Consider the following 115,343-nt stretch of genomic DNA (forward strand, 5'->3'; position numbering starts at 1 on the left):
GTTACAGCTCACCCTCATCGCGATTTCTGCAGCTGTAACGCCCTTTTCTGGTCTTACAGCACCTGAAAACCGACGGGTGATGCAAGCCTCGGCGCTTCTGGTCTTACAGCACCTGAAAACCGACGGGTGATGTAAGCCCCGGCGCTGTAACGGTAGAATATGGCGTTACAGCTCACCCTCATCGCGATTTCTGCAGCTGTAACGCCCTTTTCTGGTCTTACAGCTCCAGAAAACAGGCGGATGATGCAAGCCACGACGTTGAACATAGAGCTGCCGCCCACCGCCACCATGCGCCGGATGCTGCTGATTCGCTGCCCACTGGCAGAACCCAGCTGCGTAGTGGCCTGCCGCTCGCTCCACCACCTAATCCCTTCCGGCATCCATATAATAAAAGAGACGCATGCGTCAGCATGCGCCCCACAAATTCCAGCCGTACTCCCCCGCCTCGCACTCCTTACCGGTTCAACAAGCTTCCGACATACCGCAAGAGCTCATTCGAACAAACCGGGCAATACCCGTGATCATCCATAAGGCGGGATGTCACCTCGTTAATCCGTTTCAGCTGCTTCTCGTCCGGCGTCTTCGTCGACGTCGTTATTTTGACGATATCCTTCAGGTCGGTGAACAGCTTCTTCTCAATCGCTTCACGCAGCCGGTCATGGCTGGAATAGTCGAATTTCTTCCCTTTGCGTGAGTAGGAAGAAATCCGGATGAGAATCTCTTCGCGGAACGCTTTCTTGGCGTTCTCCGATACCCCGATCTGTTCCTCAATCGAACGCATAAGCCTTTCATCCGGATCCATCTCTTCGCCGGTGAGCGGATCTTTAATTTTGGACCAGTTGCAGTAGGATTCGATATTGTCGAGATAATTTTCGAACAGCGTCCTCGCCGACTCCTCGAATGAGTAGACGAAGGCCTTCTGCACTTCCTTCTTCGCCAAATTATCGTATTCCTTACGGGCGAACGAGATGAAATTTAAGTATTTTTCACGCTCATCCTTCGTAATGGACGGATGCTGATCCAGACCGTCCTTGAGCGCACGGAGCACATCTAGCGCGTTGATGCATTGCAAATCCTGTTTAATGAGCGCACTTGAAATCCGGTTGATCACGTACCTCGGGTCGATCCCCGACATCCCTTCCTCAATGTACTCGTTCTGCATCTCCTTCAAGTCCGCTTCCTTATAACCCTCGACTTCCTCGCCATCATACATGTGCATCTTCTTCAGCAGGTCCATCCCCTGCTTCTTCGTCTCCTTCAGACGGGTTAGGATCGAGAATATGGCTGCCGCCCGCAGCGCATGCGGCGAAATATGAATATGCTTCATATCGCTCTGACTAATCAGCTTCGCGTAAATTTTCTCCTCTTCGGACACTTTCAAATTGTACGGAATCGGCATGACGATCATCCGCGACTGCAGCGCTTCGTTCTTCTTGTTGCTGATGAACGCTTTATACTCGGTCTCGTTCGTATGCGCGACAATGAGCTCGTCGGCCGATATTAAGGCGAATCGGCCAGCCTTGAAATTACCCTCCTGCGTTAGGGAGAGCAAATTCCAGAGAAACTTCTCGTCGCACTTGAGCATCTCCTGGAATTCCATTAGCCCGCGATTCGCCTTGTTTAATTCGCCATCGAACCGGTAAGCGCGCGGATCAGATTCCGAGCCATATTCGGTTATGGTCGAGAAATCGATGCTTCCCGTCAAATCGGCAATATCCTGGGACTTCGGATCCGATGGGCTGAACGTGCCGATACCGACACGGCTTTCCTCCGAGATAAGCACCCGTTCGACGAGCACGTTCTCGATATCGTCCGCATACTCCGTACGCAGCCGCATCTGGCAGGAAGGACAGAGATTGCCTTCGATGCGCACGCCAAGCTCCTTCTCCGCCTCCGGCCGCAGCTCATTGGGAATGAGATGAAGGGGATCTTCGTGCATAGGACATCCTTTAATCGCGTATACAGCACCTCGCTCGGTTCTGGAGTACTGCTCCAATCCCCTTTTCAGCATGGTGACAATCGTCGATTTGCCTCCACTCACCGGGCCCATCAGCAATAGAATCCGTTTACGGACATCGAGCCGCCGCGCCGCCGAATGAAAATATTCCTCCACCAAACGCTCAACCGCACGGTCGAGCCCGAATATTTCCTGCTCGAAAAATTTGTACTTCTTCTGACCGGCCTCATCCACCACTCCATACGACTCAATCATTTCGTAGACACGAGCATGTGCTGTCATAGCAGGAGCTGGATCTTTCCTCAGCAGTTCAATGTACTCCTTGAACGACCCTGTCCACGCGAGCTTCTCGCTCTCTGCTTTGTACGCCGATATTCGTTTCAAAATGTCCATGCCGTACCTCCTCTCGTCCCTCCCGATGTTCCTGGCAGCCTGACTTCACCGCGGGTCGTCATCTATCCGACAGCTTGGTTTGATAAGCATTTTGTTGAAGTAATACAATCCTATGCGCTTACCGGAGGGAAGTTGCCCTAAATTTTATTCGTCATTCCAGCAAATTCCGAGTTTTCTCACAAGCGCCCCTGCCGGAAGTGTCGTGAATGCCTGGACAGATTCAGGGAAAAATCGCGTAAGAACGGCAATCGATGCGAAAAAGCAGGGCGGCATATCGACGCGATTATTGCCGAAACTTTGCTTCGATTCGCCTGCAACATTGCTCCGCAACGAAAGGGGATGTGGTATAATGCTCGGGGAAAGGAGCGTGCGGCATGGCAGTCAGTCATGAAACGGAGTTATACAAACCGGTCAAAGCCTATTTCGAAGCGCAGGGGTATGACGTGAAGAGCGAAGTCATGCATTGCGACTTGGTCGCCGTCCATCCGCTAAGCGAGGAAACCATCATCGTCGAGATGAAAAAAACGTTCAATCTAGCGCTGCTGCTGCAGGGCATCGAACGCCTCAGGCTGACGGATCGCGTGGTCCTCGCCGTGGAGCGCAACCGTAAGAAAAGCGGTTCGCATAACCAGCGCTTTGGCGACTTGTCCGAGCTATGCCGCATGCTTGGGCTCGGACTGATGACCATCACCTTCTTTAAGACGAAGGCACCGGTCGTCGAGATGCTGTGCGAGCCCGGTGACATGCCGGTTCGAGGCAAGCGCCGGCTCCGGGTATCCCGCCTGATGACCGAGTTTCGCGAACGCAGCGGGGATTACAACACAGGCGGCAGCACGAAGGCCAAGCTGGTGACCGCTTATAGGGAAAAGGCGCTTCGCATTGCTTGGGCCCTTAGTGTTCACGGCGATCTGTCGCCGCGAAAAGCCGCGGAGCTATCCGATGTCGTACGAGCCGCTCCTATTTTACAGAAAAATTATTATGGCTGGTTTGAGAGAGTCGATCGCGGAATATATCGATTACGAGGCACTGGCATCGAAGCCGTCGCCAAGCATGCGAATATTCTCGATACCTGGCTGCTCACTAAGCAATCCAGCGCTAAAGGAGACCTTCATTATGAGTGAAGAACAGAAGCTTCAAGGTTACCGTGTAATCGGCAAAGTAGAAGACTTTACTTCCTTCCCTGCTCCCGTGACGATCGACTATGATCCCTACTACATCGTCAAGGATGAATCAGCGGAGGGCGAGCCTTCCTTCCGGCTTATTTGCGGAATCTGTCCGCATGCCGGAGGTATCGTCAGTGTTCATGGCGACGAGTTTATTTGCCCGCTGCACTATTGGATGTTCGACATCCAAACCGGGGAATCGACAAATATGCCGGGCGCCGCTCTCGATTGCCAACCGCTCGAAGTAATTGACGGCCAATACTTGTTGAAGCAAGCCTAAGTCCTACATACACGTATAAGACCGCTGCAGCGATGCAGCGGTCTTTCATATCGCTCAGCCGCCCTTAGCTTCGTGCCGTAAACTCCGAGATGGCATCGGCAAGCCTGGCTATCCCGACGGTCATTTGATCTCGGGACGTGCTGGTGAAATTCAGCCTGGCCGTATTCCGCTTCGGCTCTAGGGCGTAGAACGGGGAGCCGGGAACGAATGTAACGCCTTTCATGACGGCACAGCGCAGCAGCGCTTCTGCATCGAGCCCGTCAGGCAGCTCCAGCCACAAGAACATGCCGCCCTGCGGTTCTATCCACGAAACCCCGCTCAACTCCTGCTCCCGCAGCAGGGTCTGCATATGCTGCATTCGCTGCCGATATAGCTTCCCGATCTTTCTCAGGTGGATATCCAATGGAAAATGGCGCAGCAGCTGATCGAGAATTCGCTGGTCCAGTGTACCCGGCTCCGGATCCGCCGCCTGCTTCGCCTTCGTTATCATGCGGATTACATTCCGATCCCCCATCACCCAGCCCGTCTGAAGAGCGGGTGCCACGCTCTTGGAGAAGGTGCTTGTGTAGAGAACGCAGCCGCCGCTTACCTGCCCCTCAATCGAGAACAGGGTTGGAAACCTTGCTTTGGCGTCGAATTTCAGCTCGCCATAAGGGTCATCCTCCACGATGAGAACCCCGTGACGCCGACAGCATTCCACGAGGCCGCGGCGCCGCTGGGCCGTCCAGACCCGCGCAGTCGGATTTCCGAAATTAGGGACGACATATACAAGGGCGGGCTTGTGCCGGCGAATGAGCCGCTCCGCATCCTCCATCATCATTCCATCCTTATCGCTCTCCACGGGAATCACTTGCAGGCCGTTCAGATGAAATACCTGCAGGCTCGTCAAGCAGGTTGGATTCTCGACGAGTACAACGCTGCCCGGTTCCGTAAGCGCGCGCACGATCAAGTCGATGGCAGGCCGTGAGCCTCCCGTCAGTATCATGTCGTCCGGATCAATGGTCATCCCCTTAGCAGCCAAGCGCCCGCATAGCTGCTCCCGAAGCGGTAAATAGCCTTCCGTCAGATCATATTGAAGCGCTCCGTTACCGCTCCTAAACACCCGGCCAGCCGCTTCCTTTACAGCATCCAGCGGCAGCAGCTCCTCCGCAGGAAGATCTCCTGCCAGTGAAATGCTCTCCCTCCCCAGCGCCATCTTCAAGCTATCCCGTACTGCAGATGATTGCAGACGATCCACCTTGCTCGAGTACCGATATTTCACGCTCACGCACGCCTCCTTGCAGCTCCATTATTCCATATCTTACGCAGAGCGAAGCCTGTAGGAGACTGGAGTTATGCATTTCATGTACCGGAAGGCGTTTTTCATAGGATTTCCGTTTCGATCGGTCATTTATGCCACACTGTAACAACTTGTTCACATCTGATTTCATTTTCTTTTTGCTTGCGGTTGGTTATAATAAAGTCAGCTTAATGGAGGTGTGCAGGATGACACTTAATTTTCTTATCGTAATCACCGTCACCGTCTTGTTCCTGACGGCGATCTTGACATCGTCATATAATGACGACAAAACAAACGGCATTTAATTGGATGTAATAAAAGAAGCTTCCTGATGTTGTCTGACGACAACGACAGGAAGCTTCTTTTATTTGCTTGTCACGCTATGCTGTTCCGGTATCCGCGCCGCCCTAGCTGCTAAGCCCGACGTAGCCCCACCATTTCCGTCACACATACGGAGCACAAGTGACGCTCCTTAAATTCGCGAACTTCTTCCATTGATCCACAAAATACGCATCTTGGGCGGTAACGCTCCAAAATGATATGGTCACCCTGGACAAGAATCTCCACGGGGTCTCCTTCGTTCATTTGATATCTTTTGCGTAGCGATTTGGGCAGCACAATACGGCCCAGTTGATCGACTTTACGCACGACGCCAGCCGGTTTCAAACGATTTCACCTCTTCTGCAGTCTCGATTTGTAAGTCAGTGCTAGAAACCTTTGCAACTATAAAAGTTCGATAGGTCGGTACATTTTCCTGCCCATGTTGAGATTTTCTTAATTATCTGCAACAAACAAATGCGCCTCAGGTTCCGCCCGATTGCCCGGCAATGAACCTGCTGGCGTATGTTTTTACCCCATTATTTGTAACGTTAATCAAACCAAGAGCCGCCCTTTTTGAAAGAGGCGGCAAACGCTTATTCCATCCCGGGAAACCCGGTTTGTCTGAACGCTTCATAGACCACAATTGCCGCGGAATTCGACAAATTGAGCGAGCGCACCTTATCTGTCATTGGCAGCCGTATACAAGTCTCTTCATGCTCTTGCAGCAGGATCTCCGGCAGTCCCTTGGTCTCCTTGCCGAAGACGAAGAAGTCGCCGTCTTCAAACGCAAAGTCCGTGTATCGTTTGGCGGCCTTCGTGCTGGCGAAGAAGAAGCGCCCTTGCGGATTGTTCTCCTTCACTTCCGCGAAGGAATCGTAATAATGAATGTTAACGGCATACCAATAATCGAGACCCGCCCGCTTCAGCGTTTTGTCATCCGTATTGAAGCCCAGCGGCCGCACCAGATGAAGATGTGTTCCTGTCGCCGCGCATGTGCGTGCAATGTTGCCTGTATTCGCCGGAATTTCCGGCTCGACGAGCACAATATGAAATGCCATTACGTTATTCCCCCTTGCCTTCTGCTAATTATACATGAAATCAAGTGATGTACTAAATTTAACATTACGATAACGTTAGCTTAATCTACCGAGTAACGTCGGTCTTCATAATGAACCTATATTGCCTGTAAAGGAGAATGAGACGATGAAGAAAAAAATTTTGGTCGTCGATGACGAGCCTTCCATCTCCATGCTTATCGAATTTAATCTAAAATTAGCCGGGTTTGACGTCCGCTGCGTATATGACGGTGAAGCTGTATTCGACATGTTAAAGCCGTTCCGCCCCGACCTCATCGTTCTCGATCTGATGCTGCCCAAGATGGACGGCATTCAAGTTTGCCAGGAGCTTCGTAAACAAAACAATGCGGTACCGATTGTGATGCTCACCGCCCTGCAGGATTTAACCGACATCATCGCAGGACTGGACAACGGTGCGGATGACTATATGACCAAGCCCTTCTCCCCCCAGGAGCTGATCTCCCGCATTCAAGCGATATTGCGCCGGACCAAATCGCTTCCCGGCCAGAGCGAGAATACCGTTCACGAAGTCGGACGATTGACCGTCTTCTCGGAACTGCGCGAAGTGCACATCGACAGCAAGCCGGTGGAGCTGACGCCCAAGGAATTCGAGCTGCTGCTCTTCCTCTGCCGCCATCGCGGCAAGGTACTCAGCCGGCAGCAGCTGCTCCATGGGGTATGGGACTATCACTTTCTCGGCGATACCCGAATCGTCGACGTCCATATCAGCCATCTGCGCGACAAGATCGAGAAGTCTGCCCGCTCTCCCGAATATATTATGACCGTCCGCAACGTAGGCTACAAGCTTACAGGGCCCAGCACGGCAGATTCCTCTGTCGCCTCCCTATAGCCCCCCTCATGGACGTTTGAGCCGCCCCCTGCTCACGACAGAAGACCGCCCCATTCTCAAGAAAGCCTGAGAATGAGGCGGTCTTCTTCTGATAGGAATCAACCGTTACGTTTCTGGAAATCACTCATGAATTCAGCAAGCGCTTTGCAGCTTTCAAGAGGAACCGCATTATAGGTCGAAGCTCTTAAGCCGCCTACGCTGCGGTGGCCCTTCAGCCCAATAAACCCATGCTGCTCCGACTCCAAGGCGAACTGCTTCTCCAGCTCCTCGGTTTGAATGCGGAACGTAATATTCATAGCCGACCGGCTGCCTGCATCGGCAAAGCCGCGGTAGAAGCCACCACTTTGGTCAATGGTGTCATAGATCAGCTTCGTTTTGTCGCGGTTGTACTGCTCAATAGCTGCAACTCCGCCTCTGGATTGCACCCATTTCAACATCAGATTAACCAGATAGACCGAGAAGGATGGCGGTGTATTATAGAGAGAGTTATTCTTCACATGCGTATCATAGCGAAGCATCGTCGGAATTGATTTTGGGCTTTCCTCAACCAGGTCTTCTCTCACAATGACGATTGTGACGCCGGAAGGACCTAAGTTTTTCTGCGCCCCTGCATAAATCATACCGAACTTGCTAACATCGATCGGACGGCTAAGGATATCACTGGACATGTCCGCTATGAGCGGCACCGCGCCCGTTACCGGAAACTGCTGGTACTGCGTACCCTCGATCGTTTCGTTAGAGGTCACATGCAAATAGGCGGAATTTGCTGGAATTTGAATGTCGCTAATGTTCGGAATACGGTTAAATTTGTCAGCCTCGGATGTGGCTGCAACCGCCGTTTCCCCGATTAGCTTCGCTTCTTTAATCGCCTTATCCGCCCAGCTTCCCGTCATTACATAGGAGCCCACTTGTCCAGCCTTCAGCAGGTTCATTGGAATCATTGCAAACTGTGTGCTCGCTCCGCCTTGCAGGAACAATATCTTATAGTTCGAAGGAATCCCGAATAATTCACGAAGCAGCGACTGCGTCCCGCCATTGACGTTCTCGTAGATCTCGCTGCGATGCGACATTTCCATAATGGACATGCCCGCACCCTCATAATCGACTAACTGTTCCTGTGCCTGCTGCAGTACCTCAAGAGGCAGCGCAGCCGGTCCAGCGTTAAAATTAAATGCGCGTTTCGTCACCGTAACCCACTCCAATCATCTGTATGCCTATCGTTATGATAGCAAGTTTAAGAGCATGCTTCAAGTAAAAAAGTCGAACGTGATGATCGTATAGGCGTATAATCATTCGGATTTAGCTGATTTCGTATACAATTAAAAACGAGCTCCCCCACCGGGAGAGCTCGAGAAATAATGAATGGAGAAGTGCCGTCTAGCAGTCGAAATACAGGCTGTACTCGTGCGGATGAACGCGAATTGTAACGGCTTTGGCTTCTTGGCGTTTAACCGAGACATAGTTCTGAATAAAGTCTTGTGTGAAGACGCCGCTCTCAGTCAAGAACTCGCAGTCTGCCTCGAGAGCATCAAGCGCTTCGTCCAGCGTACCTGGAACCGAACGAATCTCTTTCTTGTCTTCGTCGGACAGCTCGTAGATGTTCTTGTCGAATGGTCCATAGCCAAGTGCGATTGGATCGATTTTGCGTTTGATCCCATCAAGGCCTGCAAGCAGCATAGCCGCAAAGGACAGATAAGGATTGGCTGTGGAGTCCGGCGTACGGAACTCGATACGGCATCCTTTAGGCGTAACGGAAGCAATCGGAATACGGATTGCAGCGGAACGGTTGCCTTTGGAGAATACGAGGTTAACCGGTGCTTCGTAGCCTGGAACCAGACGTTTGAACGAGTTCGTCGACGGGTTCGTCAGGGCAATCAACGCTGGAGCATGGTGCAGAACACCGCCCATGTAGTGCATAGCCATTTGGCTCAGGTTGGCATAAGCGCCTTTTTCGTAGAACAATGGGGAATCGCCGTCAAAGATCGATTGGTGCACGTGCATCCCGCTGCCGTTATCGCCAAAGATTGGCTTCGGCATGAAGGTAGCGACTTTGCCATATTGGCGAGCCACGTTGTGTACGATGTATTTGTATTTCATCAGGTTGTCAGCTGTTTTGGTCAGCGTGTCGAAACGGAAGTTAATTTCCGCTTGGCCAGCCGTTGCAACTTCATGGTGGTGGCGTTCAACGCGCAAGCCGGTTTCCTGCATCACGCGAACCATTTCGCTGCGAATATCTTGCTGGGAATCAACCGGCGCAACTGGAACATATCCGCCCTTGACGCCGACTTTAAAACCAAGGTTGCCGCCTTCTTCCTTGCGTCCCGTGTTCCATGCCGCTTCTTCGGAATCAACGGAGAAGAAGGAAGTGTTCATCGAGCTCTCGTAACGAACATCGTCGAAAATGAAGAATTCGGATTCCGGTGCGAAGAATGCCGTCGTACCAACGCCGGATTGCTTCAAGAATTCTTCCGCCTTCTGAGCGATGCTGCGTGGATCGCGCTCATAACGTTCGCCGTCTGGCGTGAAGATGTTGCACATAATGTTCAAGGTCGGGTGATCCGTGAAAGGGTCGACAAAAACCGACTCCGTATCCGGCATCATGACCATATCTGATTCTTCGATACCGCGGAAACCCGAGATTGAGGACCCGTCGAATGCAACACCGTTTACGAACGTATCCGCATCAACCTCCGTTGATGGAAGCGTAATATGGTGCGCGCGACCTGCGAGGTCCACAAAGCGGAAATCGACAAACTGGATATTGTTTTCTGAAATTGTGTTCAAAACATTTTGAACTGACATGTGGTGTTTCCTCCATTTCCGAACATTTGCGTAGTTTTGAACGTCGAACGTTCAATATTTTGCGTTAAACTTATGAGGTAATTATAAATTTACGCTCCATACTCGTCAATAGCTATGTCAGGTATTTTTTACTCGTATGTTAGGTATCTTTACACATTTATTGATATATCTACGAAAATACCTTACATGGGAAACAGGAAAAAAGTCGCAAACCCCAACTTTATCTGGGTTTGCGACTTTTTCAAGTCATACACAAATGGGTGAAAACACGATTATTGGATCCAGCTTGCAAAAGCCTCTGCAGGCGCCTTTTCCGTGTCGAATCGTTTTCCTACAATCTTCGCAATTTGTTCCAATTCCTTGAGCAGGTTAGCGAATTGATCCGGGAACAACGATTGTACGCCGTCGCCTGTCATCGAGTTATCAGGATCGGTATGCATCTCGATGATTAGGCCGTTCGCCCCAGCGGCGACAGATGCTTTGGACATAGGTTCAACCAGCTCGCGGCGGCCAGTACCGTGGCTTGGGTCCGAGATAACGGGCAAGTGGCTAAGCTGCTGAAGTACAGGGATCGCTGCAAGGTCCAATGTGTTGCGCGTATATGATTCGAATGTCCGTATTCCGCGTTCGCACAGCATAACGTTCGGATTCCCGCCGGCGAGCATATATTCGGCAGCATTCAAAAACTCATCGTAGGTGGAGCTGAATCCACGCTTCAGAAGAACCGGAGTTTGAATCGTACCCAGCTTGCGAAGCAGATCAAAGTTCTGCATATTGCGCGTCCCGACCTGAAGAATATCCGCATACTCAGCACAAACATCGACATATTCCGGTGTCATTACTTCAGTAATGGTCAGCAGGCCGTGCTTACGTCCTGCCTCGGCCATCATCGCCAGACCTTCGACGCCTACGCCCTGGAAGCTGTATGGGCCTGTACGGGGCTTGAACGCACCGCCGCGAAGCACTTGACCTCCGGCTGCTTTGACCAAACGTGCGATCTCATCAATCTGCTCTGGCGATTCCACGGCGCAAGGTCCGCCCATGATCACAAGATTATCGCCGCCGATTTTGACGCCCTTAATATCGATAATGGTATCGTCAGGATGAAAGTCACGGCTGGCAAGCTTGTAAGACTTCGATATTTTAATGACGTTCTCGACGCCTTTCATTTGGCGCAGATGCTCGGCAAGCGTTGGCTCGGCTTTACCGATGATGCCGATAACAGTACGGTCCGTGCCGCGCGATACATGTGCCTGAACGCCCGATTTCTCAATATAAGCCGTAATTTCCCCGATCCGTTCTTCCGTGATGCTGCTATTCGTTATGACGATCATATGAATACCCCTTTTCCCGCTTCAACGCGTATACGCTTTTAAGCTGCTTCGCTTTTAAGCTTTTATGCTTTTAATCGCTAAAGTAAATATACATAATAAAACCGGTCTCGTCAAGAGACCGGCCCTGCTTTTTTTGGGAGCCTATCCTATTCTGTCGCGTGATTCGACTTCGGCGTAACGACGGCCTCAAACATCGTGCGGCGTTCCTTGCGTTTCTCCCTGCGTTTGTCCGCAACCAATTGAATCGCCCATCGGACAGAGAAATAGAATACGAAACCGAGCAGAATGCCATCAATAATCCCGCCGACAATTAATTTCAAATTGACGAGCAGGATGTGATCGATCCATTCCGGGGCAAGCGGTACATGAATTTTCAAGTTGGTCGGCAGCACCCAGCCGCCAACCATACTGTTCACAAAGGCAGCTGGGATATAAATCACTTTCCCAACGACAAACCCAAGCAAAGCGCCGGCAAGGCTTGCATTCAACCAGTAGATAAGCGGGAAGATCAAGAAGAACGCCAGTCCGTAGGTTGGCAGCGTGAACATTTCGACGGCAATACCTATCGCAAATCCGAGCGCTACAAAAGATGCTCCACCGGGAGCCCGCATGAGCTGACTGTATTTGTATTTGATCCAGCGTTTAATCGAGCGCGGTTTGCGGTTCTTACTCATTCGATATGCGCCTCATTCCCTTAGACCGACGTATTCGTACGGACGGTTGGCAGCAGTTTATTCATGTTGATGGTTCTTCTAACCACCCACGTGTCGGGGGACGCATCATCAAATTGTTCAAGATAGGATATGACTTCCTTGGTGATCGGGGTTGGCGTGGATGCCCCGGAGGTAACCGCCACACGCTTCTTGCCTTTCAACCACTCGATCTGGATTTCGCTCACATCTGCAACCCTATAAGCCTTCACGCCGGCAATTTCCTCCGAAACCTGTGCAAGACGATTGGAGTTGTTGCTTCGCGGGTCGCCCACAACGATACACAGCTCAGCTTCACCCGCTTGACTTGCGACAGCTTCCTGCCGCACCTGCGTCGCCATACAAATCTCATTATGAATTTCTGCCGTCGGGAATGTAGCCGATAGCTTGCTGATCAGATGGCGGATGTCCCATTGCGACATCGTCGTCTGGTTCGTAATTATAATTCGATCGGTTGTCAGCGCCAGCTGATCAATCTCATCTTCACGCTCGATCAAATGCACATGGCCTGGCGCAATTCCGATCGCGCCCTCCGGCTCAGGATGCCCATTCTTACCGATATAAATGATTTCATAACCTGCTGCTACCTTCTCGCGGATGAGGTCATGCGTCTTCGTTACATCCGGACAAGTAGCATCTACAATGGCCAAGCCTTTGTCCCGGGCGATCTTGCGCACCTCTGGGGAAACCCCATGAGCGGTGAAAATAACCGTGCCTTTGTCGATTTTATTAAGAATCTCCAAGCGGTTCTCGCCATCCAGCGTAATAACGCCTTCCTGCTGGAGCGCCTCTGTAACATGACTGTTATGAACAATCATGCCCAATATATAGATCGGGCGCGGCAAATCTGAATTCTTTACCGTTTGTAGAGCGAGCACCATCGCATCTACGACCCCGTAGCAATAACCGCGCGGTGAAATTTTTACAATTTCCATCTTGGCACCTACCTTCCTAAAAGCCGAACCTCGTTCTATTATACCTGATTCGACTTGTCGAGAAAAGTAAGGGGCAGCCACACAATAAATGTCGTTCCTTCGCCTTCGCGTGTCGACACTTCTATGGAGCCGGAATGTTCATCTATAATCCACTTGGCAATGGAGAGTCCAAGCCCGGTCCCGCTTGTTTTGCCCCGTGATACGTCCGCTCTGTAGAACCGTTCAAAGATATGGGGAATTTCATCGCTGTTCATACCAATTCCCGTATCTTTGATGACGATGCCCGCTTGATTCCCCGATTTGAGCGCGCGCAGCTCGACATAACCGGCCGGTGTATATTTGAACGCATTCTCCACGAAGATGAACAGCAGCTGACGCAAAAAGTCGGCATGGGCGAATACGGTGACGCCCTCTATGGGAGATAAGTCGCCGATCCGCCATTCCGCCGTACGCGGCAACAGCTGCGCTCTGCGCGCCACATCCTCCACCAGCGGCAGCAGCAGCTCCTCATGCTTCTCCATCTCATAGCCGGCATCTGCGCGGGCCAGCGACAGCAGATCATTCACGAGCCCCGACATGCGCTTCGCTTCCGCGGCTACATCCATCATCGCTTCCCGTGTCAGCACGACATTGGATTCCGTAATAAGTGAACCCATGGCTTTGTCTGCATCGCCATGCTTACCCTCTATTCTTGCTTGTGCCGCTTCCAGCGAGGGAAGCCACATCCGCTCGAGCAGCTCGATATTGCCGCGGATGGTCGTGAGCGGCGTCCTCAGCTCATGCGATGCGTCCGATACGAATCGGCGCTGTGCCTTATAGGCGTCATCCAACTCATTATATGTGGTTTCAATCCGCTCGAGCATACCGTTTAGCGTATCGGTTAATCTCCCCATTTCGTCGTTAGGGCCTTCCCGCTCAATCCGGACACTCAGATTAGAGCCGTTCTTAATTTGGGTGACCGCTTGAATAACATTCTTAACGGGCCGCAGCGCTTGGCGTGCAATAAACAGCCCGATCGTGAACGCAATAACGATGACGGCAAGGGAGGAGAAGAACAGAATCGTCCGTAAATTTTTCATGTAATTATCAAGCGGACTTGTGTAGTAAGCGACCTGCAGCACGCCGACAGTCTCATTGCTTTTCTTTAATTTCAGCGGCATCTGATAGGCCAGAAACTGGTACTTATCGACTCTCAATGGTACATATCCCTGTTTAATCTCCTTATTGAGATCCGGAACCGGCAGCTGTAGATCCGCACGCTTCAGATTGTCGGATTGATCCAAATACCCGTTCGTATAACTAGCAACCTGTACATAGACATTGTTGCCTTCGAACCGGTTCGATAGATTGAGATTCAAGCCGCCGTTAAAAAAATCAACCGTAGACACAATCTGCAACCGGCCGAGCTGTTCCTGGATTTGCGACTTCACGTCTCTGTAGGTGTTATAGTTAACGAACAGATAAATGGACACGCCAAAGATGAGCAGCGTCACGGCAAGCAAGGTGGAGTACCACATCGTTAGTTTCAGCCGGATCGACATGGGTGTTAGTTCTCTCCTCTCAGCACATATCCGGTTCCGCGAACCGTCTGGATGAGCCGTTTGTTTCCGCCTTCCTCCGTCTTCTGCCGAAGCATGGCGATGTATACCTCGAGTACGTTCGATTCCCCGCTGTAATCATAGCCCCATATCTTGTCCATAATGGAGTCACGCGTCAATACTCTGCGCGGATTCTGCATAAACAGGTGCAGCAGGTCGAATTCCTTCGCCGTTAGATCGATCCGTCTTTCATTGCGGATCGCCTCCCGCGAGTCCAGATCCAACGTCAAGTCTTCATAGACAATCCGGTTGGTCTGCTCCTCCAGCTTATCAGTTTTACGGCGCAGCAGCGCACGCACGCGCGCGAGCAGCTCCTCCAGCGCAAAGGGCTTGACCAAGTAATCGTCAGCCCCGATATCCAATCCCTTCACCCGGTCTTGAATATCATCCTTGGCTGTCAGCATCAGAATCGGCATCGTGCTGCCTCCCTCGCGCACGCGGCTGCATACCTCCCAGCCATCTACCTGCGGCATCATGACATCAAGCACTAGTAAATCCGGATCACTCGTCAGCATGAGCTTTAATCCCTCAAGTCCATTCGGTGCCGTTGTGACCTCGTAGCCCTCAAAGGCAAGGCTGCGGCGAAGCAGCGAAGTAATCTTCTCATCATCATCTACGACCAAAATATGCGGTCTCATCGTTCTCCCCCACTCCTACAAATACATTCCCTATTCTATCTTCAGTATAACGTAATCATCAGCCTAGCCGGGCAAAAAAATGCGCAGGCAGTTCTACCCACTGCCTGCGCTGGTGCCGGGACACTTCTATTCGCATCTATTGCTGTTGCTGTTGCTGCTGTTGAGTTTGCTGCGCAAAATCATTGCTGTTGCCGATTTCGACGACCACATCCATGGACTTGCCATTGCGGATAATGTTCATCGTAACCTTATCCCCAACGTTTTTCGCCTGGATCGCCGTAATCAGCTCTTCTTTTGTTTTGTACTTCGTACCATCCATCCCAGTTATGACATCATACTGGCGCAGATCGGCCAAGTAAGCCGGCGATTTATAGACTACGCCATCGATATACGAGCCCTCTCTGCTGGAAAGGCCAAGATCCTGCTGGAGCTGAGCGGTTATGTCACCCAGTTTGGCACCGATGAATGGAGCCGGTTTCTTCGGAATTTCTTTATTGGCTTTGAGCGCTTCCAGATTCTCCAGAATCGTACTGGTTGGAATCGCGAATCCGATACCTTGCGCTTGCGAGCTGACAGCCGTGTTAATTCCGATTACTTCGCCCTGCAGGTTGAGCAGCGGGCCGCCGGAATTCCCTGGGTTAATAGAAGCATCGGTCTGCAAGAGATGCTCGTAGTTGCGCGTTCCGTTCGTATCTGGAATGCTAATCGGACGTTCTTTGGCGCTGAGCACGCCTACAGTTACGGTATGGTCGAAGCCGTATGGATTGCCGATCGCTACCACCCAGTCCCCGATATCGATTTTGTCGGAGCTGCCCAGCGAGAGCGTAGGGAAGTCCGATCCTTCTACTTTCAGAACCGCTAGATCCAGATCGTAGTTAGAGCCGAGCTTCTTCGCTTTCAGCGGCTTATTATAGCCCTGAACCGTCACTTCAATCTCATCCGCATCCCCGACGACATGCTGGTTTGTCAAGATGTAGCCTGTCTTGTCGAAGAAGAAGCCTGTGCCCATGCCGCTCGGGACAAGCGTGCCTGTGCTTTTGCCCGAATCCTGATTGTTTTCTTGATTATCATATTCATCTCCGAAGAATTGGCGGAAGAACGGATCGTCAAGCATGCCTCCGTTTCTGCCGCTGGATTGCTGCTGGACGAACGTCTCAATCTTCACGACCGCCGGGCTCGACTTTTCGAAGATTTGGGCGATGTTATTCGGTCTAACGACATCGGCCGCCGTCGATACGACGCCGTCGTCCCCGGCTTTTGCATTCGCGTTAGTCCCTTGACCGACCGGTTGAGAGGAGCTTAGCGCTTGATCGCTCGAGAACCAATTTTGCTGGTCAGCTACGAACATCAGTGAGCCGACCGCCACGACACCGACTAAGAATGAGGCGAAGACCGCTTTGAACGATGTACGCCGAGGCTCCTTACCTTTCCATCCGCCTCTTGCAGATTGTGTCGGTGCAAACGGCCGCAGCTGCGTAGGCGGCGTTACTTCGACTTGACTGCCTGGAGCTGAAGCGCCGTCGTCGATCCGTCTCGCTTCCGATTCATTCGAATCTACTCCTGTCGGTTTAAACGGACCGTACGAATAATAATAGGCCGGCTTTTGCTGGCGGGAATCTTTGTCCGAATCCGATTGATGCTCATTATAATTTTCGTCGGCCTTGTCCGCATTCTTCTCGCTGCCGCTCGATTGGAAAAAGTCGTCGAAAGGATTTTTTTTGTTGTCTTCCATCATGCTTCTCCTCCTCATGTTCTTTCTTATTATACCATTGCTCGCTTCCTATAGTTCTATCTTGCACAATCTACCTTAAATCAAACTTAAAAACAATTTAAACAGAAATAAAAAATCCGACTCGCTTATAATAAGCCTCGTCGGATTCATTCATCATTATCGCTAGATTACTGCGGGAACGTCTGCTCCACTTCACCTAATACATGCTTCGCCTTATCGACCCAATGCGCTTCGATTTCGGCATCGGGATCCGTTGGCGTTTGAAATTGGTCGATTAAACTTCCAACCGTACGGGGCTGGGCTTCGGAGGAGAGCCCTTCATTGTACACATGCTTCAGGACGAAAGGCTGGCCAAAACGAATTTTCGCATCATTATCCTCGGTTTCCGCATCCAGATTCCCATTGATGACATCAAACGGGAGACGAAGCCAGACCTTGTTCGCTTCATCTAACGCACGGTCGAAGGAGCCGTGATCGTATTCCCAGCTGCCTCCAAGAGAAAATTGATAATTCTCCAGCTTCGTTCTCATCTCCACAAACTCCTGCTCGGTTGCCTCCAACTTCGATGAAAGGGGGATCATAGCTCGGCATTCTCCTAACTGGTAATCGTCATTTGCCAATTAGAATACCCACTATGCGCAGGCCCTATCCCGTTTTCACCCAACCTTTGCGATGAGCGAACACTGCCAGCTGCGTCCGGTCATCCAGCTCGCACTTCATCAGCAGATTGCTTACATGGGTCTTTACCGTCTTGATGCTGATATGCAGCTCTTCACCAATTTCTTTGTTCGAGCGGCCTTCGGCGATGAGCAGAAGTACTTCCTTCTCCCTTTCTGTCAGTCCTTCATCCGCCCCTTGCGCAGTCCGTTGGCGGAGGCCGCGCGTTAAGGCCTGAGAAACATCCGATGTCATGACAGGCATACCCTTTACGGCGCCGTTCAAGGCGTAGATAAGCTCTTCAGCAGACACCGTCTTCAACACATAGCTAACCGCGCCTGCTTCTACCGCAGCGACGACCTTCTCATCTTCCAGAAAGCTCGTCAGCATGACGATTTTCTGCTCGGGAAACTCCTTCATGATCGCTCTCGTCGCTTCCACTCCGTCCATGCGGGGCATCATCAAATCCATCAAGATGAGATTCGGAGAACCGCCTGGAACGCCTTTCCTCAGCATGTCCAGCGCTTCTTCCCCGTCGCCAGCCTCCGCTACAACATCGAACTTCGGCTCCAGCATCAAATACGTGCGAAGTCCTGCACGCACCATATCATGATCATCTACGATCATTATTTTCCATTGCTCATTCCCGCTCATTCTCGATTTCGGCTCCTTTGTGGTTATAATTCGGCAGGGTAACACGAACCCGCGTGCCGCTCCCCGGCTTGCTAATAATAGAGGCATCCCCTCCGAGCTTGTTCGCCCGCTCCCGCATGGTAGAAAGACCATACGATCCTCGTTTTACCTGATCGGCGCGGAAGCCGGCCCCATCATCCTGCAGGGTCATGACAATTTGCCGTTCCGTCTCGGAAAGGGTCAGAACAGCGGTTTGTGCACCGGCATGCTTGACGATGTTAGCCATCGCTTCTTGGATAATAAGAAACAATTGATGCTCTTTCGCTTCGGACAGCTTCTCTTTGACACGCCACTCTTGAACGCCTTGCAGGCCGTTCTGGCGGCAATAGTCCGGAAACCATTTATCAAGCGCCTCTTGAAGCGATCTGCCTTCGAGCTCAAGCGGACGGAGCTGAGCAATGAATCCGCGCATTTGCTTCTGAGCCATCGATGACATCGTAATGAGCTGATCCATTACCGATTCAGCCCGTTCCTTATTAATTTCCAACAATTTCGGAAGGGAAGAAGCAGACATATGAATGGCGAATAACTGTTGACTAACTGTATCATGCAGATCGCGCGCGAGCCTTCTGCGCTCCTCTAATACGGCAGCCTCATTCGACGCGGCCTCGTGCATCACTTGCTCCTCACCCGTACGTTGAATAAGCTGCATCCGCTCCTCGAGCGACGCAACCAAATCATTAAACTCCTGGTAAGCAGGGGTGAACGATCTTGCGCCGGCTTCCGGCAGCCGGACGGTATAATTACCATGCGCGGCTTGCTTAATGCCCAGATACAGCATATCAATCCGACGCTGCGTCCGCTGTGCGGCCCAATAACCAAATCCGCAGCTGACAAGTAAAAAAACGGCGGCTACGCCGATCCACAGGTCGCCTTTCCCGAACTGTGAATCGACATAATGGCCTCCGATAACCCATACTAGAACCGATAAGACAGACGATGCGATAAACAACAAGATCATTTCCCACTTACTGCTTCGGAGCAATTTCACCATCATAAGCGCGGATCACCCAACCTTCGTGACGCGCACATCGCCGATAAAGGTGCTGACGACAAGCTTGACCTTTTTGTCGGTCTCATGGAAGTATGCTGTCTCGATATTCATGTTCTTGAACATGCCGCCTTCCTTGCGGTCCAATACAGCCACATCACCGATAAAGGCACTTGATACCACATGGACACCAACTTCGAAGTCGTTCGGCAGGAATACCTTTACATCACCGATAAAGGAGGAGATGTGGATGCGCGTCTCGCCCAAAGGAATTTGCGCTTTCGTTAAATCGAGTACCGTATCGCCGATAAAGTGGGAAATGTTCATCGGCTTTAGCTCCCAGTAGTCATGTCCGACGTAGATATCCCCGATAAATCCGGAACGGGTTTGCGCATTCGAATCCGAATTCCACCACTCTGTGCGGCCATTACGCTCATGGCAGCGATGATTCCAGCTATCTGCCCGCCGTTCGATTCGTTCCCGGACCCTTTCGGCGCGTTCCTGCATCCGGTCCAGCTTATGCTGCATCTTCGAATCATTATAGCCGTGATTATTCTGCTGCGTGTAGCTCCCCGCTTGATGCGGTCCGTAAGCACTCGAATTTGATTCGGGCTGCGCGGTATCCGAACCGTCCTCATCCAATCCGGAATTAGGTTTGGTTGGATCCGGATGAAGCGGAGGGGCCGGAGGAATTGGCTTGTCGGTCGGCGTGTAAGGGTAGGCTTGCCATTCATCGGTAGGCGAAGGGCTCTCGCTCTCCTTCTTCTTCGGTTTCATAATCATCCGAAGGCCGAATATTATAATGACGACTGGCAGTGCGAACTGAAACACATCACCGAATGACCAAGTGAACCAGCCCAGATTGCGTCCCAAAAATACAAATCCAACTACGCAAAGCACCGTTGACCCCCAGAAGGAGCCTTGTCCGCCAACCCCTTTGCTGATGAAGCCGTTCAAGCCTAGAAACAGCAGCACCACCGGCCAGAAAACGGAAATAAGATCGCCAAGATCAAAATCGAAAACGCCGCCCTGCCTTAGCATTAAGCCTACACCGATGACGATTATGAATAATCCCCACATCAGCCGATTCAAAAAATGTCCATTCATATCAGCACCAGCCTTCAATTACTCTTTTTGTCCTTGTAATCACAGTATACTCGATGCCAAAAGGAGCATAAAGGGTCTACCGGTTGAAACTGCCCTACATCTCAAGACCGAGAAACGCATATTTACATCTATTTTCACCTGGGACAGCATGAAAAAAGAGGAGCCGCTCGGCTCCTCTGGAATTTCACTTTTGGATATCGTCCACTGGTTATTTGCTCGGTTTTTCCGAAGGCGCTTTGTTTGTTGTATTGCCCGCGGTTTCGGCCGTGTTCTCTTGAGCAAACTCAGCGTTATATTGGTTCTGGGACGCCTTCATTTTGTTGTTCTTGTTTTTCGCCATTTGTACTCACCTCCGTACACCAAATAGTATGGCAGAGCTTCATGCACTTTATGTAAGGGCTATAAGCTAGGCGCTCTTAACGGAGTCTGATAGAATAAGAAGCATAACACCACAAGCTAAAGGAGAATATCATGTCCGACTTAATCGAAAAACCAACATGCTGCTCGGCTTCTCGACCTTCGTCACCGAAGCACATTCCAATAACCGATCCGGTAATGACTGAGGGCGATCGCCCTCAGGCTTCGCTAGCTGAGATGATTCTATTGCCGGGAGGAACGTTCCGGATGGGCAATGACGCTTCCGACGGTTTCCCTGCAGACGGCGAGGGTCCTTCTCGCGACGTGACGATTTCCCCATTCTATATAGCGCCCTACGCGGTTACAAACCAGGAATTTGCCCGGTTCGTCGATGAAACGGGGTATAAGACCGAAGCCGAGGTTTTCGGCTGGTCCTTCGTATTCCACTTGCTTGTATCGGAGCAAACGAGAAGCACCGTCTCACAGGTTCCCGTCCAAACTCCGTGGTGGCTTACCGTAACGGGGGCATATTGGCGCGAGCCAGAGGGACCGGGTTCCAGCTTGGAGGAGCGCTGGGATCATCCGGTTATTCATATTTCATGGAACGATGCCATCCGATACTGCCAGTGGGCCGGTGTTCGACTCCCCACCGAGGCGGAATGGGAGTTTGCGGCCCGAGGCGGCCTCGAACGCAAGACGTATCCTTGGGGAGATCTGCTAAAACCCGATGGACAGCATCACTGCAACATTTGGCAAGGAAAATTCCCTGTCAAGAACAATGCAAGCGACGGCTATGTCGGAACCGCACCTGTCAATGCTTATGAACCTAATGGTTATGGTCTCTACAATACGTCCGGCAATGTATGGGAGTGGTGCGCGGATTGGTTCATGCCGAATTATCATCAAACGACGCCATCACTAAACCCCAAAGGAGAAGCTCCTTCAGGCAACAAATCCATGCGGGGCGGCTCTTACTTGTGCCACCGCTCGTACTGCAATCGCTACCGGGTGGCTGCAAGAAGCAAGAATACACCCGACAGCTCTTCCGGGAACATTGGATTCCGCGTAGCAGCTGATGCTTAAGAATTAGGGCGGAGAATCGTAGCGCCGAATAGAAAAAAGGGCCGCTGAGTCACAGCGCGCCCTTTTCTTTACTGCTTAAACAAATCCAAGCAGATGGTTGTTGATTGGTAGCCTGCGAATTTACCGGATTACATTTGCTGCTCGTCCATCAATCTTCTTAACAGCAGCTTCGTACGATGTATTCGGGCTTTGACGGTACCTACAGGAACCTTCATCGCATCGGCGATTTCTTGATCCTTGAAGCCGTAGTAAAATTTGTACAGAAGCAGGGTTCTCGCCTTCGGATCCAGCAGTCCAAGCAGCTCCGATAGCTCCATCATCAATTCCGCCTCGCTGCTCGTGTCGCAATCCGGATCCTGCTGTTCTTGGACAAGCAGGTCGCTTGGCTGCGAGCGCTTGGTTTGCCGGTTGATATTAAGCGCGACATTCGTCGTAATCGCCTTCGCCCAGGAATTCAGCTTGCTCTGCTCGCGCAGCGTATCTTGCTTCGTTAATATGCGAACCCAGGCCTCCTGAACGGCATCCTGGGCATCCGATTTATTCGCCACCTTCGCGTAAGCCACACGGATCATCTGATTATAAAGATCACGAATTTGGGCTTCGTGCTGTTCAAAGCCTATCGCTTTTCCATTGTCCATCATTTGATCCGCTCCAAACATTAATGATAGCGTTTACATCCACTATATAGCAAATCTTAACATACCTGATAGGCAAAAAAAAGAAGAATGTACAGGACCAGCAGACTGCTGGGTACATTCTTCCTGCTCTTCTTAAGATTCGAGCAAATTCGCCGGAATCCTCTTTTCTGCGAGAACGGCGCTGTTCAATGTTTTGAGCCATGCTTCCGTAAGCTTGCCGCCGCCCTTTTTGAGCACTTGGACGGTGACCGTTTTTTTGCCCCACTGCTTGTACACTTGTTTTTTCGTCTCAAAATAAAGATCGATTTTCTTCCCTTTTATTTTGGAGCCTGTATCTGCTACGACAGCATACCCATAACCGGGAACATACAGCAGCGTGCCGATCGGAAACACTTTAGGATCAGCAGCGATTGTCGAAACATGACTGCGCCGAACTTTTACGCCTGAGTACGTAATCCCGTACAGCTTGTGTCCGGGACGCTTTCCCGTCGATTCTATTCCAGCCGTATAACCGGTGGCAATGACTTTCACCTGGCTTAGCGGCATCTCTTCAGCAACTGCTGCCGCTGCTTCTTGAGCAGGAGCCTTTGGTTCCAATGACTGCTCCCCAAGTCCGGTTGACGATTTCTGCAGAAGCGGCTTCTCTACACCAATTCGGCTGTTATTGCCGATTTCTTGGGCGAAACATTCCACAGTAATCCCCGCCAAAAAGAGTGCAATCGAAATGAGACCGATATTCATACAACGTTTGAGTGTCTTAAAGCTTGTCGACATCTGGATGAAATCCCCCTTATTCGAAGGTTACCCCATTGTAACAAGCTTTATTCACAAATATATCAGCCAAATACTAGAATCATAGATTCCGATCCATAAACTGGAAAATCGGAATGGCGGGGTTGTTACCGTGGTCGAACCATTCCGGCAGGACTAGATCTGTTTCTTATTTATTTCATCTGTCAGCATGGCAACGACTTCTGCAACCGGCTTCGCTCCGATATCACCTTCTCCGCGTTTACGTACCGATACAGCGCCAGACTGGGCTTCGTTGTCGCCTACGACGAACATATACGGCACTTTCTCCAGCTGGGCTTCACGGATTTTGTAACCTAGCTTCTCATTGCGCAAATCGCTTTCAACGCGAATTCCGGCAAGCTGCAGCTTCTCCTCAACCTCGCGCGCATAGCCTTCGTACGCGGTCGAAACTGGAATAATTTTCGCTTGCACCGGCGACAACCAGAGCGGCAGCGCGCCTACGAAGTTCTCAAGCAGGAACGCCGTCATCCTCTCCATCGTGCTAATAATACCGCGATGAATGACGACAGGACGGTGTTTCTTGCCGTCATCGCCTACATATTCCAGCTCGAACCGTTCAGGCAGCAGGAAATCAAGCTGTGCAGTGGACAGCGTCTCTTCCTTGCCGAGTGCGGTCTTGATTTGTACGTCCAGCTTCGGACCATAGAAAGCTGCCTCGCCTTCCGCTTCGAAGAATGGCAGTTCAAGCTCCTCCACCACTTCACGAAGCATGCGCTGCGACATTTCCCACATTTCATCATTCGGGAAATACTTCTCTGTATCCTTCGGATCCCGGTATGACAAGCGGAAACGATAGTTCGTGATTCCAAAATCCTCGTATACGCGGCGAATCAGGTTGACGACACGGGCAAACTCTTCCTTAATCTGATCCGGACGGCAGAAGATATGCGCGTCATTCAGTGTCATCGCTCTTACACGGTGAAGACCGGTAAGGGCTCCGGACATTTCGTAACGGTGCATCGTTCCAAGCTCCGCAATACGAATTGGAAGGTCGCGATATGAGCGCATATCACTCTTGAACACCATCATATGATGCGGGCAGTTCATCGGGCGAAGAACGAGCTCCTCGTTGTCCAAGACCATCTTCGGAAACATGTCTTCGCTATAGTGCTCCCAGTGTCCGCTCGTTTTGTATAGCTCTACATTCGCGAGTACGGGGGTATAGACATGCTGGTAGCCCAGTCTTTCCTCGAGATCTACGATGTATCGCTCCATCGTCCGGCGTACGCGGGCACCGTTCGGAAGCCATAGCGGCAGGCCTTGACCTACTTCCCGGGAGAAGGTGAACATCTTCAATTCCCGGCCAAGCTTCCGGTGATCGCGCTTCTTGGCTTCCTCTAGAAAATGAAGATGCTCTTCCAGCTGCGACTTCTTCGGAAAAGCCGTGCCGTAAATCCGTTGAAGCATCTTGTTCTTCGAGTCTCCGCGCCAGTATGCGCCAGCGACACTCAGCAGCTTGAACGCCTTAATGCGGCCTGTTGACGGCAAATGCGGTCCACGGCAAAGATCGAAGAACTCTCCTTGATCGTAGATCGTAATCTCCGCCTCAACCGGCAGATCCCGAATCAGCTCCAGCTTCAGCGGGTCGCCAAGCTCCGTGAAGATCGCGATCGCTTCTTCCCGGCTAACGACACGGCGGCGAATGGGCAGATCCTCTTTCACGATGCGTTCCATTTCCTTCTCGATCTTCGTTAAATCCTCCGGAGTCAGTGATTGCTCCATATCGATGTCATAATAAAATCCATCTTCAATGACTGGACCGATGCCAAGCTTCACTTCCGTATTTCCATATAACCGCTTGATGGCCTGGGCCATTAAATGCGCCGTACTGTGACGGTATACTTCCAGCCCGTCAGCCGTTTCGACGGTCACAATCTCGAGTGCCGCATCTTGATCCAGCGGCGTGTATAAATCAACGACCTTCCCGTTCACCTTACCGGCAATCGCATTCTTTCTCAATCCTTGGCTAATTGATCCTGCAACGTCCTCAATCGTTGTGCCTTCGGCATATTCCCGAAGGGCTCCGTCTGGCAGCTTCACTTGAATCATCATGGTTCCTCCTAAAAGTTTTTGCGTGCTTTGCCCGAAGGGAGCAAAAACTCTCTTCGTAAGCATAGGCTTAAGTTTTTGCGCGCTTTGCCCGAAGGGAGCAAAAACTCTCTTCGTAAGCATAGGCTTCGCTTGTACGGCAAGCGCTGTGGAAAAAAGAGCAACAAAAAAAGCACTTCATCCCACAAAGGGACGAGTGCTTGTTAGACCCGTGGTTCCACCCTGATTCGACCGCCGCTTGCCATGAATGGCTAGTATCGGTCCTTTCGGTATTCTGTAACGGGAACGGCCCGGTTCGGCTTACTACCGGATAATCGATCATCCGGGTTCAAACGAACAGCTACAAAGGGGTACATCCGCGTCGCGCGTAAGGAAATTACAGCCTTGCGTTTCCTCTCTCTGGGACGTGCTTGCTCTCGCGGATACATATCTTTGTCAACGCTTTTTCTGCTCCTATTATAGACGTTCCCCGCTATTGTGGTCAAGTCAGTATACGTCTTATAGATGCTGCCTTAGATACCACTCCAGGAGCTGATTTCTGGGTTTCGCCAAAGTGATGTGCACAATTCTCACATACCGCGCAGAGCCGAACGCGATGCTCGAAGATCGTCTCCAGTGTCCGCATGACCGGCAGCTCGGGCTGACGGGTATGGATGACAATTTGTTTAGGTGAAACAGTGATCAGCGTGCTAACGATCATATCTTCCATATTCATCTCCGACTCCAGCATCTCGGCTACGATTCGGTCGGCCGGGGCTGTCTCGAGCAGTTGGAAATACTCGTCATACAGCGCAAACTCACTGCCCCCTTTATGGAAAACATTAACGATTGGCAGCTTGACTTCCTGCATACGGACGAAGTATTTTAACAGCGAAATAAATTCCTGATATTGCTTATCCATCACGTATTCATCAACTGCATAGGCGGCCACCTCTCGAAGCTCTTCCCAGTAAGACGCCAATCGGAAAGTAACGAAGCCATCGAGATGAATCCGCGTGTTAGTGTTGAGAAACAAGTTGATTTCATCGGCTATTTTCGTTTTTCGCCGCTCTTTATCCATGGCAGTCGGATCGATGGAGAAGCGATCCTCCGACGATATTTGAGAATCATACAGCAGATTGCGGCAGTAACGTTCCACGACCTCTGCTTCAGCGGGATCCTCGTAATGGAATTGCTTGCGAACGATTGCCTTGAACAACAACGGTTCCATCTCTGACATGATATATCGCGCAAAAGCATTCGCGGCTTTCCGGTAGACGATGGGTCCATGCTCCGGCAGACGGAAATAGGTCAGATTGGCATAACAGCGTATTTCCTTCACCGATGGATCCAAGTCGAAATGAAGCATGCCTGCAGTTGTATCCCTATGTAAATCGACGAATTCCTCATTCAGAAATTGCTGCAGCCGCTCCATTAATTCACCGGAAGCAGACATTAGAGAAACAGTGAACAGTTCCATTCGCTCACTCCTAAAAGTTTTTGCGTGGCTATGCCTAATTTGTGCCGGTAGGCAACAAATTTAAGCAAAAACTCACATCGGAAGCATTGACTTCGTTTTTGCGTGGCTATGCCTAATTTGTGCCGGTAGGCAACAAATTTAAGCAAAAACTCACATCGGAAGCATTGACTTCGTTTTTGCGTGGCTATGCCTAATTTGTGCCGGAAGGCAACAAATTTAAGCAAAAACTCACATCAGAAGCATTGACTTCGTTATTGTTTGTGGCTCAACCCTAATACTTCACCTGTACAGTATATGGTCCAGTAAAAGCATATATACGATACAACGGATGGAGGAATTGGTTAGGGATTGGAATGAATGTACATTCGTGGTATATTGTCATTTATACGAAGTTGGCCGCTGGAGTGAACCTAATGGATTTTGAATCACTGGATTATAAACGTTCCCGATGGAATCGAATGCTGTTAAACGGATTCTGGTTCATTCTGGTACTAACCATTATTCTGGAATTTCTATATTTAACCGTATCCGACATTTCGAACACATCCTTCATGACGGACTACATCTTGAGACCTTCCATCATACAGCTTTCCGTTATGTTTCTGGCCGAATGCGGCTTAAAGCTTCTTAAGGGCAAGTATCAGGACTACATCTTGATCTTCACTTCAGCCATACTCGCTTCCGTAATCGTTATCATCCACAATTCAATCAATTATTTATTACTGGCCCTCTTTCTTCCTGTGATGGTATCCATCTTCTATTTTCACACAAGAAAACTGCTGTTTGCTTTCGGAAATACGCTTTCTTCCCTTTATGTGCTGTACGGAATCAATGATCCCATGCGCGAGGATCTTTCGCTCGTAAGTCTAACCACCATTACGGTTATGTTTACCGCCTTCACCTTAGTCGCTTGGGGAATTATTCTACGCGGCAAGGAGCTGATGAATCACTTGAAATCTTATTTCGAGTCCAATCAGCAGCTGCTCGTGAAGACTATATGGATGGACAAGCTGGCGAAGACCGATGCTCTTACCGAATTGTATAACCATATGACGTTCCATGAATTTTTCGAAAAATTGATCGAACAGCATGAGCGGAACCAGCTTCCGTTGCAGCTTGCGCTTCTGGATATCGATAATTTCAAGCATGTGAACGATACATACGGTCATCGGGCTGGAGATAGGGTATTGAAACAGGTAGCGGACATGATCCGCTCGAGAGCTTCTATGAATGACTTTGTCGCACGATATGGCGGGGAAGAATTCGCTGTACTGTTTACAGATAAATCTGCGGATGATGCCTATGCTCTCGTTGAAACCATCCGGCAAGCAATTGGCTCCTATCTGCATGAGGCGCTTGACGGCAAGCCCGTCACCGTCAGTATCGGCTTTGCTCCTTATTTCGACGGGGAAGGCAAGGAAAGGTTTTTCAATCGGGTAGACGAAGCGCTCTACAAGGCGAAGAACAGCGGCAAGAATAAGACCATCATCGCCTCCGAGCCATTCGATAGCAAGCTGGTGAACTGGATATAAAAAAAACGTCAGGAATAAATTCCTGACGTTTTTCTATATCTTCACCTAATTCTGCATAACAAAATCTTGCGCAACCGTGTCCGTATCATGATACATCTTCAGAATATCGTATCGCGTGTTGCGTTGAGCCGGTATTTTGCCTACTTCGCGTATTAATTGAAGAATGAGTTCAATGTTTACTTTATGCGTCGTACCTGCAGCAGAGACGACGTTCTCTTCAATCATCGTACTGCCAAAATCATTACAGCCGTAGGATAGCGACAGCTTGCCTATCTCAGGTCCCATCGTGACCCATGAGGATTGGAAATTATCAATGTTGTCGAGCGTAATGCGGCTGATGGCCAGCGTCTTCAAATATTCCTCAGGCGTCGCTTTCTCCCGCTTCATATTCGTATTGTCCGGCTGGAACGTCCACGGAATGAAAGCCAAGAATCCCTTGGAATCATAGCCGTTGGCAATGCAAGCATCCTGAGCATCGCGTACGCGCAGCAGATGCAGGGCACGCTCTTCCATCTCTTCTCCAAAACCGATGACCATTGTCGCCGTTGTGTTCATTCCGATCTTATGGGCGGTCGTCATGACATCCATCCAATCCGTCCATGAGCCCTTCAGACGGCTGATCTTGCGGCGTGTCCGGTCATCGAGAATTTCTCCGCCGCCGCCAGGCAGCGAATCCAGTCCGGCTTCATGGAGTTGACGAATAACCTCTTCCAGCGAGAGTCCATCCGATACGTCGCGCATCTTGTGAATTTCCGCCGGCGAGAACGAGTGCATCGTAATGTCGGGAAAGTGCTGCTTGATTTTGCGCAGCAGATCCAAGTAATACGTGAAGGGCAGGTTGGGGTTCGTACCGCCCTGCATGAGGATTTCCGTTCCGTTAACATCCTGCGTTTCTTGAATTTTCTGCAGAATGGTTTCATCAGAAAGAACGTAGCCTTCCTTCGATCCCGGTGCGCGGTAGAAGGCGCAGAACCGGCAATAAACGTCGCAGACGTTCGTATAATTGATATTGCGGCCAACGACAAACGTCGTAATTGGATCCGGATGCCGTCTCAGCATAAGCTGGTTCGCGGCATGACCCATCTTTTCAATCTCATCGGACTCGAATAACGTAACGACGTCTTCCAGCATCGGTCGTTTCCCATTAAGTGCATCCTGTAATATACGGTCCACTTGACTCATCCTTCGGACCCTCCTTCTCTTCGGAACCAACGTTCCTTAGCCAGCTCAACCTATATGTCCATCCTAACATAAATGCACCGCCTCAGTCACCCATCGAGGCTTTGACTGCGGCGGTGCGGCTTTTACATTTCAATTGGTCGGTACTCAATTGGCCTTTGCCTCTTGGACGGCCTTGCCAAACCGCTCCAGCGCTTCCTGAAGTATCGAACGCGGACAAGCCAGATTCACACGCAGATATCCTTCCCCTTGCTTGCCGAACACCGAGCCCTCGCTGAACGCGACGCCCGCTTGCTCGAACATGAGCTTCTTCAGCTCCGAAGGGCTGTCAGAAATCGCTCGGCAGTCCAACCAAACCATATACGTCCCCTCCGGACGAATGGCCTTCACTTCGGGAATATGGGTCTCCACATACTGCAGCAGCGTATCCAGATTGCCTTCCAGATAGACGAGCAGTTGTTCGAGCCATTCTTCGCCGTACGTATAGCTGCTTTCCACCGCTGTCAGCCCGAAATAGCTTTCCATATGCAAAGATAGCGTCTTCAGCAGCGATGTATATTTAAGCCGGAGCTTCTCATTCGGGATGATGACCGATGCCGCTTGCAAGCCTGCCAGGTTGAAAGTTTTGCTCGGTGCGATGCACGTAATGGATGCTTGCGCGAACGAATCGGAAATCGCCGCGAACGGGGTATGACGATGACCCTTGAATACGAGATCGTGATGAATTTCATCAGCCACAACGAGCACGTCATGCCGCAGGCAAATCTCACCAATCCGCTTCAGCTCTTCCCGTGTCCACACACGTCCGCCGGGATTATGCGGCGAGCATAGAAGCAGCATCTTGGCGTCCTTCGCCTGCTGTTCCAGCAGATCGAAGTCGAACCGGTATTGCCCGTCCTGAAGAATGAGCGGATTGTCCACGACGACCCGGTCGTTCATGCGAATGACATCATAGAATGGATAGTATACCGGTGATTGCAGGATAATCCGGTCGCCTGGTTCCGTGTACGCCAGCACCATCATGCTGAGCGCCGGAACGATACCGGGGCTCGACGAAATCCATTCATGCTGGACCTTCCAGTCATGGCGGCGGGACAACCATCCGCTCACGGCCTCGAAGTACGATTCCGTTCTAATTGTATAACCGTAAATCCCCTGCTTCGCCCGTTCCGTAATCGCGTCGACTACTTCCCTAGGGGCTTCGAAATCCATGTCCGCTACCCATAGCGGCAGAACATCCTTGTTTCCGAAGAGCTTCTCGGACTGATCCCATTTATAAGAGGCCGTCCCACTGCGGTCGATGATGCGGTCAAAATCATATCGGATCTTAGTCACCTTATTGCGCCTCCCCAGTTTCGCGTTTAGCCGCTTCAAGGGCCTGCGCCAAATCTGCAATCAGATCGTCTGCATGTTCGATACCGACGGAGAATCGAAGCAGCCGGTCGTCTACGCCGACCTGACGGCGGATTTCTTCCGGAATATCCGCATGAGTCTGAACGGCCGGATACGTCATCAACGATTCCACGCCGCCAAGACTCTCGGCGAAAGCAATCAGTTGAATATGCCGCAGGATCGGCTCGACATAACGAGCATCCTTCAACCGGAACGAGAAAATACCGGTATTGCCGGACGACTGCCGATTCTGAATATCATGTCCCGGGTGATGGGGCAGCGCCGGATAATAAACATCCTCCACTGCCTCGTGCTCGAGCAGCCAGTTCGCAAGCCGAGTCGCATTCTCCTGATGGCGGTCCATTCGAAGCGCCAGTGTCTTCAAACCGCGCATAAGCAGCCAGGAATCTTGAGGGCCGAGCACGGCGCCGATCGAATTGTGCAGGAATGCCATCTTATCCGACAGCTCCTTGCCCTTGGTGACAATCAAGCCAGCCAGAACATCGTTATGCCCGCCGAGATATTTGGTCGCACTGTGAACAACAATGTCAGCTCCTAATTCAATCGGGCGCTGAAGGTATGGCGTCAGCAGCGTATTGTCGACGATAGTCAGCAGTCCCTTTGATTTCGCCCAGGCGCTGACACGTTCAATGTCGGTGATCATCATCAGCGGATTCGTCGGTGTTTCGATCAGAACGGCTTTCGTGTTCGGCCTGCAGAGCGAAGACATGGCATCGATGTCGTTCGTGTCGACATAAGAGGCGCTCACGCCGAAACGGCTCATGATCTGCTCCAGCAGCCGGTAAGTCCCTCCATACAAATCAAGGGATACGATTAGATGATCGCCTTGTCCAAACAGGGCAAAGATCGTCTGCAGTGCAGCCATCCCGCTGCTGCATGCGAATCCGGCATCTCCGGACTCCAGCTGTGCGGATGCATCCTCCAACACTTTACGGGTAGGGCTCTTCGTGCGGGAGTAATCAAAGCCTGTGCTTTCACCAAGACGAGGGTGGCGGAATGCAGTTGCTTGATAGACAGGGAAGCTGACAGCCCCGGTTACCGGCTCGCTCACCGATCCGATTTGGGCTAAACGACTTTCGATTTTCATAGGTTAGAAGCTCCTTCTACAAGTATCAAGAGTGAGTTCCAGCAGCACGGGCAGGCAGCTCCTCTTCAATTAATCAGCGGACCATTCTTAAATGCCGGCACCCAAATCGTAAGGGGTCTGTTGGTACACATAGTAATTTAACCAGTTGGAGAACAGCAGATTAGCATGCGCACGCCAGCTCGAACGCGGCAGAAGCGATGGATCGTCATGCGGAAAATAGTTCTTCGGCACATCGATCGCCATTCCCTTGGCTTTGTCACGGTCATATTCGTACTTGAGCGACAGCGGATCGTACTCGGAATGGCCTGTTACGAAAATTTGTCTGCCATTGCGTGAAGCCGCAATATATACACCAGCGTCCTCGGACACGGATAATACCTCCAGATCCGTAACCCGGTCGATATCCTCCCGGTGTACGTCCGTGTGCCGTGACTGCGGCACGAAGAACTGTTCATCGAAGCCTCTAAGGAGAGGTACGTTCTGCTTCTCAATCGTATGAGGGAATACGCCGAACATCTTCTCGCTCAAATCGTATTTCGGCACGCCATAATGATGATATAACCCAGCTTGCGCCGCCCAACAAATATGGAAGGTCGACGTAACGCGGCGTGCGCTCCAGTCCATGATCATCTTCAGTTCTTCCCAATAGTTCACATCTTCGAACGGCAAGTGCTCGACCGGCGCGCCCGTGATGATCATTCCGTCGTAATATTCGTGCTCAATCTCGTCGAACGTCTTGTAGAAGGATTCCAGATGCTCGAAGGATGTATTTTTGGAAATATGCGTCTTCGGATGAAGCAGGACAGCCTCTACCTGAAGCGGCGTGTTGCCAATAAGACGGAGCAGCTGAGTTTCCGTCGTTTCCTTAGTCGGCATCAGGTTCAGAATGGCGATCCGCAGCGGACGTATGTCCTGGTGGTATGCAACGCTCTCATCCATGACGAAAATATTTTCGTTATTCAAGATTTCTTTGGCTGGCAAATGATCCGGCACTTTAATCGGCATCTCAATCACTCCTTTATGGTTAAGGTGAATCGCGGGTAGGATTAGGATTCGCTATAAGTCGATCAGCGCCAGGGGAGATTGCAAGAACGAGAAAAGCCCCCTCTCCGAAAGTGGAGAAGGGGCATAAAGGGTCCATTCATGCGCCTCTCATCTCTCAGAAACTAACTACGTTTCCGCAAGAATTAGCACCGTGCTATTACGCCGGTTGCCGGGCTTCATTGGGCTGTGTCCCTCCGCCTGCTCTTGATAAGAAAGCTATCCTATTCAGTTGGTTTTATGCTTAGCTTTACTTTAAATCATTCCGGCAATCCCGTCAAGGGGATTCCTTCGAAGTAGTGAATACGCAAGCCCACACCGGATCTCAGTGCGCCGCATATGCTGGTTGCGTTAGGTACATGTACTTAACGCTTGAATGGAAAGACCTTGTAGGAGTATACTAGGGCAAGGATTGTTCCAAAGGAATATTCAATCGATTATAAAGGGGTGTTAGCGAACATGGAAGGCGACCCGAGGCCTGCGGGCAACCGCATTGATAACCGGTACCGTAAGAACAGATCGTCTCATGAACATCCATGTTCGTCGCAAGCCGCTATGCTTTTTAAAGGATGGCTACTACCGACCTGACATGGCTTGATTCGTGATCACGTATCTCTCTTTTTTGGATTCCGGCATCCGGGGAAATAATCATCATGGGATGAAGGGAGATGGCGAGGATGAAAATCCGTTTGGTGAATCAAGGCGTGTTCACGCCGGTTCAAAATATTAACGACGCGTTGGTCGCGCCGGCCCAAGGCTTCTATTGGATCGATGCCGATGTCGACGATTTGGCCATATTGCAGCCGTTGTTTGCGCTGCATGATCTGGCCGTGGAAGACTGCCTCAGTGAAGAGGAGCAGCGTCCGAAGATCGAAATTTACGATGGCCATTATTTTATTGTTATTAACAGCATTCGATTCGATGACGAAGAAATTTTTCTGCGTGCTCTGAACATTTTTCTCGGAAGGCATGTCATCATTACCGTCACGAAGCAGAAAATTAACGAGCTGCGCTCATTAAAGCCCATTTTATGGGAAGAGGAAGTTGATCGGCCGGACCGGTTCCTATACCACCTTGTCGATATTGTCGTGGATAATTACTTTCTTGTCGGGGACCGGATCGAAACCCGAATCGATTCATTGGAAGAAGATATATTAATGCACACGAAGAAATCGCATCTGACCGAAATTATCGGACTGCGAAGCGAAATATTGTGGCTCAAAAAAGTACTTGGCCCGCAAAGGGATGTCATTGCCACGCTTAACAAGAAAGATCTGAAGCTGATTGACGACCAGCTCCAAAAATATTTCAGCGACATCTACGAGAACGCCGTTAAGATTGCTGAGACCTTCGAGACCTACCGCGATCTGATGGGCAACTTACGCGAGGCATACCAATCCAGCCTCTCCGCACGGGCGAACGAAATCATGCGCGTGTTTACCGCACTTACCACCATCTTCATGCCGCTCACCTTTCTCACCGGCGTATACGGGATGAACTTCGACTACCTGCCAGGGACTCACCTGCACTTTGGTTCGTATATTCTCATTTCCCTCATGCTCGCCCTCGGCTTCGGCATGTTCTACCTGTTCCGCAAGAAAGATTGGCTCTGAACGTATAAGCAAGAAAAAGGCTTTCCTGGATAGTGATAATCCACGAAAGCCTTCTTTGTTATTCCTGGCCGCCTTAAATACCTGTTTCTTCGGCCAGTGCCTCACGTCGGCCTTTATCCAGGTTGACGAATGCAAGCAGGATGATTCCGATAATAAAAAAGGCGACAAGTGACAAAATAGCTAGACGGCTGGAGCCTGTAATGGTGCCCGTAACAGCGAACACGAAAGGACCTGCCACGGAGGAGAATTTACTGGATAAGCTCAGAAATCCGAAGAACTCCGCCGTCCGCGATGGCGGAATCAGATTCGCGTAAAGCGATCGCGCAATTGCCTGGCTGCCGCCCTGTACAAGACCCACCATGAAAGCAAGTAAATAGAAGTGAAGCGCGCTTGTCATGAAATAGCCGAGAATGACAATAATGACATAGACGGCAAGAGAACCGTTGAGCGAGGATTTCGCCCCAAACCGTGAAGCCAGCTTGATGAACAGCAGTGTGCTCGGATAACCTACGAACTGCGTTATCAGCAGCGCCACAATCAAGTGGGTCGTCTCGATGCCAATCCCTCTGCCATAGATCGTCGCCATCACAATAACCGTATTGATTCCATCGTTAAAAAACCAGAATGCCGCCATATATTTCAATAATTCCGGATACCGCTTTGCCGTCTTGAAGGTCTTACCGATCCGAATGAATCCGCTCTTGATTGCTTCGCCTACGCCCTGTGCATGACCCTTAGCCGTCTCTTTCACATGCCGCATCAACGGGATGGAGAACAGCAGCCACCAGACGCCGACCGTCACGAAGGCGGTACGCGTTGCCGTCGTCTTATCCGGAAACCCGAATAAGCTCCAGCCTTCAATCATCGCAATGTTGACAGCCAGGAGCAGGCCCCCGCCTAAATATCCGAGCGCATAGCCCTTCGAGCTTAGGCTTGTGCGTTCCTCCGGCTTCGCTAAATCGGTCAGCAAACCGTCATAGAACGTATTTCCTGCTGAGAAGCCAATCGTGCCAAGGACGACGAGCGTTGAAGCGAGCAGCCAGCTGCCTTCGCCGGCTAATGCCAATGCCGCGCTCGCCAGCGCACCCATAACGGCGAAGAAGGACAGGAACTTCACCTTCGAGCCCGAATGATCGGCAATCGCGCCCATGATCGGGGACAATAACGCTACGCACAGCATGGCAACCGTCTGCGTATAGCCCCAATAATTCTCCGCGGTATTGCCAGGCAGCCCGGCGCCAGCCACATCCTTGTAATAAATCGGCATAACCGCCGCCAGAATGGTGGTTGCAAATACCGAATTGGCCCAGTCGTACATAAGCCAGCTGCGAACCGCTTTTCGATTCACGTGAATACCGCCCTTCTTTGGCCTCCTGGACGACAGGTTTCATGTCGTCTCTAGTCCAACCCATTCGACAAAAAGAAATCATTTCCTTCTAAAAATATTGTAAAGGAGGCGCTTCAACCTCAGTATATGCTTGAAATAAAAGCCTTTACGTCATTTTTCTGGGATATCCTGTTTTGCGGTCTAACATAAAAAGCTTTATAATAGAGAGACTAGTGATAAAAAAGATTGATCAAAGGAGGGATTCCGTGAACATTAGCCAACTTGAAACATTATTAACCATTTCCAAGACGATGAGCTTCCGGAAAGCGGGCGAGCTGCTAAACTTAACTCAGCCTGCCGTCTCGGCACAGATTAAGAGTCTGGAGGATGAGTTCAAGACGGTACTGATTGACCGGAATCAGCCCGTTACACTTACAGACCGCGGACAAGTCTTTCTGGATCACGCAGAGAAAATTCTTGGCATCGTCGAGGAATTGAAGCAGAAGCTGTCGGACCTGAGCCAGACGCCGCAAGGACATATTGTCCTCGGTACCACAGCATCGATCGCCATACAGATTCTTCCGCGCGTGCTCTCATATTTCCAGGATCAATTTCCAAGAATAAAGACAACGATCCATTCCATGCCCTCCTCGCAAGTCATGACAGCCGTTGAGAACGGAGCCGTCGACATCGGTATCACATACTTATCCGAACGCAACCCGAACGTGGAAACGTCCATTTTGTACTATGATACCTACGAGCTTGTCGTCTCTCCGGATCATTTCATGAGTCATTTGAAGCATACAACCGTTGAATCCTTGAGAGACATTCCCATGATTATGCTGTCCCCGGACACGCTAGGCAGACGTTTTCTTGACCGCATCTTCCGAAAGTACAGCCTTCAGCCAAATGTACTGATGGAGCTGTCCAGCAGCGAGGAAGTGAAACGGATGGTCGAAATTAATCTCGGGGCTGCAGTCGTCTCCAAGCTGTCCATCGCCAATGAGGTTCGCCTCGGCACACTGAAGATGATTAAGGTCAACGAGCTTGATTTAAGCCACCCTGTCGGTGTCGTTTATAAATCCGGTCGTTATTTGAATTCCGCCATGCAGCAGTTTTTGAGCGATTTAAAAGGAATGCCGGAAGATCATTTCATTAGCAGCGAGTAAGGGAGCGTAACGAATCATGATCAAATTTGATCTGCACACGCATCATTTCAGATGCGGACATGCTGACGGCGATATTGAACAGTATGTATTAGCCGGCAAGGAAGCTGGACTCGCGGCGATCGGCATCTCCGATCACTCGCCTTATTTCGCCAGCGAGCACGATCAGCCTCAACCCGGAATCGCCATGGCCAAAAGCGACTTCGATAATTACATCCAAGAGGTGCTGCGGCTCAAAGCCAAATACGAAGGAACCATCGATGTGCTCCTCGGTATAGAGTCTGATTTCTACCCCGAACACGCCGAATTGTACCGCCGCATGTATGAGCCTTATCCGTTCGATTACATTATCGGCTCGGTTCATCAAACGCGCGGCGTAAGCATTTTCAATCGGAATCGTTGGAAGAATTTAAACGAGAAGAAGCAAATCCAAGAGAAAATCCATTATTATGATTTAATCCGCCAATCGGCGCGCGCCGGCTTCTTCCAGGTGCTCGGGCATATCGATGCCATGAAGGGCTATTACCCGGCCTTCGCCGACCTCCCTGCGAGCGAAGCCATCGACGAAACCATGCGAACCATTGCCGAATGTGAAGTCGCCATCGAAATCAACACATCGGGCAAAACCAAGTCATGCGGGGGCTGGTATCCATCCGACGCGATGCTCGAACGCGCGCTGCATTATGGCGTACAGGTCACATTCGGATCTGATGCGCATAAGCCGAGCCGGGTCGGAGATGAATGGGAGCTGGTACGTAAACGGCTCCAGGAAATCGGCTTTAAGCAGTGGGTTTATTTCAAGGAAAAACGGAAGGTTATTGTACCCATCGATTGAACTGAATACAGCTAAACAAAAAAAAGTGGACCTGCTCAAATGGCAGGTCCAAAAAATTATATAGTAAAAAGGGGGTCTTGTTTATTATAATAGCCTACTAATGTGAAAGTGCGATAACAGAACTATTTCATTTGTGTAACAAATTGCGTCATTCTAATGTCGGGCCTTATGAAGGTGTACTTTATTCATCGTACGAATGGTCTGGGTTCTTCATGTTTGTCTAAAAGGGGTTGGCTTAACCGATGTGGTTTGCAGCGGCCGTAGGCAGCGCTTTGCTGTTCGGGCTGGCCGGTTGGTGGATGAAAGTTTCCCAGATGCGGAGCGGCTCCTCCGCTTACTTGCTTCTGGGCTTATATATTTCGGGGACGATCGGATTTGGCATTCATGCGGTGGTTGAACGTACGCTGCTCCCAGCTTTGACCGACTGGAGGGTATGGGCTGCCGGCTTGCTGATCGGCATTGGATCGGCGCTTGGCAACGCCTTGTTCATGAAGGCGCTCGAGAACGGACCCGCCAGCTTAACGTCCCCGCTAACGAATATGAATATCGTACTTGTCATGGCTCTGGGCACATTCGGCTACAATGAAGCATTCACCCGCATGGAATTGATGGGGGTTCTGCTGTTGCTAGCTGCGGTTGTGTTTATTTCCATACGCGGGAACGAGCAATTGACAATTAAAAGACAGATCTGGTACCTCTACGTCGGATTAAGTATCCTGCTGTTCGCCATCCGGAACGGCGGATTGAAGGTCACCGATGAAATCGGGTTATCCGGCGCTCCTGTCTTATTTATCGCCTACGCGCTATCTATTGTCTGGTTCGGAGCGGCAGTAGGCAAAGAACGGTCTCAAGCCGTTGGCATCGAAAGCCGTATTTCTTCGCATCCGCGGAAGCAGTACTCCCGCTATGCTTCCAAAGCCGCTGTAACCGGCATGCGCCTCGGACTGCTCTCGGGCGTATTCTCCTATGGCGGACTCCAGCTGTATACAATAGCTCTTCAAACCGGCCAGGCCAATATTGCCGGCCCCATATTCGCGGCAAACAGTCTGGTTGTCGCCTTTGGCTCCATCGTGCTCTATCGCGAGAGGCTGTCACTGCTTCAGTGGTTGGCGTTCGCGTTGACCTTTGGCGGACTTATCCTTATCCGGTTGTAACAAATCTTACCGTCGGCATGAGCGTATACGTTTGAGCGATAGTATCATCGCTTCCCTAATTTTGCGGTAACCGGCCTTAAACCGATTGGTGGAAGAAAGCTTCATCGCAGAACCCCAGCCGTCATAACGTGCATCGTAATCAGAGATAAGCCGGTACAGCTCTCGAACCCGTTCGTTAACCGTGTCCAGCAGGACATCGTCATACCGGCTAATAACCAGCGGATACGGATAGCCTGTATCCGGCTCCCCTTCCTTCTCCCGCTCGATCAGATAACCCAATTTCTTGACGGATTGCTCCATCTCCTGCCTGTCCTCCGCCTTCCGAAACAACAGCCAGTGGTATACATGGCGCGGCTGCTTGATATCATCCCCTTTATGAATAAGTGCATAGATCATATGCGCGTTGTGAACATACAGCTCTTCAAGCTCGTCCGGCAGCATATAGCGATAGAAGGACCAATCCGGATCCGGTTTGAGATATTCGGACACACGAAATTCCCAGCTTCCCTCCATCCACTTCCGGAACCGCTCCCCGTCGAAGACATCGTTCTTGCAGTAAAAATAAAATTCGAGTCGGTTCACGGTATTGATCCTGCCTATATAAAGGGCCGAGAAGGTTTCCGAAAGCCATCCCTCCAGCTTCGATTCAAACCGTTCCAGCTGCGCGACCAGCGCTTGCTTCGTTCGCTTATTACGCAGAATTGTATACAGATTCACGGTAATAGACAGCAGATCGCCATATTCCGACAAGGGGGCGCTCCCCTTGTAACCGACATTCACCAGGACGCGCATCTGCTCCGATTCCGTCCGTCGTTCGTAGAAGCCCCAATCGTCTGCCATGATGCACCTCATTGTCATCTATGATTTCGTTTCGCAATTCTATCTTTGTGCAGTTGTGTATCAACCATTATAACGTTTCCAGCCGACAATATACTAACACATTTGCAAGAAAAGCTAAAAACCGTCAAGGTCATTGACCTTGACGGTTACGGATATGGACGTCGGTTAGAACAGCCAGTGATCGAGAGAATAGTCGCCAGCACCCGTGAATGCAACGCCTACCGCGATCGCAATGATGACAAGATTATATTCATATCCGTTCTTCGTTGCCCACAGCCCGTTTGTACCATGGACCTTCGCAATGGCGACAATCATCGGAACGACGATCAGGATGGCGGCAAACCATGTGAACAACCCAAGTGCGAATAGAAGACCGCCTGCGAATTCGCCTCCAGCTGCAGCGATGGCCATTAGCATAGCCGGACGCACCCCCATCGATTGCAGCCATCCAGCTGTTCCTTTGAGCCCTGGACCTTCAAACCATCCCAGCAGCTTCTGAGCGCCGTGCGCGGCGAATAACAAGCCCAGAACCACCCGGATAACCAATAAACCTGCACTTACACTTACCATATCAATTCTCCCCTTTGTTTGTTCATTTGCTTGCTGAAAGTAAGTATACGCCATTAACTAACTTATGTAAAGTACATATATTTACTAAAGTTATGAAGTTTTTTTCATGATCTCTTCCTTTTTAAAATCACGATGTGATACAATAGAATTACCGATAGAGGGGTGATACCAATGGATTATTCCCATATGTGTCCAAAGTACGAGACAGCCGCCGAACTTCTCGGCAAGAAGTGGTCCGGTTTAATCATTCGGGTACTGCTCGGGGGTCCTAAGCGCTTCAAGGAGATTAAAGAACAGATTCCCGATATGAGTGATAAAATGCTGACAGACCGCATGAAGGAGCTGGAGCAATCCCAGATCCTCAAACGCAACGTGTACCCGGAGATGCCTGTCCGGATCGAATATGAGCTTACCGAGAAGGGTCTGGGGCTTGAGCCCGTCATTCAATCCATCCAGGATTGGGGCGAGCAGTGGTGCTAGACTAGACAGCTTGGAGCCCCGTGCGCAGATGTTCATGTCTGTGCACGGGGTTGTTTTCTTTCCGTTTCTCGAGTTTAGCATCGGCTATACGATAAAAAGTCTCCAGCACCTGCTTGCTAACAAGCGGTACTGGAGACTTTTTGAATTGAATTCTATAATCAGCCTCTTGAGCCTCTTACATGCCGAGCCAAGATTTGAACAGCTGTTTGGTTGTATCCTTGTTGATCGCTGCAATGGAGGTTGTCAGCGGAATGCCTTTCGGACACGAGCGCACGCAGTTCTGCGAGTTGCCGCAGCCTTCGATGCCGCCGTCTTCCATCAGCGTTTCGAGACGTTCCTCTTTGTTCATCTCGCCTGTTGGATGGGCGTTGAACAATCGAACCTGTGAGATTGCCGCAGGACCGATGAAGCTGTTCCGGTCATTGACATTCGGGCAGGATTCCAAGCAGACGCCGCACGTCATACACTTGGACAGCTCGTAAGCCCATTGACGCTTCGTCTCAGCCATACGTGGTCCTGGGCCAAGATCATAGGTGCCGTCAATCGGGATCCAAGCCTTCACACGCTTCAGAGCATTAAACATCCGTTCGCGATTGATGACTAGGTCACGTACAACCGGGAACGTACGCATTGGCGCTAGCTTGATCGGCTGCTCCAATTTATCGACAAGCGCACTGCATGCTTGACGCGGTTTTCCATTAATGACCATCGAGCAGGCGCCGCACACTTCTTCGAGGCAGTTGGATTCCCAACATACCGGTGCCGTTGCTTGTCCGTCCTTCGTCTTCGGATTGCGCTGAATTTCCATCAGCGCACTGATTACGTTCATATTCGCACGATAAGGGATTTCAAACTCTTCTGTATAAGACGGCTTATCCGGCGCGTCCTGACGTGTAATGCTGAGTTTGACCGTTTTTGTTGCAACTGTCGTTTCCGCCATCGTTATTCTCCTTTCTACTTATCCTTCGAGTAGTCCCGTTTACGCGGCTTAATCAACGATACATCCACATCTTCATACGAAATTTGCGGACCTTCTGCCGTCCATGTCGCCTTCGTCGTCTTGAGGAATTCTTCATCGTTACGTTCAGGGAAGTCCGGCTTATAGTGCGCGCCGCGGCTTTCGTTACGCATCAAGGCGCCAAGCGTCATGGCCTCGGACAACTCAATCATGTTCCACAGCTGACGCGTGAACGCAACACCCGCATTGTTCCAGCGCGCTGTATCGTTAATGTTGATGTTGTTGTAGCGCTGCTTCAGTTCTTTAATCTTGCCGATCGTTTCTTCCAGCTTCTTGTTGAAGCGGACGACCGTCATGTTGTTCGTCATCCATTCCCCAAGCTCTTTATGAAGCACATAAGCATTCTCGGTGCCGTTCATATTCAAGATGCTTTCGTATTTGTCCGTCTGGCGCTTCTTCTCACGGTCGAACACGGTGGAGGATACATCATCAGCGGATTTTTTCAATCCTTTAATATATTCGACGGCCTTCGGACCGGTAATCATACCGCCGTAAATAGCCGACAGGAGCGAGTTGGCTCCAAGCCGGTTGGCGCCATGATACTGGTATTCGCACTCGCCGCAAGCGAACAACCCAGGAATGTTCGTCATTTGATTGAAGTCGACCCACATGCCGCCCATCGAGTAATGGACTGCCGGGAAAATTTTCATTGGAATTTTACGCGGGTCATCGCCCATGAACTTCTCGTAAATTTCAATGATGCCGCCCAGCTTAACATCGAGCTCCTTCGGATCTTTATGCGACAGATCGAGATAAACCATGTTTTCCCCGTTAATACCGAGCTTCTCGTCTACGCAGACGTGGAAAATTTCACGCGTTGCGATATCGCGCGGAACTAGGTTGCCGTAGGCCGGGTATTTCTCTTCAAGGAAGTACCAAGGCTTGCCGTCCTTATACGTCCATATGCGGCCGCCTTCGCCCCGTGCCGATTCGGACATGAGGCGCAGCTTATCATCGCCCGGGATCGCCGTTGGATGGATTTGGATGAATTCGCCATTCGCATAATGAACACCCTGCTGATAGACGGCACTCGCAGCCGTACCTGTGTTAATAACCGAGTTCGTTGTTTTGCCGAAAATAATGCCAGGACCGCCAGATGCGAGAATAACTGCATCGCCTGATACCGTAAGAACTTCCATAGAACGTAGATCTTGAGCGGATATGCCGCGGCATACGCCGTCATCGTCCAAGATCGCGCCAAGGAACTCATAATGCTCGAATTTCGTTACAAGTCCGGCGGTTTCCCAGCGGCGAACCTGCTCATCGAGCGCATACAAAAGCTGCTGGCCCGTCGTTGCGCCAGCAAATGCTGTACGGTGATACTGCGTACCGCCGAAACGGCGGAAATCGAGCAGACCTTCCGGTGTCCGGTTGAACATAACGCCCATCCGGTCCATCAGGTGAATAATGCCCGGGGCTGCTTCACACATCGCTTTGACTGGAGGCTGGTTAGCCAGGAAGTCGCCGCCATAAACCGTATCATCGAAGTGCTCCCAAGGGGAATCGCCTTCACCCTTCGTATTAACTGCGCCGTTAATGCCGCCTTGCGCACATACGGAGTGGGACCGTTTCACCGGTACGAGCGAGAACAGGTCGACATGCATGCCTGCTTCCGCCGCTTTTATCGTAGCCATCAAGCCGGCAAGTCCGCCGCCGACGACAATCACTTTACTTTTTGCCATATCGATTCGCTCCTTATCTTAAAGCCTAAACGAGATTCGCCCATGCCAGTGCGGCAGAGGCTGTTTCTTTAAACTCGTCGCCGCGGAACGCCCCCAGCGACATCAGGAACATCGCCGTTACAATAACGAAAACGGCCATCCAAATGTAAGACGAGATGCGCTGTGCACGCGGTCCGACCGTAATTCCCCAGCTAACCAGGAACGCCCACATACCATTACTGAAGTGGAACACCGCAGATACAACACCGATAATGTAGAAAATGAAAAATACCGGGTTGTTTGCAATGCCGTTCATCACGCCGCCAAGCTCATCATGTGTTACATTGCCAACCATGACTTGGTAGCGAGTTTGGTACAAATGCCAAACCACGAAGATGAACGTAATAACGCCCGATATGCGCTGCAGCGTAAATGCCCAGTTGCGCCCATATTGGTACTGACCTGTGTTCAAGTTCGATTGATAAGCGATATACAAGCCGTATACGCCGTGGAAGAGCAGCGGCAGCCAGATGCCGAACAGCTCCAAAAAGAAGACAAGCGGCAACCCATTCAAGAAGTTCACGCTGTCTTTAAATCCTTGCGGTCCGCCTTCGACAGCCGCAAAGTTTGTCAGCATATGTTCAACGATGAACAAGCTGAGCGGGATCACTCCGAGAAGGGAGTGAATCTTGCGCGATAAGTACGAATTTCCTTTCATAACATCTGCGTTCTCCTTTCAATACTGTGGATACTTTTTCCGTCACCATTCGTCAAAACACCAAGTTTCATTGTAACCCCGACCCCTGACAGCGTCAACATGAAGCGTGACACATTTTAGCCACACTTCACATCATACTCCTTTTGTGCTTATAATGGAATTGCTTATTATCGATTAAAAGTTATAACCAATATGCATAAGCAGACAAAAGGGGGCGCGAAATGATTCATGAATTGAATGTCTTTGCTGTCGTCGTCGATCAATCCAGCATGAATAAAGCCTCGACGCTGCTCAACCTGTCTCAGCCCGCGCTATCCCGCAAAATCGCGAAACTGGAAGAAGAGCTTGGCGTCGAGCTGTTCCGGCGAATCGGCAAAAGGCTGGAGCTGACGAGGATCGGCCAGCTCACCTATGAATACGCGATCGAGGTTCGTCAGCAGCATCTCCGTTACTTGCAGTTGGTTGCGGAATACAAAGCGGCCGGCCGCACAACGCTAACGATCGGAGCCAGTCTGACGACGCTGCAAACAACGCTGCCCGATATGCTTCAAGCTCTGACGGAACGGAGTCCGGAGCTGGACATTAAAGCCATTACCGGTAAGACTCACGAGATCGTCACACTTGTCCGGGAGAAGAAAGCCGATGTCGGCATCGTTGCCTCCCATATCGACGATCCGCAGCTGACATGCGTACCGCTATTCGACGACCACCTCATTCTCGTATTGCCCCGCAACCATTTCATCATGGATAAGGGCAAGCCGGAAATTCACGATCTGAATGGAATGCCGATGATTCTCTTCTCCAAGGGTACCTGGTATCGCATATTAACGGATGAGTTATTCGAGAAATACCGGCTGCTCCCCGACGTTCGAATGGAAATCGATTCCTTCGAAGCGATTCTGAGGCTGCTGCATACTTGCCGTGCCGGTACCCTGCTGCCAAAATCCTATTTGCGGCCGCAGCTGCTGGCCGATAATGATCTCAGTGTGGTATCGATTCGTGAGCTTGAAGGAACGAAACGGACGACCTCGCTCATTCACGCTGAGCCGGAAAGTCTCAGCCCGACCGTTCGCTTATGGGTCGAGGGGCTCTCAACCTTCTATAAACGTTCTTAGCGATCGTCAAGCAATCCGTGCCGCTGCAACAATAAAGGACAGAAACCGCCATGTATGCGGCCCTGTCCTTTATTGTTGCCATTTTTCACATCTGAATCCGTTTCTCTCATTAAATAGCGTTCATTACCCTCTATTAATGAGAAACGGACTCCTCAAATTGTTCAATCTGATTATTCGTGCCGATAACGACCATGATATCCTTCTCTGCAAGAACATCTGTAGCTGCCGGTGCAATGATGATTCCACTGGGTTTGTTGATTGCCACGATGCTGCAGCCGAAACGCGCACGCGGATTAAGCTCCTGCAGTGATTTGCCGTTCAGGCATCTAGGGACCGCTAATTCCGCGATCGTATATTCTTTGGACAGCTCGATATAATCCAGCAGGTTCGGCGATACAAGCTGATGCGCAACCCGAATCCCCATATCCCGCTCCGGATACACGACCCGATCAACGCCGATTTTCTCCAGCACCCGACCATGCAGCTCGCTCATCGCTTTGGCGACAACCTTCTTAACGCCTAGATCCTTAAGTAGAATGGCGGTTAGAATGCTTGCCTGAATATCGTCGCCGATGGCCACGACCCCGCAATCGAAATTGCGGACGCCGAGCGAACGCAGCACTTCTTCATCGGTGGACTCGGCCACGACGGCATGCGTCAGAATTTGACTCATGTCTTGGACCGCTTCCTCATCCTTGTCAATGCCGAGCACCTCATAATCCAGCTCGATAAGCTCCCTTGCCAAGCTGGAGCCGAAACGTCCCAGCCCAATAATAACAAATTGATTCGTCTTCATTCTCTTCTCTCCTACTTTCCCTATCCAATCGTAATTTTACCTTCCGGATACCGGAACAATTCTTTCTCTGTACGCGGACCTAGCGCATATGCAAGCGTGAGCGGGCCGAGCCGTCCGGTAAACATCATGAATGCGATGACAATCTTGCCGAACATGGTCAGCTCCGGCGTTACCCCGAGCGATAGGCCTACTGTGCCGAATGCCGAGGTTGTTTCGAACAAAATTTTGAGGAAAGCTTGATCCTCCGTGGTCGACAACAGCATCGTGACAAAAATAACAAGGGCGAGCGATAACAGCGTGATCGTCAATGCTTTAAAAATACGCTCGCGTCCCAGCCGCATATTGAACATGACGATATCTTCTTTCCCCCGAATCATCGCGATGACCGCACCGATCAGCGTCGCGAAGGTGGTTGTCTTGATCCCGCCACCCGTCGATCCTGGCGATGCCCCGATAAACATAAGAATAACGATAAAAAACTGGGTGGCTTGCCGGAGCTGGCTCAAGTCAACCGTATTAGGACCGGCTGTCCTTGGAGCTACTGACTGAAAGAAGGAAGCCCATATTTTACCATCCCACCCGAGCGCGCCGAGTGTATGTTCATTCGTAAATTCAAAGACGAAGATGACGATCGTGCCTATAGCCAGCAGCGCTCCGGTCATGGACAGGACCACTTTAGAATGCAAGGACAACCGCTTCTTGTGACGGAACTCAATCACATCCGACATCACGATGAACCCAATGCCTCCCAGAATAATGAGCAGCATGGCGACCATATTAATAACCGGATCATTCACATATTGCGTAAAGCTGACGAACGGCGTCCCGAACTGGCCGAACAAATCGAAGCCCGCATTGTTGAACATCGATATGGCATGCCATATGCCGAAATAGATTGCTTTTCCAAGCGGTAAATCGAAGGACCAGCGGATTGCGAACAGCACGGCTGCTGCCGCTTCAATGGATAAGGAATAAATCATCACTTTCCGGATGAGCCTAATAATCCCTTCCATGCTGCTCTGGTTCATCGCTTCCTGCAGCACGAGCCGTTCCTTCAGGGAAATCCGCTTCCGCAGCATGATGGCAAACAACGTTGACACCGTCATGAAGCCGAGACCGCCGATCTGAATAAGCGTCACAATAATAATTTGTCCTGGAACCGAGTAATGGCTCCCTGTATCCACAGTAACTAAGCCCGTAACGCAAGTAGCCGAGGTAGCCGTAAACACCGCGTCAATGTATGGCGTACTCGTGCCGTCGGCAGAAGCGAACGGCATCGATAGCAGCAAGCCTCCAAGTAATATAATGAGCGCGAAGCCCGTTACGAGAATGCGAGGCGGTGACCAACGGGACAGTTTGTACAAAGAATCAGCCTCCACCCTTTATTTGGATCTAAGTACGGTTTTCGGACACAAAAAAAAGCACTGGACGCCCAATGCTGTTTGCGATGAGTCCTGTTCCATACAGCCTACGAGGTTAGCTGACGGATTCGGGCCTGGAAAGGCAGCCCTATTCGCATCCGCGCCTGTGACGCAGCTGCAAAATTCACCCCTTGTAACCCTTCGCTGGCAGCGATGCTGGGTTACAATATGGTTCCCCCGTTTTCGTTAGAAATTCGGCTGAGCTATTCAATTCGTTCCCATTATAAGGTCCGGCATAAAAAACACCAAACGGAAAACATACAGAAAAAGAACCGAATAGCGCCAAATTGACGTAGTGAATAGGGCAAATCGAAGCCATGCGAGTTTTCTTAATCGATTATCTCGTCCGCATCGCGAAATAAGCGGTTACATGGATATTTTCTGCATAGAATGATATGGTACAAGTATATTTTTTGCTTCTTGTGCCGATCCATACAGTCGAAGAGGTGAGCTCATGTATCTAACTGACACACAGCCCAATTGGAAAAGGTATGCTTGGTTTGCCGCAGTATGCGCCGTAATCTATCTGGTGGTGCAAATCGTTCCCGTGACCGCCGATGCATTCTTTGGCACAAGCAGCGAGCAGGTCATCAAGAAGAGCGCTGCGGAGCACGCCGCCGCGGAATTTGCGCAGAGCCAGTTCAATCAGGTACCGGAGAATACGCATGCGGTACATCAATCGAACAGTCTGCTGTATGGCTATTTATCCAAACAAAAGCGGTTAAGCGATTATGAGAAGCGCTATGGTGCCAAATTCCCGACAGATACGTACCAGGTATCGGCCAGCATGCCTGATGGAAGCACCATGTTTATTTATGTCCATATGGAGAACGGAGCTGTCGTCGCATGGAACCGCAAGGACGGAGAGAAGAAGCCGGGTTCTTCCTTCGAGAAGCGGGTGGATGCCGCAGTTGCCTTTGCCGTCAGTCAAGGATTTGCTAAAGAAGCGATTCAAGCCGACAAGAAGCCGCTTACCGATGGTACGGTTCAATTGTACATAAGCGGTCAGGACATCGATGAGGCCAAGCTGAGACTATCTATCCGCACGGAGGAACTGTCCGGCGGCCAAACGGTTATCACAGGCTATAAACCCGCGTTCGTCGTACCCGCTCATTATGAGTCCTACGTGAACGAACAATCCAAACTCGCGTCCAAGCTCTCGCTGATCGGCAGCATTCTCCTATCGATCGTCCTATTTGTACTTGCCATTGTGTATGGCGCTTTATACCGCCGGCATACCTCCTTTTTTCGGGGCCTGACATTGACCGGTATATTTCTCGCGTTTTATTTGGTTAATAATATCAACATGACCGACGGACTCATCGCCAGCTTCGGGGAAGACCCGAATGCTTCCGAGTTCGCAGTCATAGCGATCGCCCTTACCTGTATCGTCACCGTCGTCATGGCTGCGGCGGTCTACTTCTCGCTTGTCGCCGGCGACGGATTATGGCGCTCCATGGGCCGTAATTTATGGCCGCGCATGGGGGAGCCAGGTTACGGGACGCATGTCTGGCGCAGCATGTGGCTAGGTTACTTGATCGCCCTCATTCTGCTCGGCGCTCAAACGGTCATCCTGCTTGTCATCGAGAAAGCATCAGGCGCATGGTCGACGACGGACGTCACCCAGTCCCCTTATAATTTCGCCGCACCCTGGCTGTTTCCGCTGCTCGCCTGGTGTGCTGCCATTTCGGAGGAGGCCGTATACCGTTTCTTCGGCATCGGTATTTTGAAACGCTGGATCCGCAATACGTTCGTTGCTTCACTCATTCCATCCGTCATTTGGGCTCTGGGCCATGTGACCTACCCGATCTTTCCCGCGACAACGCGGCTATTCGAGCTTACGATAATCGGTCTTGCTTTCAGCTACGTGTTTCTGCGCTACGGTCTAATCACGGTCATCTTCGCGCATGCGATATTCAACAGCATCATGATGGCCATATCCCTCCTGTTCATGGGATCGGCGTTTAATATCCTCATGGGTATCATCTACATCGTTCTGCCCATCCCGATTGCGATCTTGATCCGCTATAGGCATAATAGGGCGCCTGTTCGCGAGATCAAGATGTAGCACTCAGCTATTGTGCATAAGCTGAATGTATAAGCCCTCCAGCGTATGAAAGGCGCAGTGCGCATGGGCAAAGAAAAGAAGGAAGAACCGGTTTTACGGTTCTTCCTTCAGCGCTTCAAGTATTTGAGCGGCGAGCTTCTCGCCAATCGACAGAGGCCGGAAATCCTCGATTTCGGCTTCTTTTATTTTTTTGATGGAGCCAAAGTGCTTCAGCAGCAGCTTACGTCGCTTCTCGCCGATTCCGGGAATCGCGTCCAATCGGGATGCAATCATCGACTTGCCCCTCTGCTCGCGGTGGAATGTGATCGCGAATCGATGCACCTCATCCTGGATCCGCTGCAGCAAGTAAAATTCCTGGCTATCCCTGGCCAGCGGAATGATGACCGGCGGATCGCCGCACATCAGCTGCGCGGTCTTATGCTTGGCATCCTTCACGATCCCGCATACCGTAACGTTAAGCCCCAGCTCATTCTCCAGCACGTCCAGCGCTGCCGATATCTGACCCCGCCCTCCGTCCACGACAATGAGGTCAGGCAGCTGCAGCCCTTCCTTCATCACACGCTCGTAACGTCGGCGGATGACCTCGCGCATCGTCTCGTAATCATCCGGACCTTGTACGGTTCGCACCTTATACTTCCGGTATTCCTTCTTGTCCGGCTTCCCATCGGTGAAGACAACCATCGCAGATACCGGGTCCGTGCCCTGTATATTCGAATTATCGAATGCTTCGATCCGGCGGATACCCGGCATCCCGAGAGCTTGCGCAAGTCCCTCCGAAGCCTTGGAGGTCCGCTGTTCATCCCGTTCGATGAGCTGGAACTTCTCACCGAGCGTCACCTTCGCATTGTCCACCGCCATGGCTACAACATCCTTCTTCCGGCCGCGCTGAGGCATGAACACCTTCACCTTCAGCCATTTCTGCAGCGATGAACGTATTTCATCTCCAGCCGAGCCGGGAGCCGCTTCGCCATCATCCGTCTCGTCTACGTTCAGCTCATCCTGACTACTCGGTTCAGCAGGAACCTGAACCGCTTCAAAGGCTTCAGCGGCTTGCGGCCGTTCTTCTCTCGCTTGCTCGCCGGCTTCTTCCGGTGCCGCGGGAAGCAGAATCTCCTTCGGCAGCGCTGGATTATCGCTGTAGTATTGCGTGACGAACGTCATGAAATCGTCGTATGCTTCCCCGTAGTACGGAAACATCGTCGCACGGCGCTCGATCAATTTCCCTTTGCGCATGTACATGATTTGCACACACATCCAGCCTTTGTCCACGGCAAATCCGAAGACATCGCGGTCCATTGCGTCCGTGAGCGTTATTTTTTGTTTCTCCATCACCGCATCGATCGCGAGCAGTTGATCTCGGAATTCTTTGGCCCGCTCAAATTCCAGCGCTTCCGCTGCGGCTTCCATTTTCCCTTGAAGCGTCCGTTTGACTTCCTCATGCCCCCCATTTAGAAAACGGGTAATTTCATGCACCATCGCTTCGTAGGTGCCTGGTTCCACTTCAAATTCACAAGGCGCTACACATTGACCCAGATGATAGTACAGGCAAACCTTGTCCGGCAGTGTGTTGCATTTGCGCAGCGGATAGAGCCGGTCGAGCAGCTTCTTCGTCTGCTGTGCCGCAAACGCATTCGGATAGGGACCGAAATATTTGCCTTTGTCCTTTACGATCCGCCTTGTCACCTCTAGCTTCGGATGCTTCTCGCTTGTAATTTTGATATATGGAAACGTCTTATCGTCCTTAAGGAGCACATTGTAACGCGGGTGATATTGCTTGATCAGATTGCACTCCAGAATGAGTGCCTCCATGTTGCTCGATGTGACGATATATTCGAAATCACGAATTTCCGATACTAGACGCTGTGTTTTTCCGTTATGGCTGCCATTGAAGTACGAGCGCACGCGATTCTTCAGAACCTTCGCTTTCCCTACGTAAATAATGGTGCCTTCCCCGTTCTTCATCAGATAACAGCCCGATTGATCGGGAAGCAGCGCGAGCTTGTTGCGAATTCGCTCCGAAGCCTGTTTACGCTCTTCCTCCAAGCCCGTTACTTGGCTTTCCTCCATCCGTCTCCCCCTCCTAAAGCGAAACGCATTCATGTGCAATAACTCGGTTATAGTCACTCTTCTTATTGTAACATAGCGAACCCCTGTTTGCGTAATGGAGAGTAATGACTTGCCTAAAGGCATGAAGTTGCCTCACAATTGTCACGAACGGCGGCTTTACATTTATTCGGATTGTTGGGTATACTAAGGGGAACAAACGTCGCCCGAGGAGGAAATTGTACACATGGAGAATGTTAGAGACCCGCGCGAGCACGTAAACGAAGAACCCCGCAACGATTTTTTTGACGTTGCCATCGGTTTTGGCGGTTTCTTCGGGGTCATGTTCGTCGTGTTCGCCGCAGCGGTAATCGTGAAATTCATCATTTCATAATGAATTTGAGAACGAAGCTTCGATCGCTCATCCGATCGGGGCTTTTTTTCGTGGTCTCTTGGCCCGGGTTGACAAACACCGGTCTGAGGCATACAATAAGCCGTACAGAATATGGAAGGAGGCTGATGTAGATATGTACAACGACACAATTGCAGGTTCCGTAACGTCAATTGCATACGCAGCGGTCTCTCCCGGAATGGTCGTCATAGCCGGATAAGCACGATTCGAATGTGTGTCACACCGTGGTACACGTTCGAAAGTCTTTCCAGCATCGCCATAGCCGCAAGAAACCGCATAGGTTTCTTGCGGCTATTTTATTTGTGCAGCCCGCATCTCCTGATCTGCCTGTCCCTCGCTTTAAGTGACATGCAGATCAGGATGTGTCCGGCGCACCGTTTAGGGTACTCTCGTTCCAACGAGTGACGCTAGGCAATAAAACCGCAGGGAATCTCCCTGCGGTTTTTTATTGTCTAGTCCTAACCCACAAACCTAAAAAAGAGGAGCACACCCTATCCATGACATTATTCAAGCATGACAAGCAAGACCGGTTAACCGTTTACGGCTGGAGCGCCCAGCGGGAAGAAGAGATGAGCAAATACGAGGAATACGAGCCGGCGCGCGTCGTCGCCCAGTATTCTAATCTATACCGGATCGTTACCGGTACCGGCGAGTTTACCGCCGAGGTATCCGGCAGGTTCCAGTTCGAGGCAGCGGCACGCAGCGATTACCCCGCAGTTGGCGATTGGTTGGCCGTTCGGGAGCTGCCTGGGGAAACCCGGGCCATCATTCATGCGGTGCTGCCCCGCCGCTCGGCCATGATCCGCAAAGCCGCCGGCCCGACCGTTGCCGATCAGGTCATCGGCACCAACATTGATGTGCTGTTTATCGTCAATGCGCTCAACGACGATTTTAATTTACGCAAAATCGAGCGGTTCCTTGTTGCAGCCTGGGACAGTGGCGCCATGCCCGTCGTTCTTCTGACGAAATCCGATTTATGCGACGAAACCGCCGACCGGATCGCAGCCGTAGAAGCAGTCGCGCCCGGTGTTCCTGTCCATGCCGTCAGCGCCCTTCAAGGGGAAGGCGTCGAAGCGCTCGCCTCGTATATGCGGCCAGGCTGCACCATTGCCGTGACCGGCTCATCGGGCGTTGGGAAATCCACGCTGCTGAACCGGTTGGCAGGCGAGGAGCTTCAACAGGTTCAAGGCATCCGGGAGGATGACGCCAGAGGCCGCCATACGACAACCCATCGTGAGCTGTTCCCGCTCCCTAACGGGGCATTGATGATGGATACGCCAGGGATGCGTGAGCTGCAGCTATGGGAGTCTGAAGAGGGACACGAGGAGGCCTTCGCCGATATTGAGGAGATTGCCCTCTCCTGCCGCTTCCGAGACTGCCAGCATGAATCGGAGCTCGGCTGCGCCGTCAAGGAGGCGATTCAAGATGGCTCGCTCGATTCACGCCGTCTGGAAAGCTACCGCAAGACTGGCCGCGAGCTCGCCCATCAAGCCCGCAAGGAGAAGGCCGTCAGCCAGCGGCTGAAGAAAAACGCTGGGAAGAGGCTTCCCTCTGCAGCTCGTCAAGCCCGCTCGGCGGAGGATTGAAAGCTCCTCGTACGCTGTAACGGTACAAATCGGCGTTACTGCCATCCGCGATACCCATTCACCTTGCTGTAACGCCGCTTTTGGGTTTTACAGCGGCTGGTCTGCTTCGGTGGGCGAGTGAGCGGACGCTGTAACGGTACAAATCGGCGTTACAGAACTCCGAGATCCCCATTCACCTTGCTGTAACGCCGCTTTTGGGTTTTACAGCGGCTGGTCTGCTTCGGCGGGTGAGTGAGCGGACGCTGTAACGGTACAAATCGGCGTTACAGAACTCCGAGATGCCGTTTTTGGGATTTACAGTGGCTGGTCGGCTTCGGCGGGCGAGTGAGCGGACGCTGTAACGGTACAAATCGGCGTTACAGAACTCCGCGATCCCCATTCACCTTGCTGTAACGCCGCTTTTGGGATTTACAGCGGCTACTGACCGCGCCCAAGCTGCAGCCTGACCCAATGTCGGGCGGCTGTCAAAGCGCCAGTCAAACACGACAAATAGCGTCCCCCTCCACTCGTTCAATCCGAGTTGTGGGGGACGCTATTTGTCCGGGCGCTGTATGGTTACGACGCAGCGACGGGCTGTCTATCCTTTAACAGCTCTGAGCTTGTCTCCGTTTGCTTGCGCCTGATCCTGCTGTTGTTTGCTGCTTGCGGCATCAAATCGTTTGCGTTCGGTGCGGTCAATCTGTACGACCCGACCGTCATGAACGGTAATTAACACCGACCCGTACTCCAGTCCGTTGACCTGCCCGGCAATACGCTCCAGCCATTCTTGATCCAGCAACAAAGGCTTAGCCATAAACTATCTCCTCCAATCAGATTGAATACATCAAATATGGACGGGCAGCGGATCCACCTTCAGTGGATTCTCCAGCATAACAGCAGACTGATCGGTAATATGATATAGGCGATGAATAAGAACATACACTTCTTCTCCCGGCTTCAGCGGCTCTTGATCCAAAGACCGGTAGGCCGACACCCGGTTATCCCCTACCTGTACATCAAGCTCCAGATGCGCCCCTCGGAAAAACACATGGCGGATCGTTCCTTTGGCTGCTGCTGACGGATAGGCAATCTCCCGCTCCCGGCCAACCTCGACGAACTCCGGACGGATGATGGCTCTTCCTCCGTTCAATTCAGCCCTATGCTCGAAGCCCCGAAGAAGCTGAGGCTTCTCAATCACGCTGGAATGCCCAATGAAGCTTGCGACGAAAGCGGTCTGCGGCGCCGTATACACCGCAAGTGGAGGTCCCTGCTGCTCTAGACGGCCCTGCTGCACGATCAGCATCTCATCGGCTACTTCAACAGCTTCGTCCTGGTCATGAGTGACGAAAACCGATGTGATGCCGATGGTTGCAATCAATTGCTTCAGCCACGTGCGCAGCTCCTTGCGTACCTTGGCATCAATGGCCGCGAACGGTTCATCCAGCAGCAGCAGCTCCGGACGCGGAGCAAGAGCCCTGGCAAACGCGACCCGCTGCCTTTGCCCGCCCGACAGCTGGTGCGGATATCGGCGTTCGAATCCCCGGAGTCCGGTCAGATCGAGCAGCTCCTCGACTCTGGCCGTTATTTCTTTCTTGTCCGCTTTCCGTATGGTAAGCCCGAATGCAATATTGTCATACACATTCATATGCTTGAACAAAGCGTAGTTTTGAAAGACGAATCCGATTCCCCGCTGCTGCGGAGGCACGTCGTTCACCCGCTTGCCGTTGATATAAACATCACCGCTGTCCGGACTCTCCAGCCCGGCCAGTATTCGTAGCAGCGTCGATTTTCCTCCGCCGCTCGGTCCGAGCAGTCCAATAAGCTTGCCCCGCTCGATACCGAAGCTAACATCCGATACCGCCTTATGCGTCCCGAATGTCTTGGAAACATGCTTGACCTCAATGTGCATGCTGCTCACCGCTCCTTTCCCCATCCGGCTCGCGCTGAGCCGTTTTCCATTCTACGAAGGTTTTGACGACGAGTGTCAATACGGCTAACAGTACGAGCAGCGACGCAACGGCAAACGATGCGGAGAATTGATATTCGTTATACAAAATTTCAACATGAAGCGGCAGCGTATTCGTCTCCCCGCGAATATGGCCGGACACAACGGAAACCGCACCGAATTCCCCCATCGCTCTGGCGTTGCACAAGATGATGCCGTACAGCAGCCCCCACTTGATATTAGGCAGGGTGACGCGCCAAAAGATTTGCCATCCCTTAGCGCCAAGGCTCGCGGCCGCTTCCTCTTCTTGAATGCCCTGCGCCTGCATCAGCGGCAGCAATTCACGGGCTACGAACGGGAAGGTGACGAATGTCGTGGCGAGCACGATGCCCGGGAGCGCGAACATGATTTGGATGTTATGGTCATCCAGCCAAGGACCGAACCAGCCTTGAGCACCGAACATTAATATGAAGATGAGACCGGCTATGACGGGCGATACCGCAAAAGGCAGATCGATTAGCGTGATGAGCAGGTTTTTCCCGCGAAAGCGGAATTTGCTTATCGCCCAAGCAGCCGCGACACCGAATATCGTATTAAGCGGTACCGCGATTAAGGCGGTGAGGAGCGTCAGCTTCAACGCGGATACCGCATCCGGATCTGTAATCGAAGCCACATACACGTCCGCACCCCTCTTGAACGCCTCCACGAAGACGGATGCGAGTGGAAGGACAACGATCAAACCAAGAAACAACAGCGCCACGACGGTCAGCACGACGCGGACGACTGGCGATTCATTCGTATGCTTCGGACGGATCGATGCCTTATCGGACAAATGAGTGGTTATAGCTCCTGCCATTGCAGCCGCCTCCTATTCCGTCGTGGCGCGACGGTTGCTGCGCCATTGGAAGTAATTAATGATGAACAGCATCAGGAAGGACGCCGTTAGCATGACAAGTGCGATTGCCGTGGCACCGGCATAATCGTACTGCTCCAGCTTCGTCATAATAAGAAGCGGCGTTATTTCCGTCTTGAGCGGCATGTTACCCGAGATAAAGACGACGGAGCCATACTCTCCGATTCCCCTGGCGAAAGCTAGAGCGAAGCCGGTTAATAAGGAGGGGATGAGCTGCGGAAGAATGACTTTGCGGAATGTCACCCACCGATAGGCTCCGAGCATAACCGCCGCTTCCTCCGTTTCGTTGTCCAGCTCTTGAAGAACGGGCTGCACGGTGCGGACCACGAAGGGAAGTCCGATGAAGATCAAGGCAATCGTGATGCCAATGGGCGTAAAAGCCACCTTAATGCCAAGCGGCACCAGCAGCGAGCCGATCCAGCCGTTGGGCGCATAGATCGCAGTCAGGGCAATGCCCGCTACTGCAGTCGGCAGCGCAAACGGCAGATCGACTAGACTGTCGACAAGCTTCTTGCCGGGGAAGCGATACCTCACCAGTACCCATGCAACCAGCAGACCGAACACCAGGTTGGCCAGCGCTGCCGACAAAGCCGTTATCAAGCTAACGCGGTACGAGGCGAGGACGCGTGCATTCGTGACCGTGTTCCAGAATTGATCCCAAGTGAGACCGGTGGTTTTGATAAACACACCGGCAAGCGGAATCAAGACCATAATGCTTAAGTAAAATATCGTGAAGCCTAGAGATAATCCGAAGCCAGGAAGTACGCTGCGAGCTTTGGAACCTTTCATGTGAAGTCAGCTCCCGTCCACATCCAGATTATGAGCCTGGCGTATAAATTTGATCAAATACGCCGCCATCTGCAAAGTGTTTGGACTGTGCTTCCTTCCAGCTTCCAAAATCCTTATCAATCGTAAGCAAATCAAGCTGCGGGAACCGATCCTTGAATTGTTCCGCCACGGAAGCCAGCTGTGGACGATAGTAATTTTCCGCTACGAGCTTCTGCGCTTCCTCCGTGTAGAGGTAGTTGAGATACGCTTCCGCTACTTCCCGCGTCCCCTTGCTGTCAGTCACTTTATCGACTACAGCTACCGGCGGTTCTGCCAATATACTAATCGAAGGATACACGATTTCGAATTTATCCTTGCCCAGCTCGTTGACCGACAAATAGGCTTCGTTCTCCCATGCCAGCAGCACGTCACCCAAACCGCGTTCGACGAACGTTGTTGTCGATCCGCGTGCACCCGAGTCCAGAACCGGTACATGCTTGAAGAGCTCCGCGACGAATTCCTTCGCCTTGTTCTCGTCCCCGCCGTTCTGCTTCAGGGCATATCCCCATGCGGCAAGATAGTTCCATCTCGCGCCGCCGCTCGTCTTCGGATTCGGCGTGATGACTTCCACATCGTCTTTAATCAAATCGTTCCAATCTTTAATGCCCTTCGGATTTCCTTTGCGCACCAGAAGTACGATTGTCGACGTATATGGCGAGCTGTTGCTCTCAAATTTCTTCTGCCAATCGGTGTTGATGAACCCCTTCTCTGCAATGGCATCAATGTCGTAACCAAGCGCGAGCGTCACCACATCGGCCTTTAATCCATCGATGACAGCACGGCTTTGCTTGCCGGAACCGCCATGAGATTGTTTAATCGTAACGGCTTGGTTCTTTTCTTTCTTCCAGTAATCGGCGAACAAGGTATTGTAAGCTTCGTATAGCTCGCGGGTCGGATCATAGGATACGTTGAGCAGCTCTACAGCTGGTTTCTGCGTCTCTTTAGATGTATTGCCAGCGGCTTCATTGCCGGCTGTTTCATTTGTTGCTTTCCCTGCATCATTGTTTGTAGCTTTGCCGCTGCCATTGGTGCTGCCGCAGCCGGCAAGCACGATCGCGAATACGGCAAGGACCAGGAATGAACGGAATGAGAACATGGTTTTCTTAGTCAAATTTGACATATAAAAAAGCTCCCCTCATCATCTTGAACAGATTAATGAATCAATCGTTCACTCCGGTGGTCCGGTCGAAAACATCATTATTCCTACCTGTTTAGTATGTTATGGGAGAATAATAGCAGTGGACAACCATTGATGTCAATCAATTTTTTTATTTTCTGATCAGAGGCATAAGTTCCCCTTATATATCTCCCGGCGACCACAGGGACAACAAAAAACTCCTCCTCGCCAGTAGTCTGACGGGAAGGAGTTTCTGTTGAAAGTCATACTTATCGGCCGCGCTTGTTATGGCCTGTTACGAATACAGTATCCACGTAAGGTCTTACCCGGTCCATTAGACGCTGGCCCTTGTGCAGCTCGTCGCCCTCCCGGTTCGTGAAGCTGAAGTGGCGTTCCAGCATGTCGAGATCATAGTTCGACGTGTAGAAGGTAGGCTTCCGGTTCATCCGATAATTGAGGATGGCGCCCATCACATGATCCCTCGCCCACGGGTTCAAGTTCTCCGCCCCGATATCGTCAAAGATGAGCAGGTCCGTCTCCTTCATCAAGTCGACCGCTTCCTTGAGCTTGCCCGGCTCATGCATGAGCGTCTTCAGATCCTCGACAAAATCAGGCATGTAGACGATCGCTCCTGTATAGCCCACTTTCGCCAGCTCATAAAGCATATAACACATCAGAAACGTCTTGCCTGTGCCGAACGATCCGGCCAAATACAAGCCCTTGCGCTGCAGGCCGCTGTCCTTGGTCTTATCGATATACTGGAGTACCTGCATGACCGCCTTGCTCCGCTTCAGATCGTTCGTTAAGATTTCATCTGCCGAATACCCTTGCGACAGGGCCGTCTCATCGACGTAGAAGCTGTGCACCCGGCTGCGGATCTGTTCCTCGCTTTGTCTGGCGCGCAGCTTATTGCAGGTTACTTTGCGGTCATTGAGCTGCACTGTATCTCCGATTGTCTCGCAGGATAATAACGTATAATGGCCTTCAAAATCATTCGGGCATTGATCAAGCCCCGGGCAATTCGAACAGCTGCGTTGTTCCTTTACATACTGGTAAACGCGGTTCAGGTTGAGCCGGATCGTTTCGCGGTCAAGCTCCGGATTGTCGGCGCGAAGACGCTGCACGAGAGGGTCCTCCAGCAGCTCCTTCATCATGCGGTCTGCCTCCTGAAGCGCGTTCTTGCCCGTTGGCCATTGTTTGATTAGTGCGCTAAGCGATTCCATCGCCATAACCGTCATCACCTCCGATTACTTATTTCCGTCCAGCTTGCGCGCCAAGCGGCGCATTTCTTCCAGCTCTTCCTGTGATACGACCGAATCTCCGACCTCCTGCACGATCGCCATTGCCGGTTTGCGGCCGCGCGTGCGCCCGGTACCGTTCCCCGATGAACCGCCCCGCGCTCCGCTGACAGCCGCTCCTGCTGCTCCGCCAGCCTGTCTGAGCTCCCTGTCTTTCTCCAATTGAACCTGCTCCCGAACATAGCGCACCGCTTTCTCGAACGAATCGATTCGTTTCACAAGCATATTAGAAGCAACTGCATCTATGTACGTCTTCGTCACTCGCTGCGCATCGTTCATACCGAGCACGTAGTGAATGAGCACATTAATGACTGATCCCGTAAGCCGGTAATTTAAATCAATAACTTCGAATACCCGAATAATCCATTCCGGAACTGCACCGGGAAAGAATCTCGCGATAAACCGCGTATGCGGCTCGTTGCGCATCAGCATATTGTATTGGTGAATATCGCAGCGGCCGGCCAGCTGTGCCGGGACTTCCATATAGAATTCTTCCTGTACCGCGACTTCCTCCAGCGGCTCGTCCGAGGCGTCGCTCGTCTGGGCACCGCTTGCCGCTTCCATGCGTCCTTGCATGCGCTGCCGATCTTCATCGCGCTTGCGATCTTGACGGTACATCTGGCTCGCGCGAAGCTGCAGCTCGTCCATCATCAGCTCGCCGCGGGTATTGAACACATCGTCCTCGTCGAGCAGCCTGCATAAATCGACAACGGTCAAGCCATATTTATATGCGACGTAATTCAACTGGGCCAGCTGATCCTCGTCACCCCGCAAGCGTTCCACATATTTGCGGTTCATCGAATTCCGGGGGAATCGGCTGATGATCTCGCCATACTGGATGCCAGCCGTCTCGAGACGAGGCTTCGAAGCTGCGCTGCGGGTCGGCGCTACCTCGGACAACGCTTGCTCCAGCTCCACATCCACCGCCTGGGCATTCAACCGGAACAGCTCATAGAATGGAACCGTAATGTTGTCACGCTGCAGTTCAGCCCCGGCCAGCTCATCCGCTTCCTTCGCATAGAAAGATTCTCTTAGTGAAATAACCGCATACTTGCCCACCTTGTCCCTCAGCAGCAGCATGAGGTGCGGGTTACGGAAAAATTCATCCGGCGACAGCGGCTTTATAAGTTCATATTCATAGACATAATCATCGTTATCGGGAATCCCCAGCCTGGATGTCTGAAGCAGACCAACCGCTTCCAGGCGTGATGCCTGCTCGACAAACTCTTGTCTTGCCCGCTCATGCATGTCGAGCCCAAGTCCAAGAAACAGCTTGCGCTGTGGCTCAAGCGGCGAGTAGCCTACTCTATCATCAGCTACAAGCTGATAGAAAAGCTGATATAGACCTGTAGCAAAAGCGCCGATCATCGGCTGATAGATCAGCCCGATCATCTTTCGGTCCACAGCGCTTAAGGAGAAGTCACGGTAGATGTAGTACCGGTGATGCTCCGTAAATTGATGCATATTACCGATTCGCATCGTGCAATCGTCTCCATCCGCCTTATACTTTTCTATTATTCTAACATACTTTCGGGTACGTCGAAAAAAAGAAAATTCCCCCGAATGAGGGAATTTTCTTCTCAGGCATGCGTCATGCGTTAAATAATCGGATACTCCTCGCCCGGCAGCCCCTGCTCGATTCCTTGTTCCGCCAGCTCCTTGATGAGCCCTTCCCGCTCCTCATAGGTATCCGCAAGGCCCGGCTCCTCCTGCTTATCCAGCCATTGGCGGATGACAGCCGCGCACTTGACCGGCTCTTTCATAAGCAGCTGACGCTCTCCCTTCAGCACCCCGTAAATTTCTGCATTCGGAAGCCGTTTATTCAGAAGCTGGGTGTAAGCGCGTCCCGCATGATCCCTGCTTCCGTATAGGACCAGCATCTGCTGTCTAATTTGTGGAAGCTGCTTCTCAAGCGAGCTGTTCAAGCAGGCGGCGACATATTCCTTCCATCTCAAGGAATCGCCCAGCTTCGCCTCTTCATTCAACGCATTAAACGCCGTCCGGTTATCCGCTTCACTCCAAGCCGCCTGGAACGCTATCGCACTCTTGGCCTGCAGCACGCTGGAAACGTAAGCCGCCTGCAGCTTAGACCGGCTTATGATGTCGGTATACCCGGCAGTTCCAGAGACGAGAATACCGCCGCAGAAACGGTCCGGATACGCAAGCAGCGCGGTTAAGGCCGGGAACGAGCCAGCCCCATATGAACAGACATAGGCCTGACGCACCTCGCAATAATCAAGCAAACGTTTCATATCCTCCGCTATCAACGGAAGCGACAATGCCGCTTTCCCCGCTTCGGAATGCCCGTGGCCGCGTATATCCATCGTAAGAATGCGACTCGAACCGGCAAGCTCCGTCTTGACATAGTTGAATAGGCGGCTGGTTAGACATGGAGGATGAATGCATAGAACGGGTATGCCGAAGCCTTCTTCGTGAAAGTGAAGCGAAACCTCTCCATTGCGAAAAAAGGGCACGTAACCACACCTCGGATCTCTCTTGCCCATCCTGGCCGCAGCTAGGATGGGAATGATTTTCCCTTAGTATGGCCATGCCCTTACGGTTTTCATGTTTAGAACATTTTGTATCCGCCGCGCCGCAGCGCACGGATGGCGGCACCGCTTATATACGCGCCAGCAACAGCACCGATTCCCGGTATAATATCAACAAATGTAAACGCCGTGAAATTGCCTGTAAATGACTTGTCATTATCCCAGGTTTGCCAGATGAATAAAGGCAGCAGGACGATGAAAAGCAAATAAATCGGAAACCAAGTCGTTTTGAGCAGCATGTTGAGAATAAACCCGATTCCGAACATCATGACAAGAAATAATACGGTAGCGATTACAAGCTGCAGTATATCGACATCTGTATTCATAACCCATCGTTCCCCTTTCGCTACGATTAGTTTAGTAGATGGCCGAATGGAAGTCAATTTCATTCGGCCACTTGTCACAAGACCGTCATTTGCTCTTCCTTACACGGGTACGTTACAATGAATGCAATCTTTAAACATACCGATATTGGGGTGCTTAAGACACCTTAAGAGGGAGAGATAATACTCATGAGTGAAGTGGCTCAAACATTAGAAGGCTGGTACGCCCTGCATGATTTCCGTTCGATTAATTGGAGCGCTTGGGGACAAGCGGATGCAGGCACCCGCAGTGCGGCGCAAGACGAGCTGCAAGGCTTTTTGAAACAATGGCAATCGATTGAGGATGCTAAGACAGGAAGTACAGCTTTCTATTCCATTATCGGCCAGAAGGCCGACTTCGTTCTCATGCATCTGCGTGAAACGCTTGAAGAGCTGAGCGAGATCGAAACGGCCTTTAATAAGACAGCTTTTGCTGGATTCACCACTCCGGCTTACTCCTATGTTAGCGTAGTCGAGCTGAGCAACTATATGACGCCTCCCGGAACGGATCCGATGCAAAGCCCGGACATTATCGCCCGTCTAAAGCCGACGCTGCCGAAGGCGAGTCATATTTGCTTCTACCCGATGAATAAACGCCGCCAAGGCAATGATAACTGGTACATGCTCAGCATGGAAGAGCGCCGCACCATGATGCGCAGCCATGGCATGATCGGCCGTCAGTATGCCGGCAAAGTAAAGCAGATCATTACCGGTTCCGTCGGCCTTGACGATTGGGAATGGGGCGTTACGCTGTTTGCCGATGACGCGCTGCAGTTCAAGAAGCTCGTCTATGAAATGCGCTTCGATGAAGTAAGTGCGCGCTTCGGCGATTTTGGCGACTTCTACGTAGGTAACCTGCTGACGGAAGAGAAGCTTTCTTCGCTGCTCCACATCTAAGGGCACGAATACAAATAACCGTCAGGGCCAACCAGCGGCCCTGACGGTTATTTGTTATGCTGCATGTTCACGCGAATTAGTCGTCATCGTCCTCTTCCAGCAGCCTCTTCGCTTCGAGATACGCTTCCGTCTGGCGATCACGCTCCCGCCCCTTCTCCTTCAGCCGTTCGATTGCGGGGAGAATCAGGATATCGACTTCCTTCTGCACCGTATAGGAGAGATCATACCGGCTCTGTGATTCCAAGAACGAACCAACTTCCATAAGCGCATTGTACCGTTCCAGTTCCTCACGTGTCAGCAGACTGCGGACTTGCACGCTGCAGTGGCGCATTATAGTATTTTTCCTTTGCGTACAACGAGTGTAATTCCGCCTATAATATAGAGATATCGGATATCAATGGCTTTCTTAAACCAAGCTGCCTTACTGCCCTTGTATTTCTTGCCGAATACAACGCCGATCGCCTCACCCTTGCCAAGAGAAGCCACTGTTCCTTTGTTCTTGAATTCGAATTGCTTGGGCGGCTGGTTGCGGATGGAAGCCACAAGGTTATGAGCGCACACGACGCCCTGCTGCATCGCAATTTGTGCGGTAGGCGGATATGGACGGCCTTCCGGGTTAAACATCAGTGAATTGTCGCCGACGACATATATATTCTCATGGCTTGGAACGCGAAGGAACTCATCCACCTTGACGCGTCCGCGCATCGTTTCGATGCCTGCTTCTTCGATCAGACGGTTACCCCGAACTCCTGCTGCCCAAATCACGGTAGCGGCACGAATCTCTTCACCCTCGCCGACGATTACGCCATCCGGCGTACACTCTTTAATAGCGGTACCGATGCGGAACGTAACGCCTTTCTTGGTCAACACCTGCATGCCATACTCGACCAGCTCCGGATCAAAGCCCGGCAGTGCAGTAGGAGCCGCTTCAATATTGTAAAGTTTGACCAGCTGCGGATCGACATCGAACTGCTTGCACAGCTCCGGTATGCGATCGGCCAGCTCGCCAACAAACTCGATGCCTGTAAAGCCTGCACCGCCGACCACAAAGGTAAGATAATCGGTGCGATGCGGCTCGCGCTTGTAACGCGCGAATTGATATTCAATGTGCTCGCGTATTAACCGGACGGAATTTAAGCTGCGAATGTTCATGGCATATTCAAGCATGCCGGGTATACCGAAGGTTTCCGGTTCTCCACCTACGCCTATGACCAGGTAATCATAGGACAATGTGCCGTCCTCAAGAATAACCTTCTTATCCTGTGTACGGATTTGAACTACGGTGGATTTCACGAAATCGATTTTGAATTCGTCAATGAGTTTGGAGATGCTGACACGCGCGTTCTCGGCTTTATCCGTACCTGCCGCAGGCATATGCAAATGCGTTGTAATGTAATGATAATCATGCTTATTAACAAGCGTAACATCAGCTTCGTTGTAATTTAACTCTTTCTGGAGGCGGAGCGCCGTCAATATGCCACCGTATCCAGCTCCTAGAATAACAATTTTCGGTATGTTACTCATCGCAGAATCCCATCCATTCCTGTTTCCTTTTAACTTTGTGAAAAATTACACAATCAAAGTTAAAAGAGTTAACATTTCTTTTTCTGTAGTGTACGATATCGCGAATGCATCTATGTACTCGCGTAGTTTCGACATGTTATGTTTAATACCTCACATGATACAAACTTTTTCATTAAAGTTCAAGGGAAAAGTATACGAAAAACTTTAGAATAACATACAATTTTTTTATTTCCCACAAGCTTGTCGAAAAGCTATAATGGGTTCTGTGAATTGATAAATTGGAGGTGCCACCATGTCTAACTCTGAAGCAATAGAGCCGATCGTTGATATTGTCATTATCGGCGGCGGCCCGACTGGGATGTTCGCCGCTTTTTATGGAGGAATGCGACAAGCTACCGTTAAAATAATCGAGAGTATGCCGCAGCTTGGAGGCCAGCTTGCTGCTCTCTATCCGGAAAAATATATATACGATGTAGCCGGCTTTCCGAAAGTGACCGCTCAGGAGCTGGTCGATCAGCTTAAACAGCAGATGGACCATTTTAAACCCCAGGTGCTCCTGGAGGAGAAGGTACAGGAAGTGATTAAACTGGACGAGCGGTCGTTCATGATTAAGACCGATAAGACCACGCATTACGCCAAGGCGGTCATTATTACAGCGGGTGTCGGCGCATTCGAGCCGCGAAGATTGGAGCTGCCCGAAGCGGCTAAGTTCGAGAAGAAGAATCTCCATTATTTCGTAAGCGACCTGCAGCAATTCAAGAATCAGCATGTTCTGATCAGCGGAGGCGGAGATTCCGCCGTCGATTGGTCCCTCATGCTCGAGCCGATTGCCGCCAGCGTTACGCTCATTCACCGCCGCGATAAATTCCGCGCCCACGAACACAGCGTCGAGAATTTGATGAATTCCAAAGTAAACGTGCTGACGCCGTACGAAATTACGGAGCTCCATGGCATGGATCGTATTGAACGGCTAACGCTGCAGAATATTACGACCAAAGAAACGAAGGAATTGAACGTCGATTCGGTCATTATCAATTTCGGCTTCGTATCTTCGCTCGGACCGATTTCCGATTGGGGCATCGATATCGAGAAAGGATCGATCCTTGTCGATTCACGGATGGAAACGAGCATACCTGGCATATTTGCCGCAGGAGATATTACGACATATCCCGGCAAGCTGAAGCTGATCGCCGTCGGCTTTGGCGAAGCGCCTACCGCGATCAACAACGCCAAAGTATACTTTGATCCCGATGCCAGATTATCGCCAGGACACAGCAGCAATATGAAGCTGTAAATACAATCATGATTGAACCATAAAATGAGGGTATCCTATTCTATACCGAAGGTTGAAGAAACCAAGCGGAATGAGGAGGATACCCTTTATGTTATGTCCCATATGCAATGGATTGGAGCAGCTGTCTGCCGCATGTCCGGTCTGTTCAAGCCCGGCAGACGATTGTGGATTACTGGTCGATTACACTGCTCCATATGCGCCTTATCAGCCATATGACGAAGCCTCTTCCAATTTCATGGAAACGATGATATTCGATCAAAAGTGCCAGCATGTTGTTTATTGTCAACGATGTGATGTTGTCTATGAGGTGACGATCCAGAAATGGCGCGAGGGCGGGACTTGAACCGATCCTTCCCGGTTCTTATCTTCTTTTCTCTTATGCGGTAATGCGATAGTTGTCCGGGTTGATCTGCCTGCGTTTCATTTCTGCGACGAGCAGTATGATGAATTCGGATTCCAAGCTAAACTGGATCGCTGCATGATAGGCGTCTATCAGCAGCTCGTCAGACAGAATCTCCATATCCCACACCCCTTTCCTATTTCTTCCTTTTTCATCTTAGCATTTCGAATTTGGCAGAACAAGCGTTCCGCTTATCCACAGATAAGTGTGGACAGCATGTGAGTATGTTGTGGGTAATCGTCGAAAAAACAGGAATATCAACGAGGATAGTGTGGATAGTGTTATGCACAGTCTGCTCCTTACAAATTCCAATAAAAAACTTTGATGGTAATCTATGAACCTATCAACCAAATATATTAAACGTCATTAACCGCAGGGCAGCATTTCGAAACAGCTTATTGAGGTCTCGTATTCACTTCAAATATCCACAGCTTGCCGCCTTGATCGATACCGAAATCGAAGCCGAGCTGATCGATTCCGGGAAACCGGCTTTCAAGCACCTGTGTGGACAGCCTTGTCAGTTCCCGCATCTCCCTTTTCTTTCTGGAAACAGCCGATATGGAAACCGAGCGGCGTATCCCTTCAGAACCCGTCAGCAATGTGCCGCCGCGGCATAGATTCGTCACGAACAGACCGGGACGGGCTAACCGCCCAACGATCGCACGAATGTTCCATCTGCCGTCCGTCTTCACGTATTTAACACGATAATCAATGGGACGCCCTGCGATCGTCGCCAGCCGTATGCCTTTTTGTATCAGATACTTGCGCCCTTTACGCAGCTTGTTCAACGACGCGTATAGTTCCTCGAAGGTTGAATATCGTCTGGTCTGTGAGTAGTACGTATGTGTATAACCGCCCTGCTCCTTCGTTACTTTAATAACCCCGTGCCCGCCTGCCCCCTTAACCGGTTTGATGACCACCATGCTGTGTGATGCAATCATATTCCGCAAATTTTCCGCCGTGAACATTCGCGTCTGCGGTATATGCGGTGCGATTCGCGAATGAGACAGCAGTGCTTCCGTCTTCGCCCATTTGCTTGCCAGCTGCCTTCCCTGTCCTTCACCCATCATGCTCTCTCCCTTCTTACTGCCTTCTCATAGATAGCATATGTCTGAAAGACACGTGTCTCTTGGATGATTGTCCTCTATCCTCTCAAAAACCATCAATAGCCTTGATGCTGCTAGGTTTATGTACACGGCTTCGCATGAAGAAAAAATCAGATGAATCACGTGCAATTACCGGTAAATGTGGAGGAGTGAATTATCCGGCTTATATAGAAGAATCCAATAGATTAATACGCAAGATATGGAAGAGACTCCCGTGAGGGAGCCTCTTATTTATTCATTCTATTTATGTTAGCTTCGACTCATTGTTCGGTTCGGGCGAGCTTCTTGAGCTGTTCATTCACGTTGACATGACTTAAACCGCCGTGGTAACAAATCGCCTTCTCGACGTCGAGTTCCAGAAACTTCTCCAGGGAATGGAGAGCCTTATCCATGTCTAACGTATTTCGTTGAAGAGGCCCGCTCAAATTACCGTTCACGCATACCATCGCATCGCCCGCAACAAGGGTTCTGCTCTGTTTTAAATAAAGACTGATATGACCGGGAGTATGTCCAGGGGTAAAGACAACCCGAATCCCGCCGCAGTACGGAAGCTCTTGCCCGTCCTCCAGCGTCTTGTCCACCTTAGCCTTCGGCGGATTCGCATATAAGTGCCTCACTGTCTCTGGAAGAGACTCCCACGCTTCATTACTCATTCGGGTTCGATCCGCTTTAATCAGGGGTAAGGTCCCCTCGATATAGGGCTTGTCCAATTCATGTGCGTACACTTCAATGCGGTGACCCGATTCTTGAACAATCTCAGGAAGGCTTCCGATGTGATCCAGATCCTGGTGGGTTAGAATCACTGCTTTCAATCTGTCAAAAGGAACTCCGGCCTCACGCATTGCCTCGCGTATTGGTTTCAATTGTCCAGGCATGCCCGTATCAATTAATAGTGCTGTTTCGTCATCCCAAATCAGAGTCGGATTCAGCCCAAAGCCCTGGATGTTTAATTCAAGCATGGCTGTTCCATCTGCAATGTTCAATATTTTTCCCTCCTTATGGATAGATTCGTATTATTTACAACATACTTTTACCACATCTTCAGCAGTATAATCAAATAAAAAATAAATATTATACCATAAAAATAATTATTTGTCAAGTGATATTTGGAGTGTTTTTACAGGAGATTTCCAGTATGTATGGCAAAGTAAATCTTGGCACGAATAGTTTGATTAGACATAAGTAAAATATAACTTTGTTAGCTATGACAACTAAGGCTTGTCGGAGGATATTAGTTTGAGTGGCAGTTCGCCATGAACGAAACGATATTGGCCTTGTTGTGTTGAACTATAATCAAAAGGAGAATCGATGATATGAGCCGTTTGTATGACTATATTGAAAATTCAAAACAACTGGATACGTTAAATCTTATTTTAAAACAACATGTCGTTAATGCGGAATTCGTTACGACCACTTTGACCAAAGTATTTGGAGAAGACAAGGAATTGCCGAAGGAATTGTTGGAGGATTTAAATCAGTTTCAAGCGACTTTGTAAATTATACTAAGTCTGCACTTTGAATGATTTGATTCGTGGATAGATCAAAAGGACCCTGTCGTTAAAGCTAACCGACAGGGTCCTTTTGATGTTAAGAAAAGAAAGTTACGTTTTCTCGCGGTTGCGGCCGCGCATACCTGCCAATCCGATCAAACCGAGCAGACCGAGCCAACCCCAGTCAATGTCATTATCGTTGTTAGCATATGCGCGGTAATTGTTGTTTCCGCCTGCACCGTTCATATTCATGTCGTTGTTCGCGGCGGTTTGCACCGATTCACCAACCGTATCCATCGACTGGGCAAATACGGGCACCGCCATCAGCAAAGTCAGACAAACGAGTAGACAAAGGCTTGTAATTCGCTTCTTCATATATACGTAACCTCCAGTGGTATGTGGATTTCTGCCTTAGTATCCCCGAAACAACGAAAGCTATTTACGGACTAGCATTCTACCTGCAATTAAAATGTGGTTGTTTTGAATGGACAAGAATGGAAGGGGTAAAACAATGATTTTTGAAGAAGCTATGTTTGCATGAAAAACCATTTAAATGGAGGAAAGCCATAATGTATCAAAACCAAAATTTGTATAACCAGATTAATCAATGCGAACAAATCGTGAACCAATTAATGATTCAAACTCAACAAGCAACGCAGATGTATCAACAAATGCTTCAACAAGAGCAGCAGAATGCAGCAACACTTCAGGATTTGGCACATAGAGAACAGCAGGCATCTCAAATGATACAAACGGCTTTACATGGGCATCAACAAGCCATGCAGCAAATGCAGCAGGTTGCCCAAATTTGCAAACAACTTGAACAGTCTGCTCAAAACTTTACTATGACTAATTTGGGGCAATCGCGACCTATGAATCAAATCAATACGAATTATAATACGAGAGGTTTCCAATAATAAAATGAGTTAGACAATAACACGACGTTTCACCCATGCTGCACATAATGAACTCGTCTCACCTTACAAAAAGTGGTGGTACTGGAATGACTTCCTGTACCACCGCTTCATGTTATAGTTTATTACACTGCCGCCTTCAGCATCCGCTTCATATAAGCCGTGTAGGCCACGATGAAGTAAATCGTCTGCATCACAATATAAATCCCAACCACCACGCTGGCATAAACCCAAGTGCTAGCGTTAAGCAAGTTGCTCAGTGACTTCATTGCAAAGAAGGTGTGCAGAATGCCCAGACCAAGCGGCACATAGAAGATCATGCCTACCTGCGAAGCTACGATCCGGCGAATCTCGCCCGCTGTCATCCCGATTCGTGTCAGCGAGCGGAACTGCGCCTCATCGTCCTTCATCTCGGTAAACAGCTTGAAGTACAGCATGCTGCCCGAGGCGATGAAGAACAGCAGACTGACGAACAAACCAATGAAGAGCGTCAGCGCCGACGTTTGCTGCAGATTCACATACTGCTCGACGCGGAACGTATTCGCCTGATTCTCCGCTTCTCCGGACAAGGAAATCTCCTTCTCGATCTTCTTAACCGTCGGCAAGGCCGTCTCCCAATCCGCAATTTCGAAACCATACATGACGTGCTGGCTGCTCTTCGGCACCGCTCGCTGAACCTCTGCGAAGCGCTTATCACCTACAACTAACAGGTAAGTGAACGGGCCTTCCGGAGACATGACCGCACCGAACCTGGATTCGTCCAAACGATACGAAGCCCATTGTCCACCGACCTTAGCCTTGATCGCCTCTCCCTTAAAGACGGGATTATTCCGCATCTCTTCGTAAGGGTATATCATTGCGGCGGAACCCTCGTTAACCGACAGAGAATCATATCCCTTCTCCGAGGCAGCCCGATTATAATCCGAGGCGGAGATGATCACAGCCTGCAAATTCACCTGGCTTCCGGCTCCTCCTCCCTCTGGAGCAGGTTCGGTCAGCTCAGCGGGAATACCTACGGTCCGCAGCTCATAAGCTAACTTGCGGTTGTCTGCTTCGATAATCGAACGTACCTTGGCCGGATCAATGACCTCATGTTGATCAAGGCCTTTCTCATAAAATCCGATCGTCTGCGGAAAATGCGACGTGAGCTGCGCCTTACCGCTCTGCTGAAACACATAGAATGTGCCCGAGGCCGTCAATACGATCGCGCTCAGCAGCGATACCATAAACAGAATGCGCGCGTTGTCTTTCACCTTGAAGGCCATCTGAGAAAAGGTAATGAGATGAGTCCGCTTGAAATAAAATGGCTTATTCTTCTGTACCAGGCGGAGCAGACCTATACTGCTTTGCGTGAACAGAAAGTAAGAGCCTAACGTGACTAAGCCAAGAATCGGCAGTGCGAAAATGAGAAAATTGTACATGTTCATATTCCAAGCCAGCGCATATCCGCTAGCGAGACTGATAACCGCCAGCAGCGACAGCCACGGCGATGAAGCCGGAATTTTCTTCGGCTTGCTCGCCTCCTTGAGCAGATCAACAATTTCCGATCGTCCAACGCGAATGCTGGTAAGCGCAGACAGAAAGAGAAATAAGGTAAAGTAACCTATCGACGTGATCAATACCGCCTTAAGCGGCACAATAAACCGAATCGGATTGTCCACGTTGAGCAGCAGCGCAAGCGCCATGAAGAACAGCTTACTGAACAATATGCCTACACCGATCCCGACCGCAATCGCGAGAACGGCAATAACGGCACTCTCCATGATGATCATGCGCTTGAGTTGGCCACGCGTCATACCGAACAGCGTGAAGAGGCCAAATTCCTTCTTGCGCGTCTTCAGAAAAGCGGAATTGGCGTAGAGCACGAAGAAGAACGAGAAGATGACCACGATATACTGACAGGCCTCCATCCCCTTGCGCACCCCTGCTGCTGCTTTGATGTGGCCATTGATCACATCGGGATGATAAATAAACGATCCGTATACATAGAAGACGAACACGGAGAACACGCTGCTTAGGAAAAAGGCGTTGTATGCCCGCCAATTGCCTTTGATGCCGCTAAGCGCGAGAGAACGGAATGTCATCGAAGTTCCCTCCCAATACGCTGAGCGCGTCCAGTATTTGCTGGAAGAACAGCTGGCGATTCGTGCCTCTGCGAATTTCCGAGAAGAAGCGGCCGTCCTTGATGAAGACAATCCGTTTACAGTAGCTCGCTGCGAAAGGATCGTGGGTAACCATGGCGATCGTCGCGCCCATCGTCTCATTCAATTTCTTCAGCGATTCCATAACATCCTTGGCAGCCTTGGAATCGAGATTCCCTGTCAGCTCGTCCGCGAGCAGAATGGAAGGCTTGTGAATGATCGCCCTCGCGATGGCAGCGCGCTGCTTCTGTCCGCCGGATACTTCATAGGTCCGTTTGTCCAAAATCGGCGTTATACCCAGAAGCTCCGCATAGGGCAGCAAGCTCTCTTCGATTCGCTTGACCGGCACCCCCTCCAGGACCAGCGGGAGGACGATATTTTCCTTAATAGACAATGTATCCAGCAAGTTAAAATCCTGAAACACGAAGCCAAGCTGCCTGCGCCGAAACAAGGCAAGCTGTTTTTCCTTCAACCGGGACGGTTCCGTTCCATTGATCTCGATCCTGCCCGAGGTTGGCTTGTCGATCGTGGCCAGCAGATTGAGCAGCGTCGTCTTCCCGCTCCCCGATGGTCCCATAATCCCGACGAATTCACCGGCTTCAACCTCCAGATGAATATCCTCTAGTGCTTTGTATGTCACATTGCCTTTACTGCTGTATGTTTTACACAGCGCTTCTGTTTTGAGTACGTTCATGTGCTCCTCCTAAACGTTATGACCCAAGTAAACTGGACCTCATAAGCTTTGCTTTACGTTACCCAGTATAAACCGGAGGAAGCCTTGGTCCCCATCGATTTGTCTTTCAATGCCGATGACGAACCTTACAATCCTGTCACTCTTCTACAAGCTTATGCAAGGTTTGCGCCTGAAAAGAAACCGAGATCGTCGTACCGCTGCCCGGCTCCGACTTAACCGACAGCCTGTGCCCGAGCTTCGAGCATACCTGCTTGGCTAAGTACAATCCCATGCCGGTCGATTCCTCAACAAGCCTGCCGTTCTGTCCGGTATAGAACGGGTCGAATATTCGCGGCAGCTCATGCTCCGCGATGCCGATCCCTTCATCCGTTATGTGAAGCGTCACGCTGCCCTCATGCGACCGGTCGATTTGCAGCAGCAGCTTCTTCGTGCCCGGCTTCGGCTTGCTGTATTTCACCGCATTGCCGACAAGCTGATGGACAACGAAGGCGATCCATTTCTCATCGGTCTCCACCTCCGCCTCCCCGATAATTTGCGGGAAAATCGAATGCTTGATGCAGAGCCTCTTATAGGTGTTCGTGACTTGGCGGACAAGCTCATGGAGCGAAATGCGGCGAATATGAACGTCCATCTCGAACTTTTCGAGCCGGGCGGTGCTGAGCATCATATCCAGTCCCCGTGTAAGCCGCTCCGTCTCTTCCCGGATGCTGCTAAGATCACTCCGCGTATTGGCTGCGCTCTCGCCATGATCAGCCTGCTGCACGATCAAATCAATGACCGCTACGGGCGTCTTCATCTGGTGAACCCATTGGTGAATGAAGTGGTGATGCATCTCCTGCTGACGGCGGTATCCCCCAAGCTCATGCATATAAGCTTCATACTGCGTTTGAAGCAGCTGCTGGACAGCGATCTGATCCTTCATGACCCCTGACCTTACGCGAAGGGCGGCGTCCAGCACCGAAGCATGCCGCCTCGCCTCTTCCAGCTGGCGATAGTAAGCGCGTTGGCGTATATAATCATATCCCAGCCACAGAGATAAGCAGAAGAAGGCCAATACACCCGCGTATACGGCCGTCCTCGGATCAACGTCTCCCGGGCCGCTTAGCGCTCCCAGAATAAGAGCTGTCTCGGATAATAGCAGTGCGGCCGCGAATGCAGCTATATAGCTTAGACGATCCTGTATATATCGAAGCGGCTTAACCGCCGTTAGCGGCTCGTCCGTATTCGCTTCAACATCCGTTTTGTTTCTACCCACTAAAAGCATCTCCCCGCCATTAGCTTTCACTTGGAACGAACTTATATCCTTGGCCGCGGACAGTCTCCACGCTGCCTGGAAGACCAAGCTCCTCCAGCTTCTTGCGGAGCCTCGTAACGTTTACCGTTAGTGTATTATCATCCACGAACTGAACGTCATCCCACAAGGTTTCGAGCAGCCGCTCGCGCGTCACGATTCGCCCGGCTTGACCAATTAGGCATTCTGCCAGCAAGCATTCATTCTTCGTCAGCGGCATCGCAGCCCCCTTCCATTCCAGCTCGCTTCGGCTGATATCCAGCTTCAATCCGCCAGCTTCAAGCTGCGATCCTGTATGATGCGAAGACGCATACTCGCCATAAGCTCTGCGCAGGAGCCCTTTGATTTTGGCTACAAGCAAGTCGAGCGGTATCGGCTTCGTAATATAGTCGTCTCCGCCATTCTCAATGGCCATCACCTGATCCATCTCGCCGGATCGCGCAGAGACGAAGATAATGGGCGCGCTTGTAACCGTTCGGAATTGCCGGCACCAATAATAGCCGTCGAAATGCGGCAGATGAATATCAAGCAGAATCAGATGAGGCTCTGCCTCCACCAATTCATGCTTCAAGTCATGAAAGCGGATGGCCCGAATCGAAGCGAATCCGTATTTATCTAATGACTGCTTAAGCAGCAAGCCGATTTTGTCATCATCTTCTACAATGAAAATCCGATACATTGCGCTGAACCTCCTGTTCACCATCAACCTCGTAATCTTCAGGCCCTTCCATTAGCACCTGAACGCCGATTGTGGTTTCATTCATGGCTTCTATTGTACTCGAATGAATTTTCGAATCGCAATACTCCGGGCATTTGCACGTTAGGTTAGTTGGTAACTTTCATTTCAGTTCTTCTTTTCGATCCTTTGGTTAACTATAATGAGAGAGACATTCTAAGGATGAAGGAGAGATGGTTCAATGAAATTTCGCAAGCTAGGGAAGAATGGTCCCGAAATATCCGTTATCGGCTTTGGCTCTTGGGCAATTGGCGGGAGCGGATGGGCAAGCGCTTGGGGAGAGCAGGATGATGATCAGTCCTTCGAGAGCGTGCGCGCGGCGCTCGATGCCGGCGTTACCTTCTATGATACGGCAGCTGTATATGGACTTGGCCATTCAGAGGAGATGGTCGGCAAGGCACTCGGCAGCGATCGCCATAAGGTTGTGCTCGCAACCAAATGCGGACTGGTCTGGGATGAGTCCAATGCCGTTTCCCGCAGCGGCGCTTACGACTCCGTCATCCGCGAAGCGGAGGCCTCCCTTCGCCGTCTCGGTACCGACTATATCGATTTGTATCAAATGCACTGGCCTGCGGAGGATGCTCCGGCGGAAGAGACGATGCGCGCCATGGACAAGCTCGTGCAGGACGGCAAAGTAAGATATGTGGGTGTTAGCAATTACAATGTCGAGCAGCTCCAGAAATCGCTCACCGTCCGGCATGTAGATTCCCTCCAGCCGCCTTATTCGATTCTGAGGCCGGCAATCGAGGAGCAGCTGCTGCCCTTCTGCCAACAGAATGGAATCGGTGTCGTCGCATACAGCCCGCTGACATCCGGATTGCTCTCCGGCAATTATACGTATGACACGAAGTTTGGCGATGACGACTGGCGGTCGCGGAATAAGGCGCATACCGGCGAAGGCTTGCGGAAGAACGTCGATCGGGTCGAGCAGTTGAAGGTTATTGCGGCTCGCCACGGCTTGACGATGCCGCAATTAGCGGTTGCTTATGTGCTTGCGCATCCGGCACTGACCAGCGCGCTTGTAGGCGTACGCAAACCCAGCCACATTACAAGCGTGCTCCCTGCCGCAGACGCGGCGCTCGACGAAGCGACGCTTGCTGAAATTCGCGGCATTGCCGCACAATAGCGGCAAGCTGGGCATCCGCCGGCTTGATAGCCGCCGGAGCCTCGCTTCTCATCACATCATTTCTCCTGCCTAAGACAAGAACAAGCCTGCCGGGTCGGCAGGCTTGTTGTCGCTTATTGGGCAGCGGCGTATTTGTCCCGGGCAAGACGGGTCGCATCCACCATGTGCTGCAAGGATGTCACCGTTTCTTCGCGTCCGCGCGTTTTCAAACCGCAGTCCGGATTAATCCAGAACAAGGCGGGATCCAACACTTGAAGCGCACGGTCGATCATGTCGGTCATTTCTTTAACCGGTGGAACACGCGGGCTGTGAATATCATAGACGCCAAGCCCGATCCCTTTATCGTACGTGTTTTCCTCGAAGCTGTGAATCATTTCACCGTGGCTGCGCGACGTCTCAATGGAGATGACATCCGCGTCCAGCGCTTTGATGGCATCGATCATGTCGTGGAATTCACAGTAGCATATATGGGTATGGATTTGCGTCGAATCCGCTATGGTACAGGTGGCCATCCGGAATGCTTTGACCGCCCAATCCAAGTAGGCTGCATGCTCCTCTGGTTTGAGCGGCAAGCCTTCACGCAGTGCAGGCTCGTCGACTTGGATCATGCCGATTCCCGCCTTCTCCAGCGCCTCCACCTCAAGACGAAGCGCGTAAGCAATCTGATAAGCCACCTGCTCGCGTGTAATGTCTTCACGGACGAACGACCAGTTCAAGATCGTAATCGGTCCGGTCAGCATGCCTTTGACAGGTTTATCGGTTAGCGATTGCGCATACACGGTCTCTTCTACCGTCATTGAACCCGTAAAGGCGACATCGCCATATATGACCGGCGGCTTCACGCAGCGGGAGCCATAGGACTGCACCCAACCGTTCTGGGTGAAGGCAAAGCCAGCCAGCTTCTCCCCGAAATATTCAACCATGTCCGTACGCTCGAATTCACCGTGGACAAGCACATCAAGACCAATCTCAGCTTGAAGCTCGATCCAGATCCCGATCTGATCGCGGATAAACTCACTGTAGCGCTCGGAGCTCCACTCGCCCTTGCGCCAATTCTGACGTGCCTGACGTACCTCCGTCGATTGCGGGAAGCTTCCGATTGTCGTCGTCGGCAGCAGCGGAAGCTGCCACTTCTGCTGCTGAATGGCATGACGTTCCTTGAAGCTGCTCGTGCGTGCAACCGATTGCGCCTCCATCGCCGCTACCGCTTGCTGTACATCGCTCCGGTTCCGAGCAGGCGACTGCTGAAGCTCCCGCAATGCCTGCTTCTGCGCAGCTAATGTCGCTTCGGCTGAGGAGCTGCTTACTGCCGCCTTGGCAAGGAGTACGATTTCATCCAGCTTCTCATCTGCAAACGCAAGGCATTCCGCAGCTCGTGGGCAAGCTTCGTCTCCCTCTCAGCGGTTACCGGTATCATTATGACAACAGCCAACGGTGCATGCATTATCTGATCCACCCATTAGAGCAGACTAGAAGGGAAATATATACAACAGAACATATGTACGTTACAATTGAGTTTAGTTCATAGCTGTTTCAGGCCTGATGGATAGGGTGTGGAATCTTAAATCATAATCCAATAACCGGAAGGATGAAGACCAATGCTTGCTAGCAGCAATACGCTATCCGATCGTGCCCTTGAATGGGTTGTCAATGCCGTACATCCCGAGGCTAGCGTTCTGTCGTATCAACAGCTTCACGGCGGTGTCTCCTCGCTTGTCCATCGTGTATCACTGCGCGTGCACGGAGAAGAAAGCTCCCTCGTATTACGACAGTTCGACAATGCGGAGTGGGTGCAGCGCCTTCCCGACCTGCCTTATCACGAAGCCGAGAACTTGCGCCGGGCCTCGCAAGCCACAGGCGTGCCAATACCGAAGCTCATAGCTTTCGACGAAACCGGCAGCGAATGCGGCACACCGGCAGTGCTTATGACTCGGCTCGAAGGATCCGTCGTCTTGGAGCCGGCGGATCCTTCGAAGTGGCTGGACGGAATGTCTCAAGCACTCACGCATATTCATGCGGTGGAAGCGGGCGATTATCCATGGACGTTCACGCCTTACTGCGACGCTTCAACGCTGGATACGTCATCTTGGTCGAAGATTCCTGACAAGTGGCAGTCCGCAGCCGCCATCCTCATGGGGCCTCGCCCGCCGTTCACGAAGCGTTTCATCCATCGGGATTATCATCCAGCCAACATATTATGGGATAGAGGCGAGGTAAGCGGTATTGTCGACTGGGTCAACGGCTGCATCGGTCCCGCAGGCATCGATGTCGGCCACTGCCGCGTCAACTTGGCACAATTATACGATGTAGAGACTGCTGATGGTTTCTTAGCTTCCTATCGTGAGCATGCGGGTGCATCCTTTACTTACGATCCTTACTGGGATCTCATTACTCTGGTCGATTTTGCTTACTGGCAGCCTGAAGTTTATGGAGGTTGGACAGCCTTAGGCGTGACCGGGTTAACGAATGAGATGATGGGCGAACGCCTGGATCGCTATTTGATCAGCTTATTGGACCGTGTGGCTTCCAAGGCATAACCGCAGACTCCACGCCAATCAACCGTCCAGGCATTGAACATAGGCAGGTGAGAGAATGAGGCTGAAGACATTCATACTTTGCTTGGCAGTCTTATTATTAACTTCATGTAACTCGTATTCGGTTAACGAAGCAAAGAAAAACGGGGATATAATCACAGGCTCAGCAGGAGAAATCAATCTTGGGAAGATTGACACCTTTATGAATGATGTTGAGAACAACAAAGAAAGCAAGGTTAGGATCACTGGATTTGGGATCGACGGAGAACCCGTCGTACAGGACCTTGGATATGATGGCAATCAGATCAAATACGTGTTTGATCCGCTCGGAGATAAGCTTATTGAGAAGACGGTATGTGACAAAATCGAGAAAACCCATATCACACGAGAGGATCAAGTAGCAGGGTTCGAATATGCTTTAAGCAGCTGCGAGCAAATCGTCGGCGTTCACCGCGAAGATGGCAACGAAATTCTAATCTTATTTGTAGCAGATAAGAAGTAACTGTGTGTTGATTCCCTAGATCGTTATATTACAGTGCCTGTATTCAAAAAATCCTCGATAACGAAATTTAGCTGCGAACTAAATTTCGTTATCGAGGACATAAAATTCTACACACCTTTAACGATTAACACTCACCTGCAGCAGCCGGCTTACCCGCCGCTGTAGCCGTGCGGAACGAAGAACCGCACCCGCAAGTTGTGGAAGCATTCGGATTATGCATCGTGAACCCTCCGCCCATGGCGGATTCCTTAAAGTCAATCTCAAGCCCGTTCAAATACTTGAGGCTTTCGGCATCTACGGCAACTGTTAGCCCGTTATGCTCCATGAATTGATCGTCGGCATTGCGCTCGTCGTCAAAGCCCATACCGTATGAAAATCCGCTGCAGCCGCCTTCCTTCACGCTAACGCGAAGAAACATATTCGGCGTACCCTCGGCCTCTAGCATCTCTATTAATTTCTCGTTCGCTAATTCGCTGATTGTAATCATGTGCATTCCCTCCCAATTTCGCTGCTTTCGTGTCAAGGTAACTCCTGCTACGGAGCGGCCTTTTAGGAAAGTGCGCTGATACTTACAGTATACTCCTAATCCACGAATGCCTCAAGAGACGGACGTCCGTTCATTAGCTTGCCCAAAATCCGCGGTCTCCTACCCCCCGTTTCGACTTTTCTTGTTGCCGCACAGAAGAGAGAAGATTATAATAGGTACGAATGAATCTGCTCGGGTCGAGAAAGTACTTTTTTTCACAAAGTTTTTCCTGAACCATGACTCCGTTTGAACGATAATCGCCTTGACATGGTTTTTTTCTGCACAAATCGTAGTTCACTGCTTCCCTGAATCATCAGACAGGCAGCCCAATCGACCATGCGCAACACATCTTATACCATTATCCGGACCAATTCGTGCCCGGCGGACCAGGAGGAAACTCTCATGAACGTCGTTATTCCAACAGAAGAGAAACAAATGCAGCACATCAAGGAGAAAGTGCGTTCCGGTGAACGGCTTTCGCATGAGGACGGCGTATTTCTGTACCGTTCCGACGACTTGTTAACGATCGGCCAAATGGCTAATGAAGCTAATTTACGCAAGAACGGCCGCAAAGTGTATTTTATCGAGAATATGAGCTTGTACTTTACGAATGTGTGCGAAGCTCATTGCGCGTTCTGCAATTTCCGTAAGGATGAGGGCGCCGAGGGTGCGTATACGCTTAGCGGCCCTGAGATGATCGAGTACGTGGAGCAGCATTTCCATCCAGGCGTGCGGGAATTCCATATTGTAGGCGGCCATAATAACCATGTGCCGTTTCAATACTACGTAGATTCGTTAAAAGCATTACATGAACGCTATCCCGATGTAACGCTCAAAGCCTACACGGCTGCCGAGATTGATTTCTTCTCCCGCATTAGCGGCCTTAGCTACAGCGAAGTGCTGCAGGAGCTGATGAAGGCTGGTCTGAAGAGCCTCACTGGCGGCGGAGCCGAAATTTTGTCCGATGAATACCGTCGCAAGATGAAGGTCAACAAAGCCGATGTGTCACAATACCTGGACGTTCATCGCACCGCACATAATCTCGGCTTGCGTACTCACACGACGATGCTGTACGGTTCGGTCGAGAAACATGAGGACCGCATTCATCATATGATGCAAATTCGCGAGCTGCAGGACGAGACGAACGGATTCCTTGTGTTCATCCCGCTCTCCATGCAGCCGATTAGTCCCAAAGCAAGCATCCGCCGCCGCAACTCGGCCTTCGAGGATCTGAAGACGATTGCCATCAGCCGCTTAATGCTTGATAATTTTCAGCATATTAAAGCTTATTTCATCAATATCGGAACACAGCTGACACAGGTGTCGCTGACCATGGGCGCCTCCGATGTTCACGGTACGATCGTGAAGGAACGGATCAGCCATGCAGCCGGGGCTCTTACACCAGAAGGCATTACACGCGACGACTTGATCTGGCTGGTGAAGGGTGCGGGGCGTATACCTGTTGAACGGGACACGTTCTACAATGAAGTTAAAGTGTACGAGTAAGGCTTCCCGCGCATACTACTTGCATAAGCAGCGATACCATCATGAGTGCACCATTCATACAAATATCATGCAGGAACGAAGGTTGGGATTTCAATGAAACGCATAATCATTCTAGGTGGAGGCTATGGCGGCCTTACCGTCGCGCATGAGCTTCTTCAAGGCGAACTGCCGGATAATACGCACATCGTCCTCATCGACCGTATGCCGCATCAAGGCTTAAAGACGGAATATTACGCGCTCGCAGCGGGAACAGTAGCAGATGTCGATCTGCGGGTCGAATTCCCGACAGATCCGCGTCTAATAATAACGTATGGCGAAGTCCTTGATGTCGATCTGAGTAACAAGCAAGTCATGCTGGCAGGTCAAGACCCGCTTGAATATGAATGGCTCGTTATGGCGCTTGGCTGCACGGACAAGTATCATGGCATTGATGGTGCAGAGCAATATTCCAGCAGCATTCAGACGTTCGGCGCTACGCGCAGGACATACCAACGATTAAACGATGTGAAGCCATACGGCCAGGTTACGATTGTAGGAGGCGGGCTTAGCGGAGTTGAGGTGGCCTCGGAGCTGCGTGAAGGACGGCCGGATTTGAACATTCGTATTCTGGATCGGGGTCCTTCTATTCTCTCCGCATTCCCGAACAAGCTCCAGCACTATGTCTCCGAGTGGTTCATGGAGCATAATGTGGAGATGCGGGGGCATGTCGCCTTGAGCCGCCTGGAGAAGGGCGTGCTCTATGACAGCAATTCGCCTCAGCCGATTTTATCGGATGCTACGGTCTGGACGGCAGGTATTCAACCCGTATCCGTTATCCAAAGAATGCAGCAGCCGAAGGATAATTTAGGCCGTCTGATCATTAACGAATACCATCAGCTGCCGGAATACCCAAATGTATACATTGTTGGCGATTGTGCTTCACTTCCCTTCTCGCCAAGCGCACAAGCTGCCGAAGCGCAAGGCAAGCAGGTAGCCGAAGTGATGCAGGCGATATGGAATGACAAGAAGCCCCGGCTTTCCAAAATTAAGCTCAGGGGCGTTCTCGGCTCGCTCGGCAAGAAAGCGGGCTTCGGACTCATGGGACGCACGGCCATTATGGGACGTGTGCCGCGTTTCTTGAAGAGCGGCGTGTTGTGGAAATCCAAGCGGCATCTCGGATAGATGGTGCGCAGATCAGCGGATCGGGCACTAGGGACGTTCTTGCCCCTCGCGCTCGATCCGCTGGGTTTTAATTTCATCCATAATGCGATCGTATAATTCATCGGCCGTAACAGCCGCTATGATTTCACCATTCACCAGGCCGAAGGGAAATAAATAGCATTCTCCGCAATTGCCGAGACAGCCGTATTCGATCACTTCCATCTCGGGATCCTGCTCTAACCGTTTCATCGTTTGATCTGTGTCCAGATGCATATTACTTGCGCAAAATTCAATAATTGGCTTAAGCATTAATCATTCACCTTGTTCCTGCGTTGATATCCATTTTCAACGGCATCGATTTGTACTATAATAGAGGAGAAAGGAGTTGATTGCAATGAGCGAAAGTACACAAAGCACGATGTATGATGAAGTGCTGGACGTTCTCGATAAGCTTCGTCCGTTTCTGCAACGCGACGGCGGCGACGTTGAGCTCGTCGATGTTGAAGACGGTATCGTTAAATTGCGTCTTGTAGGTGCTTGCGGCAGCTGTCCAAGTTCAACGATTACGCTTAAAGCGGGTATAGAGCGTGCCCTGCTTGAAGAGGTTGAAGGCGTACAAGAGGTTATGCAAGTATTCTAAGACCGATTTACTAGGTCCCTTTATTCAATAAGAGTCTTGCCGGTATCCGCATTTCATCTTGAAATGCGAGCCGGTAAGACTCTTTTTCCGTTCATAATGGATTTATCTTTACGATTGATTGGCTATGCTTGTTTTAATAGGATCAAATCCGCCGTTCACATCGACGATATTGCCGGTCAGATAATCCGATTGCGGCAGACAAAGAAACGTGATGACGCGGGCGATATCTTCTCCACTGCCCGGCCGGCCCAGCGGGGATTCCTCGTCGCGTTCGTCCAGCACCTCGGCGATGGTCCTCTCCTTATTGGTGCCGCGAATGTCGCCAGGGCATATCATATGCACCGTTATGCCGCTTGGGGCTTCTTCGACGGCAAGCGTCTTCGTAAAGGAGACCAGGCCAGTCTTCGCGGCGGCATACACAGCCCGGTGCGGCCATGCACGGCCTTCTCCGGCGTGGCCGAAGCCGAAGTGAATGATTCGGCCCCACTGGCGCTTCCTCATCCCCCGCAGCAGCTTATGATCAAGCAGCATTACGCCGAGCAGATTGCCATGCAGAAGTCCAACGATATCTTCCTCTTCATAGTCGGCAAACAAACGTCGCTCCCGGATAAAGGGTCCCGCATTGTTGATCAGAATGTCGATGCCCCCTGTGGAAGACCATTGCTCCGCCTGTACAGCGAGCTGTTCAACGTCCCCCCGGTTTGCAATATCGGCACGGATCGCGGTTGCGCGAACGCCGAGCTGACTGATCGCCGCAGCGAGCGAGTGCGCCTCTTCTGCGCTATTCACGTAGTTAAGGACGATGTCGCATCCCATATTCGCCAGCGCTAATGCCGTCATTTTCCCTAATCCCTTGGCACTGCCCGTGACCAATGCCGTCCTGCCCTTCAGCTCCATGGGCACTCCCTCCTCATGTAAACGAACGACGTTTCCTTGAGAAGTATAGCATATTACAGTCTATTCCTCATCCATCTTTCGGTGTACTCGAACGATAAACGCAAGCTTTCGATAACCAGGTCCATCCCTTGCTTCAGGTCCTCAGTTTGGGCTTGCAGATTCTCGAGCCGGTAGCCGGAGCCATACGCATCATGGGACTGCATAAGATCATCCTGCATTTCCGAATTCATGTAATGAATTTCGGTATTGCGGCGCTTGCGCATGCGGCCCATCGGTTCCTTATACCGCTCCTTCAAATCGTTCAGTGCGATCATAAGCTCAGGATGGGAATTTCGCTGCCGCATATTGCGCAGGACGGTAAAGTATGAAAAATGTGCCTTAAACCGCTCGGTTTGCAGCTCCAAAATATCGTTGAGCAGCGTTCCGAGCTTATCCAGGATCGAGAACAACCGAATGAATGCATTCTTATCGAAATAGACATAACGGTTGTAATCGCGCCGCTCCGCAGGTGACATGGCATCGACGGAGCCGGATGTCACTTTAACCGCAAACTTCTGGGAAACGTATTGGCTCTGCTCCAGCTCATCTAGCGAAGCTAACAGCCCTAGCGTCCAGATCTCATATTTGCGAAGCTTGTGCTTGGAGTCGCTATGTCGCTCGATTTGTTTGTTCAGCATGCTTCTGAACCGCTCCATAGCCTGCATCGCGATTAGCAGCTTGCCATCCGCTTGTCGCGGCTGTTCGTCGAAGATCATTCGCAGCATTGTCTCTATATGCCCCTCCCCGCTTAGCAAGGTGTTCTTGGAATTTAGTTAGGTTGCCCTGCCTAAGGGTCGATAAGCATGAAAAATTTCACTTCAGCAGCTGACTTATGCCCTCTCACCAGCCGGCAATTCACCGGTGCAGCCGTTCTCCCTGCCACTTCCAAGCACGAATGGCCAAGTCTGCCACGACCCCGAAGAAGGCGGATATAATTAAGTTATGGAGCATATTCGTAAAGATGAACAGCTCTTCATTCGTTAACGTTAACGTAAGAAGGGCTCCGCTGAGCACTTGCGCGACAATCAGAACAAAAGCGATGGTAGCAGAGCGACGCAATCCTTCATTCGAACTGCAGACGCGATAGATATGAATCATCAGCCATCCTACCACAAGAAACAGAATAAACGCGGCAACACGGTGAGCAAATACGAATCGTGTTATTCCTTCCCATTCAGGAATGATCTCACCGTTACATAGCGGCCATCCCAGACAGCCGCCAGCCGAATCCGTATGGCGGATATAAGCACCCAAATAAATAACGAAATAACAATAAATAATGGTAGCTACGGCCAGCATAAAGACCGATCGCGGTACCGGAACCGAAGGCTTGTCCACCGACTCGCCCCGATTCATCCGTCTTGCCCACAGCCAGAGCAGAAGCGTGAAGGCAAAGGCCATAATCGATAAGCCAAAATGGAGCGCCATCACAGCTGCGGATTGCGGCCACATCACTGCAGCAGCCCCCATCAGAGCCTGCAATACCGTAAAGAAGCCTGCTCCGGCCGCATATGAAAGCGCCTCGCGATAACGGTAACGGCGGTACAATTGGATGCTTCCAATAAAGGAGGCTAGAACAAGAAGCCCAACGATGCTTGTGACAAGCCGGTGGGAATATTCAATTAAAGATTCAAGCGTATAGGCTGGAACGAATTTGCCGTGACATAGCGGCCAATCATCGCCACATCCACGGCCCGAATCGGTATTCGTTACGAGCGCGCCGCCAAGCAGTACAATAAGCATTCCGATGCATGTCACGGCAGTGAGCATGCGAAACCGGCTGGATACCATATGTCATCACCTTACTTCCGCGAATAATCTACTCAATTATAGCGATAAAGACAGGCAAAAACCATGTTGAAAATGTGAACATGATCACATACTCAGAGCGTGTCACACTTCGGACATCCTTTAGTATAGCCCGTTTCTGCATAAAAAAAGTCCGCAGGCCAGCCGGATGTACGGCATGGCCTGCGGACGGCAAGGCATAACGAAAAATCAGGTATTCAGCGCCTCGTTCATTTGCAGTGCGCGGCCTAGGAATTGCTCGATTTCTTCACGGGTTTTACGCAATTTGCTGACGAAACGAACGATTTCCTTGCCGCTGCGAAAGGCAATGAAGCTTGGAATGCCGAGTATGTTCAACTCGCTGCACAGGTCCGGCAGGTCATCCCGGTCGACATGAATGAACCGGATCCGCCCCTCATATTGCTGCTCGACATCCGGCATGAACGGGTCGAGGAAGTGACAATCCTTGCACCACGTCGTCTTAAACACGGCGACCGTCAATTCTTCCGAAGCAACCGCTTCGCGGAACGCTTCATCCGTGACAATGGTTTGCATCGCATGCGCTCCTTTCTAGGGCAGAGCCCTTCGGCTCGTTACAGTTCACGCTCAATAACGAGTACTTTCTCGTCATCGTAGCTGTCCTCCCAGTATACCTTACCGCCTAGTGATTTGACAAAGTCGCGGGCCGGTACATAGGTGATGCCATCCACGGCCGTAACAGGGAATGACCAATTCACGGCTTTGCCATTGATGATCGCCTGCTTGCTGCCGCTCTTGAGCTCTATAACCGTAGAGGTCGCAAAATCATTGATCGTGATGCTTTTTCCCTTGGCAGTCGCCTTCAGATCGGCGCCCAACCGATCGGCCGTATCCCTTAGCGGTATTAGCGTGATCCCTGCAGGTGTTACAATTGGCGGGTTATAGCTGTATTCCGGGTGCATCTGAATTTGTTGCCGCGAAATGTGCATTTGGTTGCGCAGAATATCATAGGCAACTGAATCGGTCTTAAACTGCCGGAGCACTTGATAGCCCTCCATCTCGGACAGCTGATCCGCTGTTAAATCCCCCTTGGATTGAACCGCTTCAACCGGTATTACGTTACCGTTCACATTAGACTTCTCCGAGGTCGCCTTCATCCAGACCCCTTTAAACGGCGAGAATGACATGTCTTCTTCGTCTTCAATCACTGTAGGCTTAATGGACATTTCCATGACTGATTTACGAATGTCCAGTTTGCTATCGACGAATAAATCGGCTTTAACATACGTTTCATCGTTAAAGAAGAGATCAATGAAATTCGGATCTTCTTTCTCAGCTTGCTCCATCTCTTGCTTCAAATCAGATATGCCTTGAACGACTTCATCCACGGCATCATCAATCATTGCCTTCTGATCTTCTTCCTCTGGAATGGATCCGAAGATGCTCTCCGTTTCGATTCCTGCGGATTCCAGCACTCCTTCTTGGCTTTGAATCAGTTCATACACAGTCGTAAGCATCTCGTGAAGTCCTTCTTTATCACTTACGAGCGCATCCATGTATGATTTGACCCACGTGTAAATTTCTTTACCGGTCAGCTCTGCCTGTACATGCATCGCATTAACCGTTTCACCGCGAACGGTTTCTTGAGCCGGACTCACCTTAAGCCGTGTCGGATTCGGCATATTCTCGATGGCATAGCCTGCGACCGTTTCAATCAACTGTTGACCCGTCTTGGCCAGGCTCTCTTGTTCAGCTTTATCTGGTACTGCCGTAACAGTCCCCTCTGTATGTGTGCCATCTGAGAAGTCCGTGCCCAGGATCTCACCGAACAAGCCCGACGAAGCTAGTTCCCCAAGCTCAAGCACGATCGGTTTCTTAGCCCCTTCCAGATTAAGAACGGCAAGCTCCTCATTCATGGCGAGCGAGAAGCCGATACTCTTCGTACCCAGCTCAAGCTTCCCCTTGAGGGACATATTTGCTGCATCCTTCACCTTAATATCGTCCAGCGTCAGCTTGATATGGGATATGAGATCGAATATAGCCGTTTCTTCAGCTGATCCGCCGTCCAAGCCCTCGTCTTCCATCAGAAGCTTAAACTCGAAGGTTTGGCTGCCTTCATAAGAGGTTACCTTTAACGTTTGCTTCAACATTTGGTTCAGGTCGACACCGCCGACCGCCTGACAACCGACTGCAATAATCATAATTGCCGCCATAATTACCGATAATACCACTTTTCGTTTCATCCAATTGACCAACACAAAAACCCCTCTCCATGGGTAGAAAGACTAATGCCTATTCTACCATGCAGAGGGGTGTTTTTGGAAGATATAAGAAAATAACAGACTAGCTGCTCCCTGCCTTGCGACTTCTTGCAATCCGCATAACCGGTCCAAGAAGCTTACGCAGCGGTCCCGGGAATTGACGGATATCCTCCTGCCTGACGACTCTAAGCAGAACGAGCAGCAGGACATAGAGGCCAAGCGCCACAATGCCTGTGAGCGCAGCGGAGCAGAAATACGTGAGCTTGGACGGCAGGCCGTCCAGCAGCTGTCTGGCTCCCATATCAACGAGCCAGCCTATTCCTGCGGATATTACGATCGTCATGCTATACCCGAACCAGCGCGTTCCGAGAATCGAGTATGGAACCTCTTTGCGGATCGCCCGCAAATTGAGTGAGGCGATGGTAATAAAGCATAATGTGGAGGCGATAATAAGTCCGTATGCACCAAGGAGCGGCGCGAGGATCACGCTGCCGGCGACCTTCACGATTAGGCCGACCACCGTATGCTTCATCGGAAGCTTCGCCTTGCCAAGTCCGAAGAGGACGGAGTTGCTCGTCATCATCGTAATCTGAAAGATCGTGCCAGCCGTAAGCGCTGCAACTAGCCCGCTGCCGCTCGCATCCTGATAGATCAGTCCGGTAACCGATTGTGCCGCTACAACCAGAGCAAGCGCTGCGGGCACTCCGGTGAAGACTACGATGCGCATAACAAGCGACGTCTGCCGCTGAACCTCGTCCATATTCTTGACGGAATACGCCGAAGAGATGATCGGGAGAATCGATGTACTTAGTGCGATAGCCAGAATCGGCGGGATACCTGCCAGCGCCTGCGCCCGGTTTCCGAGCTCCGCCAATGCCTTCAGCGAATCGGCACTGCTTGCATAGAACGCATCCGTCAGCCTTTCAAACAGCCAGGTGTCAAAATTATAAATGAATTGAACTGTCATCGCTGCGATGACGATCGGTATCGAGATGGCGAACATCTCCAGATAGATCGTCCGGAAGGAAAGGCGCCGGCTCGTGTCGGGCTGCGGCGCTGCTTCGCTGAGCGCTTCCTTGATATCCTGCTTCCGCAGTTTGCGGGCGTAATACAGCATGACGCCAAAGGCAGCCAAGCTGCCGAACACGCTGCCGAATGCCGCGGCAGCCGCCATCCAGCGGTCGCCCCAGCCCCATGACAATACGATCAAGACCAGACCGATCGCGGTCAGAACACGGGCGAACTGCTCCACGATTTGCGAGACGCCGCCCGCCGTCATCATCTGGCGGCCTTGGAAGTAGCCTCGCATCATCGCGATAACCGGAAATACCAGCAATGCCGGCGCAATGGCCGCAACGGCTGCCGAGGCGTCGCGATGGCCTCCGGAAGCTGCGAACACGGGGGCCAGGAAGAATAATAATACAGCGATTACGAAACCTGCCAGCATGCCGAATAATAAAGCGGCCCGGTAGATCCGCTGTGCCTCCCGCTTTCGGCCCAGCGCATAGCGCTCGGACACCATCCTGCTGATCGCACTTGGGATGCCCCCAGTTGCAATAATGAGCAGGAGCAGGTAGACATTGTTCGCTATATTGAAATAAGCGATGCCGGCGCTTCCCATAAGATAATCGAACGGAATGCGCTGGAACAGCCCAAGAAACCGGGCCACCAGCGCCGCCGCTGCGAGTATGAGTGTTCCTTTGATCAAGGAGTCCTTTTTTACCATAAGCTTCAAGCCGATCTCCTTGCTGTAAGTTTATTTCGCTTTGATTTCCTCAAGCGGCTGATGATTGCCGCGGACCGGCGCTGCCGCTCCGGACGGGGTTGCCCATTTGATTCCGTTACGGATGACTTGCAGCACGTTCTTGTCGTAGTAAGTCGGGTATGTCTCGTGACCCGGACGGAAGTAGAATACTTTGCCTTGTCCACGGAAGAAGGTGCATCCGCTGCGGAACACTTCGCCGCCTTCGAACCAGCTGATCAGGATCAGCTCGTCCGGTGCCGGAATATCAAAGTGCTCGCCGTACATTTCTTCGCGCTCAAGCTCGAAGTGCTCCGGCAATCCCGCAGCGATCGGGTGAGCAGGATTAACGACCCACATCCGCTCTTTCTCGTTAGCTTCACGCCATTTCAAGTCGCAGCCCGTACCCATCAGCTTCTTGAAGATTTTGGAGAAGTGGCCTGAATGGAGAACGATGAGCCCCATTCCGCCCAGAACGCGGGCCTGTACGCGGTCGACAATGGCATCCTGAACTTGATCATGGCCCATATGTCCCCACCAGATAAGCACATCCGTATTCGCCAGTACTTCCTCGGTCAATCCGTGTTCCGGCTGATCCAGCGTAGCGGTACGCACTTCGAAACCATCGGTGCCAATGCCATTGGCCAAGGCATTATGGATGCCATCCGGGTAAACCTTACGTACTTCTTCATGCTGCTTCTCATGCAAAAACTCATTCCATACTGTCACTTTAATCATAAGAAAAGACCTCCTAAAAGTTTGTATACGCACTACGCGTCCAATAGCCGCCGTGCAGGTCCTGCTTCGAGTTCTAGATCCAGATGAAAAACAAAATAATCATGATCAGCTGCAAAATAATTTTGACGACCATGCTGGAGAACAAGCCGACTACCGAGCCGAAGCCGACTTTAAGCGACTTGTCCCAATTGGAGCCTACAATCAATTCCCCGATAATAGCGCCGATCAGCGGACCGAGTATGAGTCCGAATGCCGGAATGACGAACGGCCCTGCGATAACCCCGATTGTGCTGCCGATAACCGAGGCCCTCGAGCCTCCGAACCGTTTCACGCCCCATGCATTAACGGCATAATCGGCAATAAACAGCGCGGCGACGATTAACGTCTGTATCGTCCAAAACCAGAAACCGAACGGGGAGAAGGATATGAAGAAGCCGTATACGAAAAAAGCGGCATAGATTGCCAGCGCCCCCGGCAATATCGGAAAAATAGCACCGGCCATCCCGATTGCAAATAATACGATAACAATGATCCAGCCGGCGATTTCCATCGCATCCTCACCCTTTCAGCACAAAGTTTTGAATCAGATGCGCGACGGCGTTCTCGTTATTCGTGACAATGACCTCATCGGCAGCCTCTTTCACCGCAGCCTGCGCATTCCCTACCGCTACGCCAAGACCTGCTTTACGAATCATATCGATATCATTCATGCTGTCACCCATCGCAGCCACCTGCGACATATCGATGCCAAGCAAGCTGCACAGCTCCTGAATTGCGGTTGCCTTGGTGACCCCTTCCGGGTTCATCTCCAGGTTGGAGAGCGATGAATTCGTGATCTCCATCCCGCCCCAGCTCGACGTTTCCTGATAGATCCTTGCCAGCATGTCGGAATCCTCGGTATAATAACCGAATTTCAACCAATGATGCGCCTCGTAATCGTCGTTTGGCTTAAGCCACTGCTCCTTGTTGTAAATGCCTCCGGTCGTGTAGGCCCAGTACCAGCATTCCTCATGCTGCAGGGCCAAATCATACAACCGCTTGATGTAAGAAACCGGCATCAGCGACCGTTTATGGAGCACATGCGGCCTCCGCCAAATTTCACCCCCGTTAACCGTAATCATCGGCGTATCGAGCTTCAACTGTTCTGCATAGGGCAGCGCGCTTTGAAACCCGCGTCCGGTTGCAAAACAAACCGTCACGCCTGCTTCGAGTGCCTTGTGTATCCATTTCTCGTTCTCTTTGCTAATCTCCTGCACTTCGTTGAGCAGCGTCCCGTCCATATCGAGCGCTACCAGTTTGATTGATCCCATAAATGTCCTCCCGATCCGCCCGCAAAAGTCGTGTTGCCTAAGTGCAATCTTAGCACATTTGAGCCTGATTCCAAACTGTTACCGCGAATAAATCCCTTAAATTCCCTCACAAGTGATCATGTTAAGATTCAGACTTTCAGGATAGCTTACACATCTCCACCGAAAACCTGAACAACAAAAAGCCACAGCGCGATGCTGCAGCTTCTTGAGTAATGAATAAATAAAGCTTGGGCCTGAAGTGTTTACTAGGGCTGAATCGTTTGTTCCTGCATCCGCCGGCGGCGAAGATAGCGCGCCAGCAGTCCATGGGAAGGCGAGAGCAGGAAGGCCACGATGAACAGCAGCAGCGCCGCGCAAACCATACATCCTGCGATTGAAGCATCCAGAATGACGGCCGCCCCATAGCCAAGGAAGGTGCTGGCAATACCGATCCCAACGCTGATTACGATCATATGCCCCAGTTTGTCAGTGAGCAAATAAGCGGCAGAAGCCGGAATAATCAGCATGCCGACGACAAGAATGGCGCCGACGCTCTCGAACGAGCTGACCGTGGCCATCGATACGAGTCCCATGAGCAAATAATGAAATAACGCAACTGGAATGCCCACAGCGGCAGCCAGAGCGGGGTCAAACGAGCAAAGCTTGAACTGCTTATAGAACAATCCGATAACCACTACAATGATAAGCAAGGTCAAGCCCAGCATCCATACTGCCTTCGGACCGACATCGGTTCCGAACAGCTCCCATGTGTTCCAATGAACATGCGCGATTTCGCCATACAAGACGCAATCCAGGTCAAGATCGACCTGCCTTAAATTCAAGCTGACGAGCACGACGCCGATGGCGAACAACGCGGTGAAGACGACGCCAATCGCCGCATCGGACTGTACCCCGCTCTGCTGAAACATCTGAATCAGAAACACGGTTATGAGTCCAAGCACGGATGCCCCGAGCAGCATCCCGAAGGATTCACGAGAGCCGCTGATCATGAAGGCAATCACAATTCCTGGAAGAACAGAGTGGCTGATCGCATCGCCGATGAGCGACATCCTGCGGAGCACGAGAAAGCTGCCGAGTATGGCACAGCAGCAGGCGACAAGCGCCCCTGTCAGCAAAATCCAGAAGTCGGTCATAGCGACCTCCCTCCCTCTTTGGCGAGTTCTTGGACAGGCTGCTGTGCCGTATGCTGCTCCAGCTGCCGCTTTGCCCTGATGCGTGTGAGCTGCTTAGCCAGCAGTCCCCGGCGCGGCCCGAGCAGCAGCGAGAACAGAAACAGCAAGGTAGAAGCCAGAACGCTGAGCGGACCTGTGGGCAGGCTGGCTGTCGTAGAGCTTAACCATGTTCCCACAACCCCGCTTAGTGCGCCGAACAAACCGGACAGCATCACCATAGCCCCTAAACGATCGGTCCAGTAGCGGGCTGACACGGCAGGTGTAATGAGCAGCGCTGCGACAAGGACAACACCCACCGCCTGAATGCCGACCACGACGGATACGACGATAAAGAACATCATCAGCTGTTCCAGCAGCACGACCGGATAGCCGATGCCGCGCGCAAAGCCCGGATCAAAGGAAAGCAGCTTGAACTCTTTAAACAACAACGTACAGGCTGCGATAATAACACTGCAGACGATCAGCATCGTCGTGACGTCCGAACCGATCATAGAAGCCGCTTGACCGAACAGAAATTTATCCAATCCGCTCTGGTTTCCATAATCGCCATGTTGAATCTGCGTGAGCAGCACTATGCCCAGTCCGAAGAAGCCGGACAGCACAATCCCCATGGCAGCATCGGGTTTGATGCGGGAGTTTCGTGTAATAAAGCCAATTCCGAGCGTAGCGACCAGGCCGGCGATACCCGCACCGATAAGAAAGAGCAGAATGGACTTAATGCCCGTCAGCATGAATGCGATGCATATGCCGGGAAGTGCGGCATGGGCAAGCGTATCGCCCATTAAGCTTTGTTTGCGCAAGTAGGCGAAGCAGCCGATCACACCGCTGCACAAGCCGAGCAGCATGCAGCCAAGCAGGATCCACTGCGTGTTCGGATCCTTAAGCATCGACAAGATCGAATCCACCGCGCTCACCCCTTCCCTTGCCCGGACAGAAGGAGCAGCTCATCATCTTGGCGGTCGAGAAACGACAACCGCCCGCCATACGTCCGCTGCAGATTGGCGCGCGTAAAGACTTCATTCGTTAATCCAAACTCCTGCAGCTCGACATTCAACAAGAGGACGGAGTCAAAGTACTCCTTAACCGTCGCGAGATCGTGGTGAACAACGATGACCGTCTTGCCCGATCGCTTCAGCTCCTGCAGCAGGGATATAATGGCCTTCTCCGTTGCCGCATCCACGCCTGCGAACGGCTCATCCATGAAATACAGCTTCGCGTCCTGCGCCAGCGCGCGGGCAAGGAAGACGCGCTGCTGCTGGCCTCCGGAGAGCTGACTAATTTGCCGGGTTGCATAGTCGGCCATTCCCACTTTGCTTAAACATTCCATGGCGATCTCTTTTTCCTTCGAGCCCGGCCGGCGGAACCAGCCCAGATGTCCGTAGCGGCCCATCATCACGACATCCAGGGCATTGGTCGGAAAATCCCAATCGACCGATTCGCGCTGCGGCACATAGCCGATTAACTGCCGCTGCTGGTTGCATGGTTTTCCGTAGACCTTCACTTCCCCGGCAAGTCGCGGGATGAGTCCCAGCGCTGCTTTGATCAGCGTCGACTTCCCCGCCCCATTCGGTCCGATGACGCCGATAAGCTCGCCTTCCGTTACCTCGAATGAGACATTCCTTAGCACCGGCTTCTTCTGATAAGCTACACTCAGACCGGTAATTTGCAATGGCGCATGTATAGCGCTGTTTTTTTCTGGCATATGGTTTCACTCCCATTCGTTACGTCCGCTTACGCAGCGGTCTTTCTGCGCGCCTGTCAGGCCGTCTTATTTAAGTGCATTCACGATTGTATCCACGTTGTGCTTCACCATGCCAATATATGTGCCTTCCTCTGTACCGTTCTTGCCCATGGCGTCGGAGAACAATTCGCCGCCGATCACAACCTCATGCCCCATCTTGCCGGCCCCTTCAATAACGGCTTCGATCGATTTCTTCGGAACGCTCGATTCCACGAAAACCGCCTTGATTTTGTTCTCGACCAAATAATCGCGCAGATTGCTGACATCCTTAGAGCCATATTCGGATGCCGTGCTGATGCCCTGCAGACCCATGACTTTGATGTTGTACGCTTTACCGAAATAGCCGAACGCATCATGGGCTGTTACCAGTACCCTTACCGGCTCCGGTATCGTAGCAATTTGCTCCTTGGCGTAAGCATCCAGCTCTTCAAGCTTCGCGATATACTCCGATGCGCGCGTCTTATAGCTGTCTGCGTGAGCCGGATCCTTCTCGACAAGCGTATCCCGGATGACTTCAGCGGCAGATATCCAGTTGCGAACGTTAAACCAGATATGCGGATCCGGTGCATCGGAAGCAGTCGGATTGGACAGCAGCTCCGATGACGGGATGGCTTTCGATACAGCGACAGTCGCCTTCTTCTTCTCCAGCTTTTCGAACATTTCGCCCATTTTCCCTTCCAGATGCAGTCCGTTGTAGAAAATGATGTCCGCATTGTCGAGCTTCTTGATATCGCCTTGCGTTGCCTTATACAGATGCGGATCGACACCCGGGCCCATTAATCCGATCGCCTCGACCTGATCACCGCCGATATTGTTAACCACATCCGCAATCATCCCCGTTGTGGCTGTCACTTGGAGCTTACCGCTTCCGGATGCCGCCTTGTCATCCCCGCAAGCAGATATGACAACCGTCGTCACCGCTAAGAACAGAACGGTCATGAACCAGCGCCGGATAGCTGAATTTGTTTTCGAACGCATGATGAATCCTCCTTCGAATCTTAACTATTTATTGGCCTCGCTTTTCACACAGCTTGTTTTGCCCAAGTGAACATTAGTTTACTTTATGCCTCTTTTTTATTATTATACAACAATGTTTCTCATGTGCAACATTTATTTTTATATTTAGGCTCTTGAATGACAAAAAAGCCCATTGCTATGCAGCTGCATAGCAATGGGCTCTTCATCTTATTGTGCGGTACTTGTGTTATTCGTTCCATTCGATGCCGATTTCTTCGGAACACCATGAAGACCGATGTTTTCATCGTAAGCATCGAATATTTTTCGTGCAATTGGGGCCGCTCCGTCGGATCCGAAACCGCCGAACGGCACGACGACCGCAACGGCAATAACCGGGTTCTCGGCAGGAGCATACGCAATAAATACCGAGTTATCAATTGTCTTGCCGGCAACCACCTGCTCGGATGTCCCTGTCTTGCGATTCACCCTATACGGGGCATCCTCGAATACCTTGACCTTAACCTGGGACATGCCCGATTCGACTTCCTTCCAGTAAGAGGAGGGAAATTCAACCGTATTGAGCACTTCCGGTGTGAAGCCCTTCACCAGATTGCCTTCTCTGTCCGTAATTTTACTGACGAACTGAGGCTTCATCCGCTTGCCGCGGTTTGCCAGCATCGCCGTGTACTGAGCCAGCTGCAGCGTTGTATAGCGGCCCTGCTGTCCGAACGATGCCTGGATCAGCGCTGACTGCGCACTCGCATCCTTCATCTCGTGGAAGTAGTTGATAATGCCCTTCTGCTCGCCCGGCAGGCCGCTTTCCGTAGATACGCCTAGACCGAACTGCTTCATATAGCTGTCCCAAACTTCCACGCCTTTATCGCCTTTTTTGTCTAAGTAAAGTGCATTACCAATCTTTTCCGCCATGAACGGGTTGGATGACTTCGCGATCGCCCTCGCCGGATCCATAGATCCATAGGCATGGTTGCCCGAGTTTCGGATGGCGCGGCGGTGCGTTCCTTCTTTGCCGTAGTAGAATGCTCCCGTATCGTTATAGCTAGTTGAGGTGGATATGAGCTTCTCACTCAATCCAACGAGAACCGTAAGCGGCTTCTGGGTCGATCCGAGCGGTACAAGTGAAGAGGTTAGACCCTTGAGTTCTTCATCTTTCTTGTACGGGCCGTATATTGAACGAATCGTTCCGTTCCCCATGATCCCCTTGATCTGCTCGTAATCATCGTTGCTGATTCCGCCGCCTTCCCAAACGACCGGGTCGTAATCCGGCATGCTCGCCATCGCGATCACCTTACCGGTGTTTACTTCCATCGCCACGGCGTACCCTGTCTTCGCTTTCATCTGCCGTTTCCGCGAATCCGAGGTCGTGTGCAGCCAATCCAGCTGATCCATAATCGCCTGCTCCGTAGCCAATTGAACGTCCCGGTTAATCGTCAGCACGATATTGTCGCCCTTCTCCGGTTTCGTGATGACCGGCGGCCCGATGATGCGCCCGCTCGAATTGATGGGATATGTCTTCAGCCCGTTCTTGCCCCGGAGCTCGTCTTGATACATCATCTCCAGCCCGTCGTAGCCCACGTCCTCCTGTGCCAGATAACGCATCTGGAGGTCCTTGTTCTTGTCTTTACCTTTATACTTTTCGAGCTCGTTGGCACCCTTCTCGAATTTCTTTAAGTAGCCCACAAGCTGCACGGCAATCGTACTCTTGTCATAGTGCCGGATGCTTTCTTCTACGATCTCAATTCCTTTATACAGATCGCGGTTCTCCAGGAAATAAGCGATTTCCTTCTGATTCAGCCCGGTCTTAATTCGTCTTGGAACGGAAATCGTATTCTTCCTGTAGTCCAAATCCATATTCTTGATGATATCTTCCAGCGATAGAGGCTGCTCCTTATCCGCATTCCCGTATTTAACGAAGTCGGCATACAGCCTTGCAGCCAGCGCCTTCGAATCCTCTACCTTAGTGCCAGGCTCAATGGTGTAGTACATCGACTGCGTAGACGTGGAGTAGGCGATCGCCTGCCCGCTGGAGTCAAGTATATTGCCTCTAATCGGGGGTATCGCTACCGGCTTGGAGCCGAGTGCCGACTCCTCTTCCTTGAGCTGGGGTCCTTCGACAAACTGCAGAATGGCAAGACGGACGATAAGGACGCTAAAAAGAAAGAATGTAGCAAAGAAGAATAAGTTCAACCGGAAGGAAAAATGCCTCCGATTCATGATTTCCCTCTTTTGCGGGTCGTCCTGCACGCATGATGCCTCCTTTCGGTTATGATGGTTCGGAAGGCTGACAACTCGCCAGCCTGATCGGGTGATCTCTATTATACTAGACGATACATACCCGTCTTAAGTTTCTTTAATATGCGTTTGCGAGAATCCATCGGAATTAAACCAATTACCCGATGACGCCCATGTTGCGTCAAGCGGTATCCACTCTCCCCCTTGATCGGCTAGACGGACTTCATTCCACGCATGAGGCCCATACCCGCCCCGTCCATCTGCGCCAAGGCCGGTTACGACCTTAACCTCCAATCCAGCTGAACGCGCCATAACGGCATACAGCCTCGCCGTATCGATGCAGACGCCCCGACGGGTCTCGAACGTCTCCGCCGGCGTCTGTTCCTTCCATTCGCCCCGCTGCTCGTAATTGCGTGCCTTATCCCAGTCGTAAGCGATGCGCGAACCGAGCCAGTCGTACAGCGCCTTCGCCTTCTCCTTATCGGTATCCGCATTGCGAACGACAGCCACTGCCGCCTGTTCGATATCCTTAGGCACAGCAGCGTCGATAACCTCATACTTCCGCTGTAGCACCCGGCGGAATTCCGCCTGCACCGCTTCCGTGAAGACCGGTCCCCGCTTCGCCAGCACGTCACCCGCTACGGGCTCTAGCAGCTCATCCGTCGTCTTGTTATAGAATGCCGAAGCGCGGATAGAATCGGTTAGCGGCGCATCCGGCAGCAGCGTAACATAGACGAATAGAATCGCAATGGCAATAAACGCCCTTCCGGCCCCCATTAACGCACCCAGTGCAGCGCCGGTCGCACGGCTGGCCGCTTGGCCATTGTTACGAGTCGACTCGTAACGCCGCTCCCCGCCTTCGATCCGATCGAACAGCATCCCTCCAAGCGGGTAGAGCCAGCTCAGGGCAAACCGAAGCAGCAGATAGCCAAGCAAGAAAAGCAAGCCGAATCGCAGCAGCTCGAAATCACGCAAGCTTGTCACCAGCGTGTACCATAGCTGCTTCAAATTACCCAGCTGTTCATTGGGAACCATTATTTCCCGCGCAATAAGCCAATCCCTCGTGATTGGCGACAGCAAGGAAGCCAGCTTGCTTGCCAATATGAGTGAGATGACGGCTGTCACTGTCTCCCAGACAAAAAAGAAAAGGTGCTTCGCAGATCCCGACGCACCTCTCCTCAATCCTTGAATAAGCGAGCCGAGCAGGAAGAGCAGCACCATGAGCGCAACTGGTTCCGGCTTAAGCAGCGCCCCAAACCACGTGTTCATGCGACAATTCTCCTCATTGAGAGCCGCTTTATCTATTCCGCTAAGATCAAGCGAAATTGATATCACTGACGGAACAGTCCGTTGCTCCCGCCAAACGGCTAACTGTTATTCTTTGCTTGATCGATTAATGTCTGAATCGTTTCGTCAATTTTCCAGGTGCCTAGCGATGCGCCTTGAAATGACACTTTAACCTCATTGTCGCCCGGATTACCGTTGATCTCTATATTTTTTGATTTTACCGTGAAGGTTCCATCGCTGTTGGTTGTATATGTCGCATCTTTCACTTCTCCGGCCATAGCCGTAACCGCTTCTTGCTTGACACTCTCCGCCACCTTTGCACCGATTCCCTTCACATCCTCCAGCGTATAGCCGCTGTATAGAACGACTCCGATGAGAATCACAGCTACGATTGCCCACTTCACAACCGTCTTGACGATCTTAATAACCAGAAAGAGAACGATTAGCGCGATGGCGAGTACAAGCCAGTTGTCTTTGAAAAATTGAACCCACGTATCCATGTCATAGTTAAAATCAAAATTCATCCGATAGTCTCCTCCATTATACTGCTTGCAAACCATGATTACAAAACATTATACCTGATGCAGAAATGGGCGTAAACGGTTCAATTGCATGAATCATGCAGCTGCTTTATCCAAAGCTCTGGCATCGGCAGACATATCGGGGCTTATCCACGCGTACAAGTAGTAACATGGCCGCGGCGCGGGCTTCAGGAGCTCATCTGCCAACGAACGCCGAAGGCGTTGTCGCAGCTGCGCCATGATGATGAACCAAGGCGGCATATAACTGCCGTTACAGTGGGGGAGGTAATGTTTTGAGAACCGCGGTATGGCTCTACTTATTCTTGTTCGTCGCTTTCTTCGATCTTCACGCGCAATACCCGATCTTAACGCCGTTTGCCGTTTCATTGGGAGCTGCGCCTTCATTTATCGGATTGATGATGGGGCTTTACTCCATCACCCATCTGCCTGGGAATATCATTGCCGGCTACGGCGTGGATCGATACGGCAGCCGTTTATTTATCGTATTCAGTCTGGCCGCAGCAGGCATTATTCTCGTATTTCAATCAAAGGTAACCGACCCTTGGCAGCTGCTCGTGCTTCGTTCCATCAGCGGCTTCGTGCTTGCTTTTCTATCGCCTGCCTGCATGGCACTGCTCGCCAGGCTTGCCAATGACCGGGTTCAGCAAGGGAAGCTGATGGCCGGTAACGGTCTTATCCATACACTCGCTTCCGTTGTTTCTCCTGCAGCGGGCGCGATCTTGGTTGCACAAATCGGATTTACGACGGCTTTCCTCATCCTCGGCTGGATCCTGATCGGTACGGCAGCATGCGCACTGTTATTTATCCGGGATGTACCTAATCAAGCCGGTGAGGCTCAGCAAGACGAGACGGTCACGGAGGAGGCTGATCACCAACATAGCCATAGTCGAACGCCGCCCCGGAAACACAAGAAAGGCACCTTGAGCAAAGAAGAATCCCGCGACTTGGCCATTCCTTGGCTTGTATACGCACTTCCCATCGCCATGAGCTGCGCACAGGGTATCCTCTCCTTCGAGCTTCCGCTTATGTCCAGCACGAAGGAAGGGATGATGACGACCGGTCTTCTCTTCTCCGTTGTCAGCCTTGGTGCGCTCATCACGCTTTCCCTGCTGTTTCTGAATCGGAAGTCTGCTTATCTTCGGACGCTGTGGGGGGCCTTCATGCTGGCCATCACTTATTTTGCGATTGCTGCAGGAGCCCCCCTGCCGCTATTCGTCCTGCTGTTCATTCTCGGGATGGCTAAAGGCGTGATCTTCCCCGCCCTTTCTTCCCTGCTCATCGAGTTAAGCGGAGGAACCCGCTACGGCCGAACGTTCTCCGTGCTGTCCATTGCGTTCTCAATCGGCTCCTTCATCGGGCCGATGCTTGCCGGGCAATTGCGGGATTATGTGTCGCCGTATTATATTGCTTTTGTCGGATTAATGATTGCGGTCTCCGTGCTGCCCTTCCATACGCTTCGACCGCCGAAGGCCAACGCCCATTTTACGAGGTATCCATCCAATTACAATCCTTAAAGAATAAGAGTCCCCTGGATATTTCCTTCATTACAGTTCAACGAAGAAACCAACCAAAAAACGAAGAAAAGCAATGATGCTTGATGAGGAAGCAATGGATCTTCTTATGCATGTACAGTGGGAAGGTTACAAGAACATGATCCGAATCAAGTCCGCGTATATCGTAGGATTTTTAGTTATCTGACAATGTAGTTAGTATGAATAAACTCTATACAAAGACTACACTGAAAAACCAGCACTAGTTTGTATAGATTTAATAATCGGAAGCGACTTTATCCTTAATGGCGAATCCGTTTATAATGAGGCTTTGCTAAATTTAAGAAAATCGTTACTCAATGGCAAAGTAGAATGTACGGTTATAAGTCACATTAGAATAATCTCTGATGTGACTTTTTATGTACTAGAATTATTTCTAACTGTTTATTGCATATGATCATAACGTTCAAGGCCGATGATTTCTCCTGTTGACATAAGCAAATGCTGCTGTCATCTCTGATGCTGATGGCCAATGCTCGATAGCGGGGCGCAAAAATAGTTGCCTTGCTTTCAACTGTTCCAGTACACCCATTCCATTTAATTGCCACAACAATAGTTGCTATGGAAATTATTTTCCCAAAAAACCTTTTGCGGTTCAATACTCCTTCCTAATCGTCACGACAATAGTTGCTATGACTAAAAATTTTCGCCTTCAGGGCTCTGTCAACTTCATCTTGCCGCCGTATAACATTGTCTCAATAATCGCCCCTGTCCTTTAGGAGGCAACGGACATGAGTTACTCCGGAAACTCCAAAGAGACAGGCCGCTAAAGCCTGTCTCCTTGTTCTATTCCCCACTATTCTTATTCATCAAGATATACTTCAATCGCACTGATCCGGGCTATGCCCATCATATCTCCCTTGTAACAATTGACCCTAAGCGCCCGGATTTTAATGACCGGGAACCGCATAACGACCGTTGTCAGGAGATTATCCCGAATCGTTGCTAGAATGGTCCATTCGTCTCCGTCCCAGCTCTCCATATCAAAATCTCTCAATTGTACCCCGGTCCCCGTCGTATACAGTTCAACATGATTAATGGCCGTTGTCTCACGAAAAGTGATTTGCAGCCATTCAGGACGATCATAGGACAGAATCTCGGAATCATCCTCCGGGATCCGGGACGACCAGCCCGCCCAATTGCCATAATTGCCCGTTATGACTCCTGCTGGCCGATAGTTATTTATGTAGTCAGTTGAGGATGCTGTCACCTCCGCACCAACCAGCATAGGATTGTTGACGATATCTCGGTAACCGGGAATTACATAATCATAGAAAGCAGTCAGTCCCGAGCCATCCATTGTGGCGGCAGCAATTTTGACCGCCCCTTCCTTCATGCAGCTAATAACACCATAGGGACTAATGACAGCTTTATCCGTTGCCGTTATTCCATCCTCCTCAAAGACCGACCATAATATCCTCTGATCTCGTGTGTCTGAAGGATTAAATTCTGTAACAAACTGATGCTCCTCCCGCTTGATCTGAATGGATCTTACTATAGATGGCGGAGCGTGATTATCCTGTCTGGCCATCAGGATCATTTTTGTTGCGGTCAGTTTCCCTGCATCCCCTATAGCGTTAACCCGTACTTTGCCATTTCCCATTGCAGTAAGTAAGCCGCAAGAATCGATTATAGCCAGTTCAGTCGGTGTACCGTCCAAATTCGTTACACTCCACTGAGGTTCGGCCCCCATCCCTCCCGGGTTAACCGCTGCCGACATTGCCATAGTCCCATACCGGGTAAAAATCGTCGTAGCCTGATTAGGACTTGAGACCACTAACTTAGGAGCAAGTTTGGTCTCGTCAGTGACTACCAGCAGCATCCAATCAAAGCGATCCGGTTTGTCCGGAATGGGCCATTCGCCGTTATGAGGCTGGATCGCATTAGAAATCAATGTATATTCACCTGTTCTAGTGTTATACCAGTGGGCCTTATAGCGTGAATCCTCCATTTCTTTGAGCGTGCCGGTTGACAGCGAGGTACTTGTGAAATAAGCGGTATAGATTTTTGAATCATCTGTCATAAGAAAGGCATGATTATTGTCCGTGAAATCTCCATAACGTATATCCTTAAACCGCGGGGTCAATCTCCACCATTTCAGGGTGGAATAAAACTGTTTGAAATAAGTCATCTGGCTCCCGCCGGCTGCATTCAGGCCATCGAACCACCGGTAATAAGGACCGTAATGAAACCAGTCATCAGGTGAGTTATTCAAGGCCCATACGCCTTGAACGCCATACCCGAATCCAAAGGAGCCGCACTGAAAAGCTCTGTATGCCGAAGTACGGGCACTGGCGGTTGGCTGATTATTAAATTCATACCGCACTTCGTAAGCGATATAAGGCTTCACCGTTTCGGCATGCCAGAAAGATTCAAAATAATCTTTCGACAAATCAAGCGGTTGCAGCGCATGCCAGCTGTGACAATATTCCCCACCCCACCCTGAAACAGCATTGAACTCCATATGCGCCGTCAGCGGGTGCTTGTAACAATCATGATCATAGATGGATTGTGCGATAATTTTCCAATGCTGCGGATCGATTTGGTTGTAGAAGTTCGGATCAACTTCCTGGGCTGTCGTCCATAATACAGGATATGCTCCATATCTGGCTTGCCAATAAGCCCCAAGCTTCCTCAGAAGAGCAGCATCCGTTGTACTCAAGAAACTGGTGAACGTCAGAGTGGCATTGGCATGAACGAGTCCACTGTCCGCGATATACTGAAATTTGCGGTCCAGATCTTGCAGCAGCGCCAGCGAATCTTGTTTAATGCCATGAGTTACATCCAGATAGTTTCCTGTTGTCAGGAGAGGCTCGGATTGATAGACTGTAAAGCCTTGACTGACCCGGTGGTCAACCATATATTTGAACTGTGAATCGATTCCGTCAACATTCGAGGCATTGAAATCTTCTGACGGGAGGAACCAATGCGTATCTCCGAGATAGAAGAACGGCGTCCCGTCGTCATAAGTAAAATAACGGTGATGGTCACATATCCGCAGAAAGCCATGTTTATAGATTTCCAATAAACCACGGTAGGCGATACAGTTGAAAGCTATAGGTTCGCTAATATTTAGGGCCTGGTTGGTTTCATCCGAACACTCCACGATTACAGTCCATTCCCCTATAGCAGGGGGCGCAAACCTTACCTTCCACTCATTGCCCCCATCCCAAAATGCCTGACGGGCAAGCCTTATTCCTTCAGGACCGTTGAAAAAAGCCGTTACGTCCACATCCATAAAAGGATTTTCGTATACTGCAGCACTTGATAGTGTAAACTCCAAACTGCGCCACTGCTCTGTATCAGCAAGTTTCATTGCCAGCTCCACCTCATTCTTTGTTCCAAAGGACGGGAACTCACTTACCCGTTATCCTATTATTCCGATAAAAGCTAACCGAAACCGGGTACCTTGACATCTGGGGCCGTTCCCGTGAATGACTTCGATTTCTGCCTCATGTCTCTCTGGCAGCAGGTCCTCTGCCACTGTCTCGATGTGAAACAGGCCTTCAGCCGGACACCATTCCGCACGTTCCATCCTTATTTCCAGAGCCTCTCCATCATCAATCCGGCAGAGGAAATCCGCAGAAAACATCCCGAAATCGAACCCGAGCGTCAGCCCCCTTCCGTAGAAGACAAAGCGAAGTTTCGCTCCGACAGCAGAAGTTGTCAGCATTTGCTCCATCCAGACCAGATTGACGCTCCTGTGAACTGCCCACGGCCCCTCCGTCTGCACTTCCCTGAAGGGAACGAAGGAGACATTCCCCCAATGATGCCTATTAAGCGGTTCCGGCAGAACCCGTTCACCCCGGTTCTCAGTTAACGATGGCACTTCCCCTACACCCGGCTGCCGAATACGCTCCATATGCAGCTGTTTCTCCAGGAACGTGATTACACTTTGAGCATAGCTTAAGCTGCCGCGATGGGTCGGGTGTAAACCGTCAGGCAGCCATTCTTCCCATGCCATCCTTCCTTTGCGCACTTCCTCGAATGCATAAAGCCCCATCCACACCGATCCAATATTATAATGCTCGCCAAGCTGCTCGAGCTCCTTAATCGATTCCGGAACGCCGCCTGCCTCCATCTCTGCATACATGGCCTGCAAGTAGGTATAGACCAGTACAAGATCCGCCTCGCTACTGGCAAGCAAAAGACGCAGCAGCCCTTCGCGCGACCGACTTCTCCGTTCATGTGGAGCGTAATGATCATTCACTGCATATTCCACAAAGACAACATCGCAAGACTTCGCAACGATATCACGCCCGGCTCGAAACACAGCCAGATCGCTGCCTGTCGCTCCAATTGCGGCATTCTCAACATAAAATCGCACTTGCGGGTAGGTCTCAACGAGCCAGGCCATGACTTTCTCCGGCCAATTATGGCCTGGTCTGGCCTCCGTAATCGATCCGCCAAGAAAACCTATCGTCACCTCTCCCCGCTCGATCGCGGCTTGCAGCTTTAGCAGGGAGCTGCGGGGGTTCCAAATTCTTTTGTCCACTCTGGACCTCCTTATAAATCAAGACCGGCAGATCCGAAAGTGAAGCCTCTGCCGGTCGCTGTCATTTACCTTGTGGCATTAAATTTGTCTGCAGCCGGGCCAAAAATTTCCGCTATGTTCGCCGCATCGAACATGATTGGCGGTAATCCGCCATTAATAGCGGTCGAATAATCGCCATAATCGACGATATTCATCCCTTGACTGGCACAGCACACTTCACCGCTGTATAGCTGCTTAATCGCATCGATATTTTTTCCTTGCCACGCTTTGGCGTTAGTAAATAAATATTGCTGCAGTTCCTCGTTAAGCCCCCAAGGCGTGTCGCCCCAATCAATCGCGAACTTTCTCCCTTCATCGGAGATCATATATTTATAGTACAACCACGCTTCTTCCTTATGCTTGGAGGCACTTAATTGTATAAATGGAGCCGTCAAAAGAAGCGTTGGCTGCGATACCGTTCCGCGCGGGAAGAACAGCACATCCCAATCGAAAGCCGCCTGCTCATTGTATGCGCCGGTCATCCATGGCCCCTGAACGGTGAAGAGTGCCTTGCCTTGCATAAACGCATCGCCCAGACTTTGATCCACGGCGGTTTTACTGTCCGGCGTCACTTTATGCTTGGTTTGCAGCTCCTGTATCCACTGCATATCCGCGAGTACTCCCGGCGTGTTCGCTACGCTTTTGGAGCCATCCGCCGTCAAAAACGTATGACCTCCGGCATTGCCGTTGGCAATCGCCATGCTGCTGCTTAAATAAACGGCAACCGTGCCGGACGGGTCAATGCCCCACTCCCCTGCTGCCGGGTCGGTTGCCTTCTTCGCCATCTCCAGCATGTCGTCATAGGTCCAGTCCGGAGCCGGCATTTCCATCCCGTGCTTCTCCAGTAAATCCTTGTTCACGAAGATAAGAAAAGGAGCGGCATTGGCGCCAGGCAGCGCAAGCAGCTTGCCGTTGACCTTATAAGTATCCAGGAAGCTCTCCGGGAATTGGACATTCTTCAGATCCGGGTCGGATTCCAGCCGGGGAGCCAGGTCTTCATACAAATCCGCCCCTGAGGTCAGTTCGCTGGTCATGATCAAATCTGCCGGCGTTCCAGCCACCTGCAGCGCAACCGCTTTGGCTACAATTGCCGCAGGCCCTTCCAATACGGTCTCCACTTTAATGGTGATCCACGGATAATGTTTGTTAAAGTCTTCAAACATGGCCTTGATGTTCGGTTCCTCGCCCGTCCAATTAGTTACCATGGTCAACGTAACCGGGTCGCGTTTTTCCGGTGAGGCTTCATTATTACTCTTGCCCGATGCTTCGTTTGAGCCCTTGTCTCCTTCATTCTGTGCTACGGCCGGATCTGGTGTTTTTTCTGTATTATTCTTATTGCCGCCGGAGCAGGCAGATACGACAAGCATCATCATCATTGCTGCCAGCAATAGAACTACTCTTCCTTTGCTTGCTTTTCTAGTTTTCAATTTGATAGCCTCCAATTCAATTGAATCTCGTGTCGTGCACTGCCTTGCAGCCCCTTGTATCCATTCATAGCCATCCTGTCACTTGCTGTTGTTGCTTGCCTTGCTGTCACTGACATTGCCGACTTCATGCTGCTGTCATTTACATGCTGCAGCTCACCCTGCACATGCCCTCGCCCCACGTTACTTCAGCTTCCGCTACATCGCCCTCACCTCCTTGGCGTTCTGTCGTCTGAAGATCTGCTGCCTCACGCTACCCCGGCTTGCTTACTCTACCAGCCCGGTGCGTTCAATCCCCTCCGTGAACCAGCGCTGCGCAACCATATACAGCAAAGTCGGAGGCAGCAGGATGAGAAATACGGCCGACATCTTGGCTCCTTCTGTCACAGGATTGAGCTGGATGTTGAATTGACTGAACGTATTTCCTGTGAGCACCCGGTCCAAATTGTCCAAACGAATCGATAGCGGTGTAAAACTTTCGGATAAAAACATAGACGCCTCGTAATACATGTTCCAATACCAGATGAACGAGAACAGAAATACGACAATACAGGCTGACTTCGCAAGGGGCAGCATAATGCGCCAGAACAGCCGGTATGCAGAAGCGCCGTCAAGTTTTGCCGCCTCCTCCAACGACTTTGGCTGCCCATGAAAAAACTGGCTGAATATAATAATGAACAATGCACTCCGCAGCCCTTGCCCGAATAAAGCCGGAATCAGAAAGACGAACGGGGTATTCAGCAGCCCCAGCTTACCGTAAAGGACAAACAGCGGGATGACATATACCTGGGAAGGAATCAAAAACGTAAGCACGACCAGAAACAGCAAAAATTTTCTCCCCGGAAAACGCAGCCGTGCCAGCCCGTAGCCTGTTATCGCACAAATAATCACTTGAATGCCGGAGCAGAACAGCGCAATAACCAGCGTGTTAGTGAACGCTTGCGGATATTCCAACCCCTTCCACGCCTTGACAATGTTGTCGAAATTCCATTCGCGGGGCAAATATTTCACGGTCGGATCGATCAGATCACTGAGACTTTTGAACATCGTTGTCACGATGTATAACAGCGGCTGCATGTACAGAAAAGCCACTATAGTAAGCACAATATAGAGAAGCAGTTTGGCAATCCATCCGTCATTGCTGTTCATTCCAAGAAGCATCAGCTTGCCCCGCTGGCCTTGCCTTCCTCTGGCAAAGGATTTAAACCGTTCCATTACCGCTAGAACCTTCATACGCATCTCCTTTCCTGGACCTGTTCACGGGTATTCTCCAGTTGTAGAACAATTGCATCTGCACAACTGCCCCCGCCCCTATCAACCACTCTTCCTTGACCTGCTGGTGAACCAGATGACAGTCAGCATCATGACAAGCACAACCGCAAAATATAGCCATGCCATCGCACTGGAGTAACCGTAACCGGTTTTCTGCAAAAACATGTGCTTGCTGACAAGCTCCATGATCGGATTAAAGGGAAAGGTAAACATATCTACAAACGTATACAACGTACACAAACCTATAAATGGCTTCATGGCAGGCAGCGTAATTTTCCAGAAGCTCTCCCACGGCGAAGCGCCGTCAATGCGGATCGCCTCATAAATGGAACCGGGTATCGTCTGAAAACCGGCAATAAAGATCAAAATTTGTACACCTGAATACCACAAAATAATAACCGCTTTGCTCAATACGCCCAGTACAGGAGCTGCAAACTGCACTCCGACCGCGCTGGCGACGATTTCCTCCAGTCCGTATTGGCTAATAAACGGCAAATCCCCCTGCCCTTGACGGAACAGTTCCATAAGAACCTGGCCGGTAGCAAAGATGACGGGCAGGAAGAACAGTGCGCGAAACAGCATTCTTCCTCTAAACCGCTGATTGAGCAAAATGGACACAAGAAACGAGAACAAAATAATGAGCGGAATCATAATGACAACTTCCTGGAAATAAAGCAGCAGCTTGACCGAGTACTCACTGTCCTCTGCAAGCACCCTTCTGTAATTTTCAATCCCGACAAAGGTGTACTCCATGCCCTCCGCCTTAAAAGCAACCGTATGAAAACTGATAAACAAGGACCAGCCTATTGGAAATGCCATAAATACCGCAAAGCCAATCGTCCAAGGGAGAAGAAACATATAGCCTACGCTGTATTCCTTCCATCGGTACAAGCTTCGTCCCCGACGGGATGTGCCGGTTGCGGCCATAATCTATTCCTCCCTGATCACCCGAAAGGTTGAAGTATTGTAGTCAACTATCGTTTGGGTTCCGCCTTCATATTCCGTGGCATATACACCATTTTCTAATTTGCGGTGGCCTACAATCGCTTGGCCGTGTACGGCTGAAAGCTTCTTGAAGGCTGTATATTCTTGCAATATCCGCTCCTTCCATTTTGCAAAATGAGTGCTGAACAATTCACCCGACAACGTGTAACGAATATGAATAGAAGGCTCATCAGTCACAATAAAGGAGGGTACCGCCCCATATTCAATCGCTTTCAGAAAATGATCCTGATACCTGTCGCGCAAATTGCCCGCCGTGAACGAATACGGCATTAAACCATGTAGCACAATCGGATAAAACGGCACCGTCTCATCAATATTGAAATCGTAGCTGGATTCAAACTCCAGCTCATGTATACTGTCAGCTGCGGCGAGAATGTAATCGCCTCCTCCTGTGGCTGCTGCATGACCGAGCTGCTGCCCGGCATATTCCATCGCCCCCCGGAACAATAAGGCAGTTTGTTCCCGCTCAAGTTGACGGTCAGGATGATAATCCTTATACACATCCTCGCCATAGCCTGCGAACTTGACCCCATCAGCTCCCAACGATTGCAGCTTGTCGACCGCCATATAAGCTCTGCCTGCCGATTGCTCCGGGGCTATAACGAACATTCCCTTCTGCAATACAGCCGATCCGTCCAACCCCCGGATTCCATCCGTCCGTGGTGAAGCTTCCTTCGCATCCTCGCTATACCGGACAAAATCCTGCTCGAACAACACTTTATAACCTAATTGATGTGCCTTCTCCACCAATGAACGCGCACCCTTGTTCCCGCCAAGCGCCTGCTCTGCAGGAAAAATACCGGTCTGGCCCGCTGCACCGCCCGCTTGCCAGCCTCGCAGCGTAATATCCATCGCTTCAACGCCGCCTGCCGACAGCTCGGAGATCATCTCCTCCGCCTGTGCAAATGTAGTTGCTGCAGCATACCGCCTCCCGACGGCGGTAGAGCCGGAGCTGCCGCCTACAATCGTAAGCTGGAGCGGCAGCTTCTGCTCCTGATCCATCTTTTTCCTCAAGTCGCCGTTTTGTTGAAGATAGGTACGATAAGCTTGTGCCATCTCCACATAACCGACATTCTCTCCGGACAGCAACCGGTATTCAATGACTCGGTCCTGCTCGATGCGTTTCTGCTGAATGGTATTTACAGGGGGGCTTAACTGGCTCAGCCGCTGGCCGTATTCTACCCGGTAGGTCCACTCCGCGCCTACTGTATTAAAGCTGGACACCGTTCCGGCAGCCTGGGCCTTGATCAGGCTGTCGAATTTTCCATCCTTTAAAATCGCGACGAATGCCTCACTGCCGCGCTTGAGCCCAAAAACAGGATAGGTTATGGTCGCTTCCCGTACATTGTCCGGCTTCACGGGTTGATTTGTCAGGTCATTCCCATACATCGGATAACGGTAACCAAGACCTGCCAATGTCCGATTTTCGTCGAAGCGGATGATGCCACCCGGCCCGTCCGGCACAAAGAGATAGCCTTGTTCGTCCTCATTGCGGGCAGCGCCGAAGAACGGAAGTACCTGCAGCGAGATCATAAAGTGATCACCCGCTTCGCGAATGCCGGTTGCCGGAACACGCACCTCCATACCATGTTCGGTCAGTGCATATTGAATGGTGAAGGAGATTTTCAGCTTGGAGAAGCTGTATGTAACCTGAAGCCCCTCTGCGGCAATCCGGTACGTTTTCGTTATGTCCTTGTTAGTCGCGTTCGTAATTGACCGCTGTGTTTTGCCTCTCTCATGATATTCAAGAATAAAGGGCGACTGCAGATTGGACAGCAATGTTCCTTTGACTGTCTCATGCGCCAGCTTTTCCTTCTGCGGGTTGCTGCGCCACAGATAGTCCGACTGCTTGTTTCGCAGCGCAATAACACTCGTTTCCGGGTTCAAATACAGCGCGTAGCCTCGGTTCTCCAGCACAGGTGCGAACCCCTCCGCATCTGTCTGGCGAGGCCGCCATTCCTCTCCCTCGTACAAAGACAACCGTACTGGCGATGGAAGAGGCAGCCCCATCTCTTGGAGCGTGGGCACTCTTTCCTTGCCGGTGAACAGCAGGAGCGCAGCGAGTAATAGCAATGCAGCAATGGCGGCCGGTATCCCATACTTCCGCACCCGCAGCATTGCAGAGCCGTCAAGCTTAGCCATATTGCCCCACCTCCTTGGATAACTCGTAGATAAAGTTGTAAACGTTGTAACTGAGCGCCGATAGGATGGTCAGCATGATCCAGATGACCCCGATCGTCAACAATGTAATGACTGAGTTTCGCAAAGACTCGATAAAATCAAAGTTATGAATAACCTGGGTCATGACAAACAGGAGAACGCCAATCCAAATCCACATGGCCTTCAGCAGCGTATCGGCAACAATCCGCTCCTCAAGTACAATAACGTTTGTCAGCACGAGATAAGGCACCCACCATAAATACGATGTACGGAGCGAACGCGAATGTGCTGGCCTGCAGCACTTCCCTCAGACGTCCCTCGCCATCTTTGACCGTGCTGACCAAATAATTGGCGATGACCCAGGTTAGCCAGCCGCCGAGCAGGATCAGAACCGGCCATATCGGGTTGCGCAGTTCGGGAGGCAATGGATTGAAGGCAAAGCCTGTTGCATACGTCTGACATACCGACAGAACCACGACAAGCACTAAAATCGTCCCAATTGTAACCGGCGATATACGCCGCTCTTTCAGCCGGTAGAAGCCTTCATACGGGTGCAGCAGCAAGTAGCCGAAATCCCGCCACTCCTGGCGGTACACAGCAATCTTCGTCTGCCTGTCCGCTCTGCCTGTATAACTCCGTGTACGCCGCAGTACGAATGCAAGCACAAACCAACAAGCTGCCGCAAGGAGAACGGCGTAAAACAGATATTGTCTGATCCAGCCAAGCCTGACATCCCAGAAGGCCTCGGAATATCCTTTGGCATCTTTTCCTTGCTTGAAATAACCGATTGCATCGGCATAAGCTCCCCGGTAAATCGCAGCTTCACCCAGCCCCCGATATCCGGCGTCAATCATTTCGTTCATCTCGATTGTCCGCTCCCAATAAGGCTCGCTGTCCGCATAGTAGCCTTTGTCGGACAGCGACATCGCCTCCAGCACAGCACTGCCGAACTCCGTCCGCTCGAAAATTTGCACCGTGCCCAGCTTGCTGTCCGCAACCCATAGCTCCTGCTTGGAATTAAGCGCAATCGCTGTCGGGAAACGGAACAGACCGAATCGCTGCGTATCGGCACTCATGCCGCCGAAGCGAAACAGCGCCGTCCCTTGCGGATCGTACACGCCGATCGTATTGAGCGGACTTCGCGAGATGGAATACAGAAAGCCGTTGCTGTCGATGGCTGTATCGACAAGCTGATCCAGATCGCGGAAGCTCTTTCCCCTCAACATATCGATTCCGCCGGCATTAAGCCTCTTGATTTGTCCGCTGAACACCCCGAAATTGGACGTCAGCAGAAATCCGTCCATGTCGATCGTTACATTCGCAACCTCACCGGGCCGGGCGGCTTTCTCTTTCTTCAACTGCTCTGCCGACAATACCCAACGCTGCACCTGCTGTGTGAAGGTCAGGCTCGCCTTGTTCGCTCCGAAAAAGCCCGTGAATTGTCCGGCTTCGTTCATGCGAACGATCCCCTGATACGAGCCTTTGGACACGACATACATCGTTCCCCTCGCATCCACCACAACCTTATGCGGAACATAGAAATAGGCTTCCGGCAGCATGCTCGAATCCGGTTTTTCATATGCCCGGATAAATTTGCCCGACGCATCGAATACAGCTATTCGCTCATTGCCGGTATCTGCAACGTAGACAATCCCGTCAGCCGTGACGAATACGCCTTCAGGCGCATTCAGGGAGCCTTCTCCTTCATCCAGACCGAGCTGGCTTGCAAAACTGCCGTCCGCATGCAAAATGACGATACGATTATTCCCGGTATCCGCAACATAGACCGTATCGTTGGCTGCAATAAACAAATCATTGGGCTCGGCGAAGGCAAGCATTCCCTCCCCCATTCCCCCTTCCCCCCGGCCCGTCACGATCATGCGCGGCGTATAGAGCGGTTGAGTAGACCAAGCGTCACTTCCGCCCGTGTCCGGAATCACATACTCCGTCTGGTATGGCAGCGCTGCTGAAACGACTGCGGGGAAGAACAGGCAGCACAGGCCGATGAGCACCATTATTCGTCTTACTAGTGGCACTGCGGAACCTCCCTTTTTCGTTTATTCTTTAATGCCGGAGTTGACCATGGTTTCCATCACCCTGTTCTGAAACAGCAGAAATACAATCAGATTAGGAACAAACATCATCAATCCGGCAGCCGCAATCATCCCTTGACCGGATACTGCATTTTGCGTTGCTTGGCTTAATGTCTGAATGTAATAAGGCAATGTCTTGAGCGTCTCTTCATGAATATAAAGCGTAGACGCTTCCGTATCGCCCCATACCGCTTGAAAGGTCAAGATGGCTACGGTCGATATTGCCGGAGCGGCGAGCGGTACGACGATGCGCATAAACATGGTCCATTCCGTTGCTCCGTCGATCTTTGCCGCTTCCAGCAGGGAGTCAGGAATTTGCCCGATAAACTGAATGAGCAGAAATACCGATACCGGCGCGGCGATAAACGGCAAAATATGTGCGAAATAAGTATCGCTGACGCCAATGCCGCTTATAATCAGGTACCTGGGAATCTGTACGGTCTCCGCAGCGAACATCAGCGATACATATATGAGCGACATGATGACAGAGCGAAAATGGAACTTAAACTTGGCCAGCGCATAAGCAGCCATTGAGCTGACGACGACGACGGCAACCAAAGTAGTGCTGACCACGATGACACTGTTAAATAAATAACGTGTAAAGGGCACCAGGTCATCCGAAGTGGCATTCCATAACCGCTCAAAGTTTTGCGCAGTCGGGTTTGACACCAGAAAACGCGGCGGGAACAAAAATAGCTCATTAAGCGGTTTAAACGCATGGTTAAACAAAAAGACAATCGGCAGCATCATGAACAGGGCGAGCCCCGTCAAGGCAATGAGCAAGCTGAGACGCCCCAAACGAACCTTTCTTGTTGTCATCACGTGCATGTTGCCTATTCGCCCCCCTTCGGTATGAACAGGCGATAGCAGAACCGGAGCACCAGATAGCTGACGATAAGCAGCATGACGCAAAGTGCAGAAGCATAGCCCAGCTCGAAGCGCAAAAAGGCATAATCGTCGATATGGTTAATGATCAGATGTCCCGCATATTGCGGCGTTATCATTTGTCCGGTAAGCTGCACAGATATGCTGCCGGCCTTTAATGTTCCGACAATCGTCATAATGGCGCTAAACAACATTTGCGGCTTGATCGACGGAATCGTGATATAGAACACTTCCTGCAGCGGATTGGAAATCCCGTCTATTCTCCCGGCCTCATAC

The 115,343-nt window shown here is 51.1% G+C and carries 107 protein-coding genes, 1 pseudogene and 2 riboswitches (1 of these 110 cut by a window edge); of the genes and pseudogenes, 26 read left to right on the plus strand and 82 right to left on the minus strand.

The features are described from left to right. Positions 1–454: 454 nt before the first annotated feature. Positions 455–2,350 carry a PrkA family serine protein kinase gene (locus NNL21_RS07960; RefSeq protein ID WP_204817758.1) on the minus strand — a complete coding sequence of 632 codons (1,896 nt, stop codon included), beginning with the start codon at positions 2,348–2,350 and terminating at the stop codon, positions 455–457. 374 nt (positions 2,351–2,724) lie between these two features. Here NNL21_RS07960 and NNL21_RS07965 point away from each other — a divergent pair, with 374 nt between their 5' ends. After that, on the plus strand, positions 2,725–3,471 hold the full coding sequence (locus NNL21_RS07965; RefSeq protein WP_204817757.1) for a DUF2161 domain-containing phosphodiesterase: 747 nt from the start codon (positions 2,725–2,727) through the stop codon (positions 3,469–3,471). Then, positions 3,464–3,793 (plus strand): Rieske (2Fe-2S) protein, encoded by a 330-nt coding sequence (locus NNL21_RS07970; protein WP_204817755.1) that lies wholly within the window; start codon positions 3,464–3,466, stop codon positions 3,791–3,793. Before NNL21_RS07965 ends, NNL21_RS07970 begins: the two co-directional genes overlap by 8 nt. Positions 3,794–3,857: 64 nt before the next feature. On the opposite strand, the gene NNL21_RS07975 is transcribed toward NNL21_RS07970, so the two are convergent. The 3 genes from NNL21_RS07975 to trmL form a co-directional block, all read right to left on the minus strand. Continuing rightward, positions 3,858–5,060, minus strand: a complete 1,203-nt coding sequence (locus tag NNL21_RS07975) for an aminotransferase-like domain-containing protein (RefSeq protein ID WP_309145315.1) — start codon at positions 5,058–5,060, stop codon at positions 3,858–3,860. Between the two features lie 426 nt (positions 5,061–5,486). Next, positions 5,487–5,738, minus strand: a complete 252-nt coding sequence (locus NNL21_RS07980; protein ID WP_204817753.1) for an AbrB/MazE/SpoVT family DNA-binding domain-containing protein — start codon at positions 5,736–5,738, stop codon at positions 5,487–5,489. A gap of 248 nt (positions 5,739–5,986) precedes the next feature. Continuing rightward, positions 5,987–6,451, minus strand: a complete 465-nt coding sequence (trmL, locus tag NNL21_RS07985) for a tRNA (uridine(34)/cytosine(34)/5-carboxymethylaminomethyluridine(34)-2'-O)-methyltransferase TrmL (RefSeq protein WP_204817751.1) — start codon at positions 6,449–6,451, stop codon at positions 5,987–5,989. A 145-nt stretch (positions 6,452–6,596) separates the two neighbouring features. Between trmL and NNL21_RS07990 the strand changes: the two genes are divergently transcribed. Beyond that, positions 6,597–7,319 carry a response regulator gene (locus NNL21_RS07990; RefSeq protein ID WP_204817749.1) on the plus strand — a complete coding sequence of 241 codons (723 nt, stop codon included), beginning with the start codon at positions 6,597–6,599 and terminating at the stop codon, positions 7,317–7,319. A gap of 98 nt (positions 7,320–7,417) precedes the next feature. Here NNL21_RS07990 and serC read toward each other — a convergent pair whose 3' ends face one another. The 13 genes from serC to NNL21_RS08055 form a co-directional block, all read right to left on the minus strand. Further along, positions 7,418–8,506 (minus strand): 3-phosphoserine/phosphohydroxythreonine transaminase, encoded by a 1,089-nt coding sequence (serC, locus tag NNL21_RS07995; RefSeq protein WP_204817747.1) that lies wholly within the window; start codon positions 8,504–8,506, stop codon positions 7,418–7,420. A 190-nt stretch (positions 8,507–8,696) separates the two neighbouring features. Continuing rightward, the gene (glnA, locus tag NNL21_RS08000) at positions 8,697–10,121 is read right to left on the minus strand and encodes a type I glutamate--ammonia ligase (protein WP_204817745.1); all 1,425 of its coding nucleotides are present in this window, start codon (positions 10,119–10,121) and stop codon (positions 8,697–8,699) included. Between the two features lie 272 nt (positions 10,122–10,393). Continuing rightward, a complete protein-coding gene (aroF, locus tag NNL21_RS08005) occupies positions 10,394–11,455 on the minus strand; it encodes a 3-deoxy-7-phosphoheptulonate synthase (protein WP_204817743.1) in 1,062 nt (353 codons plus the stop codon). 146 nt (positions 11,456–11,601) lie between these two features. Continuing rightward, positions 11,602–12,129 (minus strand): DUF2062 domain-containing protein, encoded by a 528-nt coding sequence (locus tag NNL21_RS08010; RefSeq protein ID WP_204817741.1) that lies wholly within the window; start codon positions 12,127–12,129, stop codon positions 11,602–11,604. Between the two features lie 20 nt (positions 12,130–12,149). Continuing rightward, entirely contained in the window at positions 12,150–13,100 is a 951-nt protein-coding gene (locus tag NNL21_RS08015) for a 4-hydroxy-3-methylbut-2-enyl diphosphate reductase (protein ID WP_204817739.1), read from the minus strand. Between the two features lie 38 nt (positions 13,101–13,138). Then, complete coding sequence (locus NNL21_RS08020) at positions 13,139–14,641, minus strand: sensor histidine kinase (protein WP_204817738.1); 1,503 nt, start codon at positions 14,639–14,641, stop codon at positions 13,139–13,141. Positions 14,642–14,646: 5 nt separating this feature from the next. Further along, entirely contained in the window at positions 14,647–15,336 is a 690-nt protein-coding gene (locus NNL21_RS08025) for a response regulator transcription factor (RefSeq protein WP_204817736.1), read from the minus strand. A 136-nt stretch (positions 15,337–15,472) separates the two neighbouring features. Beyond that, positions 15,473–17,068, minus strand: coding sequence for a S1C family serine protease (locus tag NNL21_RS08030; protein ID WP_444875338.1), 1,596 nt, complete (start codon positions 17,066–17,068; stop codon positions 15,473–15,475). Between the two features lie 167 nt (positions 17,069–17,235). Beyond that, positions 17,236–17,649 (minus strand): YugN family protein, encoded by a 414-nt coding sequence (locus tag NNL21_RS08035; protein WP_204817732.1) that lies wholly within the window; start codon positions 17,647–17,649, stop codon positions 17,236–17,238. A 64-nt stretch (positions 17,650–17,713) separates the two neighbouring features. Next, a complete protein-coding gene (locus tag NNL21_RS08040) occupies positions 17,714–18,379 on the minus strand; it encodes a response regulator (RefSeq protein ID WP_204817730.1) in 666 nt (221 codons plus the stop codon). After that, positions 18,366–19,415: a sensor histidine kinase gene (locus tag NNL21_RS08045; protein ID WP_204817728.1), complete on the minus strand. Its 1,050-nt coding sequence runs from the start codon at positions 19,413–19,415 to the stop codon at positions 18,366–18,368. The genes NNL21_RS08040 and NNL21_RS08045 overlap by 14 nt, the downstream gene beginning before the upstream one ends. Positions 19,416–19,424: 9 nt before the next feature. Continuing rightward, the gene (gene liaF, locus NNL21_RS08050) at positions 19,425–20,516 is read right to left on the minus strand and encodes a cell wall-active antibiotics response protein LiaF (RefSeq protein WP_256555113.1); all 1,092 of its coding nucleotides are present in this window, start codon (positions 20,514–20,516) and stop codon (positions 19,425–19,427) included. 208 nt (positions 20,517–20,724) lie between these two features. Then, entirely contained in the window at positions 20,725–20,856 is a 132-nt protein-coding gene (locus tag NNL21_RS08055; protein WP_256555114.1) for a hypothetical protein, read from the minus strand. 215 nt (positions 20,857–21,071) lie between these two features. On the opposite strand from NNL21_RS08055, the gene NNL21_RS08060 reads away from it, so the two are divergent. Then, positions 21,072–21,956 (plus strand): formylglycine-generating enzyme family protein, encoded by an 885-nt coding sequence (locus tag NNL21_RS08060; protein WP_256555164.1) that lies wholly within the window; start codon positions 21,072–21,074, stop codon positions 21,954–21,956. A 128-nt stretch (positions 21,957–22,084) separates the two neighbouring features. Here NNL21_RS08060 and NNL21_RS08065 read toward each other — a convergent pair whose 3' ends face one another. The 4 genes from NNL21_RS08065 to NNL21_RS08080 all read right to left on the minus strand — a co-directional run bounded on the left by NNL21_RS08065 (position 22,085) and on the right by NNL21_RS08080 (position 26,915). Then, positions 22,085–22,597: an RNA polymerase sigma factor gene (locus tag NNL21_RS08065; RefSeq protein WP_256555115.1), complete on the minus strand. Its 513-nt coding sequence runs from the start codon at positions 22,595–22,597 to the stop codon at positions 22,085–22,087. Positions 22,598–22,726: 129 nt separating this feature from the next. Continuing rightward, positions 22,727–23,368, minus strand: a complete 642-nt coding sequence (locus NNL21_RS08070; RefSeq protein WP_204817720.1) for a 3D domain-containing protein — start codon at positions 23,366–23,368, stop codon at positions 22,727–22,729. Positions 23,369–23,521: 153 nt separating this feature from the next. Then, positions 23,522–25,459, minus strand: coding sequence for a threonine--tRNA ligase (gene thrS / locus NNL21_RS08075; protein WP_204817718.1), 1,938 nt, complete (start codon positions 25,457–25,459; stop codon positions 23,522–23,524). 478 nt (positions 25,460–25,937) lie between these two features. After that, complete coding sequence (locus NNL21_RS08080) at positions 25,938–26,915, minus strand: putative sporulation protein YtxC (protein ID WP_204817716.1); 978 nt, start codon at positions 26,913–26,915, stop codon at positions 25,938–25,940. Between the two features lie 413 nt (positions 26,916–27,328). On the opposite strand from NNL21_RS08080, the gene NNL21_RS08085 reads away from it, so the two are divergent. Next, entirely contained in the window at positions 27,329–28,447 is a 1,119-nt protein-coding gene (locus tag NNL21_RS08085; RefSeq protein ID WP_204817714.1) for a GGDEF domain-containing protein, read from the plus strand. A 45-nt stretch (positions 28,448–28,492) separates the two neighbouring features. On the opposite strand, the gene mqnC is transcribed toward NNL21_RS08085, so the two are convergent. The 4 genes from mqnC to metA all read right to left on the minus strand — a co-directional run bounded on the left by mqnC (position 28,493) and on the right by metA (position 33,131). Next, entirely contained in the window at positions 28,493–29,629 is a 1,137-nt protein-coding gene (gene mqnC / locus NNL21_RS08090; RefSeq protein WP_204817712.1) for a cyclic dehypoxanthinyl futalosine synthase, read from the minus strand. 144 nt (positions 29,630–29,773) lie between these two features. After that, a complete protein-coding gene (locus NNL21_RS08095; RefSeq protein WP_204817963.1) occupies positions 29,774–30,952 on the minus strand; it encodes a PatB family C-S lyase in 1,179 nt (392 codons plus the stop codon). 10 nt (positions 30,953–30,962) lie between these two features. After that, positions 30,963–32,126, minus strand: a complete 1,164-nt coding sequence (locus NNL21_RS08100) for a PLP-dependent transferase (RefSeq protein ID WP_204817710.1) — start codon at positions 32,124–32,126, stop codon at positions 30,963–30,965. A gap of 87 nt (positions 32,127–32,213) precedes the next feature. Then, positions 32,214–33,131: a homoserine O-acetyltransferase MetA gene (gene metA, locus NNL21_RS08105; protein WP_204817708.1), complete on the minus strand. Its 918-nt coding sequence runs from the start codon at positions 33,129–33,131 to the stop codon at positions 32,214–32,216. 144 nt (positions 33,132–33,275) lie between these two features. Continuing rightward, positions 33,276–33,384: riboswitch (SAM riboswitch) on the minus strand. A 460-nt stretch (positions 33,385–33,844) separates the two neighbouring features. Between metA and corA the strand changes: the two genes are divergently transcribed. Continuing rightward, the gene (gene corA, locus NNL21_RS08110) at positions 33,845–34,780 is read left to right on the plus strand and encodes a magnesium/cobalt transporter CorA (RefSeq protein ID WP_204817705.1); all 936 of its coding nucleotides are present in this window, start codon (positions 33,845–33,847) and stop codon (positions 34,778–34,780) included. A gap of 73 nt (positions 34,781–34,853) precedes the next feature. On the opposite strand, the gene NNL21_RS08115 is transcribed toward corA, so the two are convergent. Continuing rightward, a complete protein-coding gene (locus tag NNL21_RS08115; protein WP_204817703.1) occupies positions 34,854–36,128 on the minus strand; it encodes an MFS transporter in 1,275 nt (424 codons plus the stop codon). Positions 36,129–36,373: 245 nt separating this feature from the next. Here NNL21_RS08115 and NNL21_RS08120 point away from each other — a divergent pair, with 245 nt between their 5' ends. From NNL21_RS08120 to NNL21_RS08130, 3 genes are all read left to right on the plus strand, one after another. Further along, complete coding sequence (locus NNL21_RS08120) at positions 36,374–37,276, plus strand: LysR family transcriptional regulator (RefSeq protein ID WP_204817701.1); 903 nt, start codon at positions 36,374–36,376, stop codon at positions 37,274–37,276. Positions 37,277–37,295: 19 nt separating this feature from the next. Further along, positions 37,296–38,108, plus strand: coding sequence for a histidinol-phosphatase (locus NNL21_RS08125; RefSeq protein ID WP_204817962.1), 813 nt, complete (start codon positions 37,296–37,298; stop codon positions 38,106–38,108). Positions 38,109–38,350: 242 nt separating this feature from the next. Further along, positions 38,351–39,262 (plus strand): DMT family transporter, encoded by a 912-nt coding sequence (locus tag NNL21_RS08130; protein WP_204817698.1) that lies wholly within the window; start codon positions 38,351–38,353, stop codon positions 39,260–39,262. A gap of 6 nt (positions 39,263–39,268) precedes the next feature. Here NNL21_RS08130 and NNL21_RS08135 read toward each other — a convergent pair whose 3' ends face one another. Beyond that, on the minus strand, positions 39,269–40,102 hold the full coding sequence (locus tag NNL21_RS08135; RefSeq protein WP_204817696.1) for a DUF695 domain-containing protein: 834 nt from the start codon (positions 40,100–40,102) through the stop codon (positions 39,269–39,271). Between the two features lie 165 nt (positions 40,103–40,267). After that, on the minus strand, positions 40,268–40,672 hold the full coding sequence (locus tag NNL21_RS08140; protein ID WP_204817694.1) for a DoxX family protein: 405 nt from the start codon (positions 40,670–40,672) through the stop codon (positions 40,268–40,270). 171 nt (positions 40,673–40,843) lie between these two features. Between NNL21_RS08140 and NNL21_RS08145 the strand changes: the two genes are divergently transcribed. Then, positions 40,844–41,152, plus strand: a complete 309-nt coding sequence (locus tag NNL21_RS08145) for a winged helix-turn-helix transcriptional regulator (RefSeq protein ID WP_204817692.1) — start codon at positions 40,844–40,846, stop codon at positions 41,150–41,152. Between the two features lie 175 nt (positions 41,153–41,327). Here the strand turns inward: NNL21_RS08145 and sdhB are convergent, their stop codons facing one another. Genes sdhB through NNL21_RS08160 form a run of 3 tightly spaced genes read right to left on the minus strand, consistent with a single transcriptional unit; the run spans position 41,328 to position 44,549 of the window. Further along, positions 41,328–42,092 (minus strand): succinate dehydrogenase iron-sulfur subunit, encoded by a 765-nt coding sequence (gene sdhB, locus NNL21_RS08150; RefSeq protein ID WP_204817691.1) that lies wholly within the window; start codon positions 42,090–42,092, stop codon positions 41,328–41,330. A gap of 14 nt (positions 42,093–42,106) precedes the next feature. Then, on the minus strand, positions 42,107–43,852 hold the full coding sequence (gene sdhA / locus NNL21_RS08155; RefSeq protein ID WP_204817689.1) for a succinate dehydrogenase flavoprotein subunit: 1,746 nt from the start codon (positions 43,850–43,852) through the stop codon (positions 42,107–42,109). Positions 43,853–43,877: 25 nt separating this feature from the next. Then, positions 43,878–44,549 carry a succinate dehydrogenase cytochrome b558 subunit gene (locus NNL21_RS08160; RefSeq protein WP_204817687.1) on the minus strand — a complete coding sequence of 224 codons (672 nt, stop codon included), beginning with the start codon at positions 44,547–44,549 and terminating at the stop codon, positions 43,878–43,880. 221 nt (positions 44,550–44,770) lie between these two features. Between NNL21_RS08160 and NNL21_RS08165 the strand changes: the two genes are divergently transcribed. Further along, positions 44,771–45,664 carry a LysR family transcriptional regulator gene (locus NNL21_RS08165; RefSeq protein WP_204817686.1) on the plus strand — a complete coding sequence of 298 codons (894 nt, stop codon included), beginning with the start codon at positions 44,771–44,773 and terminating at the stop codon, positions 45,662–45,664. 133 nt (positions 45,665–45,797) lie between these two features. On the opposite strand, the gene NNL21_RS08170 is transcribed toward NNL21_RS08165, so the two are convergent. Both NNL21_RS08170 and NNL21_RS08175 read right to left on the minus strand, forming a co-directional pair. Next, complete coding sequence (locus tag NNL21_RS08170; protein ID WP_204817685.1) at positions 45,798–46,460, minus strand: potassium channel family protein; 663 nt, start codon at positions 46,458–46,460, stop codon at positions 45,798–45,800. Between the two features lie 20 nt (positions 46,461–46,480). Further along, entirely contained in the window at positions 46,481–47,824 is a 1,344-nt protein-coding gene (locus NNL21_RS08175) for a TrkH family potassium uptake protein (protein ID WP_256555116.1), read from the minus strand. An 86-nt stretch (positions 47,825–47,910) separates the two neighbouring features. Beyond that, positions 47,911–48,091, minus strand: a riboswitch (cyclic di-AMP (ydaO/yuaA leader). Between the two features lie 244 nt (positions 48,092–48,335). On the opposite strand from NNL21_RS08175, the gene NNL21_RS08180 reads away from it, so the two are divergent. Next, positions 48,336–49,949: a CPBP family intramembrane glutamic endopeptidase gene (locus NNL21_RS08180; protein WP_204817684.1), complete on the plus strand. Its 1,614-nt coding sequence runs from the start codon at positions 48,336–48,338 to the stop codon at positions 49,947–49,949. A gap of 93 nt (positions 49,950–50,042) precedes the next feature. On the opposite strand, the gene uvrC is transcribed toward NNL21_RS08180, so the two are convergent. Beyond that, positions 50,043–52,016 (minus strand): excinuclease ABC subunit UvrC, encoded by a 1,974-nt coding sequence (uvrC, locus tag NNL21_RS08185; RefSeq protein WP_204817683.1) that lies wholly within the window; start codon positions 52,014–52,016, stop codon positions 50,043–50,045. Between the two features lie 223 nt (positions 52,017–52,239). Here uvrC and NNL21_RS08190 point away from each other — a divergent pair, with 223 nt between their 5' ends. Beyond that, entirely contained in the window at positions 52,240–52,386 is a 147-nt protein-coding gene (locus tag NNL21_RS08190; protein ID WP_204817682.1) for a YqzM family protein, read from the plus strand. Positions 52,387–52,901: 515 nt separating this feature from the next. After that, positions 52,902–53,990 (plus strand): ribosome small subunit-dependent GTPase A, encoded by a 1,089-nt coding sequence (gene rsgA, locus NNL21_RS08195; RefSeq protein WP_204817681.1) that lies wholly within the window; start codon positions 52,902–52,904, stop codon positions 53,988–53,990. 577 nt (positions 53,991–54,567) lie between these two features. Here the strand turns inward: rsgA and NNL21_RS08200 are convergent. The 9 genes from NNL21_RS08200 to NNL21_RS08240 form a co-directional block, all read right to left on the minus strand. Then, positions 54,568–54,783, minus strand: a complete 216-nt coding sequence (locus tag NNL21_RS08200; protein WP_204817680.1) for a YezD family protein — start codon at positions 54,781–54,783, stop codon at positions 54,568–54,570. 30 nt (positions 54,784–54,813) lie between these two features. Continuing rightward, positions 54,814–55,878, minus strand: a complete 1,065-nt coding sequence (locus tag NNL21_RS08205; protein ID WP_204817678.1) for an ABC transporter ATP-binding protein — start codon at positions 55,876–55,878, stop codon at positions 54,814–54,816. After that, positions 55,868–56,770 carry a sulfate ABC transporter permease subunit CysW gene (gene cysW, locus NNL21_RS08210; protein WP_204817677.1) on the minus strand — a complete coding sequence of 301 codons (903 nt, stop codon included), beginning with the start codon at positions 56,768–56,770 and terminating at the stop codon, positions 55,868–55,870. Before cysW ends, NNL21_RS08205 begins: the two co-directional genes overlap by 11 nt. A 12-nt stretch (positions 56,771–56,782) precedes the next feature. Continuing rightward, positions 56,783–57,616 carry a sulfate ABC transporter permease subunit CysT gene (gene cysT / locus NNL21_RS08215; protein ID WP_204817676.1) on the minus strand — a complete coding sequence of 278 codons (834 nt, stop codon included), beginning with the start codon at positions 57,614–57,616 and terminating at the stop codon, positions 56,783–56,785. 28 nt (positions 57,617–57,644) lie between these two features. Next, complete coding sequence (locus NNL21_RS08220; RefSeq protein WP_256555117.1) at positions 57,645–58,775, minus strand: sulfate ABC transporter substrate-binding protein; 1,131 nt, start codon at positions 58,773–58,775, stop codon at positions 57,645–57,647. 266 nt (positions 58,776–59,041) lie between these two features. After that, entirely contained in the window at positions 59,042–59,995 is a 954-nt protein-coding gene (dnaI, locus tag NNL21_RS08225) for a primosomal protein DnaI (protein ID WP_204817959.1), read from the minus strand. A gap of 24 nt (positions 59,996–60,019) precedes the next feature. Then, a complete protein-coding gene (locus tag NNL21_RS08230) occupies positions 60,020–61,549 on the minus strand; it encodes a replication initiation and membrane attachment family protein (protein ID WP_204817675.1) in 1,530 nt (509 codons plus the stop codon). A gap of 119 nt (positions 61,550–61,668) precedes the next feature. Next, positions 61,669–62,544 (minus strand): alpha/beta fold hydrolase, encoded by an 876-nt coding sequence (locus NNL21_RS08235; protein WP_204817674.1) that lies wholly within the window; start codon positions 62,542–62,544, stop codon positions 61,669–61,671. 95 nt (positions 62,545–62,639) lie between these two features. Beyond that, on the minus strand, positions 62,640–62,945 hold the full coding sequence (locus tag NNL21_RS08240; RefSeq protein ID WP_256555118.1) for a YuiB family protein: 306 nt from the start codon (positions 62,943–62,945) through the stop codon (positions 62,640–62,642). Between the two features lie 186 nt (positions 62,946–63,131). Between NNL21_RS08240 and hemQ the strand changes: the two genes are divergently transcribed. After that, positions 63,132–63,878, plus strand: coding sequence for a hydrogen peroxide-dependent heme synthase (gene hemQ, locus NNL21_RS08245; protein ID WP_204817673.1), 747 nt, complete (start codon positions 63,132–63,134; stop codon positions 63,876–63,878). 76 nt (positions 63,879–63,954) lie between these two features. Here hemQ and NNL21_RS08250 read toward each other — a convergent pair whose 3' ends face one another. Then, complete coding sequence (locus NNL21_RS08250; RefSeq protein WP_204817672.1) at positions 63,955–64,209, minus strand: hypothetical protein; 255 nt, start codon at positions 64,207–64,209, stop codon at positions 63,955–63,957. Further along, the gene (locus NNL21_RS08255; protein ID WP_204817671.1) at positions 64,209–65,402 is read right to left on the minus strand and encodes an NAD(P)/FAD-dependent oxidoreductase; all 1,194 of its coding nucleotides are present in this window, start codon (positions 65,400–65,402) and stop codon (positions 64,209–64,211) included. Before NNL21_RS08255 ends, NNL21_RS08250 begins: the two co-directional genes overlap by 1 nt. A gap of 292 nt (positions 65,403–65,694) precedes the next feature. Between NNL21_RS08255 and NNL21_RS08260 the strand changes: the two genes are divergently transcribed. Together NNL21_RS08260 and NNL21_RS08265 are read left to right on the plus strand one after the other, a co-directional pair. Further along, on the plus strand, positions 65,695–66,696 hold the full coding sequence (locus NNL21_RS08260; protein WP_204817669.1) for an NAD(P)/FAD-dependent oxidoreductase: 1,002 nt from the start codon (positions 65,695–65,697) through the stop codon (positions 66,694–66,696). A gap of 88 nt (positions 66,697–66,784) precedes the next feature. Beyond that, the gene (locus NNL21_RS08265; protein WP_204817667.1) at positions 66,785–67,039 is read left to right on the plus strand and encodes an NAP domain-containing protein; all 255 of its coding nucleotides are present in this window, start codon (positions 66,785–66,787) and stop codon (positions 67,037–67,039) included. 33 nt (positions 67,040–67,072) lie between these two features. On the opposite strand, the gene sda is transcribed toward NNL21_RS08265, so the two are convergent. From sda to NNL21_RS08280, 3 genes are all read right to left on the minus strand, one after another. After that, complete coding sequence (gene sda / locus NNL21_RS08270) at positions 67,073–67,216, minus strand: sporulation histidine kinase inhibitor Sda (protein WP_204817665.1); 144 nt, start codon at positions 67,214–67,216, stop codon at positions 67,073–67,075. A 275-nt stretch (positions 67,217–67,491) separates the two neighbouring features. Further along, positions 67,492–68,163 (minus strand): YheC/YheD family protein, encoded by a 672-nt coding sequence (locus NNL21_RS08275; RefSeq protein ID WP_204817957.1) that lies wholly within the window; start codon positions 68,161–68,163, stop codon positions 67,492–67,494. A 299-nt stretch (positions 68,164–68,462) separates the two neighbouring features. Beyond that, positions 68,463–69,185, minus strand: coding sequence for an MBL fold metallo-hydrolase (locus tag NNL21_RS08280; RefSeq protein WP_256555119.1), 723 nt, complete (start codon positions 69,183–69,185; stop codon positions 68,463–68,465). Between the two features lie 330 nt (positions 69,186–69,515). Here NNL21_RS08280 and NNL21_RS08285 point away from each other — a divergent pair, with 330 nt between their 5' ends. Then, on the plus strand, positions 69,516–69,698 hold the full coding sequence (locus tag NNL21_RS08285; protein WP_204817664.1) for a hypothetical protein: 183 nt from the start codon (positions 69,516–69,518) through the stop codon (positions 69,696–69,698). Positions 69,699–69,803: 105 nt separating this feature from the next. Here the strand turns inward: NNL21_RS08285 and NNL21_RS08290 are convergent, their stop codons facing one another. Beyond that, on the minus strand, positions 69,804–70,067 hold the full coding sequence (locus NNL21_RS08290; RefSeq protein ID WP_204817663.1) for a WGxxGxxG family protein: 264 nt from the start codon (positions 70,065–70,067) through the stop codon (positions 69,804–69,806). A 194-nt stretch (positions 70,068–70,261) separates the two neighbouring features. Here NNL21_RS08290 and NNL21_RS08295 point away from each other — a divergent pair, with 194 nt between their 5' ends. Continuing rightward, the gene (locus tag NNL21_RS08295) at positions 70,262–70,609 is read left to right on the plus strand and encodes a hypothetical protein (protein ID WP_204817662.1); all 348 of its coding nucleotides are present in this window, start codon (positions 70,262–70,264) and stop codon (positions 70,607–70,609) included. A 122-nt stretch (positions 70,610–70,731) separates the two neighbouring features. On the opposite strand, the gene NNL21_RS08300 is transcribed toward NNL21_RS08295, so the two are convergent. From NNL21_RS08300 to NNL21_RS08315, 4 genes are all read right to left on the minus strand, one after another. Then, positions 70,732–72,690: an FtsX-like permease family protein gene (locus NNL21_RS08300; RefSeq protein ID WP_204817661.1), complete on the minus strand. Its 1,959-nt coding sequence runs from the start codon at positions 72,688–72,690 to the stop codon at positions 70,732–70,734. After that, positions 72,665–73,441, minus strand: a complete 777-nt coding sequence (locus tag NNL21_RS08305; protein WP_204817660.1) for an ABC transporter ATP-binding protein — start codon at positions 73,439–73,441, stop codon at positions 72,665–72,667. Before NNL21_RS08305 ends, NNL21_RS08300 begins: the two co-directional genes overlap by 26 nt. 136 nt (positions 73,442–73,577) lie before the next feature. Further along, positions 73,578–74,696, minus strand: coding sequence for a sensor histidine kinase (locus NNL21_RS08310; RefSeq protein ID WP_256555120.1), 1,119 nt, complete (start codon positions 74,694–74,696; stop codon positions 73,578–73,580). A 19-nt stretch (positions 74,697–74,715) separates the two neighbouring features. Continuing rightward, entirely contained in the window at positions 74,716–75,411 is a 696-nt protein-coding gene (locus tag NNL21_RS08315) for a response regulator transcription factor (RefSeq protein ID WP_204817659.1), read from the minus strand. Between the two features lie 238 nt (positions 75,412–75,649). Between NNL21_RS08315 and NNL21_RS08320 the strand changes: the two genes are divergently transcribed. Next, positions 75,650–76,594 (plus strand): aldo/keto reductase, encoded by a 945-nt coding sequence (locus tag NNL21_RS08320; RefSeq protein ID WP_204817658.1) that lies wholly within the window; start codon positions 75,650–75,652, stop codon positions 76,592–76,594. A gap of 113 nt (positions 76,595–76,707) precedes the next feature. Here NNL21_RS08320 and metE read toward each other — a convergent pair. After that, positions 76,708–78,017: pseudogene (gene metE, locus NNL21_RS08325) on the minus strand (5-methyltetrahydropteroyltriglutamate--homocysteine S-methyltransferase); the annotation flags it as partial. 175 nt (positions 78,018–78,192) lie between these two features. Between metE and NNL21_RS08330 the strand changes: the two are divergent. Together NNL21_RS08330 and NNL21_RS08335 are read left to right on the plus strand one after the other, a co-directional pair. Next, positions 78,193–79,131 carry a phosphotransferase family protein gene (locus NNL21_RS08330; RefSeq protein ID WP_204817657.1) on the plus strand — a complete coding sequence of 313 codons (939 nt, stop codon included), beginning with the start codon at positions 78,193–78,195 and terminating at the stop codon, positions 79,129–79,131. Positions 79,132–79,186: 55 nt separating this feature from the next. Then, the gene (locus tag NNL21_RS08335) at positions 79,187–79,630 is read left to right on the plus strand and encodes a DUF4362 domain-containing protein (protein WP_204817655.1); all 444 of its coding nucleotides are present in this window, start codon (positions 79,187–79,189) and stop codon (positions 79,628–79,630) included. Positions 79,631–79,754: 124 nt separating this feature from the next. On the opposite strand, the gene erpA is transcribed toward NNL21_RS08335, so the two are convergent. Continuing rightward, the gene (gene erpA / locus NNL21_RS08340; protein ID WP_204817653.1) at positions 79,755–80,117 is read right to left on the minus strand and encodes an iron-sulfur cluster insertion protein ErpA; all 363 of its coding nucleotides are present in this window, start codon (positions 80,115–80,117) and stop codon (positions 79,755–79,757) included. A gap of 441 nt (positions 80,118–80,558) precedes the next feature. On the opposite strand from erpA, the gene mqnE reads away from it, so the two are divergent. Both mqnE and NNL21_RS08350 read left to right on the plus strand, forming a co-directional pair. After that, on the plus strand, positions 80,559–81,662 hold the full coding sequence (gene mqnE, locus NNL21_RS08345) for an aminofutalosine synthase MqnE (protein ID WP_204817651.1): 1,104 nt from the start codon (positions 80,559–80,561) through the stop codon (positions 81,660–81,662). 93 nt (positions 81,663–81,755) lie between these two features. Continuing rightward, the gene (locus tag NNL21_RS08350; RefSeq protein ID WP_204817649.1) at positions 81,756–82,823 is read left to right on the plus strand and encodes an NAD(P)/FAD-dependent oxidoreductase; all 1,068 of its coding nucleotides are present in this window, start codon (positions 81,756–81,758) and stop codon (positions 82,821–82,823) included. 27 nt (positions 82,824–82,850) lie between these two features. Here NNL21_RS08350 and NNL21_RS08355 read toward each other — a convergent pair whose 3' ends face one another. Beyond that, positions 82,851–83,111, minus strand: coding sequence for a YuzB family protein (locus tag NNL21_RS08355; protein ID WP_204817647.1), 261 nt, complete (start codon positions 83,109–83,111; stop codon positions 82,851–82,853). A gap of 85 nt (positions 83,112–83,196) precedes the next feature. On the opposite strand from NNL21_RS08355, the gene NNL21_RS08360 reads away from it, so the two are divergent. Further along, positions 83,197–83,442, plus strand: a complete 246-nt coding sequence (locus NNL21_RS08360; RefSeq protein ID WP_204817645.1) for a NifU family protein — start codon at positions 83,197–83,199, stop codon at positions 83,440–83,442. A 108-nt stretch (positions 83,443–83,550) separates the two neighbouring features. On the opposite strand, the gene NNL21_RS08365 is transcribed toward NNL21_RS08360, so the two are convergent. From NNL21_RS08365 to NNL21_RS08440, 16 genes are all read right to left on the minus strand, one after another. Next, positions 83,551–84,339, minus strand: coding sequence for an SDR family oxidoreductase (locus NNL21_RS08365; RefSeq protein ID WP_204817644.1), 789 nt, complete (start codon positions 84,337–84,339; stop codon positions 83,551–83,553). A 53-nt stretch (positions 84,340–84,392) separates the two neighbouring features. Then, positions 84,393–85,103, minus strand: coding sequence for a Cthe_2314 family HEPN domain-containing protein (locus NNL21_RS08370; protein ID WP_204817643.1), 711 nt, complete (start codon positions 85,101–85,103; stop codon positions 84,393–84,395). A gap of 130 nt (positions 85,104–85,233) precedes the next feature. After that, a complete protein-coding gene (locus tag NNL21_RS08375) occupies positions 85,234–86,169 on the minus strand; it encodes a COX15/CtaA family protein (RefSeq protein WP_204817642.1) in 936 nt (311 codons plus the stop codon). Between the two features lie 207 nt (positions 86,170–86,376). Further along, positions 86,377–86,721, minus strand: a complete 345-nt coding sequence (locus NNL21_RS08380) for a thioredoxin family protein (RefSeq protein ID WP_204817641.1) — start codon at positions 86,719–86,721, stop codon at positions 86,377–86,379. A 38-nt stretch (positions 86,722–86,759) separates the two neighbouring features. Further along, on the minus strand, positions 86,760–88,403 hold the full coding sequence (locus tag NNL21_RS08385; protein WP_204817640.1) for a copper amine oxidase N-terminal domain-containing protein: 1,644 nt from the start codon (positions 88,401–88,403) through the stop codon (positions 86,760–86,762). 85 nt (positions 88,404–88,488) lie between these two features. Then, positions 88,489–90,132, minus strand: a complete 1,644-nt coding sequence (locus NNL21_RS08390; RefSeq protein WP_204817954.1) for a putative polysaccharide biosynthesis protein — start codon at positions 90,130–90,132, stop codon at positions 88,489–88,491. Between the two features lie 30 nt (positions 90,133–90,162). Continuing rightward, on the minus strand, positions 90,163–90,885 hold the full coding sequence (locus NNL21_RS08395) for a ThuA domain-containing protein (RefSeq protein WP_204817639.1): 723 nt from the start codon (positions 90,883–90,885) through the stop codon (positions 90,163–90,165). A gap of 73 nt (positions 90,886–90,958) precedes the next feature. Continuing rightward, on the minus strand, positions 90,959–91,435 hold the full coding sequence (locus NNL21_RS08400) for a DUF456 domain-containing protein (RefSeq protein ID WP_204817638.1): 477 nt from the start codon (positions 91,433–91,435) through the stop codon (positions 90,959–90,961). A 7-nt stretch (positions 91,436–91,442) separates the two neighbouring features. Then, positions 91,443–92,195 carry a Cof-type HAD-IIB family hydrolase gene (locus tag NNL21_RS08405; RefSeq protein ID WP_204817637.1) on the minus strand — a complete coding sequence of 251 codons (753 nt, stop codon included), beginning with the start codon at positions 92,193–92,195 and terminating at the stop codon, positions 91,443–91,445. Between the two features lie 245 nt (positions 92,196–92,440). Then, positions 92,441–93,328, minus strand: coding sequence for a metal ABC transporter permease (locus NNL21_RS08410; RefSeq protein ID WP_204817635.1), 888 nt, complete (start codon positions 93,326–93,328; stop codon positions 92,441–92,443). Beyond that, positions 93,325–94,272, minus strand: coding sequence for a metal ABC transporter permease (locus NNL21_RS08415; RefSeq protein WP_256555122.1), 948 nt, complete (start codon positions 94,270–94,272; stop codon positions 93,325–93,327). Before NNL21_RS08415 ends, NNL21_RS08410 begins: the two co-directional genes overlap by 4 nt. Before the next feature lie 5 nt (positions 94,273–94,277). Then, positions 94,278–95,069, minus strand: a complete 792-nt coding sequence (locus NNL21_RS08420; RefSeq protein ID WP_204817633.1) for a metal ABC transporter ATP-binding protein — start codon at positions 95,067–95,069, stop codon at positions 94,278–94,280. A 66-nt stretch (positions 95,070–95,135) separates the two neighbouring features. Further along, positions 95,136–96,086, minus strand: coding sequence for a metal ABC transporter solute-binding protein, Zn/Mn family (locus tag NNL21_RS08425; protein ID WP_204817631.1), 951 nt, complete (start codon positions 96,084–96,086; stop codon positions 95,136–95,138). Positions 96,087–96,293: 207 nt separating this feature from the next. Then, on the minus strand, positions 96,294–98,297 hold the full coding sequence (locus tag NNL21_RS08430) for a peptidoglycan D,D-transpeptidase FtsI family protein (protein ID WP_204817630.1): 2,004 nt from the start codon (positions 98,295–98,297) through the stop codon (positions 96,294–96,296). 126 nt (positions 98,298–98,423) lie between these two features. Further along, on the minus strand, positions 98,424–99,584 hold the full coding sequence (locus NNL21_RS08435; RefSeq protein WP_204817629.1) for a transglutaminase domain-containing protein: 1,161 nt from the start codon (positions 99,582–99,584) through the stop codon (positions 98,424–98,426). A gap of 98 nt (positions 99,585–99,682) precedes the next feature. Continuing rightward, positions 99,683–100,126 (minus strand): hypothetical protein, encoded by a 444-nt coding sequence (locus NNL21_RS08440; protein WP_204817628.1) that lies wholly within the window; start codon positions 100,124–100,126, stop codon positions 99,683–99,685. Between the two features lie 290 nt (positions 100,127–100,416). On the opposite strand from NNL21_RS08440, the gene NNL21_RS08445 reads away from it, so the two are divergent. Further along, complete coding sequence (locus NNL21_RS08445) at positions 100,417–101,658, plus strand: MFS transporter (protein WP_204817627.1); 1,242 nt, start codon at positions 100,417–100,419, stop codon at positions 101,656–101,658. Between the two features lie 838 nt (positions 101,659–102,496). Here the strand turns inward: NNL21_RS08445 and NNL21_RS08450 are convergent. The 10 genes from NNL21_RS08450 to NNL21_RS08495 form a co-directional block, all read right to left on the minus strand. Beyond that, the gene (locus tag NNL21_RS08450) at positions 102,497–105,010 is read right to left on the minus strand and encodes an apiosidase-like domain-containing protein (protein ID WP_204817626.1); all 2,514 of its coding nucleotides are present in this window, start codon (positions 105,008–105,010) and stop codon (positions 102,497–102,499) included. Positions 105,011–105,061: 51 nt separating this feature from the next. Continuing rightward, positions 105,062–106,189 (minus strand): SGNH/GDSL hydrolase family protein, encoded by a 1,128-nt coding sequence (locus tag NNL21_RS08455; protein WP_204817625.1) that lies wholly within the window; start codon positions 106,187–106,189, stop codon positions 105,062–105,064. 65 nt (positions 106,190–106,254) lie between these two features. Further along, complete coding sequence (locus NNL21_RS08460; protein WP_204817623.1) at positions 106,255–107,655, minus strand: extracellular solute-binding protein; 1,401 nt, start codon at positions 107,653–107,655, stop codon at positions 106,255–106,257. A 264-nt stretch (positions 107,656–107,919) separates the two neighbouring features. After that, on the minus strand, positions 107,920–108,885 hold the full coding sequence (locus NNL21_RS08465) for a carbohydrate ABC transporter permease (RefSeq protein WP_204817622.1): 966 nt from the start codon (positions 108,883–108,885) through the stop codon (positions 107,920–107,922). Positions 108,886–108,966: 81 nt separating this feature from the next. Then, positions 108,967–109,851, minus strand: a complete 885-nt coding sequence (locus NNL21_RS08470) for a carbohydrate ABC transporter permease (protein WP_204817621.1) — start codon at positions 109,849–109,851, stop codon at positions 108,967–108,969. A gap of 3 nt (positions 109,852–109,854) precedes the next feature. Beyond that, complete coding sequence (locus NNL21_RS08475; protein ID WP_204817620.1) at positions 109,855–112,071, minus strand: DUF5696 domain-containing protein; 2,217 nt, start codon at positions 112,069–112,071, stop codon at positions 109,855–109,857. Next, positions 112,064–112,327, minus strand: coding sequence for a hypothetical protein (locus NNL21_RS08480; protein ID WP_204817619.1), 264 nt, complete (start codon positions 112,325–112,327; stop codon positions 112,064–112,066). The genes NNL21_RS08475 and NNL21_RS08480 overlap by 8 nt, the downstream gene beginning before the upstream one ends. Next, positions 112,302–114,125: a YIP1 family protein gene (locus NNL21_RS08485; RefSeq protein ID WP_204817618.1), complete on the minus strand. Its 1,824-nt coding sequence runs from the start codon at positions 114,123–114,125 to the stop codon at positions 112,302–112,304. The genes NNL21_RS08480 and NNL21_RS08485 overlap by 26 nt, the downstream gene beginning before the upstream one ends. Before the next feature lie 21 nt (positions 114,126–114,146). Then, positions 114,147–115,010 (minus strand): carbohydrate ABC transporter permease, encoded by an 864-nt coding sequence (locus NNL21_RS08490; RefSeq protein WP_256555123.1) that lies wholly within the window; start codon positions 115,008–115,010, stop codon positions 114,147–114,149. Positions 115,011–115,015: 5 nt separating this feature from the next. Beyond that, positions 115,016–115,343: the 3' portion of a carbohydrate ABC transporter permease gene (locus NNL21_RS08495; protein WP_256555124.1), read on the minus strand. 92 nt of this gene lie beyond the right edge of the window; only the last 328 of its 420 coding nucleotides appear in the window; the start codon falls outside the window, past its right edge — the gene reads right to left on this strand; the stop codon is at positions 115,016–115,018.

This window comes from Paenibacillus mendelii (genome assembly GCF_024498075.1).
Taxonomy (GTDB): domain Bacteria; phylum Bacillota; class Bacilli; order Paenibacillales; family Paenibacillaceae; genus Paenibacillus_Z; species Paenibacillus_Z mendelii.

What these genes read in the sequence shown, in the direction of transcription:
- NNL21_RS07960 (WP_204817758.1), bottom strand. Translation starts at nt 2,350, where the DNA reads ATGGACATTTTGAAACGAATATCGGCGTACAAAGCAGAGAGCGAGAAG.
- NNL21_RS07965 (WP_204817757.1), top strand. Translation starts at nt 2,725, where the DNA reads ATGGCAGTCAGTCATGAAACGGAGTTATACAAACCGGTCAAAGCCTAT.
- NNL21_RS07970 (WP_204817755.1), top strand. Translation starts at nt 3,464, where the DNA reads ATGAGTGAAGAACAGAAGCTTCAAGGTTACCGTGTAATCGGCAAAGTA.
- trmL (WP_204817751.1), bottom strand. Translation starts at nt 6,451, where the DNA reads ATGGCATTTCATATTGTGCTCGTCGAGCCGGAAATTCCGGCGAATACA.
- NNL21_RS07990 (WP_204817749.1), top strand. Translation starts at nt 6,597, where the DNA reads ATGAAGAAAAAAATTTTGGTCGTCGATGACGAGCCTTCCATCTCCATG.
- glnA (WP_204817745.1), bottom strand. Translation starts at nt 10,121, where the DNA reads ATGTCAGTTCAAAATGTTTTGAACACAATTTCAGAAAACAATATCCAG.
- aroF (WP_204817743.1), bottom strand. Translation starts at nt 11,455, where the DNA reads ATGATCGTCATAACGAATAGCAGCATCACGGAAGAACGGATCGGGGAA.
- NNL21_RS08010 (WP_204817741.1), bottom strand. Translation starts at nt 12,129, where the DNA reads ATGAGTAAGAACCGCAAACCGCGCTCGATTAAACGCTGGATCAAATAC.
- NNL21_RS08015 (WP_204817739.1), bottom strand. Translation starts at nt 13,100, where the DNA reads ATGGAAATTGTAAAAATTTCACCGCGCGGTTATTGCTACGGGGTCGTA.
- NNL21_RS08020 (WP_204817738.1), bottom strand. Translation starts at nt 14,641, where the DNA reads ATGTCGATCCGGCTGAAACTAACGATGTGGTACTCCACCTTGCTTGCC.
- NNL21_RS08025 (WP_204817736.1), bottom strand. Translation starts at nt 15,336, where the DNA reads ATGAGACCGCATATTTTGGTCGTAGATGATGATGAGAAGATTACTTCG.
- NNL21_RS08030 (WP_444875338.1), bottom strand. Translation starts at nt 17,068, where the DNA reads ATGGAAGACAACAAAAAAAATCCTTTCGACGACTTTTTCCAATCGAGC.
- NNL21_RS08035 (WP_204817732.1), bottom strand. Translation starts at nt 17,649, where the DNA reads ATGATCCCCCTTTCATCGAAGTTGGAGGCAACCGAGCAGGAGTTTGTG.
- NNL21_RS08040 (WP_204817730.1), bottom strand. Translation starts at nt 18,379, where the DNA reads ATGAGCGGGAATGAGCAATGGAAAATAATGATCGTAGATGATCATGAT.
- NNL21_RS08045 (WP_204817728.1), bottom strand. Translation starts at nt 19,415, where the DNA reads ATGATGGTGAAATTGCTCCGAAGCAGTAAGTGGGAAATGATCTTGTTG.
- liaF (WP_256555113.1), bottom strand. Translation starts at nt 20,516, where the DNA reads ATGAATGGACATTTTTTGAATCGGCTGATGTGGGGATTATTCATAATC.
- NNL21_RS08055 (WP_256555114.1), bottom strand. Translation starts at nt 20,856, where the DNA reads ATGGCGAAAAACAAGAACAACAAAATGAAGGCGTCCCAGAACCAATAT.
- NNL21_RS08060 (WP_256555164.1), top strand. Translation starts at nt 21,072, where the DNA reads ATGACTGAGGGCGATCGCCCTCAGGCTTCGCTAGCTGAGATGATTCTA.
- NNL21_RS08065 (WP_256555115.1), bottom strand. Translation starts at nt 22,597, where the DNA reads ATGATGGACAATGGAAAAGCGATAGGCTTTGAACAGCACGAAGCCCAA.
- NNL21_RS08070 (WP_204817720.1), bottom strand. Translation starts at nt 23,368, where the DNA reads ATGTCGACAAGCTTTAAGACACTCAAACGTTGTATGAATATCGGTCTC.
- thrS (WP_204817718.1), bottom strand. Translation starts at nt 25,459, where the DNA reads ATGATGATTCAAGTGAAGCTGCCAGACGGAGCCCTTCGGGAATATGCC.
- NNL21_RS08080 (WP_204817716.1), bottom strand. Translation starts at nt 26,915, where the DNA reads ATGGAACTGTTCACTGTTTCTCTAATGTCTGCTTCCGGTGAATTAATG.
- NNL21_RS08085 (WP_204817714.1), top strand. Translation starts at nt 27,329, where the DNA reads ATGGATTTTGAATCACTGGATTATAAACGTTCCCGATGGAATCGAATG.
- mqnC (WP_204817712.1), bottom strand. Translation starts at nt 29,629, where the DNA reads ATGAGTCAAGTGGACCGTATATTACAGGATGCACTTAATGGGAAACGA.
- NNL21_RS08100 (WP_204817710.1), bottom strand. Translation starts at nt 32,126, where the DNA reads ATGAAAATCGAAAGTCGTTTAGCCCAAATCGGATCGGTGAGCGAGCCG.
- metA (WP_204817708.1), bottom strand. Translation starts at nt 33,131, where the DNA reads ATGCCGATTAAAGTGCCGGATCATTTGCCAGCCAAAGAAATCTTGAAT.
- corA (WP_204817705.1), top strand. Translation starts at nt 33,845, where the DNA reads ATGAAAATCCGTTTGGTGAATCAAGGCGTGTTCACGCCGGTTCAAAAT.
- NNL21_RS08130 (WP_204817698.1), top strand. Translation starts at nt 38,351, where the DNA reads ATGTGGTTTGCAGCGGCCGTAGGCAGCGCTTTGCTGTTCGGGCTGGCC.
- NNL21_RS08135 (WP_204817696.1), bottom strand. Translation starts at nt 40,102, where the DNA reads ATGGCAGACGATTGGGGCTTCTACGAACGACGGACGGAATCGGAGCAG.
- NNL21_RS08140 (WP_204817694.1), bottom strand. Translation starts at nt 40,672, where the DNA reads ATGGTAAGTGTAAGTGCAGGTTTATTGGTTATCCGGGTGGTTCTGGGC.
- NNL21_RS08145 (WP_204817692.1), top strand. Translation starts at nt 40,844, where the DNA reads ATGGATTATTCCCATATGTGTCCAAAGTACGAGACAGCCGCCGAACTT.
- sdhB (WP_204817691.1), bottom strand. Translation starts at nt 42,092, where the DNA reads ATGGCGGAAACGACAGTTGCAACAAAAACGGTCAAACTCAGCATTACA.
- sdhA (WP_204817689.1), bottom strand. Translation starts at nt 43,852, where the DNA reads ATGGCAAAAAGTAAAGTGATTGTCGTCGGCGGCGGACTTGCCGGCTTG.
- NNL21_RS08160 (WP_204817687.1), bottom strand. Translation starts at nt 44,549, where the DNA reads ATGAAAGGAAATTCGTACTTATCGCGCAAGATTCACTCCCTTCTCGGA.
- NNL21_RS08165 (WP_204817686.1), top strand. Translation starts at nt 44,771, where the DNA reads ATGATTCATGAATTGAATGTCTTTGCTGTCGTCGTCGATCAATCCAGC.
- NNL21_RS08170 (WP_204817685.1), bottom strand. Translation starts at nt 46,460, where the DNA reads ATGAAGACGAATCAATTTGTTATTATTGGGCTGGGACGTTTCGGCTCC.
- NNL21_RS08180 (WP_204817684.1), top strand. Translation starts at nt 48,336, where the DNA reads ATGTATCTAACTGACACACAGCCCAATTGGAAAAGGTATGCTTGGTTT.
- uvrC (WP_204817683.1), bottom strand. Translation starts at nt 52,016, where the DNA reads ATGGAGGAAAGCCAAGTAACGGGCTTGGAGGAAGAGCGTAAACAGGCT.
- NNL21_RS08190 (WP_204817682.1), top strand. Translation starts at nt 52,240, where the DNA reads ATGGAGAATGTTAGAGACCCGCGCGAGCACGTAAACGAAGAACCCCGC.
- rsgA (WP_204817681.1), top strand. Translation starts at nt 52,902, where the DNA reads ATGACATTATTCAAGCATGACAAGCAAGACCGGTTAACCGTTTACGGC.
- NNL21_RS08200 (WP_204817680.1), bottom strand. Translation starts at nt 54,783, where the DNA reads ATGGCTAAGCCTTTGTTGCTGGATCAAGAATGGCTGGAGCGTATTGCC.
- NNL21_RS08205 (WP_204817678.1), bottom strand. Translation starts at nt 55,878, where the DNA reads ATGCACATTGAGGTCAAGCATGTTTCCAAGACATTCGGGACGCATAAG.
- cysW (WP_204817677.1), bottom strand. Translation starts at nt 56,770, where the DNA reads ATGGCAGGAGCTATAACCACTCATTTGTCCGATAAGGCATCGATCCGT.
- cysT (WP_204817676.1), bottom strand. Translation starts at nt 57,616, where the DNA reads ATGAAAGGTTCCAAAGCTCGCAGCGTACTTCCTGGCTTCGGATTATCT.
- NNL21_RS08220 (WP_256555117.1), bottom strand. Translation starts at nt 58,775, where the DNA reads ATGTCAAATTTGACTAAGAAAACCATGTTCTCATTCCGTTCATTCCTG.
- dnaI (WP_204817959.1), bottom strand. Translation starts at nt 59,995, where the DNA reads ATGGAATCGCTTAGCGCACTAATCAAACAATGGCCAACGGGCAAGAAC.
- NNL21_RS08230 (WP_204817675.1), bottom strand. Translation starts at nt 61,549, where the DNA reads ATGCGAATCGGTAATATGCATCAATTTACGGAGCATCACCGGTACTAC.
- NNL21_RS08240 (WP_256555118.1), bottom strand. Translation starts at nt 62,945, where the DNA reads ATGAATACAGATGTCGATATACTGCAGCTTGTAATCGCTACCGTATTA.
- hemQ (WP_204817673.1), top strand. Translation starts at nt 63,132, where the DNA reads ATGAGTGAAGTGGCTCAAACATTAGAAGGCTGGTACGCCCTGCATGAT.
- NNL21_RS08250 (WP_204817672.1), bottom strand. Translation starts at nt 64,209, where the DNA reads ATGCGCCACTGCAGCGTGCAAGTCCGCAGTCTGCTGACACGTGAGGAA.
- NNL21_RS08255 (WP_204817671.1), bottom strand. Translation starts at nt 65,402, where the DNA reads ATGAGTAACATACCGAAAATTGTTATTCTAGGAGCTGGATACGGTGGC.
- NNL21_RS08260 (WP_204817669.1), top strand. Translation starts at nt 65,695, where the DNA reads ATGTCTAACTCTGAAGCAATAGAGCCGATCGTTGATATTGTCATTATC.
- NNL21_RS08265 (WP_204817667.1), top strand. Translation starts at nt 66,785, where the DNA reads ATGTTATGTCCCATATGCAATGGATTGGAGCAGCTGTCTGCCGCATGT.
- sda (WP_204817665.1), bottom strand. Translation starts at nt 67,216, where the DNA reads ATGGAGATTCTGTCTGACGAGCTGCTGATAGACGCCTATCATGCAGCG.
- NNL21_RS08275 (WP_204817957.1), bottom strand. Translation starts at nt 68,163, where the DNA reads ATGGGTGAAGGACAGGGAAGGCAGCTGGCAAGCAAATGGGCGAAGACG.
- NNL21_RS08285 (WP_204817664.1), top strand. Translation starts at nt 69,516, where the DNA reads ATGAGCCGTTTGTATGACTATATTGAAAATTCAAAACAACTGGATACG.
- NNL21_RS08290 (WP_204817663.1), bottom strand. Translation starts at nt 70,067, where the DNA reads ATGAAGAAGCGAATTACAAGCCTTTGTCTACTCGTTTGTCTGACTTTG.
- NNL21_RS08295 (WP_204817662.1), top strand. Translation starts at nt 70,262, where the DNA reads ATGTATCAAAACCAAAATTTGTATAACCAGATTAATCAATGCGAACAA.
- NNL21_RS08300 (WP_204817661.1), bottom strand. Translation starts at nt 72,690, where the DNA reads ATGACATTCCGTTCTCTCGCGCTTAGCGGCATCAAAGGCAATTGGCGG.
- NNL21_RS08305 (WP_204817660.1), bottom strand. Translation starts at nt 73,441, where the DNA reads ATGAACGTACTCAAAACAGAAGCGCTGTGTAAAACATACAGCAGTAAA.
- NNL21_RS08315 (WP_204817659.1), bottom strand. Translation starts at nt 75,411, where the DNA reads ATGTATCGGATTTTCATTGTAGAAGATGATGACAAAATCGGCTTGCTG.
- NNL21_RS08320 (WP_204817658.1), top strand. Translation starts at nt 75,650, where the DNA reads ATGAAATTTCGCAAGCTAGGGAAGAATGGTCCCGAAATATCCGTTATC.
- NNL21_RS08330 (WP_204817657.1), top strand. Translation starts at nt 78,193, where the DNA reads ATGCTTGCTAGCAGCAATACGCTATCCGATCGTGCCCTTGAATGGGTT.
- NNL21_RS08335 (WP_204817655.1), top strand. Translation starts at nt 79,187, where the DNA reads ATGAGGCTGAAGACATTCATACTTTGCTTGGCAGTCTTATTATTAACT.
- erpA (WP_204817653.1), bottom strand. Translation starts at nt 80,117, where the DNA reads ATGATTACAATCAGCGAATTAGCGAACGAGAAATTAATAGAGATGCTA.
- mqnE (WP_204817651.1), top strand. Translation starts at nt 80,559, where the DNA reads ATGAACGTCGTTATTCCAACAGAAGAGAAACAAATGCAGCACATCAAG.
- NNL21_RS08350 (WP_204817649.1), top strand. Translation starts at nt 81,756, where the DNA reads ATGAAACGCATAATCATTCTAGGTGGAGGCTATGGCGGCCTTACCGTC.
- NNL21_RS08355 (WP_204817647.1), bottom strand. Translation starts at nt 83,111, where the DNA reads ATGCTTAAGCCAATTATTGAATTTTGCGCAAGTAATATGCATCTGGAC.
- NNL21_RS08360 (WP_204817645.1), top strand. Translation starts at nt 83,197, where the DNA reads ATGAGCGAAAGTACACAAAGCACGATGTATGATGAAGTGCTGGACGTT.
- NNL21_RS08365 (WP_204817644.1), bottom strand. Translation starts at nt 84,339, where the DNA reads ATGGAGCTGAAGGGCAGGACGGCATTGGTCACGGGCAGTGCCAAGGGA.
- NNL21_RS08370 (WP_204817643.1), bottom strand. Translation starts at nt 85,103, where the DNA reads ATGCTGCGAATGATCTTCGACGAACAGCCGCGACAAGCGGATGGCAAG.
- NNL21_RS08375 (WP_204817642.1), bottom strand. Translation starts at nt 86,169, where the DNA reads ATGGTATCCAGCCGGTTTCGCATGCTCACTGCCGTGACATGCATCGGA.
- NNL21_RS08380 (WP_204817641.1), bottom strand. Translation starts at nt 86,721, where the DNA reads ATGCAAACCATTGTCACGGATGAAGCGTTCCGCGAAGCGGTTGCTTCG.
- NNL21_RS08390 (WP_204817954.1), bottom strand. Translation starts at nt 90,132, where the DNA reads ATGGTAAAAAAGGACTCCTTGATCAAAGGAACACTCATACTCGCAGCG.
- NNL21_RS08395 (WP_204817639.1), bottom strand. Translation starts at nt 90,885, where the DNA reads ATGATTAAAGTGACAGTATGGAATGAGTTTTTGCATGAGAAGCAGCAT.
- NNL21_RS08400 (WP_204817638.1), bottom strand. Translation starts at nt 91,435, where the DNA reads ATGGAAATCGCCGGCTGGATCATTGTTATCGTATTATTTGCAATCGGG.
- NNL21_RS08405 (WP_204817637.1), bottom strand. Translation starts at nt 92,195, where the DNA reads ATGGGATCAATCAAACTGGTAGCGCTCGATATGGACGGGACGCTGCTC.
- NNL21_RS08410 (WP_204817635.1), bottom strand. Translation starts at nt 93,328, where the DNA reads ATGACCGACTTCTGGATTTTGCTGACAGGGGCGCTTGTCGCCTGCTGC.
- NNL21_RS08420 (WP_204817633.1), bottom strand. Translation starts at nt 95,069, where the DNA reads ATGCCAGAAAAAAACAGCGCTATACATGCGCCATTGCAAATTACCGGT.
- NNL21_RS08425 (WP_204817631.1), bottom strand. Translation starts at nt 96,086, where the DNA reads ATGCGTTCGAAAACAAATTCAGCTATCCGGCGCTGGTTCATGACCGTT.
- NNL21_RS08430 (WP_204817630.1), bottom strand. Translation starts at nt 98,297, where the DNA reads ATGAATCGGAGGCATTTTTCCTTCCGGTTGAACTTATTCTTCTTTGCT.
- NNL21_RS08435 (WP_204817629.1), bottom strand. Translation starts at nt 99,584, where the DNA reads ATGAACACGTGGTTTGGGGCGCTGCTTAAGCCGGAACCAGTTGCGCTC.
- NNL21_RS08440 (WP_204817628.1), bottom strand. Translation starts at nt 100,126, where the DNA reads ATGAATTTTGATTTTAACTATGACATGGATACGTGGGTTCAATTTTTC.
- NNL21_RS08450 (WP_204817626.1), bottom strand. Translation starts at nt 105,010, where the DNA reads ATGAAACTTGCTGATACAGAGCAGTGGCGCAGTTTGGAGTTTACACTA.
- NNL21_RS08465 (WP_204817622.1), bottom strand. Translation starts at nt 108,885, where the DNA reads ATGAAGGTTCTAGCGGTAATGGAACGGTTTAAATCCTTTGCCAGAGGA.
- NNL21_RS08470 (WP_204817621.1), bottom strand. Translation starts at nt 109,851, where the DNA reads ATGGCCGCAACCGGCACATCCCGTCGGGGACGAAGCTTGTACCGATGG.
- NNL21_RS08475 (WP_204817620.1), bottom strand. Translation starts at nt 112,071, where the DNA reads ATGGCTAAGCTTGACGGCTCTGCAATGCTGCGGGTGCGGAAGTATGGG.
- NNL21_RS08490 (WP_256555123.1), bottom strand. Translation starts at nt 115,010, where the DNA reads ATGCACGTGATGACAACAAGAAAGGTTCGTTTGGGGCGTCTCAGCTTG.